This window comes from Pikeienuella sp. (assembly GCF_046290545.1).
GTDB lineage: Bacteria > Pseudomonadota > Alphaproteobacteria > Rhodobacterales > Rhodobacteraceae > Pikeienuella.
In genome coordinates, this window is record NZ_JBKAGV010000017.1 from 804501 (window position 1) to 917941 (window position 113441).

At 69.4% G+C, this 113441-nt stretch carries 96 protein-coding genes and 1 tRNA gene (1 of these 97 only partly in view); 52 read left to right on the forward strand and 45 right to left on the reverse strand.

The features are described 5' to 3' along the window. The first annotated feature begins 277 nt into the window (after positions 1–277). The 3 genes from ACE37J_RS20380 (at position 278) to ACE37J_RS20390 (ending at position 3700) form a co-directional block, all read left to right on the forward strand. Positions 278–1438, forward strand: a complete 1161-nt coding sequence (locus ACE37J_RS20380; RefSeq protein WP_409715117.1) for a glycosyltransferase family 2 protein — start codon at positions 278–280, stop codon at positions 1436–1438. Between the two features lie 75 nt (positions 1439–1513). Beyond that, positions 1514–2704 (forward strand): GSCFA domain-containing protein, encoded by a 1191-nt coding sequence (locus ACE37J_RS20385; RefSeq protein WP_409715120.1) that lies wholly within the window; start codon positions 1514–1516, stop codon positions 2702–2704. 420 nt (positions 2705–3124) lie between these two features. Continuing rightward, complete coding sequence (locus ACE37J_RS20390) at positions 3125–3700, forward strand: ActR/PrrA/RegA family redox response regulator transcription factor (protein ID WP_409715123.1); 576 nt, start codon at positions 3125–3127, stop codon at positions 3698–3700. Between the two features lie 380 nt (positions 3701–4080). On the opposite strand, the gene ACE37J_RS20395 is transcribed toward ACE37J_RS20390, so the two are convergent. After that, positions 4081–6477 (reverse strand): mechanosensitive ion channel family protein, encoded by a 2397-nt coding sequence (locus ACE37J_RS20395; protein WP_409715126.1) that lies wholly within the window; start codon positions 6475–6477, stop codon positions 4081–4083. Positions 6478–6644: 167 nt separating this feature from the next. Between ACE37J_RS20395 and ACE37J_RS20400 the strand changes: the two genes are divergently transcribed. The 5 genes from ACE37J_RS20400 to ACE37J_RS20420 are packed head-to-tail and all read left to right on the forward strand — an operon-like array spanning position 6645 to position 11932. After that, complete coding sequence (locus ACE37J_RS20400) at positions 6645–7877, forward strand: glycosyltransferase family protein (RefSeq protein ID WP_409715129.1); 1233 nt, start codon at positions 6645–6647, stop codon at positions 7875–7877. Further along, the gene (locus ACE37J_RS20405) at positions 7874–9121 is read left to right on the forward strand and encodes a glycosyltransferase (RefSeq protein WP_409715132.1); all 1248 of its coding nucleotides are present in this window, start codon (positions 7874–7876) and stop codon (positions 9119–9121) included. Before ACE37J_RS20400 ends, ACE37J_RS20405 begins: the two co-directional genes overlap by 4 nt. Further along, the gene (locus ACE37J_RS20410; protein ID WP_409715135.1) at positions 9118–10224 is read left to right on the forward strand and encodes a glycosyltransferase family 4 protein; all 1107 of its coding nucleotides are present in this window, start codon (positions 9118–9120) and stop codon (positions 10222–10224) included. The genes ACE37J_RS20405 and ACE37J_RS20410 overlap by 4 nt, the downstream gene beginning before the upstream one ends. Then, positions 10221–10814: a histidine phosphatase family protein gene (locus tag ACE37J_RS20415; protein WP_409715138.1), complete on the forward strand. Its 594-nt coding sequence runs from the start codon at positions 10221–10223 to the stop codon at positions 10812–10814. The genes ACE37J_RS20410 and ACE37J_RS20415 overlap by 4 nt, the downstream gene beginning before the upstream one ends. After that, a complete protein-coding gene (locus ACE37J_RS20420) occupies positions 10811–11932 on the forward strand; it encodes a glycosyltransferase family protein (RefSeq protein ID WP_409715141.1) in 1122 nt (373 codons plus the stop codon). Before ACE37J_RS20415 ends, ACE37J_RS20420 begins: the two co-directional genes overlap by 4 nt. A 200-nt stretch (positions 11933–12132) precedes the next feature. On the opposite strand, the gene acs is transcribed toward ACE37J_RS20420, so the two are convergent. The 6 genes from acs to ACE37J_RS20450 all read right to left on the reverse strand — a co-directional run bounded on the left by acs (position 12133) and on the right by ACE37J_RS20450 (position 19426). After that, positions 12133–14079, reverse strand: a complete 1947-nt coding sequence (gene acs, locus ACE37J_RS20425; protein WP_409715144.1) for an acetate--CoA ligase — start codon at positions 14077–14079, stop codon at positions 12133–12135. Positions 14080–14139: 60 nt separating this feature from the next. Beyond that, positions 14140–14871: an ABC transporter ATP-binding protein gene (locus ACE37J_RS20430; protein ID WP_409715490.1), complete on the reverse strand. Its 732-nt coding sequence runs from the start codon at positions 14869–14871 to the stop codon at positions 14140–14142. 81 nt (positions 14872–14952) lie between these two features. Next, complete coding sequence (locus tag ACE37J_RS20435) at positions 14953–15708, reverse strand: ABC transporter ATP-binding protein (protein WP_409715147.1); 756 nt, start codon at positions 15706–15708, stop codon at positions 14953–14955. Positions 15709–15719: 11 nt separating this feature from the next. Beyond that, the gene (locus ACE37J_RS20440; RefSeq protein ID WP_409715150.1) at positions 15720–16916 is read right to left on the reverse strand and encodes a branched-chain amino acid ABC transporter permease; all 1197 of its coding nucleotides are present in this window, start codon (positions 16914–16916) and stop codon (positions 15720–15722) included. 3 nt (positions 16917–16919) lie between these two features. After that, a complete protein-coding gene (locus ACE37J_RS20445; protein WP_409715153.1) occupies positions 16920–17951 on the reverse strand; it encodes a branched-chain amino acid ABC transporter permease in 1032 nt (343 codons plus the stop codon). Positions 17952–18061: 110 nt separating this feature from the next. Then, positions 18062–19426, reverse strand: coding sequence for a substrate-binding protein (locus ACE37J_RS20450; protein ID WP_409715156.1), 1365 nt, complete (start codon positions 19424–19426; stop codon positions 18062–18064). 210 nt (positions 19427–19636) lie between these two features. Here ACE37J_RS20450 and ACE37J_RS20455 point away from each other — a divergent pair, with 210 nt between their 5' ends. Then, positions 19637–21076, forward strand: coding sequence for a helix-turn-helix domain-containing protein (locus tag ACE37J_RS20455; RefSeq protein ID WP_409715159.1), 1440 nt, complete (start codon positions 19637–19639; stop codon positions 21074–21076). 229 nt (positions 21077–21305) lie between these two features. Then, positions 21306–22799, forward strand: a complete 1494-nt coding sequence (locus ACE37J_RS20460; RefSeq protein ID WP_409715162.1) for a hypothetical protein — start codon at positions 21306–21308, stop codon at positions 22797–22799. A 977-nt stretch (positions 22800–23776) separates the two neighbouring features. On the opposite strand, the gene ACE37J_RS20465 is transcribed toward ACE37J_RS20460, so the two are convergent. Further along, on the reverse strand, positions 23777–25255 hold the full coding sequence (locus ACE37J_RS20465) for an ActS/PrrB/RegB family redox-sensitive histidine kinase (protein ID WP_409715165.1): 1479 nt from the start codon (positions 25253–25255) through the stop codon (positions 23777–23779). Between the two features lie 132 nt (positions 25256–25387). On the opposite strand from ACE37J_RS20465, the gene ACE37J_RS20470 reads away from it, so the two are divergent. Next, positions 25388–26017 carry an SCO family protein gene (locus tag ACE37J_RS20470; RefSeq protein ID WP_409715168.1) on the forward strand — a complete coding sequence of 210 codons (630 nt, stop codon included), beginning with the start codon at positions 25388–25390 and terminating at the stop codon, positions 26015–26017. Here the strand turns inward: ACE37J_RS20470 and ACE37J_RS20475 are convergent. Further along, positions 25993–26901: a DMT family transporter gene (locus ACE37J_RS20475; RefSeq protein ID WP_409715171.1), complete on the reverse strand. Its 909-nt coding sequence runs from the start codon at positions 26899–26901 to the stop codon at positions 25993–25995. The two genes, ACE37J_RS20470 and ACE37J_RS20475, sit on opposite strands and share 25 nt — an antisense overlap. A gap of 161 nt (positions 26902–27062) precedes the next feature. On the opposite strand from ACE37J_RS20475, the gene ACE37J_RS20480 reads away from it, so the two are divergent. The 6 genes from ACE37J_RS20480 to ACE37J_RS20505 all read left to right on the forward strand — a co-directional run bounded on the left by ACE37J_RS20480 (position 27063) and on the right by ACE37J_RS20505 (position 36432). Then, a complete protein-coding gene (locus ACE37J_RS20480) occupies positions 27063–29978 on the forward strand; it encodes a cadherin-like domain-containing protein (protein ID WP_409715174.1) in 2916 nt (971 codons plus the stop codon). A gap of 146 nt (positions 29979–30124) precedes the next feature. Continuing rightward, positions 30125–32662, forward strand: coding sequence for a beta strand repeat-containing protein (locus tag ACE37J_RS20485; RefSeq protein ID WP_409715177.1), 2538 nt, complete (start codon positions 30125–30127; stop codon positions 32660–32662). Between the two features lie 62 nt (positions 32663–32724). Continuing rightward, a complete protein-coding gene (gene pncA, locus ACE37J_RS20490; protein WP_409715180.1) occupies positions 32725–33339 on the forward strand; it encodes a bifunctional nicotinamidase/pyrazinamidase in 615 nt (204 codons plus the stop codon). Then, positions 33339–34637, forward strand: a complete 1299-nt coding sequence (locus tag ACE37J_RS20495; protein ID WP_409715183.1) for a nicotinate phosphoribosyltransferase — start codon at positions 33339–33341, stop codon at positions 34635–34637. The genes pncA and ACE37J_RS20495 overlap by 1 nt, the downstream gene beginning before the upstream one ends. A 335-nt stretch (positions 34638–34972) precedes the next feature. Then, complete coding sequence (locus tag ACE37J_RS20500) at positions 34973–35536, forward strand: VPLPA-CTERM sorting domain-containing protein (protein WP_409715186.1); 564 nt, start codon at positions 34973–34975, stop codon at positions 35534–35536. Between the two features lie 221 nt (positions 35537–35757). Continuing rightward, positions 35758–36432 carry a VPLPA-CTERM sorting domain-containing protein gene (locus ACE37J_RS20505; protein WP_409715189.1) on the forward strand — a complete coding sequence of 225 codons (675 nt, stop codon included), beginning with the start codon at positions 35758–35760 and terminating at the stop codon, positions 36430–36432. A 34-nt stretch (positions 36433–36466) separates the two neighbouring features. Here ACE37J_RS20505 and ACE37J_RS20510 read toward each other — a convergent pair whose 3' ends face one another. Beyond that, entirely contained in the window at positions 36467–36709 is a 243-nt protein-coding gene (locus ACE37J_RS20510; protein WP_409715192.1) for a DUF4170 domain-containing protein, read from the reverse strand. A 139-nt stretch (positions 36710–36848) separates the two neighbouring features. On the opposite strand from ACE37J_RS20510, the gene ACE37J_RS20515 reads away from it, so the two are divergent. Further along, positions 36849–38336 (forward strand): SulP family inorganic anion transporter, encoded by a 1488-nt coding sequence (locus ACE37J_RS20515; RefSeq protein ID WP_409715195.1) that lies wholly within the window; start codon positions 36849–36851, stop codon positions 38334–38336. A gap of 12 nt (positions 38337–38348) precedes the next feature. After that, positions 38349–39197, forward strand: a complete 849-nt coding sequence (locus tag ACE37J_RS20520) for a universal stress protein (protein ID WP_409715198.1) — start codon at positions 38349–38351, stop codon at positions 39195–39197. Positions 39198–39275: 78 nt separating this feature from the next. Here the strand turns inward: ACE37J_RS20520 and ACE37J_RS20525 are convergent, their stop codons facing one another. The 3 genes from ACE37J_RS20525 to ACE37J_RS20535 are packed head-to-tail and all read right to left on the reverse strand — an operon-like array spanning position 39276 to position 41783. Beyond that, the gene (locus ACE37J_RS20525; protein ID WP_409715201.1) at positions 39276–40064 is read right to left on the reverse strand and encodes an inositol monophosphatase family protein; all 789 of its coding nucleotides are present in this window, start codon (positions 40062–40064) and stop codon (positions 39276–39278) included. Then, entirely contained in the window at positions 40051–41388 is a 1338-nt protein-coding gene (locus tag ACE37J_RS20530; RefSeq protein ID WP_409715204.1) for a TldD/PmbA family protein, read from the reverse strand. The genes ACE37J_RS20525 and ACE37J_RS20530 overlap by 14 nt, the downstream gene beginning before the upstream one ends. After that, the gene (locus ACE37J_RS20535; protein ID WP_409715207.1) at positions 41385–41783 is read right to left on the reverse strand and encodes an MAPEG family protein; all 399 of its coding nucleotides are present in this window, start codon (positions 41781–41783) and stop codon (positions 41385–41387) included. Before ACE37J_RS20535 ends, ACE37J_RS20530 begins: the two co-directional genes overlap by 4 nt. A 181-nt stretch (positions 41784–41964) precedes the next feature. Here ACE37J_RS20535 and ACE37J_RS20540 point away from each other — a divergent pair, with 181 nt between their 5' ends. Genes ACE37J_RS20540 through bfr form a run of 4 tightly spaced genes read left to right on the forward strand, consistent with a single transcriptional unit; the run spans position 41965 to position 43024 of the window. Further along, complete coding sequence (locus ACE37J_RS20540; RefSeq protein WP_409715209.1) at positions 41965–42111, forward strand: hypothetical protein; 147 nt, start codon at positions 41965–41967, stop codon at positions 42109–42111. After that, positions 42108–42287, forward strand: coding sequence for a hemin uptake protein HemP (hemP, locus tag ACE37J_RS20545; protein WP_409715212.1), 180 nt, complete (start codon positions 42108–42110; stop codon positions 42285–42287). The genes ACE37J_RS20540 and hemP overlap by 4 nt, the downstream gene beginning before the upstream one ends. 7 nt (positions 42288–42294) lie before the next feature. Beyond that, complete coding sequence (locus tag ACE37J_RS20550; protein ID WP_409715215.1) at positions 42295–42561, forward strand: bacterioferritin-associated ferredoxin; 267 nt, start codon at positions 42295–42297, stop codon at positions 42559–42561. Next, positions 42536–43024 carry a bacterioferritin gene (bfr, locus tag ACE37J_RS20555; RefSeq protein WP_409715218.1) on the forward strand — a complete coding sequence of 163 codons (489 nt, stop codon included), beginning with the start codon at positions 42536–42538 and terminating at the stop codon, positions 43022–43024. Before ACE37J_RS20550 ends, bfr begins: the two co-directional genes overlap by 26 nt. 3 nt (positions 43025–43027) lie before the next feature. On the opposite strand, the gene ACE37J_RS20560 is transcribed toward bfr, so the two are convergent. From ACE37J_RS20560 to ACE37J_RS20585, 6 genes are read right to left on the reverse strand one after another with little or no spacing between them, the layout of a single operon-like run. Then, positions 43028–44764, reverse strand: coding sequence for a hydantoinase B/oxoprolinase family protein (locus tag ACE37J_RS20560; protein WP_409715221.1), 1737 nt, complete (start codon positions 44762–44764; stop codon positions 43028–43030). Next, on the reverse strand, positions 44761–46800 hold the full coding sequence (locus tag ACE37J_RS20565) for a hydantoinase/oxoprolinase family protein (RefSeq protein ID WP_409715224.1): 2040 nt from the start codon (positions 46798–46800) through the stop codon (positions 44761–44763). The genes ACE37J_RS20560 and ACE37J_RS20565 overlap by 4 nt, the downstream gene beginning before the upstream one ends. A 1-nt stretch (position 46801) precedes the next feature. Next, positions 46802–47776 (reverse strand): ABC transporter permease, encoded by a 975-nt coding sequence (locus ACE37J_RS20570; protein WP_409715228.1) that lies wholly within the window; start codon positions 47774–47776, stop codon positions 46802–46804. Continuing rightward, positions 47773–48885, reverse strand: a complete 1113-nt coding sequence (locus ACE37J_RS20575; RefSeq protein WP_409715231.1) for an ABC transporter permease — start codon at positions 48883–48885, stop codon at positions 47773–47775. Before ACE37J_RS20575 ends, ACE37J_RS20570 begins: the two co-directional genes overlap by 4 nt. Next, positions 48882–50435: an ABC transporter ATP-binding protein gene (locus ACE37J_RS20580; RefSeq protein ID WP_409715493.1), complete on the reverse strand. Its 1554-nt coding sequence runs from the start codon at positions 50433–50435 to the stop codon at positions 48882–48884. The genes ACE37J_RS20575 and ACE37J_RS20580 overlap by 4 nt, the downstream gene beginning before the upstream one ends. Further along, complete coding sequence (locus ACE37J_RS20585; protein ID WP_409715234.1) at positions 50432–51436, reverse strand: BMP family protein; 1005 nt, start codon at positions 51434–51436, stop codon at positions 50432–50434. The genes ACE37J_RS20580 and ACE37J_RS20585 overlap by 4 nt, the downstream gene beginning before the upstream one ends. A gap of 168 nt (positions 51437–51604) precedes the next feature. Here ACE37J_RS20585 and ACE37J_RS20590 point away from each other — a divergent pair, with 168 nt between their 5' ends. Beyond that, entirely contained in the window at positions 51605–52138 is a 534-nt protein-coding gene (locus ACE37J_RS20590; protein WP_409715237.1) for a peroxiredoxin-like family protein, read from the forward strand. A gap of 293 nt (positions 52139–52431) precedes the next feature. Here the strand turns inward: ACE37J_RS20590 and ACE37J_RS20595 are convergent, their stop codons facing one another. Beyond that, positions 52432–53667: an argininosuccinate synthase gene (locus tag ACE37J_RS20595; protein WP_409715240.1), complete on the reverse strand. Its 1236-nt coding sequence runs from the start codon at positions 53665–53667 to the stop codon at positions 52432–52434. 100 nt (positions 53668–53767) lie between these two features. On the opposite strand from ACE37J_RS20595, the gene ACE37J_RS20600 reads away from it, so the two are divergent. From ACE37J_RS20600 to ACE37J_RS20610, 3 genes are read left to right on the forward strand one after another with little or no spacing between them, the layout of a single operon-like run. Continuing rightward, complete coding sequence (locus ACE37J_RS20600) at positions 53768–54496, forward strand: SDR family NAD(P)-dependent oxidoreductase (protein ID WP_409715243.1); 729 nt, start codon at positions 53768–53770, stop codon at positions 54494–54496. A 7-nt stretch (positions 54497–54503) separates the two neighbouring features. Then, the gene (locus ACE37J_RS20605) at positions 54504–55634 is read left to right on the forward strand and encodes an amidohydrolase/deacetylase family metallohydrolase (RefSeq protein WP_409715246.1); all 1131 of its coding nucleotides are present in this window, start codon (positions 54504–54506) and stop codon (positions 55632–55634) included. Then, entirely contained in the window at positions 55631–55978 is a 348-nt protein-coding gene (locus ACE37J_RS20610) for an MmcQ/YjbR family DNA-binding protein (RefSeq protein ID WP_409715249.1), read from the forward strand. The genes ACE37J_RS20605 and ACE37J_RS20610 overlap by 4 nt, the downstream gene beginning before the upstream one ends. Here the strand turns inward: ACE37J_RS20610 and ACE37J_RS20615 are convergent. From ACE37J_RS20615 to ACE37J_RS20625, 3 genes are all read right to left on the reverse strand, one after another. Further along, positions 55975–57585, reverse strand: coding sequence for a leucine-rich repeat domain-containing protein (locus tag ACE37J_RS20615; RefSeq protein ID WP_409715252.1), 1611 nt, complete (start codon positions 57583–57585; stop codon positions 55975–55977). The genes ACE37J_RS20610 and ACE37J_RS20615 overlap by 4 nt on opposite strands. Positions 57586–58000: 415 nt before the next feature. After that, positions 58001–59059: an NAD(P)H-dependent flavin oxidoreductase gene (locus tag ACE37J_RS20620; protein ID WP_409715255.1), complete on the reverse strand. Its 1059-nt coding sequence runs from the start codon at positions 59057–59059 to the stop codon at positions 58001–58003. Beyond that, positions 59059–59469 (reverse strand): hypothetical protein, encoded by a 411-nt coding sequence (locus ACE37J_RS20625; protein ID WP_409715258.1) that lies wholly within the window; start codon positions 59467–59469, stop codon positions 59059–59061. Before ACE37J_RS20625 ends, ACE37J_RS20620 begins: the two co-directional genes overlap by 1 nt. A 448-nt stretch (positions 59470–59917) precedes the next feature. Between ACE37J_RS20625 and ACE37J_RS20630 the strand changes: the two genes are divergently transcribed. The 3 genes from ACE37J_RS20630 (at position 59918) to ACE37J_RS20640 (ending at position 64086) form a co-directional block, all read left to right on the forward strand. Continuing rightward, positions 59918–61519 carry an AMP-binding protein gene (locus ACE37J_RS20630; protein ID WP_409715261.1) on the forward strand — a complete coding sequence of 534 codons (1602 nt, stop codon included), beginning with the start codon at positions 59918–59920 and terminating at the stop codon, positions 61517–61519. 342 nt (positions 61520–61861) lie between these two features. Continuing rightward, a complete protein-coding gene (gene accD / locus ACE37J_RS20635) occupies positions 61862–62803 on the forward strand; it encodes an acetyl-CoA carboxylase, carboxyltransferase subunit beta (protein WP_409715264.1) in 942 nt (313 codons plus the stop codon). Next, positions 62800–64086, forward strand: a complete 1287-nt coding sequence (locus ACE37J_RS20640) for a bifunctional folylpolyglutamate synthase/dihydrofolate synthase (protein WP_409715267.1) — start codon at positions 62800–62802, stop codon at positions 64084–64086. The genes accD and ACE37J_RS20640 overlap by 4 nt, the downstream gene beginning before the upstream one ends. On the opposite strand, the gene ACE37J_RS20645 is transcribed toward ACE37J_RS20640, so the two are convergent. After that, a complete protein-coding gene (locus tag ACE37J_RS20645; RefSeq protein WP_409715270.1) occupies positions 64047–64301 on the reverse strand; it encodes a DUF2798 domain-containing protein in 255 nt (84 codons plus the stop codon). The two genes, ACE37J_RS20640 and ACE37J_RS20645, sit on opposite strands and share 40 nt — an antisense overlap. Before the next feature lie 99 nt (positions 64302–64400). Between ACE37J_RS20645 and ACE37J_RS20650 the strand changes: the two genes are divergently transcribed. Continuing rightward, on the forward strand, positions 64401–65312 hold the full coding sequence (locus ACE37J_RS20650; protein ID WP_409715274.1) for a DMT family transporter: 912 nt from the start codon (positions 64401–64403) through the stop codon (positions 65310–65312). Between the two features lie 96 nt (positions 65313–65408). Here the strand turns inward: ACE37J_RS20650 and glyS are convergent, their stop codons facing one another. The 3 genes from glyS to ACE37J_RS20665 form a co-directional block, all read right to left on the reverse strand. Continuing rightward, positions 65409–67664, reverse strand: coding sequence for a glycine--tRNA ligase subunit beta (gene glyS / locus ACE37J_RS20655; RefSeq protein ID WP_409715277.1), 2256 nt, complete (start codon positions 67662–67664; stop codon positions 65409–65411). A gap of 1 nt (position 67665) precedes the next feature. Beyond that, the gene (locus ACE37J_RS20660) at positions 67666–68145 is read right to left on the reverse strand and encodes a DUF6446 family protein (protein WP_409715279.1); all 480 of its coding nucleotides are present in this window, start codon (positions 68143–68145) and stop codon (positions 67666–67668) included. Between the two features lie 210 nt (positions 68146–68355). After that, the gene (locus ACE37J_RS20665) at positions 68356–69273 is read right to left on the reverse strand and encodes a glycine--tRNA ligase subunit alpha (protein WP_409715282.1); all 918 of its coding nucleotides are present in this window, start codon (positions 69271–69273) and stop codon (positions 68356–68358) included. Positions 69274–69378: 105 nt separating this feature from the next. Here ACE37J_RS20665 and ACE37J_RS20670 point away from each other — a divergent pair, with 105 nt between their 5' ends. Both ACE37J_RS20670 and ACE37J_RS20675 read left to right on the forward strand, forming a co-directional pair. Beyond that, a complete protein-coding gene (locus ACE37J_RS20670; RefSeq protein ID WP_409715285.1) occupies positions 69379–71058 on the forward strand; it encodes an ABC transporter permease in 1680 nt (559 codons plus the stop codon). A gap of 59 nt (positions 71059–71117) precedes the next feature. Further along, positions 71118–74258, forward strand: a complete 3141-nt coding sequence (locus ACE37J_RS20675) for an AsmA family protein (protein WP_409715288.1) — start codon at positions 71118–71120, stop codon at positions 74256–74258. A 19-nt stretch (positions 74259–74277) separates the two neighbouring features. On the opposite strand, the gene ACE37J_RS20680 is transcribed toward ACE37J_RS20675, so the two are convergent. Both ACE37J_RS20680 and ACE37J_RS20685 read right to left on the reverse strand, forming a co-directional pair. Further along, complete coding sequence (locus ACE37J_RS20680; protein ID WP_409715291.1) at positions 74278–75063, reverse strand: DJ-1/PfpI family protein; 786 nt, start codon at positions 75061–75063, stop codon at positions 74278–74280. Positions 75064–75129: 66 nt separating this feature from the next. Next, on the reverse strand, positions 75130–75498 hold the full coding sequence (locus tag ACE37J_RS20685; RefSeq protein WP_409715294.1) for a hypothetical protein: 369 nt from the start codon (positions 75496–75498) through the stop codon (positions 75130–75132). 177 nt (positions 75499–75675) lie between these two features. On the opposite strand from ACE37J_RS20685, the gene ACE37J_RS20690 reads away from it, so the two are divergent. Both ACE37J_RS20690 and ACE37J_RS20695 read left to right on the forward strand, forming a co-directional pair. Next, a complete protein-coding gene (locus ACE37J_RS20690) occupies positions 75676–76134 on the forward strand; it encodes a tetratricopeptide repeat protein (RefSeq protein WP_409715296.1) in 459 nt (152 codons plus the stop codon). A 72-nt stretch (positions 76135–76206) separates the two neighbouring features. Further along, a tRNA-Thr gene (locus ACE37J_RS20695) sits at positions 76207–76282 on the forward strand. A 127-nt stretch (positions 76283–76409) separates the two neighbouring features. On the opposite strand, the gene ACE37J_RS20700 is transcribed toward ACE37J_RS20695, so the two are convergent. Then, a complete protein-coding gene (locus tag ACE37J_RS20700) occupies positions 76410–79559 on the reverse strand; it encodes a type ISP restriction/modification enzyme (protein WP_409715299.1) in 3150 nt (1049 codons plus the stop codon). Between the two features lie 93 nt (positions 79560–79652). On the opposite strand from ACE37J_RS20700, the gene ACE37J_RS20705 reads away from it, so the two are divergent. Continuing rightward, positions 79653–79973: a hypothetical protein gene (locus ACE37J_RS20705; protein ID WP_409715500.1), complete on the forward strand. Its 321-nt coding sequence runs from the start codon at positions 79653–79655 to the stop codon at positions 79971–79973. Here ACE37J_RS20705 and ACE37J_RS20710 read toward each other — a convergent pair. The 4 genes from ACE37J_RS20710 to ACE37J_RS20725 all read right to left on the reverse strand — a co-directional run bounded on the left by ACE37J_RS20710 (position 79939) and on the right by ACE37J_RS20725 (position 83146). Continuing rightward, positions 79939–80511 (reverse strand): HGGxSTG domain-containing protein, encoded by a 573-nt coding sequence (locus tag ACE37J_RS20710; protein WP_409715302.1) that lies wholly within the window; start codon positions 80509–80511, stop codon positions 79939–79941. The two genes, ACE37J_RS20705 and ACE37J_RS20710, sit on opposite strands and share 35 nt — an antisense overlap. After that, positions 80508–81578: a bifunctional DNA primase/polymerase gene (locus tag ACE37J_RS20715; protein ID WP_409715305.1), complete on the reverse strand. Its 1071-nt coding sequence runs from the start codon at positions 81576–81578 to the stop codon at positions 80508–80510. The genes ACE37J_RS20710 and ACE37J_RS20715 overlap by 4 nt, the downstream gene beginning before the upstream one ends. A gap of 125 nt (positions 81579–81703) precedes the next feature. Beyond that, positions 81704–81889, reverse strand: coding sequence for an AlpA family transcriptional regulator (locus ACE37J_RS20720; protein ID WP_409715308.1), 186 nt, complete (start codon positions 81887–81889; stop codon positions 81704–81706). A gap of 531 nt (positions 81890–82420) precedes the next feature. Further along, entirely contained in the window at positions 82421–83146 is a 726-nt protein-coding gene (locus ACE37J_RS20725) for a hypothetical protein (protein ID WP_409715311.1), read from the reverse strand. A 481-nt stretch (positions 83147–83627) separates the two neighbouring features. On the opposite strand from ACE37J_RS20725, the gene ACE37J_RS20730 reads away from it, so the two are divergent. Then, positions 83628–84302 carry a hypothetical protein gene (locus ACE37J_RS20730; RefSeq protein WP_409715314.1) on the forward strand — a complete coding sequence of 225 codons (675 nt, stop codon included), beginning with the start codon at positions 83628–83630 and terminating at the stop codon, positions 84300–84302. Here the strand turns inward: ACE37J_RS20730 and ACE37J_RS20735 are convergent. After that, positions 84299–85642, reverse strand: a complete 1344-nt coding sequence (locus ACE37J_RS20735) for a tyrosine-type recombinase/integrase (protein ID WP_409715317.1) — start codon at positions 85640–85642, stop codon at positions 84299–84301. The genes ACE37J_RS20730 and ACE37J_RS20735 overlap by 4 nt on opposite strands. A 303-nt stretch (positions 85643–85945) precedes the next feature. Here ACE37J_RS20735 and ACE37J_RS20740 point away from each other — a divergent pair, with 303 nt between their 5' ends. From ACE37J_RS20740 to ACE37J_RS20765, 6 genes are read left to right on the forward strand one after another with little or no spacing between them, the layout of a single operon-like run. Continuing rightward, positions 85946–87418 carry a xylulokinase gene (locus tag ACE37J_RS20740; protein ID WP_409715320.1) on the forward strand — a complete coding sequence of 491 codons (1473 nt, stop codon included), beginning with the start codon at positions 85946–85948 and terminating at the stop codon, positions 87416–87418. A gap of 49 nt (positions 87419–87467) precedes the next feature. Next, positions 87468–88409, forward strand: a complete 942-nt coding sequence (locus ACE37J_RS20745) for an ABC transporter permease (protein ID WP_409715323.1) — start codon at positions 87468–87470, stop codon at positions 88407–88409. A gap of 21 nt (positions 88410–88430) precedes the next feature. Continuing rightward, on the forward strand, positions 88431–89378 hold the full coding sequence (locus ACE37J_RS20750; protein ID WP_409715326.1) for a sugar ABC transporter substrate-binding protein: 948 nt from the start codon (positions 88431–88433) through the stop codon (positions 89376–89378). Then, positions 89375–90157 carry an ATP-binding cassette domain-containing protein gene (locus ACE37J_RS20755; RefSeq protein WP_409715330.1) on the forward strand — a complete coding sequence of 261 codons (783 nt, stop codon included), beginning with the start codon at positions 89375–89377 and terminating at the stop codon, positions 90155–90157. The genes ACE37J_RS20750 and ACE37J_RS20755 overlap by 4 nt, the downstream gene beginning before the upstream one ends. Before the next feature lies 1 nt (position 90158). Then, positions 90159–91073 carry a nucleoside hydrolase gene (locus ACE37J_RS20760; protein ID WP_409715332.1) on the forward strand — a complete coding sequence of 305 codons (915 nt, stop codon included), beginning with the start codon at positions 90159–90161 and terminating at the stop codon, positions 91071–91073. A gap of 10 nt (positions 91074–91083) precedes the next feature. Then, the gene (locus ACE37J_RS20765) at positions 91084–91584 is read left to right on the forward strand and encodes a hypothetical protein (RefSeq protein ID WP_409715335.1); all 501 of its coding nucleotides are present in this window, start codon (positions 91084–91086) and stop codon (positions 91582–91584) included. Here ACE37J_RS20765 and ACE37J_RS20770 read toward each other — a convergent pair. From ACE37J_RS20770 to ACE37J_RS20810, 9 genes are all read right to left on the reverse strand, one after another. Next, positions 91581–92879 carry an NAD(P)/FAD-dependent oxidoreductase gene (locus ACE37J_RS20770; protein WP_409715338.1) on the reverse strand — a complete coding sequence of 433 codons (1299 nt, stop codon included), beginning with the start codon at positions 92877–92879 and terminating at the stop codon, positions 91581–91583. The genes ACE37J_RS20765 and ACE37J_RS20770 overlap by 4 nt on opposite strands. A 3-nt stretch (positions 92880–92882) precedes the next feature. Then, a complete protein-coding gene (locus ACE37J_RS20775) occupies positions 92883–95441 on the reverse strand; it encodes an FAD-dependent oxidoreductase (RefSeq protein ID WP_409715342.1) in 2559 nt (852 codons plus the stop codon). Between the two features lie 111 nt (positions 95442–95552). Then, the gene (locus tag ACE37J_RS20780) at positions 95553–97652 is read right to left on the reverse strand and encodes an NAD(P)-binding protein (protein WP_409715345.1); all 2100 of its coding nucleotides are present in this window, start codon (positions 97650–97652) and stop codon (positions 95553–95555) included. Then, the gene (locus ACE37J_RS20785) at positions 97649–99040 is read right to left on the reverse strand and encodes a flavin monoamine oxidase family protein (RefSeq protein ID WP_409715348.1); all 1392 of its coding nucleotides are present in this window, start codon (positions 99038–99040) and stop codon (positions 97649–97651) included. The genes ACE37J_RS20780 and ACE37J_RS20785 overlap by 4 nt, the downstream gene beginning before the upstream one ends. Next, on the reverse strand, positions 99037–99726 hold the full coding sequence (locus tag ACE37J_RS20790; RefSeq protein WP_409715351.1) for a TetR family transcriptional regulator C-terminal domain-containing protein: 690 nt from the start codon (positions 99724–99726) through the stop codon (positions 99037–99039). The genes ACE37J_RS20785 and ACE37J_RS20790 overlap by 4 nt, the downstream gene beginning before the upstream one ends. Further along, entirely contained in the window at positions 99723–100832 is a 1110-nt protein-coding gene (locus tag ACE37J_RS20795) for an ABC transporter ATP-binding protein (protein WP_409715354.1), read from the reverse strand. Before ACE37J_RS20795 ends, ACE37J_RS20790 begins: the two co-directional genes overlap by 4 nt. Then, positions 100829–101668: an ABC transporter permease gene (locus ACE37J_RS20800; RefSeq protein ID WP_409715357.1), complete on the reverse strand. Its 840-nt coding sequence runs from the start codon at positions 101666–101668 to the stop codon at positions 100829–100831. The genes ACE37J_RS20795 and ACE37J_RS20800 overlap by 4 nt, the downstream gene beginning before the upstream one ends. Next, complete coding sequence (locus ACE37J_RS20805) at positions 101665–102573, reverse strand: ABC transporter permease (RefSeq protein WP_409715496.1); 909 nt, start codon at positions 102571–102573, stop codon at positions 101665–101667. Before ACE37J_RS20805 ends, ACE37J_RS20800 begins: the two co-directional genes overlap by 4 nt. Before the next feature lie 60 nt (positions 102574–102633). Then, positions 102634–103758, reverse strand: coding sequence for a PotD/PotF family extracellular solute-binding protein (locus ACE37J_RS20810; protein WP_409715360.1), 1125 nt, complete (start codon positions 103756–103758; stop codon positions 102634–102636). Between the two features lie 323 nt (positions 103759–104081). Between ACE37J_RS20810 and ACE37J_RS20815 the strand changes: the two genes are divergently transcribed. Together ACE37J_RS20815 and ACE37J_RS20820 are read left to right on the forward strand one after the other, a co-directional pair. Continuing rightward, positions 104082–104831, forward strand: a complete 750-nt coding sequence (locus tag ACE37J_RS20815) for a cupin domain-containing protein (protein ID WP_409715363.1) — start codon at positions 104082–104084, stop codon at positions 104829–104831. A gap of 35 nt (positions 104832–104866) precedes the next feature. Continuing rightward, positions 104867–106159, forward strand: a complete 1293-nt coding sequence (locus ACE37J_RS20820; protein WP_409715366.1) for a flavin monoamine oxidase family protein — start codon at positions 104867–104869, stop codon at positions 106157–106159. Between the two features lie 126 nt (positions 106160–106285). Here the strand turns inward: ACE37J_RS20820 and ACE37J_RS20825 are convergent, their stop codons facing one another. Then, positions 106286–107179: a LysR family transcriptional regulator gene (locus ACE37J_RS20825; protein WP_409715369.1), complete on the reverse strand. Its 894-nt coding sequence runs from the start codon at positions 107177–107179 to the stop codon at positions 106286–106288. Positions 107180–107305: 126 nt separating this feature from the next. On the opposite strand from ACE37J_RS20825, the gene ACE37J_RS20830 reads away from it, so the two are divergent. The 7 genes in view from ACE37J_RS20830 to ACE37J_RS20860 are tightly spaced (at most 9 nt apart) and all read left to right on the forward strand, a layout consistent with a single transcriptional unit that may run on beyond the window. Then, positions 107306–108412, forward strand: coding sequence for a BMP family ABC transporter substrate-binding protein (locus ACE37J_RS20830; protein WP_409715372.1), 1107 nt, complete (start codon positions 107306–107308; stop codon positions 108410–108412). Next, entirely contained in the window at positions 108412–109479 is a 1068-nt protein-coding gene (locus tag ACE37J_RS20835) for an ABC transporter permease (protein ID WP_409715375.1), read from the forward strand. Before ACE37J_RS20830 ends, ACE37J_RS20835 begins: the two co-directional genes overlap by 1 nt. Further along, on the forward strand, positions 109476–110402 hold the full coding sequence (locus ACE37J_RS20840) for an ABC transporter permease (RefSeq protein WP_409715379.1): 927 nt from the start codon (positions 109476–109478) through the stop codon (positions 110400–110402). The genes ACE37J_RS20835 and ACE37J_RS20840 overlap by 4 nt, the downstream gene beginning before the upstream one ends. A 9-nt stretch (positions 110403–110411) precedes the next feature. Continuing rightward, complete coding sequence (locus ACE37J_RS20845; protein WP_409715381.1) at positions 110412–111104, forward strand: cysteine hydrolase family protein; 693 nt, start codon at positions 110412–110414, stop codon at positions 111102–111104. Next, positions 111101–112621: an ABC transporter ATP-binding protein gene (locus tag ACE37J_RS20850; RefSeq protein ID WP_409715384.1), complete on the forward strand. Its 1521-nt coding sequence runs from the start codon at positions 111101–111103 to the stop codon at positions 112619–112621. Before ACE37J_RS20845 ends, ACE37J_RS20850 begins: the two co-directional genes overlap by 4 nt. Next, positions 112621–113277: a cysteine hydrolase family protein gene (locus ACE37J_RS20855; protein ID WP_409715387.1), complete on the forward strand. Its 657-nt coding sequence runs from the start codon at positions 112621–112623 to the stop codon at positions 113275–113277. Before ACE37J_RS20850 ends, ACE37J_RS20855 begins: the two co-directional genes overlap by 1 nt. Further along, positions 113270–113441 carry the 5' portion of a cupin domain-containing protein gene (locus ACE37J_RS20860; protein WP_409715389.1) on the forward strand. It continues 164 nt past the right edge of the window, so 172 of the gene's 336 nt are visible here — the first part of the coding sequence; its start codon is at positions 113270–113272; its stop codon lies off the right edge, out of view. The genes ACE37J_RS20855 and ACE37J_RS20860 overlap by 8 nt, the downstream gene beginning before the upstream one ends.

Sequence of the window (113441 nt, forward strand, 5' to 3'; positions counted from 1 at the left end):
GGCTCGGCGCCCATCGCCCTCCGGCCTTCGCCTCCGGGCGACGGCCTCGGCGGGCTTCCCCCGGAAGCCCGCTGATAGAGGCCGGGCGCAGAACCCTGCCGGCGGCACGGCCTGAGAGGGAAAAGCCGGCCTTTAGCGCAGTGCGATATTCCCCTACCGTTCCGCCGGGAGGGCTCCGCGCCATGGCCAAGCCAAGACCGAATGCGAATGACCGGATCACGCCCCGGCGGGGCGCGACGCCGCCGCGCGGCCTCGCCGTCCCTGCGGAAATCCCCGCATGACCCGCCCCCTCCTCATCTCCACCATGAAGAACGAGGCCCCCTATCTCCTCGAATGGGTCGCCTGGCATCGCCTCATCGGCTTCGACGCCCTCCTCGTCTACACCAACGATTGCGAGGACGGGACGGACGCGATGCTGGACCGGCTCACGCAGCTCGGCCTCGCCCGGCACGAGCGCAACAAGGTGCTGAAGCGGGGCCCGCAGAAAAGCGCGCTGAAGCACGCCCTCGCCCACGAGCTGACCGGGGCGGCGGAGTGGCTCTACGTCACCGACGCCGACGAATTCCTCAACATCCATGTAGGCGACGGAACCGTTCAGGCCCTCATCGCCTCCGCGCCGGGCGCGGATTGCATCCCCGTCACCTGGCGGCTCTTCTCCCATGGCGGGGAGATCGAGTTTCGCGACGCGCCCGTGACGGAGACGATGATCGAGGCGGAGCGGCCGCTGGAGGAGGGCGGCTTCCCCGACCGCTTCGCCAAATGCCTCTACCGCCGCCTCCCTTCCCTCGCCCGGCTCGGCGTCCACGGCCCGCGGGAGGCGGGGGAGGCGCGCTTCGTCTGGATGCAGCCGGACGGCCGCCGCCTCGGCAAGGGGGACAACCTGACCCGCCCGGCCCGCCGCTTCGCCTACGAGGCGGCGCAGGTGAACCATTACGCCGTCCGCTCGCTCGACGGCTACCTGGTGAAGAAGGATCGCGGGCGCGCCAATCATGTGAACCACGATCTCGGCGTCGAATACTGGCGCCGCATGTGCCGCGGCGGGTCGGAGGACAGGACGATCCTCCGCCGCCTTCCCGCGCTGAAGGCCGAAATCGCCCGGCTGAAGGAAGATCCGGAACTTGCCCGTCTCCACGGGGAGGCCGTCTCCTGGCACCGGGAGAAGATCGAGGAGCTCCGCGCCCGGCCCGACATCGCCGCGCTCCGGGCGGAGCTGCTGGCGCTGGTCGAGGCCGGGGACCATCGCGCCCCGTTCACCCCGAAACGCGCGGCGAAGGAGCCCGAACCCCGCCCCGAACCCCGCCCCGAACCTCGCATCGCCGCCCTCTGCGCGGAGCTTCGCGGCCTTCTCGACCATGTCGAGCCTCGCGCCGCGGCGATGGAGGCGGCGGCGCGGCTCGACGAGATCGAGCGCGGGCTCTTCGGCGCCCCCCGCCGCTGAGCCGCGTCAACCGCGCCTTAACAACGCCGCGCCGCAATGCGATGATCGATGACAGGCCCCAGAAGGAACGCGCGCATGGCCCGGAAAGCCGAGAAGCTCCAGTTTCAGACGACCTCGCGCTCCGGTCCGGAATTCCGCACCTGGTTCCGGGGCGAGCACGTGAACGCCCTCCCGCATGACCGTCATCTCTTCCGCGCCGGCGGGCCGGAGCGATACGTCCTTCAGGGCTGGACCCCCGAAAGCCCGGTGATCGACGCGCGCACGCAGGTCACCGCTTTCGGCTCATGCTTCGCGGCGAACATCTCCAACTGGCTCGCCCGCCGCAATTACACCGTGCTGAACAAGGCGGAAGACGCCGGCAAGTCCTATGTGGTCGCCTGCGGCGAGGGGATGGTGAACTCGTTCGTCATCCTCCAGCAATTCGAATGGGCCTGGGAAGGGAAGACCTGGGAGCAGCCGCTCTGGCACGGCTATGACGCCGCGACCTACGGCTACGACCCGGAGGTGCAGGCCGGGACGAGACGGATGTTCGACACGACGGATGTCTTCATCCTCACCTTCGGCCTCTCGGAAATCTGGTATGACGAGCCGACCGGCGCCGTCTTCTGGCGCACCATCCCGAAGGATGTCTACGACCCTTCTCGCCACAAGTTCCGCGTCTCCACCGTGGAGGAGAACAAGGCCAATCTCCGCCGCATCCATCAGCTCATCCGGAAGCACCGGCCGGAGGCGAAGATCGTCTTCACCCTCTCGCCCATCCCGCTCCAGGCGACCTTCCGGCCGAATTCCTGCATCACCTCCAACGCCGTCTCCAAATCCGTGCTCCGCGTCGCCATAGACGAGATCGTGCGCGAGCTCGGGCCGGAGGGCGCGCTCCATTACTGGCCCTCCTACGAGCTGGTGACGGACCTTTTCGCCGGCTGCATGAAGCATGACCGGCGGCACCCGGAGGATGCGGTGCTCGACTACATCATGATGCTGTTCGAGCGGGCCTGGTGCCGCGACAGCGCGCTGACAGAGGCGGAGATGACCGGCGGCTTCCTCCGCGCCGGCTCCGCATCCGGGCTCTTTCCCGAGCTTCTCGGCCGCGTCGTCGAAGGGCGGCGCGCGCGGCGGCTCCGCAAGATCCTCGAACGCGAAACGCTGGTGGAGGAGCCCTCGGCCGATCGCGCTCTGAAGGCCATGCTTGAGGGGCTCCTCGCGGCATGGACGAGTGATTCTGCAACAGATTCGCCAGAAATTGCGGAAAACCCGGCGGAATCGTGAATCGGCGGTAAATCTTGTTTTGGCCGCGATTTCCGAAAGCCGAATGAAGGCGGGCCGGATTCTGGCGAAAAGAAGGCAGAGCCAGAATCCTTTCATCCGGTAACAATTCTTTGGGTGACAGCGGCGCGCGTGCGACTATCTTCAGTTGAAGCGGCGTGGCCACACTCAACGCGCCGTCACCCCAACCGACCAGGCGTTCCGGTCGGACCACACAGCGGGCGGCGTATTCGTCCGTAATTCACACGAGGCGCGTTCGCCCCACGCGCGCCCGATCTTCCCTCTCCGGCCCATCCCCCTCGCCGGAGAGGGTTTTACTTCAGGGCGCTTCAGTCTTCGTCAGCGCCCCGCGATATTTGCCAATCGGCGCCCTCCTCGCTATGTGCTTTCTCACATTCGCTTCACAGACGAGGATCAAGCTGCATGGCAGACGCGCCGGACGAAGGACAAGCCGCACTCGCCGAAGGGATCGGCCCGGACAATTCGCTCCTGATCCTCGACGATGACGAGGCCTTCCGCCGCCGGCTCGCCCGCGCGATGGAGAAGCGGGGCTTCGAGCCCGTGATGGCCGAAAGCGTGGCCGAGGGCCTATCCCATGTCCGCGCCGCGCCGCCCGCCTACGCCGTGGTGGACCTCCGGCTGGAGGACGGGAACGGGCTCGACGTGGTGGAGGCGCTGCGCGCGGCGCGGGAGGAGGCGCGGATCGTCGTCCTCACCGGCTACGGCGCCATCGCCACCGCCGTCGCCGCCGTGAAGATCGGCGCGACCGACTATCTCTCCAAGCCGGCGGATGCGGACGACGTGACAGCCGCGCTCCTGAACCAGCAGGACCAGAAGCCGCCCCCGCCTGAGAACCCGATGTCGGCGGACCGCGTGCGCTGGGAGCATATCCAGCGCGTCTTCGAGCTTTGCGACCGCAACGTCTCCGAAACCGCCCGCCGCCTCAACATGCATCGCCGCACGCTCCAGCGGATATTGGCGAAGCGCAGCCCGAAATAGCGCGGCCTCCGCGCCGCGCCTCCGGCCCATGATCTTTCATGGGACCGGCCTTTCGGCCGTGACCTTCCCCGGGTCGATGCAAAGGTGGCCGAGAGCCGCCTGCGGTAAGGGCGGCGATGCGCGCGGTTCCCCCCCCAGCGCCCGCCTCCGGCCTTGAGCCGGGGCCTCGCCGGCGAGCGCCTTGGTCCCCGAGGCCCCGTAGCGCCCTCTCCCCTCTTTCCGCCGGGAAAGGGCAGGGGGGACATTGCGGGAGGCGCTTCCTCCCTTCCGACGGGAGGGAGGCAGCGCCCTCTCGATGGAGAGACCAGCCGCGCACAAGCTGGTTTTCCGATCTTCTAATGATCTCAGAGGTATAACCCCCTGCACACGTGTGAGCAGGCCTACCGGTCGTCCGCCATCGCCGGCGCCGGCTCCGCCTCCTCCACGGCCCGCCGCGCGGCGGCGCCAATCGCCTTCTGCTCCTGCGCGCTGATCTGCCCCTCCCGCGCCGGGTCGTCGAGCCCGGGGATGCGGACGGTGACTTCCTTGTGCGCGAAATGGATTCCTTCCTTCTCGAAGAGGTTGCGGATCTCCTGATAGACGAGCTTCCGCGTCGTCCACTGGTCCCCCGGCCGGGTCATGAACTTGACCCGGATGATCATCGCGCTGTCCTCCATCATGTAGACGCCCTGGGATTTCAGCGGCTGGACGAACTTGTGCCCTTCGAGCGGATGCTCCAGCAGCTTCTCGCCGAGTTTCTTGACGAGCTTTCTCACCTTGTCCACGTCCGTGTCGTAGGTGAGCCGCAGCGGCAACTTCATCATCACCCAGTCCCGGCTGTAATTGGTGAGGTGCTTGATCTCCCCGAACGGCACGGTATTGAGCGCGCCGAGATGATGCCGGAGCTGGAAGGAGCGGAGGGAGATCTTCTCCACCGTCCCCTTCACCCCGCCGATGTCGATGTATTCCCCCTTCCGGAAGGCGTCGTCCGAAAGGAAGAACACGCCCGAGAGGATGTCCCGCACAAGCGACTGCGCGCCGAAGCCGATGGCGAGGCCGACGACGCCGGCGCCGCCGAGGAGCGGCGCGATGTTCACCCCGAGCTTGGTGAGCGCGAGAAGCGCGACCGTCACCCCGATCACGAGGAGGACGAAGGAGCGGAAGAGCGGCAGGATCGTCGCGATGCGGGAGGCCGCGGCCTTCGCCCCGCCCTCGTCCCCCGGCTCGCCCGCGAAATCGTCGTTTCCGCCCTCCTCCTCGATCTTCTGGTCCATCCAGATCCGCGCGGCATGATAGGCGATATAGCCGAGGAAGAGGACGTCGATGAGGTCCTGCGCAAGGTCCAAGGGCGAGCCGGGCGCGAAGGCCGCCGGTCCGGCCCAGACGCGGATCAGCGCGTAGATTCCGGCTCCGAGCGCGAAGAGGCTGGCGACGCGGCGCGCCAGATCCTCGAAGGTCCGCATCCCCCGCCGGGGCGCCCTGAACGGCGCCGCGACGACGACGGCGCCGCCCCCCTCATCCTCCCCGCCATCGTCCACGTCGCGCAGCTGGTCGCGGATCGCGCCCGTCTCCGCCGCTTCCCGCTCCGCCGCCTCCGCCCGCGCAGCCGCCTCGTTCGCCGCACGGGCCGCGCGGGCGCGCCGGAACATCCGCTCGATCGCATAGATAGTGACCGCATAAACGACCAGCGCGGCGAGCAGCACGATGAACGCCCCGGCCAGAAGCGGCATTCCGAGCTCCAGCCCCATGATCAGCCGGTAGCTCGACTCGAAGAAGGCGAAGATCATGTATGTGAGGAAGACCGGCGCCCAGACGATCGAGGCGGCCGCGGCGATCCATGTCGCCTCCGCCCGCGGCGCGCCGCCGAGCAGCGCGGAGCTGATCGCCCGGCGCGAGCCGCGCACGAGCCCCAGAACGATAAGGAGCGAAAGCGCGCTCCCCGCCATCGAGGTGAGCGCGACCACCTCATCGTCGACCTCCAGCGAGACGAGCCAGGCGACGAAGACCATGAAGCCGACGCCCACCGTCGCCCCCGCCGTCAGCCAGCGATAGAGCCGGCGCGCCTCAGCATCCGAAAAGGCCGGGATGCGGTAGGCCGGCAGATAGGGCGAGATGACCATGCGCCAGAGCACGTCCACCATCTGCACGAGCACGAAGGCGGCGGCGACGGCGATGACCGTCTTGATCGTGTTCTCTTCCTCCACGTAGAAACCGGAGCCGACCGCGAGGGCGATCACGAGCATTATGATAAGCCCGGCGATCTGCAGCGCGACGCGCGTCGCCAGCACCGGAAGCTTGTCCACCATGCCCGCCGGGTTCGGCTTCTGGACCCGCCGCATGATCGGAAGCGCGATGTAGAGCGCGAAGATCATCGCGCCCGCCCGCCCGATGGCTAGCAGGACCGCGGTGAAGAGCGCGACGCCCAGAAAATATACGCTCTCCCCGGTCGGGCTCACACGCGAGAGCGCGTTGTCGAGCCGTGTCCCGTAATCGCCCGCGGCGCCGAAGATCCGCCGCGCCTTCTGCTGGAAGACGCCGACCTGCTGCTGCGTCGCCGCGATGGCGGAGTCCGCACGATAGGTCTCCGCCACCGCGCCATAATCGGCGAGGCCGGGCCCGTCCCCCTCCGGCTCGCCCTCCTCCGGCGGCGTCTCCGGGTCGCCCGCGCCCCCGGCCGCCGCGCCCGCGAGCGCGCCGTAATCCGCGGCCGTTTGCGCGAAAGCGGGAGAGAAGATCGCCGGCCACGCCGTCAGCGCGGCGACGACGAGAAGCGCGAGGAGCAGGCGAAGCCTCGGCAAGGCGGCCTCCGGTCAGGACAATTCGATCCGTCAGTCTACCCGATCCGCGGCGCGATTCACCCCCCTCTCTCGTCCGATGAGAGCGCTGGCCTTTCGCCGCCTTCGGGGTTAAGGATTCCGCGAAAGGCGGCCTCGCCGCCATGTCCCGACGCAGGGAGAGCAGAGGGATGGATGATTTCGCCGGGCGCGGCGCGGGCCGAAAACGGGGGGGAGGGCGCGCGTCCGGGCGGCGGGTGCTTCTCTATTCTCACGACACATTCGGGCTCGGCCATCTGCGCCGCTCGCGAACGATCGCGCAGGCGCTGACGGCGGCGGACCCGCATCTGAGCGCCGTCATCGTCACCGGCTCGCCCATCGCCGGGCGGTTCGACTTCACCGACCGGGTGGACCATGTCCGCCTCCCCGGCGTCGTGAAGCTGCCGGACGGAACCTACGCCTCCCACAATCTCGGACTCGAGATCGAGGAGACGGTTGCGCTCCGCGCCGCGATCATCTCCGCGGTGGAGGAGAGCTTCGATCCCGACCTGATCATCGTGGACAAGGAGCCCTGGGGCTTCCGTGACGAGCTGACCCAGACGCTGGAGACGGCGAAGAGCCGCGGCGCGCGCATCGTCCTCGGCGTGCGCGACGTGCTGGACGAGGCGGAGACGCTCCGCCGCGAATGGGAACGGAAGGACGCCGCCCGCGCCGTCGAGACCTATTACGACGAGCTCTGGATCTACGGCCTGCCGGAAATCTGCGAGCCGCTGGCCGGCATCCCGCTATCCGACCGGGTGCGCCGCTCCATGCTCTACACCGGCTATCTCCGCCGGGCGACGCCGCCCTGGCCCGAAGTCGGCCTCGCGCCGCCCGACGAACCCTATGTCCTCGTGACGACCGGCGGCGGCGGCGACGGCGCGGCGCTGATCGACTGGGCGCTTTCGGCCTATGAGTCCGACCCGGGCATTCCGCTCCACGGCGTCCTCGTCTATGGCCCCTTCCTCGACACCGAGCGCCGCGCAGAGTTTGACCGTCGCGCAGCCGCGCTCGACGGGCGGGTGACCGCCTTCAGCTTCGACCCGCGGCTGGAGCGCCTTCTCTCCGAGGCGGCGGGAGTTGTGGCGATGGGCGGCTACAACACGTTCTGCGAGATCCTGAGCCTCGACAAGCCGGCGGTCATCGCCCCGCGGGTGAAGCCGCGGCTGGAGCAATACATCCGCACCGAGGCGGCGGAGCGGCTCGGCCTCGTGAAGATGCTCGACCGGGCGAGGGACGGGGAGGGGCCCGAGGTCATGGCCGCGGCGATCCGCGGGCTGACCGGGCAGCGCCCGCCCTCCTCGATCCGCATTCCGGGCCTCATGGACGGGCTGGAGACGATCACCGCCCGCGCCGCGAACTGGGCGCGCCAGGCCGCCGAGTGACGGAAGACCCTGCGCCGCCCCTCGCGGTCGTCCTGAAGGGCTGGCCGCGCCTCTCGGAGACCTTCATCGCGCAGGAGCTGAAGGCGCTGGAGGATCGCGGCTTCCGCTTCGAGATCTGGTCGCTCCGCTTCCCCTATGACGACCGGACGCATCCGATCCACGGGCAGGTGAAGGCGAAGGTCCGCTACCTGCCGGAATATCTCTGGCAGGAGCCCTTGCGCGTCCTCCGCGGCTGGCTCCGGGCCCGCCGGATGCCCGGCTACCGCGCCGCGCGGCGGGCATGGCTGCGCGACCTCTGGCGGGACAGGACGCCCAATCGCGGCCGCCGCTGGGGTCAGGCGCTGGTCATGGCGGCGGAGGCGCCGGCGGAGGTCCGGCTCCACTACGCGCATTTCCTCCACACGCCCGGCTCCGTCGCCCGCTACGCCGCGATGATCCGCAGCGCGCGCTGGGCCGTCTCCGCCCATGCGAAGGACATCTGGACCATTCCGGACTGGGAGAAGCGGGAGAAGCTGGCGGACTGCGCCTTTCTCGTCACCTGCACCGGAACCGGCGCCGCGCATCTCGCGGCCCTCGCGCCCGATTCCGCCCGCGTCTCCCTCGTCTATCACGGGCTGGACCTCACGCGCTTTCCGCCCCCGCCCGAGACCCGCCCGGCGCGGGACGGGCGGGGCGAGCCGGCGCTCATCCTCTCGGTGGGGCGGCTCGTGGCGAAGAAGGGCTATGACGACCTCCTCGCCGCCCTCTCGCTCCTGCCCGTAGGGCTCGCCTGGCGCCTCGTCCATATCGGCGGCGGCCCGCTTGGCCCGGAGCTGAAGGAGGAGGCGGCGCGGCGCGGCTTCGCGGACCGGATCGAATGGCGCGGCAAGCGCGACCAGAACGAGGTGATCGAGGCGCTCCGCGAGGCCGACCTCTTCGTCCTCCCCTCCAAGATCGCCGGGGACGGAGACAGGGACGGCCTGCCGAACGTCCTGATGGAGGCGGCGAGCCAGCGCCTCGCCATAATCTCCACCGCCGTCTCCGCCATCCCGGAATTCGTGGAGGACGGCGTCCAAGGCCGCCTCGTCCCGCCCGGCGCGCCGGAGGCGCTGGCCGCGGCGATGGCCGAAATGATTGCAGATGTTGCAAAACGCACATGCCTCGCCGCCGCCGCGCGTGATAGACTCGTCGCCAAATTCGGCATGGAGGGGGGGCTCGACATCTTGCAGCAAAGGCTCGAAGCCGCGCTGGGCGGGCGCGCATGAGCGGGGAGCCGCCGCCGGAACGCGGCCTCGTCGCGTTCTATGCGCCGATGAAGGCGCCGGACCATCCGAACCCGTCGGGGGACCGGCGCATCGCCCGCCTGATGATGCGCGCGCTGGAGCGCGCCGGATGGACCCCCCGCCTCGCCTCCCGCTTCCGCGCCCATCAGCGGGACGGGAACCCGGCGGCGCAGGACATGCTCTTTCAGGAGGCGGAGCGGATCGCTGACGGGTTGATCCGCCGTTTCCGCGCTGAAGGCGTCCCGAAGCTCTGGTTCACCTATCATTGCTACTACAAGGCGCCGGACCTGATCGGCCCCGCCGTCGCCAGCGCGCTCTCGATTCCTTATGTCGTGGCGGAGGGATACCGCGCGAAGAAACGGCTCGCCGGCCCCTATGCGCGCTTCTCCAATGCTGCGGAGCGGGCGCTGGACGAGGCGCGGATCATCTTCCACCTCACGCATCGCGGCCTTGACGCGCTGGTGAGGGATCGGACCGCAGGGCAGCAGATCGTCTATCTCCCGCCCTTCACCGCCCTTGGCGACGAACCGGCGCCGAAGCCGGTCCCGGAGGGGCCGCTTCGGCTCCTCACCGTCGCGATGATGCGGAAGGGGGACAAGACGGCTTCCTTCCGCGCCCTCGCCGCCGCGCTCTCCCTGATGGAGGGCGACTGGCGGCTCGATGTGGTCGGGGACGGCGAGTCACGCGCGGAGGTGGAGGCCGCCTTCGCGCCCTTCGGCGACCGCGTCCGCCTCCTCGGCCGGATCGACGACCGGGACGCGCTCCGCGCCGCCTACGAAGCCGCAGAGATCTTCGTCTGGCCCGGCGTCAACGAGGCCTTCGGCATGGTCTATCTGGAGGCGCAGGCGGCCGGCACCGTCGCCGTGGCGGAAGACAGGGACGGGGTGCGCGAGGTCGTCGCCCCGATGGGCCGCCTCGCCCCGCCGGAGGACCCGGCCGCCTTCGCCGCCGCGATCTCCGAACTCGCCGCCGACCGCGCCGCGCTCGGCGCAGCGGGGCAGGCGGCGCGCGAATGGATGAAGGCCCATCACGGCGTCAACGCCGCCGCCGCCCGTCTCGACGTCGCCCTCGGGTCGCTGGCTTGAGCGTTCTGATCGGCCTCGCCCGCCATTTCGAGACGGACTGGAACGCGGAAGGAAGGCTTCAGGGCCGCACCGACCGTCCGCTGACCGAGGCCGCCCGCGCGCGGGCGGACGCGCTCGCCCTGCCGGGGGAATGGGCGGAGGCGCGCCTCCTCGCCACGCCCCTCTCCCGCGCGGAGGAGACGGCGCGCCGCCTCGCGCGCCGCGCGCCGGAGATCGAACCTGCGCTGATCGAGCTCTCATGGGGCGCATGGGAGGGCCGGCGCGGCGAGGAGCTGATCGCCGATCCCGCCTCCGGCTACGCCCATGTCGAGGACTGGGGATGGGACAGGCGCCCGCCCGGCGGAGAGAGCCCCGGCGACGCCTGGGCGCGCATCGCCCCCGCCCTCGCCCGCATCGCGGCGGAGGGCCGCCCCGCGCTCCTCGTCGTCCATCGCGGCGTGATCCGGGTGATCCTCGCCAAGGCCTGGGGCTGGAATTTCGACCGTAAGGAGCCCTTCCGCATCAAGCGCGAGCGCATCTACCCCGTCCGGCTCGACGCCGCCGGAACCCCCGTGGAGCCGCTGCCGGAGGCGCGGATGCGCCCGCGATGAAGGTCATGTTCGTCGTCACGAGCCTGATGGGCGCGGGCCACCTCGCCCGCACGCTCCTGCTGGCGGAGGCGGTGCAGGCGGTGGGCGGCCGGGCGCTCGTCGTCTCCGGCGGGCGGGAGATCGGGCATCTCTCCGCCGCAATCCCGGTCGAGGCGCTGCCCCCCGTATGGTCCGATGGTGTGGACTATTCCCGCCTCCTGACGCCGGAAGGCGAGGCGGACGAGGCGTGGATGGAGGCCCGCGCCGCCCGCCTCCTCGCCCTCTTCGATGAATTCGCGCCCGAAGCTCTCGTCACCGAGCTCTTCCCCTTCGGCCGCCGCGCCCTCCGCCATGAATTCCGGGCCCTTCTCGCCCGCGCCGCTGGGCGCGCCCGCATCTGGGCCTCGGTCCGCGACGTGCTGGAGCCGAAGCGGAAGAAGGGGCGGGAGGAGGAGACGGCGGAAACGCTCCGCAGCTTCTATCACGGCGTCCTCGTCCACGGCGACGAACGCCTGATCCCCCTCGCGCGCACATGGCCGAAGGCGGCGGAGATGGGCGGGATGATCCGTCATACAGGCTATGTCGCCGCGCCGCCGCCGCCCCCTCTTGAAACCGGGCCGCTGGAAGCGGCGCGGGGCGAGGTGCTCGTCTCCGTCGGCGGCGGCGCCATCGGGCGCGGATTGCTGGAGGCCGCCGCGCTGGCCTCGCGCGGCTCGCCGCGGCGCTGGCGCCTCCGCGTCGGCGGGGCGGACGCGGCGGAGGCGGCGGCGCGCCTCCGCGCCCTCGCCCCCGGCGCGCCCCTCGTCGCGGAGCCCGCCGCGGCGGACCATCGCGCCCGCCTCGCCGCCGCCGCCTGCTCCGTCTCGCTCCTGGGCTACAACACGGCGACCGACCTCCTCGCCGCCGGAACCCCCGCCGTGATCTCGCCCATGCGCGAAGGCGGGGAGCGGGAGCAGCTCATCCGCGCCGAAGCCTTCGCCCGCCTCCCCGGCTTCCGAGTGCTGGACGAGGAGACGCCGGAGGCGCTCGCCTGCGCGGTGGAGGCGGCCATCGCGGCCGGCGGCCCGCCCCCCGGCCTCGCCCGGCTCGACGGCGCGGCCCGCGCCGCCGAGATCATCCTTGAGGCGGAGGGCATATGAGCCTCAGGCGCGCGATCGCCATCCTGACCCGCCGCCCTGACTCAAGCAGCATATCTCCGGTATGGCGATGCCGAGCCCGTCGCCCGCAGGCGCAGGCCGCTGGGCGTCGGACCAGGCCGCCGCGGCGTTCGAAGATCTGCCCGTGATCGCCGCGGCGGAGCGAGGAAACGCGGCCGCCTTCGGCCGGGCGCAAGTCCCCCTCAGCGGTTCATCCGGTTGGCGATCAGGTCGTCCACCACCGAAGGGTCGGCGAGCGTGGAGGTGTCCCCCAGCGCGCCGAAATCGTTCTCGGCGATCTTCCGGAGGATGCGGCGCATGATCTTGCCGGAGCGGGTCTTCGGCAGGCCCGGCGCCCACTGGATGAGGTCCGGCTTCGCGATGGGCCCGATCTCCTTCCGCACCCAGTCCGAAAGCTCCTTCCTGAGCGCCTCCGTCGGCTCCTCCCCGCTCATCAGGGTGACATAGGCGTAGATGCCCTGCCCCTTCACGTCGTGCGGATAGCCGACCACCGCGCTTTCCGAGACCTTCGGATGCGCGACGAGCGCGCTCTCCACCTCCGCCGTCCCCATCCGGTGGCCGGAGACGTTCAGCACGTCGTCCACCCGCCCGGTGATCCAGTAATACCCGTCCTCGTCCCGCCGGCACCCGTCCCCGGTGAAGTAGTAGCCCTTGAAGTCGGAGAAATAGGTCTGCACGAACCGCTCATGGTCGCCCCAGACGGTGCGCATCTGGCCCGGCCAGCTGTCCTTGATGCAGAGTACGCCCTCCGCCTTCGTCTCCGTGATCTCCTTGCCCGTCACCGGGTCGAGGATCACGGGCTGCACGCCGAAGAAGGGCTTCGTCGCGGAGCCGGGCTTGGTCGGCGTCGCGCCGGGCAGCGGCGTGATGAGATGCCCGCCCGTCTCCGTCTGCCACCAGGTGTCGACGATCGGGCATTTCCCCTTGCCGACGACCCGGTTGTACCATTCCCAGGCTTCGGGGTTGATCGGCTCGCCGACCGTGCCGAGGAGGCGGAGGGAGGAGAGGTCGCACCCCTCCACCCATGTCTCCCCTTGCCCCATCAGCGCGCGGATCGCGGTGGGCGCCGTGTAGAACTGGTTGACCTTGTGCTTCTCGCACACCTTCCAGAACCGCGATGCGTCCGGCCAGGTCGGCACGCCTTCGAACATCAGCGTCGTCGCGCCGTTCGCGAGGGGGCCGTATACGATGTAGCTGTGCCCCGTCACCCAGCCGACATCGGCGGTGCACCAGAAGATGTCCCCCTCGTGATAGTCGAAGGTCAGCTCATGCGTGATCGCCGCATAGGTGAGATAGCCGCCCGTGGTGTGGACGACGCCCTTCGGCTTTCCGGTGGAGCCGGAGGTGTAGAGGATGAAGAGCGGGTCCTCCGCCCCCATCGGCTCCGGCGCGCATTCGAGGGAGGCGGCGGCCATCTCGGCGTTGAGGTCCACGTCCCGCCCTTCCGTCCAGGTCGTCTGCCCGCCGGTATGCTTCACGACGAGGCATTTCACCCGGTCGGAACAATGCAGCAGCGCCGCGTCCGCGTTGGACTTCAGCGGCGTCGCCCGCCCGCCGCGCGGCGCATGGTCCGCCGTGATGACGACGTTCGCCCCGGAATCGTTGACCCGGTTCGCCAGCGCATCCGGGCTGAACCCCGCGAAGACGATGGAATGGACCGCGCCAATCCGCGCGCAGGCGAGCATCGCATAGGCCGCCTCGGGGATCATGGGGAGGTAAAGCACCACCCGGTCGCCCTTCTTCACGCCCTGGTCCTTCAGGACGTTCGCCATCCGGCAGACCTGCTCGTGAAGCTCGCGATAGGTGATCTTCGCGTCCCTGGCCGGGTCGTCCGATTCCCAGATGATCGCCACCTGGTCGCCCCGCTTCGCCAGGTGCCGGTCCACGCAATTGGCGGAGACGTTCAGCTTCCCGTCCTCGAACCAGCGGATAGAGACGCCGGGATGCGCGAAGCTCGTGTTCTTGACCTTGGTGAAGGGCTCGATCCAGTCGATGCGCTTCTTCGCCTCCTCGCCCCAGAAGCCCTCCGGGTCCTCAACGGAGCGGCGATACATCTCCTCGTATCGCGCCGCGTCCACATGGGCGCGCGCCACGGTCTCCGCCGCAGGCGCGTGAATGCCGCCAGTCATGGCCGTTCCTTCCTTGTCGTCCGTCTTCTTTTCGGGGCCGCCACTCGGATCGGGGCCCGCTCAGAGCGCCAGATATTCCTGGCGAAGCTCCGCATTGTCGAGCACCTCCTGCGCCGTCCCGTCGAAAACGACCTGCCCCATGTCGAGGATGATCGCCCGGTCGGCGAGGTGGAGCGCGGCGATGGCGTTCTGCTCGACGATGATCGTCGTCATGCCGAGCGTCTTGATGTGCTCAAGCGTCCGCTCGATTTCCTGCACGATCACGGGCGCGAGGCCCTCATAGGGCTCGTCGAGGAGCAGGAGCTTCACGTCGCGCGCGAGGGTGCGGCCGATGGCGAGCATCTGCTGCTCGCCGCCCGAAAGCGTCGTGCCCTCCTGCTTCCGCCGCTCGCCGAGCCGGGGAAAGAGCTCGTAGATCCGCTCGATGGACCAGCCCTTCGGCGGGGCGATCTGCGCGAGCTGGAGGTTCTCCTCCACCGTCAGGCCCTGGATGATCCGCCGGTCCTCCGGCACGAGGCCGACGCCGGCCGCCGCGGCCTGGTGGGACTTCATGTCATGCAAGGGCTTGTGGTCGAGCCAGATCTCGCCCTTCTGCACCTGCGGCGCGTCGACCCGCGCAATGGCGCGGAGCGTCGAGGTTTTGCCCGCGCCGTTCCGGCCGAGCAGCGCCACGATCTCCCCCTCGTGGATGTTGAAGCTCACGCCCTGAACGATATAGCTCTCGCCGTAATAGGCGTGGATGTCGTGGGCGGAGAAATAGGCCGGGGCCGAGCCGACATTCTTCGATTTCATCACATGCTCCCCCAACTGCGCCTGGCTTCTTATGTCTAGCGGGCTCATTTCGCCCCTCCCTTGATCCGGATCAGTCTCGCGTCAGAGATGCGCGCCGCCGAGATAGGCTTCCTGCACCTTCAGGTTGCCCTTGATGTTCTCCGGCAGGTCCTCGACGATGGGCGAGCCCTGCGCGAGGACGGTGATCTTCTGCGCAAGGCTGAAGACAACGTGCATGTCATGCTCGATCACCACCATGGTGATGCCCGTGGCGCTGATCTCCTTCAGCAGGTCGATGGTGGCGTTCGTGTCCGCCCGCGCCATGCCCGCCGTCGGCTCGTCCAGCAGCAGGAGCTTCGGCTTCTGCACCAGCCCCATCGCCAGTTCCAGCCGCCGCTTGTTGCCGCGGGACTGGGAATTCGCCGTCTGGTGCCGCTTGTCGGCGAGGTTGACGCTGGCCAGCGCCTCCTCCGCCTGCTCCCGGATCTCGCGCTCGCCCTGGAGCGGGGACCACATCGAGGGCTTGTAGGCGCCGTCGCGCTTCGCGAAGGCCGGGATCATCACGTTCTCAAGCAACGAGAGATCGCCGAATATCTCCGGCGTCTGGAAGACGCGGGTGACGCCCGCCTGGTTGATCTCGTGCGGCTTTAGGCCGATCAGCGACACGCCGTCGAAGGTGACGGAGCCGGTGTCCGGGATCAGCCTGCCGACGAAGCAGTTGAGCAGCGTCGACTTTCCGGCCCCGTTCGGCCCGATGATGGCGTGGAGCGACCCCTGGGCGATGCTGAGATTGACGTCGCGGAGCGCCTGGAGTCCGCCAAAGCGCTTGTTGACGTTCTGGACTTCGAGAATGCCCATTTTTCCTCTCCTCACTCGGCCGGGGTCGCGACGGCGCCGCTCGTCTTCTCGTCGGCCTTTTTCTTCCGGCCCTGCGTCAGTCGCCGCAGGCCCTCCATCAGGCCGCCGGGAAGGAAGATGACGACGGCCATGAACATGAGGCCAAGCGTCAGATGCCAGCCCTTGCCGACGAACGGGTAGACGATCGACACCACGAAGTCTTCGAGACCGTCCGGCAACCAGTAGAACCACTGGTGCAGCACCGTTTCGTTGATCTTGGAGACGACGTTCTCCATGTACTTGATGAAGCCCGCGCCGAGCACCGGCCCGATCAGAGTGCCGGCGCCGCCGAGAATGGTCATCAGCACCACCTCGCCGCTCGCGGTCCAGAACATGCGGTCAGCGCCCACCTGGGTGTCCATCGCAACGAGCAGGCCGCCGGCCAGGCCGGCGTACATGCCGGAGATGATGAAGGCGGTCAGAGTGTAGGGTCGCGTGTTGACGCCGGTGTAGTTGAGCCGGTTCTGGTTCGTCTTGACCGCACGCAGCATCATGCCGAAGGGCGAGCGGAAGATGCGCATGGAGACATAGAAGGCGATCAGCATCACCACGGCCGCGAAATAGTAGCCGAAGTTGAAGGTGAAGAGCCAGTCGCCGACCGAGAGCTGCCAGCTCGTGCGCATGTCCATGCCGAAAAGGCCCGCTGTCGGCGTCGCCCCGTCGAGGAGCGGCGCGTCGAGGATGCGCGGGTCGTTGATCTTCGGCTGCAGACCCGTCTCGCCGCCCGTGATCGGCGTCAGCACCGAATAGGCGAGCGAATAGGACATCTGCGCGAAGGCGAGCGTCAGGATCGAGAAGTAGATGCCCGACCTGCGCAAAGAGATGAACCCGACGAGCGCGGCGAAGACGCCTGCGACGATAATCGAGACGACGATGGCCGGGATGACGTTCATCGTCAGCAGCTTCATCATCCAGATCGCGGCGTAGGAACCGACCCCGAGAAAGGCGGCATGGCCGAAGCTGAGATAACCGGTCAGCCCGAAGAGGATGTTGAAGCCGATCGCGAAGATCCCGAAGATCACGAGCCGCTGCATGAGGTCCGGATAGCCGGCGTTGAACTGCGCCAGGTTCGACCCTTCAGGGAAGGGATTGAGGATGAAGGGCGCGAGGACGAGCAAAGCGCCGACGAGCAGAAGGAGTCGAAAGTCGGATTTGTCGAGGTTCAGCATGGCTTACTGCTCCATCACGCCCTTGCGGCCCATCAGCCCGCGCGGGCGGGTAAGGAGCACGACGATGGCGACGAGGTAGATGATGATCTGGTTGATGCCGGGCACAAGCTCCAGCACCTCGGTCATGGAGGCGAAACTCTCGAGCACGCCGAGCAGGAACCCGGCGAGAACCGCTCCGCCGAGCGAACCCATCCCCCCGACGACCACGACGACAAAGGAGAGCACGAGGAAGTCCATCCCCATGTGGTAATTCGGCGAATTGATCGGCGTGTACATCACGCCCGCAAGCCCTGCGACGCAGGCCGCAATCGCGAACATGATCGTGAAGCGCTTGTCGATGTTGATCCCGAGGAGGCCGACGGTCTCCCGGTCCGCCATCCCGGCGCGGACAACCATGCCGAATGTGGTGAACTGCAGGAAGGCGAAGACTGCGGCGATCATCACGGCGGCGAAGGCGAAATAGATCAGGCGCCAGTAGGGATAGATGATCGAGCCCGGATCGAGCCCGATCGCCGCGCCGAAGTCGAAGCTGCCGGCGAAGGCGGAGGGCGCCGGAGTCGGGATCGGGTTGGCTCCGTAGTAGAACTTCACGATCTCCTGGAGGACGATCGCAAGGCCGAAGGTGACGAGGATCTGGTCCGCGTGCGGCCGCTTGTAGAAGTGTTTGATGAGCCCGCGCTCCATCGCGAGGCCGACAACGATCATGATCGGGATCGCGAAGAAGATCGAGAGAGGCACCGACCATTCGATGATCGCCGCCCCCGTTTCGGGCCCGAACCATTCGTGCACATAGGGAGTCTCGACCTTGAGCGGCTGGCCGAGAAAATCCTTCCGCGTCGGATCCACGGTGACATGGGCGAGGTTGAGGAGCCGGCTCAGGGTGACCGCGCAGAAGGCGCCGAGCATGAACAGCGCTCCATGCGCGAAGTTCACCACGCCGAGCGTGCCGAAGATCAGCGTCAGGCCGAGCGCGATCAGCGCATAGGCGGAGCCCTTGTCGAGCCCGTTCAGAATCTGAAGGACGATCGCTTCCATCGCTCCCCTCCCATGTTGCAGGACGCAGACATCGCTCCCGGCCGCAGCGGCGGGAAGCGCAAGCATGAAGTCGCGGGGCGGCGCGCCGCCCCGCGATAAGTCGGTGCGGATCAGGCGCCGGGGTTGCAGGTCCCGAGCGCGCCGCCCGCGAACTGCGGATGGTCATGCGGGTAGGTGACCTGCTCGGTCGGCGTCACCTCGACGATCTCGACGAGGTCGAACTCGTTCTCCGGGTTCTCCTTGCCCTTCACGACCACGACGTCCTTGAAGCACTGGTGGTCCTCGGCGCGATAGAGCGTCGGGCCGTTGCCGAGGCCGTCGAACTCGAAGTCCTCGAGCGCCTCGACGACCGCACAGGGGTTGAACGAACCCGCACGTTCCACCGCATCGGCGTAGAGGAGCGCCTGGACATAGCCGGTATGCGCCGCCTGGCTCGGCGGGAAGCCGTATTTCGTGCCGAAGGACTGCACGAAGGCGTTCGTGCCGAAATACCGCGAGCCGAGCTGGTTCTCGAGCTTCCAGTCCCAGTTCTGGGAGCCGAAGATGCCCTTGATGTTCTGGCCGGCGCCGCGGGCCATGAGCTCGGAATAGAGCGGCACGACGATCTCGAACTGCTTGCCGTTGACCATGCGGTCGCGCAGGCCGAACTGCACCGCGTTGGTCAGCGAGTTCACCATGTTGCCGCCGTAATGGACGAGGACGAGGATGTCCGCGTCCGACTGAACGACCGGCGTAATGTAGGAGGAGAAGTCCGTCGCCGCGAGCGGGGTGAGGACCTTGTTGACCGTCTCCCAGCCCATGGCCTCGGTGGATTCGAGCACGGCCTGCTCGGTCGTGTAGCCCCAGTTGTAGTCGGCGGTCAGGTAATAGGCCTTGCGGTCCGTCCCGTACTGCTTCGCGAGCACGGGCGCGAGCGCGGCGCCGGACATGTAGGAGTTGAAGAAGTGGCGGAAGCCGTTCGCCTTCCGGTCCTTGCCCGTCGTGTCGTTCGCATGGGTGAGGCCGGCCATGTAGATGACGCCCGCCTCCTGGCAGAGCGCCTGCACGGCGACCGCGACGCCGGAGGACGAGCCGCCGGTGATCATGATCGCGCCGTCCTTCTCGATCATCGACTTGGCGGAGGCGCGGGCGGCGTCGGACTTGGTCTGCGTGTCGCCGGAGACGTACTGGACCTTCTTGCCGAGGATGCCGTTGCCCTTGAGCGCCTTCGACGTGAAGGTGTTCATCATGCCGCCGTCGCCTTCGCCGTTCAGATGCTCGACGGCGAGCTGATAGGCGCGGAGCTGGTCGGCCCCCTCGTCGGCATAGGGGCCGGACTGGGGCACGTTGAAGCCGAGCGTCACGGTCGATCCGGTCGGCTCGTTGAGATAGCTGGCGCGCGCCTGGCTGGTGAAGATCGTCGGCATCGCGAGCCCGGCGCCGAGCGCGGCGCCGCCACGCAGAAGCCCGCGGCGGGTGAAATTGAACTGAGACATGCGTCCCCTCCCGTTGCGCCCCGCTTGAGTCTCCCTGGGGAGGCGGGGCCGTTGCTTACCTTGGGGAAGATCGCCCAAGTTCGATAAATTCTCAACAAGGGATTGAAGCGTAACAATATTCTTGTAAATCTCGACAGGTGAGAAATGGCGAGTCTGTCAATTTTTTAACCCTCTCGCAAGATTGTTGCGCAACCGCAAGGGGTTCCCGCAATGCAACGGACGATCACAGGGCTCAGGATTCGGGAGCGGCGGCGGGAGATGGGGATCAAGCAGATCGATCTCGCCGCGCGGGTCGGCGTCTCCGCCTCCTATCTCAACCTGATCGAGCGGAATCGCCGGGCCGTCGCCGGCGCGCTCCTCGCCCGGATCGGGCGGGAGCTGAACCTGCGGATGGAGGAGCTGGACGGCTCGGCCGAGCGGCGGTTGCGGGAGGCGCTGGAGGAGCTGGCGGCGGAGCCGGGCGTGGCCGCGGGGGAGGGGGAGGCGCGGCCGGGGCCGGCGGACGAGTTCATCGCCCGGCATCCGGGCTGGGCGCGCGCCGCCGCCTTCGCCCATCGCCGCTGGCGGGAGGCGGCGGCGGAGGCGGAGGCGATGGCGGACCGGCTGGCGCATGACCCCGCGCTCGCCGCCTCCGTCCACGCCATGCGGACGGAGATCGCCGCGCTGCGCTCCACCGCGGAGATCCTGGCGGAGGGGCGGGAGATTTCGGTTCCGCAGCGCAGGCGGTTCGAGACGATCATGTTCGAGCAATCCTCCCGCCTCGCCGGCTCCGTCGCCGGGCTCGCCGCCTATTTCGACGAGGCGGCGGAGAACCGGCTTCGCCCCGCGCCGAAGGGGCAGGCGGAGGAGGCGCTGGCGGATGCGCCGGAGATCGGCCCGAGGATCGAGGCGATGGCGGAGGCGGCGCGGGCGACGCTGGACGCCTCAGGCGACCTCGAAGCGGCGCTCCGCCGCGCGACGCCGCGGCCGCCGGAGGCGCCGCCGGAGGCGGGGCGCGCCGCGCGGCTCGCCGCGCTGGCCCTCGCCCATGCCCGGCAGGCGCATCGCCGCGCGCTCTTCGACCTTGCGGAGCCCCTCTCGCCGGAGGCGGGCGCGGATGACCTCCTGGCCCTGATCGAGGCGGAGCTGGCGCAGCGGCTGGCGGATGCGATCCTCGCCCCGGCCGCCGCCTTTCTCGCCCTCGGCGCGCGGCTCGGCTGGGAGATCGGGGCGCTGTCCCGCGCCTTCGACGGGGACGGGGCGCTGGTGATGCGCCGCATCGCCTGCCTCGGAGGGATGGGGGGCGCGCCGCGGGCGGCGCATCTGGAGGCGGACGCCAGCGGGCGGGTGCTGGCGCGGCGCGGCGCGCTCGACCTCCTGCCGCGGGCGCGGGCGCTCGACTGCCCGGTCTGGCCCGTCCACCGGGCGGCGCCCGGCCCCGCTCCGCTGGCCCTCCCGCTCCGCCTCGCGGACGGGTCGCGCCTCCTCGCGCTCGGGCTGGCGCGGGAGGGGCGGATGGCGGGGGACATGCTGGCGATGACCGTCGAGAGCGCGGCGGGCACGGCCTACGCCGCCGCCTCGGATGCGGAGCCGGAGCCGGTCGGCCCCGAATGCCGCATCTGCCCCCATGCCTCCTGCCAATGGAGGCGGGAGCCGGCGGCGGTGGGGTGAGCCTGTGTGCTCACAGTGCGCAGGGGGGTCATGTATTTGTAATCGTGTGATATTCTGATTTACGACACTTTTGTGACAGTCAGAGTTTCAGCCCTCACGCCGGCCCTCTTCAGCAGGCGGGAGAGGGAGGGGGCGGGGCGATGGACGTTCAATTCAAGGCAGCGGCGCCGGAGGCGTTGACGCGGGCCATGCGGGCGGTTTCTGTTTATGATGGCGTTTTGGGGGCCTGATGGATCTCGTGATCTATTTTCTGGGGGAGGGCGTCCTCTGGGGCGTGATCCTCGTTGGATTCTTTCTCTATTTCCTGGTCACCCACAGCACCGTCGGCGCCGCAGACAATGTGGAGACGCGGCGGGCGATCTACATGCTGCGGGAGGAGCGCTGGCGGCGAACCTATGCGGAACTCATCGCCGCCTGGCTCGACCGGCTGGATGGGCTATGGACGAAAGAGCTTCAGGCCGATCCGCCGCCCTTCGCGGCCCATTCGCCGCGGGCCGCGTTCAGCCATGGATTGCTGAATTTCACGCTCGCCTTCGCGTTGGCTTATCCGGTTTTTGGACTGCTGCTGCACTGGCTGGCGACGGGGGCGACGCAAAGCGTTGGCGGGGTGGAAGTCATCCCGCCTGCGGAGGCGTGGTGGGAACGGCCCGCCGTAATCGCAGGATTATCAATATTGTTCCTGGGATTTATTCGAGCATCTATTGATGAAGCAAGAGCGACCTTAAATTCTAATTCCCGGCCACGAATATTATTAGTTTTCTTTTTAATTTGCGTTACCGGCGTATCTTTTATAATATTTGATGTATTTATAGGTTATTTTGATTGGAAAATTAGGGCGATATTGTACGTATTTACGATATTCTTAATTGGCTCAGTATCTATTGCGAATAGGTACTCCGGAATTATCGCCGTTTTTCTGGCGTTTTCATTTAGCTCTACGCACGAAGCTATCAAAATATACTATCTTTTTTTGCTTGGCGCGGCTGCGACGATAGTGGTTTGGCTTGGGGCACAGCTCCACAAGCCGACGCTCTTGCTCTCACTTTGGGTACTGTTCGGCACCGCCGCAACCCTTCTTGCCATCGACTCGGCGCAGAGCATCGGTCAGGAAGCCATCAGTCTGATCGTCTTTCTCGGCCTGCTCCCACTCCTCAACGGCGTCACCGATTTCCTCTCTATCGGCATGACGCGCCTGCTTCTTCGCCGCGCCGAGAACACAGCGGCGCGGTGGGCGCGGCCCGCGCTCTGGCTGTTCGACCTCGCCTTCGCGCTCTTCACCCTCGCGCTGCTGAGCGGCGCCTTCATCGCGATCATCGTGCTTGTCCGGCCCGCAAGCGGCGAGCCGTTGATCGACGTCCTCGCGCTGATCGCGGATGTCCGGGCGCGGCCCGCGAATTACTGGTGGCTCGGCTTCATGGTCTTCACCACGCTTCTCCCTTCGTTCATCCACATGGTCGCGGCGGCCTATTCAGTGGCGATCTTCTATCTGCCGGAATGGCGCGAGGGGCTCGCCGCGCGGCTCGAAGACGGAATGAGGGGTGACGGGCAGCGCGGGGCGGAGGGGCGGTTGCGGCTCGTCGCGCTCCTTACCTTCGCCTGGGGCGCGCCGACCGCGGCGCTCGTGACCGCGGCCTCGCTCGTCTGGAGCGAGCGGGTGGGGCTGCGGACGTGGTCGCTCGATCAGGCGGAGGGGTTCGCGCGGTGGGTGGCGGGGTTCGCGTGAGACGTTGAGCGGCCACGGCCACGACAAGCGGGTCTCCGGGGGAGACCCGCAGGGGCGGCTCGCCCGGAGGCGCAAGCCGGAGGGCGGGGGGCGCCGAGCTTGCCCGAACCTCGAAGATCGGGCCGTGGTCGTCGCGGCGAGCGCGGAACGCGGTCGCCGGGGGGGCGACGACCGCGGGCCGATTTGACGCGGGTCAAATCGGCCGGGCGCTTTCGGCGCGCAATTGCGGTGGGGATGCAGGCGCGCCGAAACACCGCGGCCCCATTCGCGCTGCGGATCGCCCCGCCCCTCTCCCCCCTCCCCTCTCCCGAGGGAGAGGGGAGCCGCAACCGCGCCGCCCGCGCCCCCCTCCCGGCGAGAGGGGGGAGGCGCGAACCCGGCGGCGGCGTTTCCCGCCGACCCGGCTCGACCGAACGACGAAACGCCAGCCGCCCCGCAGGCGTCCGCCCTCCTTCGAGGGGGAGAGCCGCGGCGGCGCGGCGCCGCGCGCCACAAGCGTTCCATGAAAATCATGCTTCTCCCTGCGCCCCACCCCGGCACGCGCGCTTCCCTCCCGGCAGGAGGGGGAGGCGGGAGGGGGCGTGGCGGGGCCCCGCCGCCTCAGCCACCCCGCTGAAACAATTCGATCACGACTTTTTCTCCATGAAATCAGTCCTGAGGCCGATTTCCATGGAATCCGCCGAATCGGCCCTCAAACGCCCCCGCGCGGGCGTGGAGCGGACGGCCCCGATCAGCGGCTTTCCGGGGGAAAGCCGCAGGGGCCGTTCGGGTGGAGGCGCAAGCCGGAGCCCGAGGGGCGCCAAGCCGCCGCGTCGGTTGGAAATCGGGCCGGGGTCGTCGCGGCGAGCGCGGAACGCGGTCGCCGGGGGGGCGACGACCGCGGGCCGATTTGACGCGGGTCAAATCGGCCGGGCGCTTGCGGCGCGCGTGGGCCTTATCCTGATGGCAGGGTGGATCGTCCGCTTAGCCGCCGCGCCTCACACATTATCCAGCGTGAACCGCTCGTTCGGGCCGAGCCGCCCGCGCGCCTCCTCCCTTCCCGCGATGATCGCCCCCTCCGGCCAGACGGCGGCGACCACGGCGCCCGTGGGCCGGCGCAGCTCCAACGGCGGCTCCTCCGCGCCGCGGCCGCGCCGCTTCGCCGGGCGCTCGGCGTTGGCGAAGGAGACGCGGGCGCCCGTCCGCTCCAGCAGGGTCTTCGCGATGAAGAGGCCGAGGCCCATCCCCGCCGCCTCCCCGCCCGTCCTCCCCCCGTCGGGGCGCGAGGCGGCGCGGGGGCGGGAGGTGACGTAGGGGTCGCCAAGCCGCTGGAGCAGGTCCTCCGGAAAGCCCGGCCCGTCATCCCCGACCGTGATGCGGAGACCGTGCCCGCCCCCTGCGCCCGTGCTCGCCACGTCGATCCAGATCGTCTCGGCGGCGAAGTCGACCGCGTTCTGCACGAGGTTGCGGAGCCCGTGGATCAGCTCCGGGCTTCGCCGGACGATGGGCTGTTCGGGGCCCGCCTCCGCCGCCGGCCTCCCCTCGATCCGGATCACGACGCGCCGGCCGCGGCCCGCATGGGGCTCCGCCGCCTCCGCGATCAAGGCGGAGACGGGGGCGCGGCGCACCTGCTCGTCCGCCCGCCCGCCCTGCGCGAGATCGGCGAGGATGACGCGGCAGCGATCCGCCTGCGCGCGGATCAGCTCCGCATCCTCCTTCAGCTCGGGCTGGGCGGAAAGCTCCCGCGCAAGCTCGCCCGAGACGAGCTTGATCGTGGCCAGCGGCGTGCCGAGCTCGTGCGCCGCGGCGGCGGCGAGCCCGCCGATCGCGGTCAGCCGCTGCTCCCGCGCCAGCGCCGCCTCCGCCTCCGCCAGCGCGCGGGACATCCGGTATGTCTCCACCGAGACGCGGCGGGCGTAGAAGGTCATGAAGAGGACGGAGATGGTCAGCGCGACCCAGACGCCGAAGACGTAGATCGGCGGCGCCGTCAGGATCGTCCCGTCCGCGAAGCGCAAGGGCAGGCTCACCTGCGAGAGCGCCGAGACGAGGCCGAGCGCCGCGGCCGAGACGATGATCGTGGAGCGGAGCGTGAGCGCGGAGGCCGAGATCGTGACCGGCGCGAGGAGGAGCATCGCGAAGGGATTGGAGAGCCCGCCGGTGAGCGCGAGGAGGGCGGAGACTTGCATCAGGTCGAAGAGCATCGACAGGGCCGCCGCCCGGTGGCTTAGCCGCATCGTGGGCGGGAAGAGCTGCATCGAGATGACGTTGAAGACGACGGAGACGGAGATCACGAGCGCCGCCAGCACCCTCGGGAGGTCGAGCCCGAACACGAGGTCCGCGAGGATGACCGCGGTCGCCTGCCCGATCACCGCGAGCCAGCGCAGCGTCGTCAGCGTCTCGAGCCGCACCCAGCGGCCCGAGGCCTCGCCCCGCATCAGCTCCTGGAGAAAGCGCGCCGCCATGCGCGTCAGTAACATCGCCGCGAGGGCGGGCAAAGACCGGCGCGAAGACCGGCGCAAATCGCCGCGCCCCCGCCTCGCGCGGGTGGCGCGGCGGCCGGGGAGCGCGTATCTGAGCGGCGACGCCGCGCTGGATGAAGGAGCCCCGCCATGAAGAGCAGCAGGATCTACGGCGCCGCCGCGCTTCTCCTCGCCGCGGGGCTGGGCGGGGGCGCGGCCTTCTTCGCGATGAACGACAACCCCTTCGCCGAATGCGGCGGCGGGATGGCGACGGGCGCGGCGGCGATCGGCGGGCCCTTCACGCTCGTCTCCGGCGCGGGCGAGCGCGTGACCTCTGCGGAGGTGATCGACCGGCCGGCGCTCCTCTATTTCGGCTACACCTTCTGCCCCGACGTCTGCCCGGTGGACGCGGCGGCGATGGCGCAGACGGCGGACCTCCTCAAGGAGCGGGGGCTCGACGTGAAGACGGCCTTCATCACGGTGGACCCGGCGCGGGACAATGAGGCGGTGGTGCGGGACTTCGCGGCCAATCTCCACCCGGAGATGATCGGCCTGACGGGGAGCGAGGCGGAGATCGACGCGGCGAAATCGGCCTATCGCGTCTATGCGCAGAAGGCGCCGGGGCAGGCCGAGGACGACCCCTATTACCTCGTCGACCACAGCGCCTTCATCTACCTGATGGCGGCGGAGGACCGGCTGCTCACCGTCTTCCGCCATGGCGTGCCGCCGGAGGATATGGCGGAGACGGCCGCCTGCTATCTCCGCGCCGCCGGGGCCTGAGCGGGGGCCTGATCGGCCGTCGCGAGCCGGACGCCGAGCATCGCCGCGGCGAGGCCGGCGAGCTCCACCAGCCCGAACAGCTCCCCGAACATCGCGGCCGCCATGGCGGCGGTGACGCCGGGGACGAGGAAGAAGAGGCTCGCCGTCCGCGTCGCCGCGCCGCGGCGGAGGAGGATGTAATAGAGCGAGACGGCGCCGATGGAGAGGCCGATCACCATCCAGGCCAACGCGCCGACGAATTCGGCGGACCAGTCCACGCGCTGATCCTCGTAGAGGAGCGAGGCGACGAGCGTCAGCCCGCCCGCCGCGGCGTATTGCACCGCGGCGTCGGCGGCGAGGCGGGAGCGGATTCCGCGCCGGGCCTGCACGATGGAGGCGAGCGAGATCGAGAGGAGCGCGAGGAGGCAGAGCGCCACCTGCCAGGGCCCGATCACGCCGTCCGTCAGTTTCCGCGCCACGACGAGCGCGACGCCGGCAAGGCCGATCGCCATGCCGAGCGCCCGGGTCCGCGTCGGCCGCTCCCCGCCGATCATGCGGGCGAGGATCATCGTCGCCACCGGCTGGAGCCCGACGATCAGCGCGGTGAGCGCCGCGCCGGCGCCGAGGGAGATCGCGGTGAAGACGCCGCCGAGATAGACGGCGTGCATCAGCAGCCCGACGAAGACCGCCCCGCCGTAGTCATGCGCCGGCCCGTCGCCGCGCCGGAATTCCCCCGCCGCCCAGGCCCAGAGGCCGAGCGCCGACGCCGCCAGCGCGAAGCGGAGCGTGAGAAAGATCATCGGCTCCGCATGCGGGAGCCCGTATTTTGCGCCGACGAACCCCGTGCTCCACAGAAGCACGAAGAGCGGCGCGGCGGCGAGATGGAGCGCTGTGGGCGCCGGCATGGGTTTCGTCCTCGCGGAGACGACGCGGGAACGAACTCTATCGGGCGCGCGGCGGGTTTCGGGAAGTGCAGGGATGCACGCTGCGTGGGGCCGCGGATGGACCGGGGGCTCCCCGGCTGTTAACCTTCTTCGCGTTTCGGGCTGACTCGGAGGGCCGCGCGATGGGGGACCTCTCCCTGCAGCTTCTCAAGGGCGGGCGTGCGGCGCTCACGACGGAGGATGTTTCCTCGGGCTTCGCGGGGGCCCCGGCGGGCGAGATCGTCTACCGCGTGACGAACCTCTCGGGCGGGTTCCTGGAACGGGCGGATGCGCCGGGCGTGCCTGTCCTGAGCTTCACCGAGGCCGACCTTCTCTCCCGCAGCATCCGCTTCGTAGATGACGGGACGACGCGGGGCGGGCGTTTCGACGTGGAGGCGACGGCGCCGGGCGCGCCCGGCGAAGCCGCCCGGACCGTGCGCGTCGCCGAGGTGCGGGAGACCTCGGCCTTCCTCGACATCGCGGCGCTGGACGGGACGGAGGGGTTTCGCCTCTCGGGCGATTTCACAGGCGCGTTTCCGGGAGAGGCGTTCCCCGACAACATCGGCTATTCTGTCGCCGCCGCGGGCGACTTCAACGGCGACGGGTTCGGCGACGTCGTGATCGGCGCGCCGCTGGATGAGCGCATCCCGGCGGCGGCGGGCGAAGGCGGCCGCGCCTTCGTTGTTTTCGGCAAGGCTGACGGGTTCGGCGCGGCGGTGGACCTCGCCGCGCTCGACGGGACGGACGGGTTCCGGTTCGATGGCGACCAGGACGGCGAGCGGCTCGGCTTCGCCGTCGCCGGCGTCGGCGATTTCAACGGCGACGGGTTCGACGACGTCGCCTTTGGCGCGCCGAACTACGCGCAGACGGCGGAAAGCGGCAGCCTGATCGGGACCGGGCGGTCCTTCATGCTCTACGGATCGCCGGACCCCGTCGCCGCCGCTGTCGGACCTTCCGACATCGAGGCCGACGCGGTCGACGGCGTCAAATTCAACACGGCCGAGATCTTCGCGGCGACCGGCCGCACGATGGCGTCGGGCGACGTGAACGGCGACGGCCTGCAGGACCTCCTGCTCGGGAGCCCTTTCGACGAGCCGCGCACCGACCTCAGCCTCGAAAGCGCGGGGCGGGTCGTCGTGATCGAGGGCGTCGACGATCATTCCGGCAACGTCCAGTCCGTCACCAACCCGAACGCGACCACCGGCTCGCTCCCGGCCCAGGCTGGCGTCGCCGGGTCGGAGAGCTTCGAATTCTTTGGCTACGGGCTCGCCTCGGGCGGCGATTTCGACGGCGACGGCTTCGACGACATTCTGGCGGGGGCCCGCTCGCGAGGGGGGCAGGCCGGCGAAGTCCACTTGGTCTTCGGTGAAGCGACGTTCTTTTTCGACGAGTCTCCCCAACCCTTCGTGGAGTTGAACGAGACGACGACGGCGGAGCTCAACGGCGTCGATGAAGCGGGCGCGCCGGAACTGCGCGCAACGCGCTTCACGCCGGTCACGACGGGGCAGGAATTCGGCCGGGACGTGGCCTTCGTGGGCGACATCAACGGCGACGGGTTCGACGATATCGGCTTCGGGCAGGAAGGCTACGGCAACGCGGGCGGGGGCGACATCTTCATCGTCTTCGGCTCGTCTATGCGGCCTGCGGCGACGTTCAGCCTTGCGGATCTCGACGGAGAGAACGGGTTCCGGGTTACCGGGTTCCTCCCCGGCCGCGACCCGGACCTGTTCGGGGCGGACAAGGTCTCCGCGGCCGGCGACGTGAACGGCGACGGGATCGACGACCTCCTGATCGCACGCAGAGCCTCGCCGTTCGTCGAATCGGACGGGCGCCTCTACGTGATTTTCGGGCGCGAGGACGGGTTCGGCGCCGTCTTCGACGTGGAGGCGTTGGACGGCGTCAACGGGTTCGAGATCGGGGCGGCGGCGAACGACCGCGCCATCGGTTCTTCGATCTCCGGCGCAGGCGACGTGAACGGGGACGGGCTCGCCGACGTGATCTTCGGCGCCGCCGGCGACGACGCCTATGCGCCGGGCTCGGGCGCCGCCTATGTCTTATTCGGCGGGTCCGTCACGCCCGTCTCGCTCACCGGCGCGCGCGCGGCGGAGGTGGAGGAAGGCGGGGCGACGACGCTCACGGCGGCGATGCTGGGCGCGACGGCGGCGGACGCGATCTTCCACGTCTCGGGCGCGACGGGGGGCGCCGTAACGGTGGCGGGCGGGGACCTGCCGGGGGCGGGGATCGCCTTTACCGCCGCGCAGCTCGCTGCCGGGCTCGTCTCCTTCCGCCATGACGGCGGCGCCGGCCCGGCGGGGTTCAGCGTGACGGCGACCGACGCGGCGGGCGCCGTTTCAGAGGAGGGAGTCTTCGCGCTGTCCGTCCTCGAACCGCCTGTGGCGCCCCCCGCCACGCCGCCAGTCACGCCGCCCGCCACGCCGGTCGAACCGCCCGTGACGCCCCCAGCGACGCCTCCTGTGACGCCCCCGGCCACTCCGCCCGCCGGGCCGACCATGGGAGACGACGTGCTGAGGGGAACCGGCGGGCCGGACCGGATCGCCGCGCTGGCCGGGGACGATACGGTCAGGGGCCGGGGCGGGGACGATACGCTGCTCGGCCAGCGGGGGGAGGACGTGCTCCGCGGCGGCGGGGGCGACGACAGCCTGAAGGGCGGCGGCCAGGCCGACCGGATGTTCGGGCAGGGCGGCGACGATACGCTGAAGGGCGGCGGCGGCGGCGACTTCCTGAAGGGCGGCGGCGCTGCTGACCGGATCATCGGCGGCGGGGGCGCCGACACGATCGAGGGGAACAAGGGCGCCGACACGCTGAAGGGCGGCGGCGGGCCGGACCTTTTCCGCTTCAAGCCGGGAGACGGGGCGGACGTGATCCAGCGTTTCCAGCAGGGCGCGGATCAGGTCGAGTTCAAGCGCGGCGTCTCGGGCTTCGACGAGCTCCGGATCGAGCAGGAGGGCGACGATGTGCTGGTGACCTACAAGCGCGGCTCGATCCTTTTCGAGAACCGGAACGCCGGCGCCTTCGGGGAGGACGATTTCCTCTTCTGAGGGCGCTGCCCGCGCCCCCGGCGTCTCCTTTCGCGATCAGGGCCGGATATGGGCCGAATGGATGCGGATTCTGCAGGCTCAGGTCCGTTAAGCCGATGCGAACCATCATGCTTCAGGTTCCGCCCCTCCGGTTGTGAGAGGTTCGTATGACCGCCATCAGTCTTGGCGCCCTGACCGGCACAGACGGCTTCCGGCTCGACGGGGCGGCGGCGCAGGACCAGAGCGGCGGTTCCGTCTCCGCGGCGGGGGACGTGAACGGCGACGGGATCGGGGACCTGATCGTCGGCGCCAGGTACGCCGACCCTGGCGGGGCCAGCGCAGCCGGCTCCAGCTATGTCGTCTTCGGCACGGCCACGGGCTTCGCCGCGAGCCTTGACCTCGCCGCGTTGGACGGGGCGGACGGATTCCGCCTCGACGGCGCGGCGGCGGGCGACCGGAGCGGCTCCTCCGTATCCGCGGCCGGCGACGTGAACGGCGACGGGATCGGCGACCTGATCGTCGGGGCCGACCTCGCCGACCCGAACGGCGCCGGCAATGCCGGCTCCAGCTACGTCGTCTTCGGGAAGGCCACGGGCTTCGCGGCAAGCCTGAACCTCGGCGTTCTGGACGGGACTGACGGCTTCCGCCTTGCGGGCGTGACTGCGGGGGACGTGAGCGGCGTTTCCGTCTCGGCGGCGGGCGACGTGAACGGGGACGGGATCGGGGACCTGATCGTCGGCGCCTACCTCGCCGACCCGAACGGCTACGCCTCAGGCGCCAGTTACGTCGTCTTCGGCAAGAGCACAGGCTTCGCGGCGAGCCTGAACCTCGGCGCGCTGGACGGGACGGACGGGTTCCGCCTCGACGGCGCGGCGGCGGGCGACCGGAGCGGCTTTTCCGTCTCGGCGGCGGGCGACGTGAACGGCGACGGGATCGCCGACCTGATCGTCGGGGCGAACCAGGCCGACCCGAACGGCCTCGGCTCCGGCTCCAGCCATGTCGTCTTCGGCAAGACCACGGGCTTCGCCGCGAGCCTTGACCTCGGAGCACTGGACGGGACGGACGGGTTCCGCCTCGACGGCGCGGCGGCGGAAGATCGGAGCGGGCGCTCCGTCTCCGGCGCGGGGGACGTGAACGGGGACGGGATCGACGACCTCATCGTCGGCGCCCTCTACGCGGACCCGGGCGGGGCGAACGCCGCCGGCTCCAGCTATGTCGTCTTCGGCAAGGCCACGGGCTTCGCCGCGAGCCTGAACCTCGCCGCGCTGGACGGGACGGACGGGTTCCGCCTCGACGGCGCGGCGGCGGGCGACCGGAGCGGCATTTCCGTCTCCGCTGCGGGGGACGTGAACGGCGACGGGATCGGCGACCTGATCGTCGGGGCGAGAGACGCCGACCCGAACAGCACTGACGCCGCCGGCTCCAGCCATGTCGTCTTCGGCAAGACCACGGGCTTCGCCGCCAGCCTGGACCTCGGCGCGCTGGACGGGGCGGACGGGTTCCGCCTCGATGGCGCGGCGGCGCTCGACTACAGCGGCGGCGCGGTCTCGGCGGCGGGCGACGTGAACGGCGACGGGATCGACGACGTCATCGTCGGGGCCAGAGGGGCCGACCCGAACGGGAGCGGTTCCGGCTCCAGCTACGTCGTCTTCGGGTTCCGGACCATCGACGGGGGCGCCAACCGCATCTCGGGCTCCCTGCTGGCGGAAGAGTTCGACGGCCTCGGCGGGAACGACACGATCTTCGGCCTCGGCGGCAACGACACGCTGACCGGCGGCGACGGGGACGACCGGCTCGAAGGCGGGCCCGGCGCCAACGTGATCGACGGTGGGGCGGACGACGACACGGCGGTCTTCGTCGGCGCGCTGTCCGCCTATGCGCTGATGCAGGACGGCGGGACGGTGACGATCTCCCGCGCGGGGGAAAGCCACACGATCACGAATGTGGAGAGCTTTCTCTTCGCGGACGGTGCGCGGAGCCTCGCCCAGCTCTTCCCCGCGCCGCCGCCTGTCGATCCGCCCCCGGAAGACCCGCCCCCGGAAGACCCGCCTGCGGATGAGCCGCCCGCGGAAGACCCGCCAATCGTCGGGCCGCCCGACGACGAGCCGCCCCCGGACGAGCCGTCGCCGCCGGCCGACGAGCCCGCCAGCCCGACCCGGAGCGACGACGCGCTCTCCGGGGCCGGGGGGCCGGACCGGATCGCAGGGCGCGCCGGGGACGACACCCTGCGCGGCCTTGGCGGCGAGGATACGCTGCTCGGCCAGGGCGGGGAGGACGTGCTCCGCGGCGGCGGCGGAGGCGACAGCCTCAAGGGCGGCGGCGGGGCGGACCGGATGTTCGGCCAGGGCGGCGAAGACACGCTGAAGGGCGGCGGCGCGGGCGACTTCCTCAAGGGCGGCGGCGCTGCTGACCGGATCATCGGCGGCGGCGGCGCCGACACGATCGAAGGGAACAAGGGCGACGATACGCTGAAGGGCGGCGGCGGGGCTGATCTCTTCCGCTTCAAGCCCGGCGACGGCGACGACGTCATCCAGCGTTTCCAGCAGGGCCGCGACCAGGTCGAATTCAAGCGCGGCGTCTCGGACTTTAGCGAGCTCCGGATCGAACAGCAGGGCGACGACGTGCTCGTCACGTACGGGCGCGGCTCGATCCTCATCGAGAACCGGAACGCCGGCGCCCTCGGGGAGGACGACTTCATCTTCTGAGCGCCCGCCTTGCCACGCCCGGCAAACCGTCGCACACCTTTCAGGCGAACAGGGAGGCGCGGATGGCGGAGACGGCGCTCATCATCATCGACGTGCAGAACGATTTCTGCCCGGGCGGCGCGCTGGCCGTGGGGGAGGGGGACGAGACGGTTTCCGCCGCCAATGCCCTCGCCGCGCGCTTCCCCCTTCGCGTGCTGACGCAGGACTGGCACCCGGCGGACCATTTCTCCTTCGTCGACGCCCACCCCGGCGCGATCCCCTTTTCCGAGATCGAGGCGCCCTACGGGCGGCAGACGCTCTGGCCCCGCCATTGCGTGCAGGGGAGCCACGGCGCGGCCTTCCACTACGGCTTGCGGCAGGACGCCGACCTCATCATCCGCAAGGGCTTCCGCCGCGAGATCGACAGCTATTCCGCCTTCTTCGAGAACGACCGGGAGACGCCAACCGGGCTTTCCGGCTATCTCCGCGAGCGCGGCCTCTCCCGCCTCGTGCTCTGCGGGCTCGCGCTCGACTTCTGCGTGAAGTTCTCCGCGCTCGACGGGGCTCGGCTCGGCTTCGACGTGACTGTGGCGGAGGACGCCTGCCGCGCGATCGACCTCAACGGTTCGGCGGAGGCGGCGCGGGTGGAGATGCGGGGCGCGGGCGTGCGGCTGAAGCCGATGGCGGAGATCTCCTGATGGTCGATATCGCCAAGCGGGTCTATGACCACAACTGGAAGTTCGACACCATCGTCCGCTCCCTGCTGGACACGGATTTCTACAAGATCCTGATGGCGCAGACCGTCTTCCGCCGGCACCGCGACGTGAAGGTGGAGTTCTCCCTCATCAACCGCTCCCCCGCCGTGCCGATGGCGCGGCTGATCGACGAGGGGGAGCTGCGCGAGCAGCTCGACCATATCCGCTCCCTCTCCCTCAGCCGGGGGGAGAGCACATGGCTCCGCGGCAACACCTTCTACGGCAAACGCTGGATGTTCGGGCCGGACTTCATGGAATGGTTCGAGGGCCTGCGCCTGCCACCCTATCACCTCGAGCGGCGGGGGGACCAGTACGAGCTGACCTTCGAGGGCGCCTGGCCCGAAGTGATGATGTGGGAGGTGCCCGCCCTCGCCGTCCTGATGGAGCTGCGCGGCCGCGCGGTGCTGAAGGGGATGGGGCAGTTCGAGCTTCAGGTGCTTTACGCCCGCGCCATGGCCCGGCTCTGGGAGAAGATCGAGCGGCTGCGCCCGCTCGAACGCCTCGCCATCGCCGATTTCGGCACGCGGCGGCGGCATTCCTTCCTTTGGCAGGACTGGTGCGTGCAGGCGATGCTGGAAGGGCTCGGCCCCCGCTTCACTGGCACCTCCAACTGCCTGATCGCGATGCGGCGGGAGGTGGAGGCGATCGGCACCAACGCGCATGAACTGCCGATGGTCTACGCCGCCCTCGCCGGGAGGGACGGGGACGACGCCGCGCTCGCCGCCGCGCCCTACCGCGTGCTGGACGACTGGCGGAAGGATTATGACGGGAATCTCCTCATCGTCCTGCCGGACACCTTCTCCTCCGCCGCCTTCTTCGCCCGCGCGCCGGAATGGCTGGCGGGATGGACGGGCGTTCGGATCGACAGCGGGGACCCGTTCGCCGCGGCGGAGGCGGTGATCGAGTGGTGGCGGGCGCACGGGCAGAACCCGAAGGAGAAGCGCATCATCTTCTCTGACGGGCTCGACGTGGACCTGATCGGCCGGCTCCACGCCGCCTTCGCCCATCGCGTGACGCTCTCCTTCGGCTGGGGCACGCTGCTGACCAACGATTTCCGCGGGCTGGCGGGGGATGCGCTCGCCCCTTTCTCGCTCGTCTGCAAGGCCGTGGGCGCGGAAGGTCTGCCGACGGTGAAGCTCTCCGACAATCCTGTGAAGGCGACGGGCGAGCCCGCGGAGGTGGAGCGCTATCGCCGCGTCTTCGGCGTCGGCGCCCAGCGGCCGATGGCGGTGACGGTCTGACGAAAAAAAGCGCGGCCCCGTGGGGCGCGCGCGAGTCGAACGGTCTTCGAGGGACAGTGTGGAGATCATGCCCGGGCGATGCGGCGCCCGCCGGGCGCGATTGTGGCGGAAGAAAGGCGAAATCGCTTCAACCGGGGGGAGAGCTCCCTGACAACGGAAAGGCGATTTAGTGAAGCCTAACAAGGAGGAAAACAACTGCCGGGAGTTTTGCCCTCTTTTTGCAACCTGGGTCTATCTCATTGAAATTAAGTAAAAATTAAGCGATATCTTTAGTGGGTGGGATCTGACGTGTTCGTGCGTGCGTTAAGTTCATGCAACAATGTGGGAGCCCCATGATGATCAGAGTATCGACAAGCCTCGCCGCGGCGCTTTTCGCCGCAGGGGCGTTCGCGCCGCCGGCCTCGGCGGCTCCGCTCACCTTCTATGACGACGCCGCCCTCGAAACCGGCGCGCAGTTCACGCTGGATTGCGCAGGATGCGAGGCCTTGATCGCGGAGTTCGGCGTATACGACCCCGTCAAGGGGCAGATGTTCACCGTCTCGCCGCCGAACGACGCGAACGAGGCGGCCTTCGTCAGCGCAAACACCCTTCCGTTGGAGACCTTCGTCGGCGCGGACAAGACGGACATGGGCGGCGTCGAGAGCGTGACCTTCAGTTCGATGGCGGCCTATATCCTGTTCAAGATCGGCGGCGGCCAGGACATGTCCGTCGCGCTGATCCGGAACATTTCCGGCGGGGAGATCGACATCACGTTCACGAAGCTCGCCGGAAGCAACGGCCTGAGCCACATCAACGAGTTCGGAACGTCCACGGCAGTCCCCCTCCCGGCGGCTGGCTGGCTCCTCCTCACCGGCCTCGCAGGGCTCGGCTTCGCCGCGAAGCGGCGGCGGGCGGCCTGAGGCCCGGCGAGCGGATGTTGAAGCGGCCCCGCCTCGGCGGGGCTGTTTTCGTTTCGGGGGCGGGCAGGCGGCCCGGTTGCAACGGGTCGCGACTCTTTCGCGCGCGGCGCGGCCTGTCCAAGTTCCGCCGCAATCGACCTGTATCAAACAAATTGCCGCGTGTTGAATGTTTCCGTGGCGCGCGCGGGCCCGCTGCGGCCCGCTTGTGGGACAGAACAATCATGCCCTCCTCGCGGTTCGTCGTGCTGTGCGGCGTTGCGCTTTCGCTCGCTCTCGGGGTCGCCGGCGCGCGCGCCTCGACGCTTTCCTTCTACGATGACGCCACCGCGCCCTCCGGCCTGCGCTTCACGCTCGGCTGCGGGGCGGCGGCGGCGGACAGTTGCGCCGGCAAGGCGGTCGCGCTCAAGGGCGCGCCTGGCCTTTTCGACGCGACGACCGGCCAGATGTTCGATCTCGGCAATTCGGGCGACGCGACGGAGCTCGCCTTCGTCAACGCCAACCTGTTCTCCGGCGACGCGGCTCTGGCCGCGCATGGCGGGAAGGACGAGCTTGGCGTCGCCACCATCGTCACCAACGCGCTCTATGTTCTGGTGAAGACGGGCGGCGGGGGCACGGGCGATGCGGCCGCGCCGGCGACGACCGGCAAGAAGGACAAGAGCGCAAAGGCCCCGGACAAGACGAAGCTCGCCACGGCGATCATCCGCAACCTCACCGGCGGCTCCCTCACGCTGACCTTCGCCGCCGCGGCCAACGGAACCGGCCTCAGCCACTACAGCTTCTTCGGAACGGCGACGCCCGACCCGGTCGCGCAGGTTCCGCTCCCAGCGGCGGGCTGGCTCCTCCTCGCCGGCCTCGCCGGGCTCGGCTTCGCCGCGAAGCGGCGCCGGGCGGCCTGACGCCTTCGCGGCCCCGCCCCGGCGGGGCCGCGCCTCAGCCGATCTCCTCGGTCTTGGACGCCTCGCGCTCCTCATCCCTCAGCCGGTGCAGATGGGCGATGAAATAGCGCGTCGTCGCGCTGTCCACCGTCCGATGCGAGGCGGCCTTCCAGGCGTCGTAGGCCTTGGCGTAGTTTGGGAAGATCCCGACGATGTCGAGATTGTCCGGATTGGCGAATTCGGTCCGGCTGGCGTCCTTGAGCTCGCCCCCGAAGACGAGATGAAGGCGGACGGGCATGGCGGCGCTCCCTTGTTGCGGCGTCGCGCCTCTCTAGCGCGACCGCGACCCTCGGGGAAGCGTCGCGGGACTTCCGGGTTGTGCATCGCAGCAAAAACCCTACGCTCGGCTCCCTTCACGCGACGAGGGGAGAGGCGCGATGAATTTCGACTGGATCCGATTGCGAAACGAATGGGCGGGCGCCGGCTGGCCGGAGCTTCTCTCCGGCCTTGTCGTCGCGCTTGCGCTCATTCCGGAGGCCATCGCCTTCTCGATCATCGCGGGGGTGGACCCGAAGGTGGGGCTCTACGCCTCCTTCGCCATCGCGGTCGTCACCGCCATCGCGGGCGGGCGGCCGGGCATGATCTCCGCCGCGACGGCGGCGACGGCGGTGCTCTTCGTCGATCTCGTCAAGGATCACGGGCTGCAATATCTCCTCGCCGCCTCGATCCTCGCCGGGCTCCTGCAGATCTTCGCCGGCGCGCTCCGGCTCGGGCGGCTGATGCGCTTCGTCTCCCGCTCGGTGATGACGGGCTTCGTCAACGCCCTCGCGATCCTGATCTTCCTTGCGCAGGTTCCCGAGATGATCGGCGTTCCGGCCATCACCTATCCGCTGATCGCGGCGGGGCTCGCCATCCTCTATCTCCTGCCGATGCTGACGAAGAGCGTGCCCGCCCCGCTCGTCTGCATCGTGGCGATCACCGGGGCGGTGGCGCTCTTCGGCTGGGAGGTGCGGACGGTGGGGGACATGGGCGAGTTGCCCTCCACGCTCCCTGTGTTCCTGCTTCCGGACATTCCGCTGACGCTGGAGACGCTGCTCATCATCCTTCCCTATTCCGTCGCGGTTGCGGTGGTCGGCCTCCTCGAATCGCTGATGACGGCGAATATCGTGGACGACCTGACGGACACGAAATCCGACCGGAACCGCGAATGCGTTGGCCAGGGGCTCGCGAATATCGGCTCGGGCTTTCTCGGCGGCATGGCGGGCTGCGCGATGATCGGGCAGTCGGTCATCAACGTGCAGTCCGGCGGGCGGGGGCGGCTTTCCTGTTTCTTCGCGGGCGTCATGCTGCTCTTCATGATCATCGTTCTGGGCGATCTCGTCGCCTCGATCCCGATGGCGGCGCTCGTCGCGGTGATGATCATGGTCTCCGTCGGCACGTTCAGCTGGACCTCGCTGAAGAACCTGCGGGAGCATCCGGCCAGCTCCTCCATCGTCATGGTCGCCACGGTCGTCGTCGTCGTGGCGACGCACAACCTCGCCTGGGGCGTGCTGGTGGGCGTGCTGCTCTCCGGCATCTTCTTCGCCGCGAAGATCGCCCAGATCTTCAGCGTGAGCTCGACCCTGAGCGCGGACGGGCGGAGCCGGGTCTACAAGGTGGAGGGGCAGCTCTTCTACGCCTCGGCGGAGGAATTCCTCGACGCGTTCGACTTCCGCGAGGCGCTGGAGCATGTGACGATCGACATGAGCGACGCCCATATCTGGGACATTTCCAGCGTCGCCGCAGTGGACATGGCGGTCTTGAAGTTCAGGCGGGAGGGCGCGACGGTCGACCTCAAGGGGATGAACCGGGCGAGCGCCACCATCGTGGACAGGCTCGGCGTCCATGACAGGCCGGGGGCGCTCGGCAAGCTTCTGGAGCATTAGGGGAGGCTTCCGATGGCCCGCATTCTCGCCTGTGTCGACGGCTCCGCCTATGCGGAGAGCGTCGCCGACTGCGCCGCCTACGCGGCGAAGGGGCTTTCGGCGGATGTCGAATTGCTGCACGTCCTCGGCCGGCGCGACGCGCCCTCGCGCGATTTCAGCGGCCGGGTCGGCTTCGAGGGGCGCTCGCAGCTGCTGGAGCGGCTCTCCGCGCTGGACGAGGAGCGGTTCCGGCTGCTGCAGCAGAGCGGGCGGCTCGCGCTCGACGCGCTGCGCGAGAGGTTGGCGGCCGCCGGCGCGCCGAACGTCCACGCGACGCTCCGCACCGGCGACCTCCTCGAGGAGATCGCGGCGCGCGAAAGTGAGGCGGACCTGCTCGTGATCGGCAAGCGGGGCGAAGCCTCAGACTATGCGAGGCTGCATCTCGGCTCGAATCTCGAACGGGTGATCCGCGCCAGCACGTTGCCCGTGCTGGTGGCCGCCAAGAGCTTCCGCCCGGTAGAGCGCGCCGTGATCGCCTTCGACGGGCGTTCGGGCGCGCTGAAGGCGCTCGACGCCGTCTCCCGCTCCCCGCTCGCGCGCGGGGTCGCCTTCACGGTGGTCACCGCCGGCGAGCGGACGGGGGAGGCCCGGCGGATGCTGGAGAGCGCGCTCTCCCTCCTCCGCGCCGGCGGGCTGGAGGCGGAGGGCCGGATCGTGCCGGGCGAACCGGCGACGGTGATCGGCGCGGCGGTTGAAGAGACGGGCGCGGGCCTGCTGGTGATGGGCGCCTACGGCCATTCCCGGCTTCGCAGCCTCGTCGTCGGGAGCGTGACGGCCGAGCTGATCAACGGCTGCCGCGTGCCGGCGCTGGTCCACCGGTGAGATGCGGAGGCGTGAGCCCGGTTTCCAATCATGTAATCATATCAATGCAATGAGTGTGCTGCACGCCGTGTGCGGCCCTCACGCCGCCGGCTTCAGCCGCGCGAGAATGTCGGCATGGAGCGCAGCCGGGCCGACCACGACGCCCGGCATTCGCGGCTCGGCGGCGTTGTAGCGCCAGGCGCCGCCCTTCGCGGTGGAGACGGTCGCGCCCGCCTCCGCTGCGATAAGCTCTCCCGCCGCCACGTCCCATTCCCAGGCGGGGCGGAGCGTGAAGGCGAGGTCGAACCTTCCGGAGGCGACGAGGCAGTGGCGGTAGACGAGCGAGTTGCGGAACTCCCGCCTGACCGGCGGCGCCCCGCCCGGCCATGAGGAGGGGACGACCTGCGCCCGCCCGGCGAGCGCGGAGGCGCCGTCGATCTCGATGCGGGAGGAGACTGCCAGCCGCTCCCCGTCCCGGAAAGCGCCGCCGCCCTTCACGGCCCAGAACATCTCGTCCCGGATCGGGAAATAGGCCGCCGCGGCCACGATCTCCCCCGCCTCCGCCACGGCGAGGGCGTGGCAGAACGTGTCCTCCCCCCGCATGAAGGAGCGGGTGCCGTCGATCGGGTCCACGATGAACACCCGCTCATGCGAGAGCCGGGCCGCATTGTCCTCCGTCTCCTCCGAGAGCCAGCCATAGCCGGGCCGCGCGGCGAGGAGGCGGGAGCGGAGCATGGCGTCGATCTCGAGATCGGCGGCGGTGACCGGCCCGGCGCCGCCCTCCTTCTCCCAGGTCAGGACATCCTTGCGGTGATGCCGCCGCGCGATCTCCCCCGCCGCGCGGGCGTGATCGAGGAGGAGCGGGAGGTCGCCCTCAGCCGGAGGCAATGGTGAGCCCTTCGACAAGGAGGCTCGGCGCGATGACGCCCCGCGTCCGGTCCGCATCGTTCGCGGCGCGCATCCGGAGAAGGAAGTCGGGGAGCGAGCCGGCGATGGTCAGCTCGTTCACCGGCCAGGCGATCTCCCCGCCCTCCACCCAGTAGCCCGCCGCGCCGCGGCTGTAGGCGCCCGTGGTGGCGGAGATCGAGGATCCGATCATCGAGGTGACGATCAAGCCCTCACCCATCGCGCGGATCAGCGCCTCCGCCGTCTCCTCGCCCTCGCTCAGCTCCAGCGTGGAGGTCCCCGGCGAGGGCGGGCCGCCGACGCCGCGCCGCGCGCCGCCCGGCGCGGGGAGGCCGAGCCGGCGCGCGGTGGCGCTGTCCAGCGTCCAGCCCGCCAACACGCCGTCATCGACCAGACGCCGCGCGGAAAGCGCCATCCCCTCCCCGTCGAACGGGCGGGAGCCGGCGGCGCGGCGGCGATGCGGGTCGTCGGTGATGGTGAAGCCGGGGGGCAGGACGCGCTCCCCCATCCTGTCCTTCAGCCAGCTCGCGCCGCGGGCGACGGCGGAGCCGTTGATCGCGCCGAGGACATGGCCGACGAGCGAGCCGGAGACGCGCCGGTCGAAGAGCACGGGATAGGCCCCGGTCTTCGCCCGACGCGGTTTGAGCCGCGCGGCGGCGCGGGCGCCCGCCGTCGCGCCGATCTCGGAAGGGGGCGGCAGGTCCGCGAAATGGGTGCGGGAGGCGTATTCGTAATCCGTCTCCATCCCAAGGCCCTCGCCCGCCACGGCGGAGACGGAGAGCGAGGCGCCGGTGCGGGCATAGGCGCCGGAGAAGCCGTTGGTCGCGGCGAAGGCGATGTCGGACCGGCGCCAGCCCGCGCCCGCGCTCTCCGCCTGCGCGACGCCGGCGACGGCGAGCGCCGCCGCCTCCGCCTCCGCCGCCATCGCCTTCAGCGTGGCGGGAAGGGGAGGCTCCGCATGGTCCTCGATGTCGAGGTCGGGAAGGCGGGAAAGATCCGCCAGCCCCCCATCCGGCAGGCCGCAATACGGATCCTCCGGCGCGGCGCGGGCCATGGCGACGGCGCGGGCGGCGACCTCCTCCAGCGCCGCAGGCGAGGGATCGGAGGCGGAGACGCAGGCCTGGCGCCGGCCGACAAGGGCGCGGAGGCCGTAGTCGAGACTCTCCGCGCTTTCCGCCTCCTCCAGCGCGCCGCCGCGCACCGAGACGGAGACGTCGCGCGAGGAGACGGCGAGCGCGTCCGCCGCATCCGCCCCGGCGCGGCGCGCGGCCTCGATCAGCCTCCGGGCGAGCTCCGCGCCAGTCACAGCAGGCGCGCCAGGGAGTGCGCCACGAGGCCGAGCGCAAGGAGCGAGATCGTGAGCAGCGTCGCCGCCATCCCGACAAGCCGGAAGAGCCCCGGCCCGCCCGCCGCGAAATGCAGGCCGTGGAGGAGCCGCCCGAGCGTGAGCGCGAGCCCCGCCGCATGGATCGCCACGGACGGCGCGCCTGTCATCTCCGTGAGCGCGAGGAGGATGAGGGCGATCGGCATCGTCTCCGCCGCGTTGGCGTGGCCGCGAATCACGCGCTCCATGTCCCTGTTCCCGCCATCGCCGAGGCTCAGCTTGAGCGCCCCGCGCCGGCGGATCACCGCGACGGTCAGCCAGAGCAGGATGAGCGCGTTGAGCCCCGCATAGAGAGCGGAGAGAAGCGGCGGCGTCATGGATCGTCTCCCGAATGGTCGCGCGCAACCTAGGGCGCCCCGCGCGCGGCGCAAGTGCGCCGGGATTCCACGGGGCGATTGACAAGTCAGAGTGTTTCACTAAGGTATTCAAAGCCACCCTGACCGGCGAAGGCCGCCGCCCCCCGGGGGAGCCCGAATCGAAAGAGGAAAGGACCCTCCGATGAACCGAGACGAGACGAAGGCGCCGCCGCCCGACCGGCGCGAACTTCTCAACCCCGAAACGGGAGCCGAGCTTGCGCAGGATTTCGGCCTTGAGCGGCTGATGGACCTGCTCCGCCCCCACAGCCCGGCGGGAGAGGCGCGATGAACCAGATGACCCTTCCCCGCAGCTACGCCCCCGTCTCCCCCGACGCGCATCCGGGCGACCCTGTGCATGACGCCGAGACGCTGACCGAAGGCGGGCAGCGGGCCGTGATCCGGCTCGGCGACCAGGCCTATCTCCTCCGCATCACGCGGCAGGGGAAGCTTCTGCTCACGAAATGAGGGCCTGATGATCCTCTGTTCCTGCACCGGGATCACGGACCGGGAGGTGCGCGCCGCCGTCGCGTGGATGCGCGCCTCCGACCCGGATACTGTGGTTACTCCCGGTAAGGTCTATCGCGCGCTCGGGCGGCGGCCCGATTGCGGCGGCTGCATCGGCCTGTTCGTGACGACGATGCGCGACGAGCTGAAATCGACCATACCGACCGAATTGCGGGGCCTCCGCAACGGCAGGAATGAAAGGAAAGTGCATGAAGGGCGACCCGAAGGTCATTGAATATCTCAACCGCGCGCTCCGCTCCGAACTGACGGCGATCAACCAGTACTGGCTCCATTACCGGCTCCAGGCTGATTGGGGCGTCGGCAAGCTGGCGAAGAAGAGCCGTGAGGAAAGCGTGGAGGAGATGCACCACGCGGACAAGCTGATGGACCGGATCATCTTTCTCGAGGGCCATCCGAACCTCCAGTCGCTCGATCCGCTCCGGATCGGCGAGACGGTGAAGGAGACGCTGGAATGCGACCTCGCCGCCGAGCATGACGCGCACGCGCTCTACAAGGAGGCGCGGGCCTATTGCGAGAAGGTGGGCGACTATGTCTCCAAGGGGCTCTTCGAGGAACTGCTGGCGGATGAGGAGCACCATATCGACTTCATCGAGACTCAGCTCGACCTGATCGCGAAGATGGGCGAGGAGAAGTATCATCTCCTTAACGCCGACAGCGCGGATACGCCCGAGGCCTGAGGCTCAGCGTCCGGCGCGGAGGCGAGCCGTTTCCGCCTCGTCGATCTCTCCGCCCGGCGCGGCGACGCCGAAGAGTCGGGCGGCTTCCTCCAACGTGTAGCGGCCGAGTCGCACATCCTCGGCCACAAGCGCCGGGTCTCTGGCGAAGGGGTCGCCATACCCCCCGCCGCCGGGCGTGCGGACGCGCACACGGTCCCCGGGCGTGAGGGGAATGTCCTGCGCCTTCGAGAGATGGGGGGGCGTAAAGGGCTCCCCGCCCCGCGTCACGCGCACTTCGTTAGGCGCGCCGGCTTCCCCGCCCCGCACGCCGGGCGGGCCGGCGCGGCCATGGTCCATCACGAAGCTCGCGCGCGCCTCCCCGCGCAAGAGCTCCACCTCGTAGTCGAGCCCGAAGCCGCCGCGCCGCGCCCCCGCGCCGCCGGAGCCTTCGCGGAGGGCGTAGCGGCGGTAGAGGACGGGGAAATTCTGCTCCATGATCTCCACGGGCGGCGCCTTGGATATGCCGATGGTGGAGCAGCCGTTGGCGAGCCCGTCCCCCACCGCGGAGCCGCCATAGCCGCCGCCGGAAATCTGGTACATCACGAAATCGCGGCCCCTTTCCGGGTCGCTTCCTCCGAGGGCGAAGTTGCCGGAGGTGCCGGCGGGCGCCGCCGTGACGCGCGCGGGGAGCGCATCGGCGAGGGCGAGGAACACCGCCTCCGCGATGCGCTGGCTGACCTCCGCCGCACAGCCGGAGACGGGGCGGGGATAGCGGGCGTCGAGGAACGTCCCCTCTGGCCGGATCACCTCCACCGGCGCGAAGGCCCCGGCGTTCAGCGGCGCTTCGGGGAAGATGTGCCGCACGGCGAGATGGACGGAGGAGAGCGTGGTGGCCCAGACCGAGTTCATCGGCCCGCGGCAGGGCGGGCTCGACCCCACGAAGTCGAAGACGAGCCGCCCCTCCGCCTTCACGATCCGGAGCCGGATGGCGAGGGGTTCGTCCACCACGCCGTCGCTGTCGATCCAGGCGACGGAGCGGTATTCGCCGTCCGGTATTTCGGCCAGCCTGGCGCGCATCTCCGCCTCCGCGCGGGCGCGAAGCTCCGCGATGGCGGCGCGGACGGTGTCGTCCCCGTAGCGGTCGAGCAGGGCGGCGAGGCGTTCCTCCCCGATGCGGAGCGCGGCCTCCTGCGCCTTCACGTCGCCGATCCGCTGGTCCGCCACGCGGATGTTGGAGGTGATGATGGAGTATATTTCCCGGTCCAGCACGCCCTTCTTGAAGAGCTTGACGGGCGGGAGCCGCAGCCCCTCTTGCTCCACGGCGGTGGCGGAGGCGGAGAAGCCGCCGGGCACGGCGCCGCCGATATCGGGCCAGTGCCCGGTATTGGAGAGCCAGCAGAAGATCTCCCCCTTTCGCCAGAAGGGCCGGGCGAAGCGCACGTCCATCAGATGCGTGCCGCCGAGATAGGGGTCGTTCATCGCATAGGTGTCGCCCGGCTCCGGCGGCGCGACCTCTCCCGCCTCGATCATCGCGATGAGGCTCCGCGTCGATTCCTGCATCACGCCGACGAAGACGGGGAGGCCGCCGAGCCCCTGCGCGATCAGCGCGCCGTCCGCAGCGTCATAGATCCCGTCCGACCGGTCGTCCGCCTCCGCGATGACCGGGGAGAAGGCGGCGCGGGAGAAGGCGAGGTCCATCTCGTCGCAGATCTGCTGGAGCCCGGCCTGGATGACGGTGAGGGTGATGGGATCGAGGCTCATGCCGCGACCTCGATGAAGATGTTTCCCAAAGCGTCCCCCGCCGCGCGGTCTCCGGGCTCGATCAGCACGGTCGAATCCATCTGGCCGATCACGGCAGGCCCTTCGAGGCGGAATTCGGCCGGGAGCCATTCGCGGCGATAGACCGGCGTTTCACGCCAGGTCCCGTCGAAGAAGACCGGGCGGCGGCCTGTCTCCGCCTCTTTCAGCGAGCTGCGCCGCCCCGCCGGGTCGATCAGGCGCGAGAGGTCGAGCGGGGGGCGGAGGCCGATCACCGAGGTGGAGAGCGAGACGAGGTTGACGCGGGCGCCGGTCAGCTCGATCCCGAACCGCGCGAGATAGGCGGCGGCGAAGCCCTCCCGCAGGGCGTCGAGCGACGGCTCCGGCCCCGCGAGCGGGACGGTCAGGACATGGGACTGCCCGGCGAACTGCATCTCCGCCGCGTGGACATGGCGGCGGGCGCGGATCGGCGCCCGCTCCCGCGCCAAGAGCGCCTCGCCCCGCGCCGCCTGCTCGGCGAGGACGGCGTGCGCCTCCGCGATCTCCAGCGCGTCGAGCGGGCGGTTCAGCGTCGCCGTGAAGTCGTGCCTTATGTCGGCGAGGGCGCAGCCGAGCGCGTTCGTCACGCCGGGGCGGGCGGGGACGAGGACGCGCGGGGCGCCCATCTCCTTCGCCAGCGCCGAGGCGTGAAGCGGCCCGGCGCCGCCGAAGGCGAAGAGCGCGAAATCGCGGGGATCGGCGCCGAGCGAGACGGAGACCATGCGGATCGCGCCGGCCATCTTCGCGTTGGCGACGCGGATCACCGCCGCCGCGGCGCCGGTTGCATCGAGCCCGAGGGGCGCGCCGATCTCGGCCTCGAAGATCGCGGCGACGCGGGAGACGGGGACGCCCCCTTCCACCGATTTCAGCCCCGCCGGATCGAGCCGGCCGAGGAGCAGGTTCGCGTCGGAGATCGTTGGCCGGTCGCCGCCGCGGCCGTAGCAGATCGGGCCCGGAACGGCGCCGGCGCTTTCCGGCCCGATCTCCAGCAACCCCGCCGCGCTGACGCGGGCGACGGAGCCGCCGCCGGCGCCGACCGTCCGCACGTCCACCATCGGCACATGGATCGGGAGCGCATAGTCGAGCTCGATCTCGGAGGAGAGGGCGGGCGCGGCGCCGCGGATGAGGGCGACGTCGGTGGAGGTTCCACCCATGTCGCAGGTGATGAGGTCGGGCGCCCCGGCCGCCTTCCCGATCGCGGCGGCGGCGATGACGCCGGAGGCGGGGCCGGACATGACCGTCTTCGCCGCCTCCCGCGCCACATGGGCGGCGGAGACCATCCCGCCATTGCCGTTCACCACCAGCACGTCCCCGGCGTAGCCGCGCACGGCGAGCGCGGCGCGGAGCGCCGCGAGGTAGCGTTCGAGCAGCGGGTGAACTGCGGCGCTGACTGCGGCGGTCACGCCGCGCTCGTATTCCCGGCTTTCGGAGAGAAGCTCGTGCCCGGCGATCACATAGGGGTTGGGCCAGAGCGCGGCGACGATCTCCGCAGCCCGTTTCTCATGCGCGGGGTTGGCGTAGGAATGGAGGAAGTGGATCACCGCCGCCTCGCAGCCCGCATCGAGCAGCCTCCGCGCCGCGGCCGCGACCGCCGCCTCGTCGAGCGGCGTGACGACGCGGCCCGAAGCGTCCATCCGTTCGGGGACTTCGAGGCGGAGGTCGCGGGGGATGATCGGGCGGTGCGTCCCGGTCATGCCGTAGGGGTTCGGGCGCGTGCGGCGGCCGAGTTCCAGCACGTCGCGGAAGCCCATCGTCGTGATGAGGCCGGTGCGGGCGAAGCGACGCTCCAGCACCGCGTTCGTCGTCGCCGTCGTGCCGTGGACGATGAGGTCGATCTCCGGCCCCGCCGCCCCCGCCTCGTCCAGCGCGGCGAGGACGCCGCCGGACTGGTTCTCCGCCGTCGTCGGCGTCTTGGCGAGGCGGAGCGCGCCCGTCTCCGCATCGATCAGGACGAGATCGGTGAAGGTGCCGCCCACATCGACGCCGACGAGGGAGCCCAATCTACTTTCCCTTCGGGTAGGGCACGCCGATATCCCGCGGCGGCGTCGCCTTGCCGATGAAGCCGGCGAGGAGGACGACGGTGAGGATATAGGGGAGCGCGATCATCAGGTCGGTCGGCGCCGCGCCGATGAAGGGAATCTCCCGCCCCTGAAGCCGGTCCGCCGCCGCGCCGAGGAAGCCGAAGAGGAGGCAGGCGAAGAGGGTGGGCACGGGCCGCCACTTGCCGAAGATCACCGCGGCGAGGGCGATGTAGCCCTTGCCGGCCGACATTTCCCGCCCGAACTCGCCGCCATGGGCGATGGAGAGATAGGCGCCGGCGAGGCCGCAGAAGACGCCCGCGAGCAGCACCGCCTTGTAGCGCATGAGGTGGACGGAGATGCCCGCGCTGTCCACCGCCTCCGGGCTCTCCCCCACCGCCCGGAGGCGGAGGCCGAAGCGGGTTCGGTAGAGGAGGAAGGCCGTCAGCGGCACGGCGAGGAGCGCGACATAGACGAGGATGCGGTGGCCGGAGAGGATTTCGGAATAGAGGTCCCCGATCACGGGCAGGCCCGAAAGCGTCTCCGCCAGCGGCAGGTCGATGACGGGGAGCCGCTCCTCCGCCGTCAGCGAGGGCGTCGCGCCCCCTCGCCGGAAGAGCGCGATGCCGATGGTGACGGTGAGCGCGGAGGCGAGGATGTTGATGGCGAGGCCGGAGATCACCTGGTTGCCGCGCGCCGTGATGCAGGCGAAGCCGTGGAGCGCGGCGAGCAGCACCGCCGTCATCACCGCCGCCATCAGGCCCGCCCAGGGCGAGCCGGTCAGATGCGCGACGGCGGCGGCGGAGAAGGCGCCGGCGAGCATCTTCCCCTCGAGCCCGATGTCGATGACGCCGGAGCGCTCCGAGAGGATGCCCGCCATGCCGCAGAGGATGAGCGGGGTCGCGACGCGCAGCGTGGCGTCGAGCGTCAGCACCAGCTGGAAGAGAAAGTCGCTCACGCCGGCGCCCCCTTCTTCGCCGCGAAGGGGGCGATGAGCCGGGCGACCATCGGCGCGAAGAGATAGGCGAGCGCGCCGGAGAAGAGGATTATGAGCCCCTGGACGACCTGCACCGTCTCCCGCGTGATGGTCTGGAATTCGAAGTCGAGCTCGGTGCCGCCCTGCGTCAGCGCGCCGAAGAGGAGCGCGGCGAGGATGATGCCGACCGGATGGTTCCGCCCCATCAGCGCCACCGCGATCCCCGTGAAGCCGTAGCCGCCGGTGAAATTGAGGACGAGCTTGTGCGGCTCCCCGAGCACGGCGTTGGAGGCCATCAGCCCCGCGAGCCCGCCGGAGAGGAGGAGGGCGAGCACGGTGATGCGCACCGTGTTCATGCCGGCGTATTCCGCTGCGCCCGGGCTCGCGCCCATCGCCCGGAGCGCATAGCCGAAGCGCGTGCGCCAGATGATGAACCAGACGAGCGCGGCGACGGCGAGGGCGATGAGGAGCGAGAGATTGAGCGGGGAGCGCGGCACGACGAGCCCGAGCGCGCCCAGCATCTCGTGCATGTAGGGCATCTGCGCCGCCTCGGCGAAGGGCCGCGTCTCCGGCGCGCCCTGCCCGTCCCGCATCAGGGGGCCGGCGAGGAGCCAGACCATCAGCGAGGCGGCGATGAAGTTGAACATGATCGTCGTGATGACGATGTGGCTCCCCCGCTTCGCCTGAAGCCAGCCGGGAATGAAGGCCCAGGCGGCGCCGAAAAGCGCGGAGAAGATCACCGCGAAGGGGATGAGGAGGAGGCCCGGCAGGAAGCTGTCCGCCATCAGCACGGCGACGCCCGCGCCGAGCCCGCCGAGATAGGCCTGCCCCTCCCCGCCGATGTTGAACATCGCGGCGTGGAAGGCGACGGCGACTGCGAGGCCGGTGAAGATGAAGTTTGTCGTGTAGTAGAGCGTGTAGCCGAGGCCGTTCGTCGTCAGGAACGCGCCCTGGAAAAGGACGGCCATGGCGCGGAACGGGTCTTCCCCGATCGCCGCGATGATGAGACCGGAGACGACGAGCGCGGCGAGGATGTTGAGGAGCGGCAGGAGGCCGATATCGGCCCAGGCCGGCAGGGGTGTATGGTTCACGCGGCTTTCCCCTCCGCCGTCACGCCCGCCATCATCAGGCCGAGGCTGCGCTCGTCGGCGTCCTTGCGGTCGATCAGGCCGGTTTGCTCCCCGTTCGACATGACGAGGATGCGGTCCGCGAGGCTCAGGACCTCTTCAAGCTCGACCGAGACGAGGAGGATGGCGCAGCCCGCCGCCTTCAGGCGCATCAGGCGCTGGTAGATGAATTCGATGGCGCCGATGTCGACGCCGCGGGTCGGCTGGCCGACGAGGAGCACTTTCGGCGCGGCGTCGATCTCCCGCGCCAGCACGAGCTTCTGCTGGTTGCCGCCGGAATATTGCGCGGCGCGGAGCTTCGCCGTGGGCGGGCGCACGTCGAATTCCGCGACATGGCGGGCGGCCCGGGCGGCGATGTGCGCCTTGTCGATGGCGAAGCCGGCGCCCGCCGCCGCCCCGTCCTGAAAGCCGAGGATGCAGTTCTCCTCCCCGTCGAAGGGCAGGATGAGGCCGCGGTGGTGCCGGTCCTCCGGCACATGGGAGAGGCCGAGGGCCCGCATTTCGGCGGGGTTCCGCGGATGGTCGGCGTCGATGATCTCGTTGCCGATCTCGATCTTGCCCGCGCTCGGCGCGGCGATGCCGGCGAGGACGTCCAGCAGTTCGGATTGCCCGTTGCCGGAGACGCCGGCGACGGCGAGCAGTTCCCCGGCCCTGATCTCGAAATCGAGGCCCTTGAGCCGCTCCACCCCCTCCCGGTCGCGGTAGCGGAGGCCGGAGACGCGGAGCGCGGGGGGGCCGGGGGCGATGTCGGGCCGCTCGACATTCAGGAGGACCTTGCGGCCGACCATCAGCTCGGCCAGCTCCTCCCGGCTCGTCTCCGCCGTCGCGCGGTGCGCCACCATCTCGCCCCGGCGCATGACGGAGACCTGATCCGTGAGGGCCATGATCTCCTGAAGCTTGTGGGTGATGAGGAGGATCGTCACCCCCTCGTCCCGCAGCGCGCGGAGGATCTGGAAGAAGCCCTCCGTCTCCTGCGGGGTCAAGACGCCCGTGGGCTCGTCGAGGATGAGGATGCGGGCGCCGCCGCGGAGCGCCTTGACGATCTCCACCCGCTGCTGGAGGCCGACGGGCAGATCCTCCACCTTCGCGTCGGGATCGACGGCGAGGCCGTAATCCCTGCCCATCCGTTCGATCAGCGCGCGGGTGGCGGAGACGGAGGCTTTCAGCAGGAAATCCTTCTCCGCCCCGAGCATCACGTTCTCGAGCACGGTGAAGGGCGCGACGAGCATGAAGTGCTGATGCACCATCCCGATCCCGGACCGGATGGCGACAGCGGAGGAGGTGATCCTGACCGGCTCCCCGCCGATCAGGATGTCCCCCCGGTCCGCCTGATACATCCCGTAGAGGATGTTCATCAGCGTGGACTTGCCGGCCCCGTTCTCCCCGATGATCCCGTGGATGGAGCCGGCCTTCACCTGGAGATGAATGTCCCGGTTCGCGTGGACGGGCCCGAAGGACTTGTCGATCCCCCGGACCTCCAGCGCGAAGGCCGGCGCGCTTGCGTTCAAGCTCAGCTCACGGGGCAGGAATTGTTCGCGTAGTATTCCTCGACCTTGATCTCCCCGGAGATGATCTTGGCCTTCGCCTCCTCGACGGCGGCCTTGATCTCCGGCGTGATGAGCTCGGCGTTGTTCTCGTCCAGCGCCCAGTCCACGCCGCCTTCCGCCGCGCCGAGGACGCGCACGCCCGTCTCGAAATTCCCGGAAGCCGCGTCCTTGAACGTCTCGTAGGCGGCGACGTCCACCCGCTTCAGCATCGAGGTGAGGACGGAGCCGGGGGCCATGCCGTTCTGGTTCGAGTCGACGCCGATGGCGAGCTTGCCCGCGTCCGCCGCCGCGCGGATGACGCCGACGCCGGTGCCGCCCGCGGCGTGATAGACGATGTCCGCCCCGCGGTCGATCTGGCTCCGCGCCAGCTCCGCGCCCTTGGCCGGGTCGTTCCAGGCGGCGGGGGTGGAACCCGTCATGTTCTGGAAGACCTCGATGTTCGGGTTCGTCGCCTTCACGCCCTGCACATAGCCGCATGCGAAGTGGCGGATCAGCGGAATGTCCATTCCGCCGACGAAGCCGACCTTGCCCGTCTCCGACTTCAGCGCGGCGGCGACGCCGACGAGATAGGAGCCCTCATGCTCCTTGAAGCCGTATTGCCGGATGTTCGGCTGGTCGAGCCAGGTCACGTCGATGATGGAGAACTTCGTGTCGGGGAACTCGGCGGCGACCTTGGCGATGGCGTCCGCCTGCGCGAAGCCGACGCCGAGGACGATGGTCGCCCCGCGCTCGGCCATGCGGCGCATCGCCTGCTCGCGCTGCGTCTCCGAGGTCACCTCGAACTCCATCACCTCGATCCCGGTCTCGTCCGAGAACTTCTTGACGCCGTTGTAGACGCCCTCGTTGAAGGATTTGTCGAACTTGCCCCCCATGTCATAGATCACGGCGGGCTTGATCTCCGCGGCGTGCGCCGCGGCGGCTGCGCCGGCGGCGACGAGCGCGGCGGCGGCGAATTTCGTGAATTTCATCATCGTCTCCCTGTCTGCGGCCTCATGGGCGCGCGAAGATCATATGGGGACCATTCCGGGATTTGACCCGACAGTCAATTCCGGTCGCGCGGATCACGTCTGCGGGAACGACGGAGACGGCGCGGCGGCGCGCTGCTAGGGGTGAGGGGCCTCAGAGGAAACCGCTTCATGCTCATCCCACGCAAGCCGACGCCCGACCTTTCGCTGCCCCTGGCCGGCGGGGGGACCTTCACGCTTTCGGCAGAGACATCCCCGCGGGGGACGGTCGTCTGCTTCTACCGCGGCCTGCATTGCCCGCTCTGCGCGACCTATCTCGGCGAGCTTGCGAAGCTGACGCCGGAGTTCGAGGCGCGCGGGGTCGGCACGGTGGGCGTTTCCTCCGATACGGAGGAAAGGGCGGAGGCGATGGCGGCGAAGCTGCCCGCCCCGCTCCGCATCGCCTGCGGGCTGCCGCTGACGGAGGCGCGGGACTGGGGGCTCTACATCTCCACCTCGCGCGGGGTGACCTCGATCGGCGTGGAGGAGCCGGCGCTCTTCTCCGAGCCGGGGCTCTTCATGGTGGGGCCGGACCGGGCGCTCTATTATGGCGCGGTGCAGACGATGCCCTTCGTCCGCCCGCATTTCTCGGAACTGCTGAAGGCGCTCGATTTCGCGATAGAGAAGAACTATCCGGCGCGCGGGGAGTATGTGGGGGCGGTGTGAGGCGGCTCTCGAAGCGATGACCGATCTGGCGGAAACGCGGCGCGCTCCGAGGAGGCCGGCCGACTTGCGAACGGAGCGCGAAGAGCCGCGGCCTACCTCGGGTGGCCGCCTCGGAGCGTTTGGTTTCAGCGGTTTATGGCGTCAGGGCCTCGAACGCCTGCACGTCTTGCGCCGTCGCGATGCGGCCTCCCTGGCGGGAGGGAGGCCGCGGCCCGGTCTGGTCGACCGTGCCAAGGGGCGAACGGACCGCGCCGCGCTTCCGCCCGGCCGATCGAAGGCGGCCGGGCGCCGCTCTACCCTTTCAACCGCTTCGCCCGCATCGCGAGGAGCCGGAGCCGGAGCGCGTTGATCTTGATGAAGCCCTGCGCGTCCTTCTGGTCGTAGGCGCCGGAATCCTCCTCGAAGGTCACGTGCTGCTCGGAATAGAGCGAGCGGTCCGACCAGCGGCCGACGCAGGAGACGCGGCCCTTGTAGAGCTTGAGGCGGACCGTTCCCTGCACATGTTCCTGGCTGTGGTCGATCAGCGCCTGGAGCATCTCCCGCTCCGGCGAGAACCAGTAGCCGAAATAGATCAGCTCCGCATAGCGCGGCATCAGCTCGTCCTTCAGGTGGGCGGCGCCCCGATCCAGCGTGATCGATTCGATGGCGCGGTGGCCTTCGAGCATGATCGTGCCGCCCGGCGTCTCGTAGATCCCGCGGGACTTCATGCCGACATAGCGGCCCTCCACGAGGTCGAGCCGGCCGATGCCGTGCCTGCCGCCGAGCTCGTTGAGGCGGGTGAGCATGGCGGCGGGCGAGAGGGCCTCGCCGTTCAGGCTCACCGGGTCGCCGCGCTCATAGCCGATCTCGATGAGTTCGGGCTCGTCGGGCGCCTTCTCCGGATCGACGGTGCGCTGGTAGACGTAATCCGGCGCCTCCTCGGCCGGGTCTTCGAGCACCTTTCCCTCGGAGGAGGTGTGGAGGAGGTTGGCGTCCACCGAGAAGGGCGCCTCGCCGCGCTTGTCCTTCGGGACGGGGACCTGATGCGCCTCGGCCCATTGGATGAGCTTCGTGCGGCTCGTGAGGTCCCAGAGCCGCCAGGGCGCGATCACCTTGATGTCGGGCTCGAGCGCATAGGCGGAGAGCTCGAACCGCACCTGGTCGTTGCCCTTGCCGGTTGCGCCATGGGCGATGGCGTCGGCGCCCGAGGCGCGGGCGATCTCCACGAGGTGCTTGGAGATGAGCGGCCGGGCGATGGAGGTGCCGAGGAGGTAGAGCCCCTCATAGACGGCGTTGGCGCGGAACATCGGGAAGACGAAATCCCGCACGAATTCCTCGCGCACGTCGACGATGTGGATGTTCTCCTCCTTCACGCCGAGAAGACGCGCCTTCGCCCGCGCCGGCTCCAGCTCCTCCCCCTGGCCGAGATCGGCGGTGAAGGTGACAAGCTCGCAGCCGTATTCGTCCTGCAGCCATTTGAGGATGATCGAGGTGTCGAGCCCCCCGGAATAGGCGAGGACGACTTTCTTCGGGGCGTTCGGGGCGGGCATCTCTTCCTCCGGGCTGGACGCGCGGCGTTTATCGCGCGCCGGGCGGGGTTGCAATCGGCGCGGGGCGGGGGAAGCTGCCGGGGAGAGCGGGGAGGATGCGATGCGTGCGACGTTCGATTTCACGGGCGCGGAGGCGCTCGTCACCGGCGGGTCGGACGGGATCGGCCTCGCCATCGCCCGCGCCTTCCGGGAGGCCGGGGCGGCGGTGACGGTGACGGGGACGAAGGCGCGGGCGGAAGACTATCCGCAGGACCTTTCCGGCTTCCGCTATCTGCCGATGATCGCGGACGACGCGGCGAGCGTGGACGCCGTCGCCGCCGCCTTCCCGGCGCTCGACGTGCTGGTGAACAATGCGGGGACGGCGGTGCGCCCGCCCGAGGCGGCGACGCCGGTGGGCTTCGCGCGGAACATCGAGATCAACCTCAACGCGGTCTATCGGCTGACGGCGGGGCTGAAGCCCGCGCTCGCCGCGCGGAAGGGTTCGGTGGTGAATGTCGCATCGATGACGAGCTACATCGCGGCGCCGCTCATCCCCGGCTACGGCGCCTCCAAGACGGCGATTGTCTCGCTCACGAAGTCGCTCGCGGCGGCCTGGGCGCGGGACGGGATAAGGGTCAACGCCGTCGCGCCGGGCTGGATCGAGACGAAGCTGACGGCGACGCACCGGGAACGCGAGGCGGCGAACGCGGCGATCCTCGGGCGGACGCCGTTCGGGCGCTGGGGGAAGCCGGAGGAGATGGCGGGGCCCGTGCTCTTCCTCGCCTCCGGCGCGGCGGGGTTCGTCACCGGCGTCACCTTGCCGGTGGACGGCGGATACAGCAGCGCATGAGGGCGAGATGGGCTTCGATCTGATCCTGAAGGGCGGGCGGCTTTTCGACCCGGGCGCGGGGCTCGATAGGGTCGCCGATATCGGCTTCGCGGAGGGGAAGGTCGCGGAGATCGGCGACGGGCTTTCCGGCGGGCCGGAGCGGCGCGTGGAGGGTTTCCTTGTCACGCCCGGCCTCATCGACCTTCACACCCATGTCTATTGGCGCGGCGCCTCGCTCGGGATCGACCCGGACGCCTATTGCCGGGCGAGCGCGGCGACGACGCTGGTGGACGCCGGCTCGGCCGGGCCGGGGAACTTCGCCGGGTTCCGGGCGCATGTGATCGAGCGGGCCGAGGCCCGCATCCTCGCCTATCTTCATGTGTCGCATGCAGGCGTCTTCGCCTTCTCGAACCGGATCATGGTGGGCGAGAGCGAGGACATCAGGCTGATGGACCCGGTGACGGCCGCGGAGGTGGCGGAGGCGAACCGGGATGTGATCGTGGGGATCAAGGTGCGGCTGGGCCGGCACGCCTCGGGCGCGCAGGGGATGAACCCGTTCCACCATGCGCTCGACGCGGCGGAGCGGGCGGGGATGCCGCTCATGGTCCATATCGACGAGCCGCCGCCCTCCTATGCCGAGCTCTGCGAGGCGCTGCGGCCGGGGGATGTGCTGACGCATTGCTTCCGCCCCTTCCCCAACAGCCCGCTCGGGCCGGACGGAAAGCCGCGGCGGGAGGCGGTGGCGGCGCGGGCGCGGGGCGTGCTCTTCGACATCGGGCATGGCAAGGGATCGTTCGCGTTCGAGACGGCGCGGGCGATGCTGGCGGGCGGGTTTCCGCCCGACGTGATCTCGACCGACGTCCATGCGCTCTGCATCGACGGGCCAGCCTTCGACATGCAGACGACGATGTCGAAATTCCTCGCAATCGGCATGGGGCTCGACGAGGTCGTCCGCCGCTCCACGACGGAGCCCGCGCGGGCGATCCGGCGGCCCGATCTCGGCACGCTGGCGCCGGGCGCGGCGGGGGACGCGGCGGTGCTCTCGCTGGAGGCGGGGGCGTTCCCGCTGACGGACGTGACGGGCGAGACGGTGACGGCGGGGGAGCGGCTCTTCGTGCGGGGGACCGTGCTCGGCGGGCGCTGGCTCGACGCGCTGTGAACCGGGCGGAGTTCGACGCCTTCTGCGGGGGCATGAAGGGGGCGGCGCATGTGGTGCAGTGGGGCGGCTCCTCCGTCTGGAAGGTGGGCGGGAAGGTCTTCGCCATTCATGCGGACTGGGGGAAGCGCGGGGAGGGGGTTGTGCTCAAGCCCTCGGAGTTTCTCGGCGAGGTCTGGCGGGGGGCGGCGGGGGTTTCGCCGGCGCCGTATCTGGGGAAGAACGGCTGGCTCCTGATCGCGCCGGGGGCGATGGGGGCGGGGGAGTTGGGGGATCTGATCCGGGCGAGCCACGGGCTGGCGGCGGCGAAGCTGACGCGGAAGGTGAGGGAGGGGTTGGGGGTTTAGGGGGTGTTGTCGCCCTTCGGGCGGGATCCAGGGCGGGGCCGAGGGTTTGAGGCGGCTTCGTGCATGATGCCTATGGCGATTTCGTATTCGACGCGGAATTTCGCGAGGATGGATTGCGCCCAGACGAACGCGTCCCAACTGACGGCTGCGGCTTGGGCGAGGAGCGCGGCGCCGTGCTCATAGGCGAAATTGCCGATCACACCGCCGACGGCATCATCGACAATCTTAACCGCGACCGAACTCACAACGACGACCATCGCGTTTAACGCGAGAACGACCCTAGTCCCGGATAGCCTGTCATCCACGCCCGGGCGTAGGGTTTCGCGGGCCGTCTCCTGCACTACGAGGGCGAAAGGCGAGTCTTGTCTCTGAACCGCCTCCAGCATCCGCGTCTCGGCTTCGGTCTCTGCGGCAGAGCGTCGTTCGTCGCGGTCAGCCTTCTGCCGTTCGTTCAGCGTGCGGACGCCTTCATCGGCGAAGGTTACGCCGGGGACGGCGTTCAGGACCGCCTCCAGCGTCGTCACGGTTTCAGCGTCGAACCGATCCTCCCTTGCCTCCCGGTTGTCATAGACCCGGCGGAGCCTTTGGAAGGAGAGGTGGAGGCTGACCATGTTGAGGTCCGCCACTTCGCCCGCGCTCCGCTCCAGCAATATCGTGGCGAGGCGATAGAGATCGTCATGCCGGTTGCCCTTGCGGCGCAGCTCCTCCAGCAGGTCGCGGAGTTCGGCCAGGGCCGCCTCCGTCACCGGGTCGCTGGCGACGCTGCGGGCGCGGAAGGTGAAGCCCTGCTCCGACCAGACCAGCGGCAGGGCCGGGTCCTGCTCCGGCGGGATGGGCGCCCGCCCGATGGGCTGCGGCGGGCTGCCGTCCGGCGTGGCTTCGGGGGTGTAGGACTCCGGCCAGGGCGGGAGGGTTCGCAGATAAGCGAGGGTTTCGCGAGCGCGTTCCGGTGGGTCTTCGATCCGAGAAATTGCCGAGAGACGCGCGTCGCGCTCAGTGGCGCGGGTAAAGCGATAGAAAAGGCCATTTGTCGCGCCCGCGTCGCCTAGATGCGTTAGCCGTGCGACAGGGCGCAAGTCGATTACCTGTGTTCTATTGAAGTAAAGGCTCTGTAGGCTGGTTAATGCGGCAAGCGGAGCCAGGTCGCTAACTTGAGTGTTGTCAACGTCGAGTTTCAACAAGCCGGTCAGCCCCCCGAGCGGCGCGAGGCTACTGACACGTGTATTTTCAAGAATGAGCTCGCGCAGACCAGTCAACGCGGCGAGCGGCGCGAGATCGCTGACCCGCGTATTTTTGAGATTGAGTTCTTGCAGGCCCGTCAGCGCGGCGAGCGGCGCTAGGTCGCTGACCTGTGTGTCGTCGAGCCGTAGGCTCCGCAGGCCCGTCAGCGCGGCGAGCGGCGCTAGGTCGCTGACCTGTGTGCCGTCGAGCCGGAGGCTCCGCAGGCCCTTCAGCTCGGTCAGTTCCGGCAGAAGCCTTTCAAGCACGCCGAAAGGCTCGTTTCCATAGAAATCGCTGAGGTCGAGAGACAGATGCGTCCCGCCCGCCTTCGCGACGCGGGCGATTTTATTCTGCGCGGCCTGATAGGCTTTTTCCGCCTCGTTCATGGAACCGACCGACCCTCCGCGCCCGGACCGTCCGGCGACCCCTCCACCATGCACTAGGGCGGGGGGGTGCGGAAGCGTTTCGGTTCGGTCAGTGGGGTTTCGGCCGGGGCGCCTCTTCCCGGATGGCGCCCCTCCCCCCTCCCTGAAGGGCGTGGGGAAGCGCGGGCGGGGCGCTGCGCCTTTCCGGGCCGGGCCCCGGCGCGAGCGGGGCGGGGAGGGGCGCGGCTTCGCTCGGGAGGGCGGTTCGGGGCGGTTGGTCTCAGCGGTTTATGGCGTCAGGGCCTCGGGCGGTTGCGCGGCTTGAGACGGTGTGATGCGGCCTCCCTGGCGGGAGGGAGGCCGCGGCCCGGGCTGGTCGCCCGGGCCGAGGGGTGAGCGGGGAGCGCGGCGCTTTCGCCCGGCCGGGGGCTTCGGCCTAGCCTCGCCCCAGCCGCGCCAGCGCCTCCCGCGCCAGCCGCTCCACGATCTCGCCCGTCCCCTCCTCCCGCGCGAGGAAGGGGGCCTGGCCGGACCAGAGGGACATTAAGTCGGGGCTGCCGGCCTTCGCGCTGGCGGCGCGGAGGGGGGCGGTGAGGGGGTTCATCAGGGGGAAGTCGGCGGGGGGCTGAGCGCCCATTTCGGCCATGTAGCGGTTGCGGACGCCGCGGGCGGGGCGCCCCGAAAAGGCGGCCGTCACCGCCGTATCCGCCCCGTCAGAGGCGCGGAGGGCGGCGCGGTGGGGCTCCGCGATGCGGCTTTCGGGGGAGAGGAGGAAGGCGGTGCCGAGCTGGGCGCCGGCGGCGCCGAGCATCATCGCGGCGGCGATGCCCCGCCCGTCCCCGATCCCGCCCGCGGCGATGACGGGGACGCTCACCCGGTCCACGATGGCGGGGACGAGGGCGATGGCGCCCATCTCCCCCCATCCCTCCCGCTCGTCATGGACGCCGCGATGGCCGCCGGCCTCCCATCCCTGGGCGATCACCGCATCCGCCCCCGCCGCCTCCAGCGCGACGGCCTCGGCGGGGGATGTGGCGGAGGAGAGGATGAAGATTCCCGCCGCCTTCAGCGGGGCGAGAAGGTCGGGCGCGGGGAGGCCGAAATGGAAGGAGACGGCCGCGGGCCGCGCCTCCAGCACGAAGGCGAGGCGTTCCGCGTCGAAGGGCGGGGTCGCCGCGGGTTCGGGGACGGGGCCGAGGGCGAATTCGTCGTAGAAAGGGCGAAGCCGCTCCCGCGCCGCCGCCTCCCGCGCCGCGTCGCGCGCTGGCGGGCGGTGGCAGAAGAAGTTGAGCGCGAGGGCGCCGTTCGTCGCCGCCCGCGCCTCCGCCCATTCGGCGCGCATCTGGGGAAGCGTCAGGAGCGGGGCGGCGACGGAGCCGAGGGCGCCGGCGTTGGCGGCGGCGGCCGCCATGGCGGGGGAGGAGGCGCCGGCCATCGGCGCCTGCACGATCGGGTGACGGAGGCCGAGCCGCTCGATCAGCCGCCCGTCAGGCCACATCAGCTTTCCACGGCCTCGGAGCAGGAGAGGGGCTCACGCTCCACGATGCGCTCCACCGTCTGCTCCTCGCCGTCCTCCACGCCGATCACGACGATGGACTCGCCGCGCTTCACATGGCGGAAGCAATGCAGCTCCCCGGCGAAGGCGAAGCAGTACTGATCCTCAGCGAAGGCCCAGCGCCCCTCGGCGCAGGCGCCGTTGGGGAAGCGGAAGATCACGTCGCCGGCCTCGTTGACGTAATATTCGCGGCCGAAAAGCTCCCCGTCCTTGTAGTAGTAGAGCGTCTTGCCCGTGGTGAGCGCGCGCCAGGCCTCGGGCGGGATCGGCTCGTCCGCGCCGGAATGGGCGGCGCCGGCGGCGAGGAGCCCCGCGGCGATGAGGCTGGAAGCGATGATGCGGAAGCGGCGCATGGGGACCTCCCTGTCTCGGACAAGCTAAGCAAATCCGGCCGCGCCGCGCCAGCCCGCTTGTTGCGTCACGTTGCGTCGCGGGGGAGGGGCGGGTGCCGTGCGGGCGGGGGCGACCCGGAGCGCGCGTTGCGCAATTTTCGGGGTTTTTCGCGGCGGAGGCGGAAAATTCCGCATAGCGCCATGATTCAAAAGGGCTATTCGCCACGAATCACGATATTACAAGCGTATTACACGCGTATTACAAACGTATTGCAGATTCACGCGGATCGCGGTCCGGCGGGGGGATCAGGCACGGAAGCGAACAGATTTCAGGCCATGCGCGAGCATAGCCTCGGGACATGAAGATACGGTTGACGCCCTGCGCGCGCTCCGCTCCCGAACCGCGCTGCTGGACAGGGGCGCCCGCCTTCGGATTTATTCCGCCGCAAAGAAGCGGGGAGGCCGGGCGATGGAACAGGGCGGAAAGACGATCGACGAGGCGTTCAGGGCTTCGGCCGGGCGCTGGCCGGAGACCGCCTTCCTGATCGCGCCGGCCGAGGGCGGCGGCGTCCCGCGCGAGACGAGCTATGGCGAGGCGGCGGAGATCGTCTCCCGCTGGGCCGGGCTCCTCTCGGCGGCGGGATACGGGCACGGGCACCGGGTGGCGATGCTGGTCGGCAACCGGCCGGAATTCCTGCTCCTGAAGCTCGCGCTGGCGCGGGTCGGCGCCTCCATGGTTCCGGTCAACCCGGATTACCGGCCGGCGGAGCTCGCCTATCTGCTGGAGGATTCGGGCGCCGATCTCGCGATTTCGGAGGCGTCGCGGCGGGCGCTGATGGAGGCGGGCGTGGCGGAGGCGAAGGTGAAGCCCGCCATCGCGCTGCTGGAGGAGATGGAGGCGGGTCTGCCCCCGGCGCCGCGCCCCGCGCCCATGCCGGGCGGGCCGGGGCCCGAGAGCGAGGCGAGCCTCCTCTACACCTCCGGCACGACGGGGCGGCCCAAGGGCTGCATCCTCAGCCATGAGAGCGAACTCATGTATGGCGAGAGCTATCTCATGATGCCGGACCCGATCCGCCTCCGCCATGGCGACCGGGTGATGAACCCGCTGCCGCTCTTTCACGCCAATGCCGGGGTGATCTGCTTTCACGGGCTGATGCAGGCGGGGGCGGCGCATGTGATCCCGCCCCGCTTCTCCATGACGACCTGGTGGCGGGACATAAGGGACACGGAGGCGACGCTCTTCCATTATCTCGGCGTCGTCATGTCCGTCATCATGGCGGAGAAGGAAGCGGGGCGCGGCGATGCGGGCAAGCTCCGCGCCGCGCTCGGCGCCGGGATCGAGCCGGCGCTGCACGGGCCGTTCGAGGAGCGGTTCGGGATTCCCGCCGTCGAATGCTGGGGCATGACGGAGATGTGCCGCGCGATCTTCATCGCGGAGGAGCCGCGGCTGATCCACACCCGCGCGATCGGGCGGGGGCGGCCCGGGCTCGAATGCCGGATCGTGGACCGGGAGGACCGCGAGGCCCCGCGCGGGGCGCCGGGGGAGCTTGTCATCCGCCATTCGGAGGCGACGCCGCGGCGCGGATTCTTCTCCGGCTATCTCAACAAGCCGGAGGCGACGGAGGAGGCCTGGCGCGGCGGCTGGTTCCATACCGGCGATACGATGTCGATGGACGAGAGCGGGATGATCTATTTCATCGACCGCTCCAAGAACATCATCCGCCGCTCGGGCGAGAACATTGCGGCGGCGGAGGTGGAGAACTGCCTTTTCGAGGATGCGCGCGTCTCCGCCGTCGCCTGCATCGCGGCGCCGGACGAGGTGCGGGAGGAGGAGGTGATGGCCTGCATCGTGCTGAAGCCCGGCGCTGAGCCGGGCGAGGCGACGGCGCGGAGCCTCTTCGACCACGCCTTCCGCCGCATCTCCTATTTCAAGGCGCCGGGCTGGATCCGGTTCATGGACGAATTGCCGGTGACGGGGACGCAGAAGGTGGTGAAGCACCGGATCTTCGCCGAGGGGGAGGACCCGCGGGCGGGGGCGTTCGACTTCCGGGGGTTGAAGAAGCGGGGGTGAGGGGGGCCGTCATGGCGGAACCGCCTTCGCGCCGGACAGGCCGCCCGAGGGTAGAGCGGCGCGGGGAGGGCCGCGCACTCCCTCGGGAGGGCGCTTCGAAACGACTGATCCTCGCGGTTTATGGCGCCATGAACCCCTACGTTTGCGCCGTTTCCGCCGTCGCGATGCGCCCTCCCTGGGGGGAGGGAGGGCGCGGCCCGGGCTGGTCGCCCGGGCCAGGGTTTGCGGGGAGCGGCGCGCCTGAGCCCGGCCGGGTCGATCCGCGCCCGCCCCCCGCGTTGCAATCCCCCGCCCCGCCGATTATCTGACGCGGACGCGCGCCGCGCCCCCCCGGAGAGCCGCATGAACTGGATTTCCAACTACGTCCGGCCCAAGATCAACTCGCTCTTCTCCCGCCGCGAGATGCCGGAGAATCTCTGGGCGAAATGCGAGGGTTGCGGGCAGATGATCTTCCACCGGGAGATGGCGGAGGGCCTGTCCGTCTGCCCCTCCTGCGACCATCACATGGCGATCCGGCCGCGGGACCGGATGACGGCGCTGTTCGACGGCGGCGTCTTTGTCGAGATCAAGGTCCCCGAGGCGCCGGCGGACCCGCTGCAGTTCCGCGACCAGAAGCGCTATCCCGACCGGCTGCGCGAGGCGCGGAAGACGACCGGGGAGCATGAGGCGATGCTGGTCGCGCAGGGCGCGGTCGGCGGGGTTCAGACCGTCGTCGCCGCGCAGGATTTCAGCTTCATGGCGGGCTCGATGGGCGTGGCCGTCGGCAATGCGCTGATCGCGGCGGCGGAGGCGGCGACGCGGGCGGGCGCGCCGCTCGTCGTCTTCTGCGCGGCGGGGGGCGCGCGGATGCAGGAGGGCATCCTCTCCCTCATGCAGATGCCGCGGACGACCGTGGCGCTGGAGATGGTGAAGGAGGCGGGCCTGCCCGTCATCACCGTGCTCACCCATCCGACGACGGGCGGCGTGACGGCGAGCTACGCCATGCTCGGCGACGTGCAGATCGCGGAGCCGGGCGCGCTGATCTGCTTCGCGGGGCCCCGCGTGATCGAGCAGACGATCCGGGAGACGCTGCCCGAAGGCTTCCAGCGGGCGGAATACCTCCTCGAGCACGGGATGCTCGACATGGTGGTGGACCGGCGGAAGATGCGGGACGAGCTGGCGAAGCTCCTCCGCCTCCTCCTCCGCCTGCCGCCGCGCATCCATGGCGACCTGCCGGCGCCGACGCCGGAGCCCGCCGCCGCGCCGGCCCCCGCGCCCGCCCCTCTGAAGGGGAGCGGCGCTTGAGCGCCGGGCCTTCCGGCTCCGACGCGATCCTCGACCGGCTGCTGACCCTCCACCCGAAGATCATCGACCTGACGCTGGACCGGCTGGAGCGGCTGCTCGCCATCCTCGGCCATCCGGAGCGGGCGCTGCCGCCCGTCGTCCACATCGCGGGGACGAACGGCAAGGGCTCCACCCTCGCCATGATCCGCGCGGGCGTGGAGGCGGCGGGGATGAGTGCGCATGCCTACACCTCCCCCCATCTCGCGCGGTTCCACGAGCGCATCCGGCTTTCGGGCGCGCTGATCGGGGAGCCGGAGCTTTCGGCGCTGCTGGAGGAATGCGAGGCGGCGAACGGGGGCGCGCCGATCACCTTCTTCGAGATCACGACGGCGGCGGCCTTCCTCGCCTATGCCCGCCAGCCGGCGGACTGGCTGCTGCTGGAGGTCGGGCTCGGCGGGCGGCTCGACGCGACGAATGTCGTCGCGCGGCCGCGGCTCACGGTCATCACGCCGGTCTCCTATGACCACCAGCAATATCTCGGAGAGACGCTGGCCGAGATCGCCTTCGAGAAGGCGGGCATCCTGAAGCGGGGGGTGACCTGCATCGTCGGCCCGCAGGAGGACGAGGCGCTGGAGGTCATCGAGGCCCAGGCGGCGCGGGTCGGCGCGCCGCTGCTGATATCGGGGCGGGACTGGACTTGCGGGTTCGAGGCGGGGCGGCTCGTCTATCGCGACGGGGCGGGGCTGCTGGACCTCGATCCGCCCGCGCTGCCCGGCGCGCATCAGGCGGAGAATGCGGGGGCCGCGCTCGCCGCGCTCCGCGCGCTCGGGATCGCGGACGAGGCGGCCTCGCGCGCGCCGGCGGAAGCGGAATGGCCGGCGCGGATGCAGCGGCTCCGGACCGGCGCGCTCGCAGAGGCGGCGAAGCGCGCAGGCGCGGAATTGTGGCTCGACGGGGGGCACAACGTCGCCGCCGGGTTCGTCATCGCGCGGCATTTCCGGGGCCTGCCGGAGGCGGAGACGCATCTCATCTGCGGGATGCTCGACACGAAGGACAGCGCGGGCTTCTTCCGCCATTTCGCGGGCGTCGCCGCGCGGCTCCACGCCGTCGCCATTCCGGGCTCCGCTTCCGGCGTGCCGCCGGAGCGGCTGGCGGAGACGGCGCGAGGGGCGGGGCTGAATGCGGGGGCGGCGGCGAGCGTCGAGGCGGCGCTGGAGGCGGCTTTGGCGGCGGGGGCGCGGCGCGTGCTGATCTGCGGCTCGCTTTATCTCGCCGGGTCGGTGCTCCGCGACGGCGCGGGCTGACGGACGAGGCGCGCGACGAGGCGGCGGACGAGCGGCGCGACGACGAGGATCGTCGGGAAGGCGACCGCCCAGGCCGGGAGCCAGGCCGCCATCCAGAACCCGCCGAACCCTTCCACCGGGCCGAGCGCGCGGAGCGTCGCGACGCCCGAGACGAGGAAGGACATGAGGCCCGAGACGATCAGGCCGAAGAGGAAGGGGGCGTAGCGGGGATGCATGGGTTCGCTCCGGCGGGTCCGCGAAGCGCATAGCCGCCATGCGCGCCGCCCCGCAAGGGCCGGGTTGCCGCGGCGCGCCCCGCCGCATAAGCGGGAAGCATGGGACAGGACCGCCCCCTCCTCGGGATCATGCTGATGCTCGGCTTCTGCGCCCTCGCGCCGATGGGGGACGCGATGGCGAAGCTGGTGGGGGAGACGATCCCGCTCCTGATGCTCCTCCTCTGGCGCTTCGCGGTGCAGGCCGTGCTGCTGCTCCCCTTCGCGGTGAGGGACCTGGGCGGCCTTTCCGCGCGGGTCTGGCGGCTGACGGCGCTGAGGACGGCGCTCCACATCGTCGGCATCGGGGCGATGTTCGCCTCGCTCCGCTTCCTGCCGCTGGCGGATGCGGTGGCGATCGCCTTCGTCATGCCGTTCATCATGCTGCTGCTCGGCAAGTATTTCCTGAACGAGGAGGTCGGCCCGCGGCGGCTTTCGGCCTGCGCGGTCGGCTTTCTGGGCGTGATGCTGGTGGTGCAGCCGAGCTTCGCGGAGGTGGGGGCGCCGGCGCTGCTGCCGCTGCTCGTCGCGGTCGTCTTCTCCTTCTTCATGCTGGTGACGCGGCAGGTGGCGCGGGAGGCGGCGCCGGTGACGCTGCAACTGCTCTCGGGGCTGATGGGGGCGCCGGCGCTCCTCGCGCTCTGGCTGGTCTTCGGCGGGCTGCACCCGGACATCGCGATCCGGGCGCCGGAGGGGCGGGAGCTGACGCTGCTGCTCGCCATCGGCGGGCTCGGGACCTTCGCGCATCTCCTGATGACCTGGAGCCTGCGCTTCGCGCCCTCGGCGACGGTGGCGCCGATGCAGTATCTGGAGATTCCCTTCGCGACGCTGATCGGCTGGATCGTGTTCCGCGACCTGCCGAACGGGCTCGCGGCGCTCGGCATCCTGATAACCGTGGGGGCCGGGCTCTATGTGATCGCGCGGGAGCGGGCGACGGCGCGCGCGGCGCGGACGCCGGCGCCGCCGGCGGCGTGAGGGGGCGTCCGCGGCATCCGCTTGCGTTCCGGCCGCTCGGCTCGTCAATCGTCCTCGGGAGCGCCCGGCCGATCCGCCCGCCCCCGAGGCGGCGCGCTACCCCTCGATGGCGGAGAAGATCGCCACGCGGCGCATCACCTCGCGGATGCGGCCGAGGAGGCGGAGGCGGTTGAGGCGGGTTTCGGGCTCGGGCGCGTTCACGATCACCTTTTCGAAGAAGGCGTCGATGGGCGCGCGGAGCCCGGCCATCGCCTCCATCGCGGCGGCGAAATCCTCCCGCTCCAGCGCCGGGCCGATGGCGGCCTCCGCCGCGTCGAGCGCGGTGAAGAGCGCCTGCTCCTCCGGCTCGCGGGCGAGGGCGGGGTCGGGCGCGCCCTCCGTCGCGGCCCCGTCCTTCTTCGCCTCGGCGGCGACGATGTTCGAGGCGCGCTTGTAACCTGCGAGGAGGTTCGCGCCCTCCTCGGTGGCGAGGAAGGCCTGAAGCGCGCGGACGCGGGCGACGAGGAGCACGAGATCGTCCTGCCCGCCGAGGCGGAAACAGGCGTCGATCACGTCATGCCGGACGCCTTCGCCGCGGAGATGGACTTTCAGGCGGTCGGCGAAGAAGGCGAGGAGGTCAATGTTCTCAGGATAGGCAGTCACAACATCCGACCTACCTGGCTCTCCCGAGAACACGACCATATCGCTAACTTCGGCAACTGCAGTTCGCCTTGCTTCGCTCAAGCTCTCTCTGACAAGTTCCCTGTTTGCCCCGGATGTTTGTTCCGCTCGATCAAGCGCTTCGTTTTTTTCAATGAGCTGTCTTGCCACGCGGCCTCGAACAAAATCGAAGTGCGCGCGATGGAAGCAAGGGACCAGCGGAAGCCGGAGCTGCGACTTCGTTAGTATTAGCACCACCCCCAAAGCCGCCCGCCGCAGCGCAAACGGATCCTTGCTCCCCGTGGGCTTTTCTTCAATCGCCCAGAACCCGGCGAGCATGTCGATCTTGTCCGCCAGCGCCACCGCCACGGAGACCGGCGCCGTCGGAACCGCGTCCGAAGGCCCGAGCGGCGCGTAGTGTTCCCGCGCCGCTGCGGCCACGTCGCCGGCCAGCCCCGCGGCCTTGGCGTAGTATTCCCCCATGACGCCCTGCAATTCGGGGAACTCGCCGACCATTTCCGAGGTCAGGTCCGCCTTGCAGACCATCGCGGCCTGTGCCGCCGTCTCCGGGTCCGCGCCGACCATCGGCGCGATTTCCCGCGCCAGGGCGGCGATGCGCTTTACGCGGTCGGCCTGCGTGCCGAGCTTTGAGTGGAACGTCACATTCTCCAGCTTCGCGCCGAGCGCCTCCATGCCCCCGCGCTCGACGGTGCGGAGGTCGTTCTCCCAGAAGAAGAGCGCGTCGGAGAGACGCGCCGCCAGCACCCGGAGGTTGCCCTTCAGGATCGTCGCGCCGCCATCCGGCGCCTCGATGTTGGCGACGGTCACGAAGCGCTCGATCCGGCCCGTCTTCGGGTTGCGGAGGGAGAAGAACTTCTGGTGTTCCTTCATCGAGGTGCGGAGCACTTCGGGGGGGAGGCCGAGGAAGCGCTCCTCGATCTCGCCCATCAGCGCGACCGGCCATTCGACGAGCCCGGCGACCTCGGCCAGCAGCCCTTCATCCTCCACTACCTCCATGCCGGCGGCGAAGGCGAGGTTGGCCATGTCCGCCCGGATGCGGGCGCGGCGCTCCTCCGGGTCGAGCACCACTTTCGCGGCGAGGAGGCGCTTCGCGTAATCGTCGAAGTCGCGCGGGGCGAAGCGGGCGGGGGCCATGAAGCGGTGGCCTTCCGTCTCCCCGCCGGAGGCGACGCCGCCGATCCCGAAGGGAACCACGTCCGTCCCCGCCTCGTCGGAAAGGATGCAGAGGATCGAGCGGAGCGGGCGCACCCAGGTGAGGTCCCCGCTGCCCCAGCGCATGGAGCGCGGCCAGGGGAAGGCGCGGATGACTTCCGGCGCGATCTCCGCGATGACTTCCGCGGCGGGGCGGCCCGGCGCCTCGATCACGGCGAACCAGACCTCGCCCTTCTTGTCCGCCCGCTTCTCCAGCCTGTCGCGGGTGAGGCCGGTGGAGCGGAGGAAGCCTTCGAGCGCGGCCTCCGGCGCGTCCGTCCGCGGCCCTTTCCGCTCCTCCCGCACCGGCATGGTCGCCTTCGGCAGGCCGGTGACGGAGAGGGCGAGGCGGCGGGGCGTGGCGAAGGCGGCGGCGGCGGCATAGGTGAGGCCGCGCGCGACCATCGCCTCGGTGAAGAGGCGCTTCAGATCCTCCGCCGCGCGGGCCTGCATCCGGGCCGGGATTTCCTCGGAAAAGAGTTCGAGCAGGAGGTCGGCCATGTCATTCGGTCCTCGGTGGGCAGCCTTCGGGGAGCGGGTCCCCGTCAAAGGCGGCCTTGCCGCATCGGTTGATCTGCCGCCATTCATAGGCGCGCCCGTCCGGATAGGAGGCGACGATCCGGTCGAACCCGTAGGGCTCGTTGAATTCCGCGAGGATCGCGCGGGCGCGGCCGGCGCCGAGATCCTGCGCGATGCGCTCCGCGTCGAAGCAATCGAACCAGCCGGGGGCGACGAGCGGATCGGCCCCGGCGGCCTCCGGCCCGTCCAATCCCTCGGCGCGGAAGCAGCCGCGGAGCTTCAGCGGGGAGGAGGCGGCGTCGATCCCCTCGTAATGGGCGACGGGAATGGTCTCCCCCGCCACGAGGACGGATTGCACGCCCTCGACGGTCACGTAATGCCCGCGCGTCTGGAACCACCAGAGCGTGGCGCCGAAGAGGAGCGCGAAGGCGACAAGCCCGCCGGCGAGGTAGCGACCGTTCATGTCAGCGCCCTTCGGAATATGCGGTGAGGGCCGCGCACTCCCTCGGGAGGGCGCTTTGGAGCGAATGGGCGAAGCGGTTTATGGGGCCATCATCTACGACGGTTGCGCGTCTCGCGACGTCGCGATGCGCCCTCCCTGGGGGGAGGGAGGGCGCGGCCCGTGCTGGTCGCACGGGCCAGGAGGGGAGCGGGGCGCGCGTTCTCTGCATCATCACGCCGCCCGCCCGGCTTCCGTTGTCAGGAACGCGTCGGCGCAGAGCTTCGCCAGCGCGCGGACGCGGGCGATATAGGCCTGCCGCTCGGTCGGGGAGATGACGCCGCGGGCGTCCAGCAGGTTGAAGATGTGGCTCGCCTTGATGCACTGGTCATAGGCGGGATGGGCCATCGCGATCTCCCGCCCCGTCTTCGGATCGGTCGCCGGGGCTTCGATCGTGCGGCGGCATTCGGCCTCCGCATCCTCGAAATGGCGGAGGAGGGCATCCGTATCCGCCTGGTCGAAATTCCAGCGGCTGTATTCCCGCTCCGTCTGGCGGAACACGTCTCCGTAGTGAAGCGGAATGGGCGCGTCGGGCGCGTTGAAGGGCATGTCCATCACATGTTCGACGCCGAGCACATACATGGCGAGGCGTTCGAGGCCGTAGGTCAGCTCGCCCGAGACGGGGCGGCATTCATGGCCCGCCACCTGCTGGAAATAGGTGAACTGGCTCACCTCCATCCCGTCGCACCAGACCTCCCAGCCGAGCCCGGCGGCGCCGAGGGTGGGGCTTTCCCAGTCATCCTCGACGAAGCGGACGTCATGCAGCGCGAGGTCGATGCCGATGGCTTCGAGGCTGCCGAGATAGAGCGCCTGAAGGTCCGGCGGGCTCGGCTTGATGATGACCTGGAACTGGTAATAATGCTGAAGGCGGTTGGGGTTGTCCCCATACCGCCCGTCCGTCGGCCGGCGCGAGGGCTGGACATAGGCGGCGGCCCAGGCCTTCGGGCCGAGGCTGCGCAGCGTCGTCGCCGGGTGGAATGTGCCGGCGCCCACCTCCATGTCATAGGGCTGCAGCACGGCGCAGCCCTTGCCGGCCCAATAGGTCTGGAGCCGCAGGATGATCTCCTGAAAGCTTGTCGGCTGCTGCTGCATAGGGCCGCTCCTCTTGTCGCGCCTCCTCTACAGGCGGGCAAGCGGCTGGACAAGGGCGCGGGGCTTCGCTAGGCGGGGATGACTGACAGGAACGCTCAGGAACCGATGGCCTTCATCGACGCCGCCCGCGCCGCAAGAAGCCGGCTCCCCGATCTCTGGACGCTCGGCGCGCTGCTGATCGCCGCGGCGATCCTGACGCCGATCTTCGCCGTGGGCTGGATGGCCTTCTTCCCGCGGGAGAATATCTGGCCGCATCTGCTGGCCACCGTGCTGCCCGGCTATGTCTGGAACTCGGTCATCCTCATGGCGATGACGGGCCTCGGCGCCGCGATGATCGGGACGGGCGCGGCCTGGCTGACGGTGATGACCGACTTCCCCGGAAGGCGGTTCTTCGACTGGGCGATGCTCGCGCCGCTCGCCGTGCCGGCCTATATCGGGGCCTATGCGCTGACCGATTTCCTCGAATATTCGGGGCCGGTGCAGGTGGGCCTGCGGGAGCTTTTCGGCTGGCGGGACAGCCGGGACTACTGGTTCCCGGAGATCCGCACGATCTGGTCCGCCGGGTTCGTGCTGACGCTCTCGCTCTATCCTTACGTCTATCTCCTCGCGCGGGCGGCGTTCCGCGAGCAATCCGTCTGCGCGCTGGAGGTCGCCCGCTCGCTCGGCTGCGGGCCGTGGGAGACGTTCTTCCGCGTCGCGCTGCCGCTCGCCCGGCCGGCGGTGGCCGCCGGGGTCGCGGTCGTGATGATGGAGACGCTGAACGATTTCGGCGCGGTGGATTACTTCGCGGTCAGGACGCTGACGGCCGGGGTCTTCTCCGTCTGGCTCGAAGGGTCGAATGTGGGCGGGGCGGCGCAGATTTCCTGCGTCATCCTCGTCTTCGTGCTGCTCCTGATCGGGCTCGAGAGCGCGGGGCGGCGCGGGCGGCGGTTCCATTCCCTCTCCCGCCGCTACCGGCCGATCGAGCGGACGCGGCTCGCGGGCTGGCGCGGGCGGGCTGCCTGCCTAGCCTGCGCGGCGCCGCTGCTCTTCGGCTTCGTGCTGCCGATGCTGGTGATCGGGGCGCGGGCGCTGGAACGGCCGGAGGGCTGGCTCGCCCCGGCCTTCCACGAGGCGGCGGTCCGCACCGTCTGGCTCGGCGCGGCGGCGGCGCTGATCGCGGTGACGGCGGGGCTCTTCCTCGCCTTCGGCGCGCGGCGGGCGGAGGGGCGGGCGCCCGTTCTCATCGCGCGGGCGACGATGATCGGCTATGCGGCGCCGGGGGCGGTTCTGGCGGTCGGCGTCCTCATTCCGCTCGCGGCGCTGGACCGGACGATCCATTACACGATGCTCGACCTCTTCGGCTTCGGGACGGGGTTGCTGCTGACCGGCTCGGCGGCGGCGGTGATCTTCGCCTATGTCGTGCGGTTCAACGCCATCGCCTATGGCGCGCTCGACGGCGCGCTGGGGCGGGTCACGCCCTCGATGGACATGGCGGCGCGCACGCTCGGCTCGGGGCCGGGCGGGGCGCTGCGGCGGGTGCATCTGCCGATCATCTCCGGCTCGATGGCGACGGCGGCGATCCTGATCTTCGTCGATGCGGTGAAGGAATTGCCGGCGACGCTGATCCTTCGCCCGTTCAATTTCTCGACGCTCGCGACCTATGTCTACGACTATGCGGGCCGGGAGCATCTGGCGGAGGCGGCGCCGGCGGCGCTGACCATCGTCGCCGTGGGCCTGTTGCCGGTCGCGATCCTTGTCCGCGGGCTCGGGGGGCGGCGGCCGGGCGAGGCGCCGCCCGACTGATTTTCGCCGCAAGGGCGTTTATGATTCCGGAGACTGATTCGCCCGGAAGGAGCCGACCCATGCGCCGCGCCCTCAAGATCTTCGCCGCCCTCCTGCTGCTCGTCGCGACGGGCGCGGTGGCGCTTGTCGCGCTCTTGCCGACGGAGCGGATCGCCGCGCTTGTCGCGGAGCGGGTGGAGGCGGCGACGGGACGGGCGCTGACGCTCGAAGGCGGGCTTAGCCCGAGCTTCTGGCCCGTTCTCGGCGTCGAGACGGGGGCCTTCTCCCTCGCCAACGCCGAATGGGGCGCGGCGCCCGCGCTCGTCTCGGCCAGCGGCGCGCGGATCGGGGTCGAGGTCATGCCGCTCCTTTCGGGCGAGATCCGGGTGCGCGAGGTGCGGCTCGTCGAGCCCGTCATCGCGCTGGAGATCGGCGCGGACGGGGCGGCGAACTGGGATTTCGGGGGGGCCGGCGCGCCGGAAGGCGCGAGCGGGGAGAGCGCGGCGCTCACCGCCTTCTCGCTCGACGAGGCGGTGATCGAGGGCGGCGCGCTCCGCTTTTCCGACGCGCGGACGGGGGAGGTTCACGCCATCGAGGCGGCGGACCTGCGCGCCGCGCTGCCCGGCGGGCTCGAAGGCGCGCTGACGCTGGCGGGCGAGGCGACATGGCGCGGGGAGGCGGCGCGGATCGACCTCGAACTCGCCTCGCCCGGCGCGGCGATGCGGGGGGAGCGGATCGCGCTCCGGCTCGATTTCGAAGGCGCGGGCGCGAGCCTCTTCTATGACGGGGAGGCGGACCCTTCCGGCCCCGCCGCCGCGGGCGCGCTGAAGCTTTCCGCCGCGGACCCGGCCGCGCTCCTCGCCCTCGCGGGGATCGCGCCGCCGCCGGCCGTCACCGGACTTTCCGAGGTGAGCCTGGAGGGGCGCGTGGATATCGGCCCCGCGCTCTCGCTCGACCTCAAGGGCGGCGCGGCGAAGGCGGGGGAGCGCGGCGTCTTCACGCTCATCGCCGCGGCGCCGCCGGGCTGGGAGGAGAGCCTGACCGCCGATCTCGACCTCACGGCGGAAATCGGGAGCCTTGCGCGCATCGCCTGGAAGGGCCGCGCGGGGCCGGGCGCGGGCGGCGCGCCGGCTACGCTTGACGGGACATTCTCGCTCGAAGCGGCGGACCCGGCGAAGGCCGCGGCCTTCGCGCTCGGGGCGGCGCCGGCGCAGCTCGCCGGGCTCTCCGCCCTCGCGCTCGAAGGCCGGGTCACGATGGGCGAGGCGCTGTCGCTGGCCGCGACGGGCGGGGCGACGAAGGCGGGCGAGCGGGCGGAGATCGCCCTTTCCGCAGAGGCGGCGCCGGGCTGGACGCAGAGCCTGACGGCGGATGTGGACCTTTCCGCGACGATCGGGCGCCTGGCCCGCCTGAGCTACAAGGGCCTCGCCGGGCCGGGCTCCGGCGCGGCGCCCGTGACGCTGAAGGGCGATTATGCGCTCGCCGCGGCGGACCCGGCGAAGGCCGCCGCCTTCGCGCTCGGGGAAGCGCCGGCGCAGCTCGCCGGCCTCTCCGCGCTCGAACTCGCGGGGCGGATCGACCTTTCCGCCGCCGGGCTCTCGGGCGCGGCGAAGGGCGGCCTCTCCCGCGACGGGCGGCGCGCGACGCTGGACCTGACGGCGCGGGGCGGGGCGGACTGGGCGACGGCGCGGGCCTTCGCGCTGAAGCTCGACGCCTCGCTCGACGGGCTCGCGCGCCTTTCCTTCGACGGGCGCGCCTCGGCGCCGGACGGCGCGGGGCCGAGCGTGGAGGGCGCGCTCGACCTCGACGCGCCGGACCTCCGCGGCCTCGCCGCCTTCGCCGGCGCCGCGCTGCCGGAGGGCCAGCCGGGCGCCTTCCGCCGGCTGCGGGTGACGGGGGACGTGACGACGCCCGCCCCCTCCCAGATCCGCATCGCGACGAGCCGGCTCGATTTCGACGACATCGCGGCGAAGGGGCCGATCCGCCTCGCCTATGGCGGCAAGCCCGCCCTCTCCGCCGTGCTGGAGGCCGGCGCGCTGGACCTCACGCCCTATATCGGCGGCGGCGAGGCCGGCCCCTCGGGCCCCGGCTGGAGCAAGGAGCGGATCGACCTTTCGGGCCTCAACGCGCTCGACGCGGACGTGACGCTCCGCGCCGCCTCCGTCACCCTGCCGAACATGGCGCTGGGGCGGAGCGACGTGACGGCGAAGCTGGCGGGCGGCAGGCTCGACCTTTCGGTGAAGGAACTCGGCTTCTACGAGGGCGGGGTGCAGGGCGTCGTCCGGCTCGACGCGGCGCGCGGCGTCGCGCTCGACGCGGATGTGACGGCCTCCGCCGTGCGGCTCCTGCCCATGTTGCGGGATCTGGCGGACGTCACGAATCTCGAAGGGCTGGGGCGGGTGAACTTCGCCGTCTCCGGCGCCGGCGAAAGCCTCGACGCGATCATGCGGAGCCTTGACGGGAACGGCGCCATCAGCCTGACGGACGGCGCGCTCGTCGGCTTCAACCTTGCGGCGATGGTGCGGAACCTGACCGGCGGGGGCGGCGAGCAGAAGACGGACTTTTCCGAGATTTCAGGAACATTCACGATAAGCGACGGCGTGCTCTCGAACGGGGACTTCGCGTTTCTCGGCCCGCTCATCCGCATCACCGGGGAGGGGACGGCCGATCTCGGCGCGCAGACGGCGAATTTCCGGCTCGTGCCGAAGGCGGTGGCGACGCTGAAGGGGCAGGGCGGGGCGCTGGACCGTTCCGGCCTCTCCTTCCCGCTCATCATCTCCGGCCCCTGGTCGAACCTCTCCATCCGGCCCGACCTTCAGGCCGGGATCGAGGCGCTGCTGACCGACCCGGAGGGCGTGCTCGACGCGGCGAAGGGCCTGATAGAAGGCGGCGGGGCCGGCGTGCTGGAAGGCGCCGTCGGCGCGGCGCTCGGCGGCGCGGCCGTGGGCGGCGCGGCCAAGGCGCTGGAGGCGGCGAAGGAGAACCCCGCCGCCGCCGCGGCCGAGGCGCTCCGCGCGATCACCGGCGCCCCAGCCGCGGAGCCCGCGCCGAGGCCCGACCTTTCCGGCCTCTCGAAGGAGGAGCGGCAGGCCGAGCGGAAGCGCCTGCGGCAGGAGGAGCGCCGGGCGAAGCGGGAAGAGGAGCGGCGGCAGGAGCAGCTCCGGAACGACCCGGCGGGCGCCGTCGTCAACGAGCTCCTGAACCAGATCAGGAAGCCGTGAGGGCGCCCGCCGCGCCGCATCAGGGCAGGGCGGCGCGCGCCGCCCGGCCGGCGTCGACGGCGCGCCGGACGAAGCCCGGGAACATCGCCTGCATCATGCCGGAGACATGCGGCGGCGCGCTGGCCAGCGAGCCGGCGTCAAAGGGCGGAGCCGGGTCGTATTGCGCGAGGAGCTGGATCGCCATCGCATAGTCCCGGTCCCGCAGCAGCTCCAGCATCTTCAGCCCGAAATCCACGCCCGCGGTGACGCCGGCGCCGGTTATGCGGTTCCAGTCGATCACCACGCGCTCCGGCTCAAGCACGGCGCCGAGCGGCTCCAGCGCCGCCTCGGTCACCCAGTGGCTCGTGGCGCGATAGCCGTCCAGCAGGCCGGCCGCGGCGAGGAGGACGGAGCCGGTGCAGACGGACGTCACCCAGTCCGCCCGCGCGCCCCGGTCGGCGAGGAAGCGCATCGTCTCCGCATCCTCCAGCGCGCCGAAGAGCCCGCTGCCCGAGCCCGGAACGAAGAGCACGGTGAGCTTGGCCGGCGTCTCGTCGAAGGTCGCGTCGGGGACGATGGTGAGCCCGGTGTCGCTCCGCACCGGCTCGCGGGTTCTTGCGACGACATGGACGGTCGCCCCCATCAGGTTGGCGAACATGTATTGCGGGCCCGCGAGGTCGAGCGCGGTGAAGCCGTGATAGGCCAGCATCGCGATCCGGTCCGGCTTCGTCCATTCGGTCGGAAAGGCGCTCATGTCATGGGCCGGCGGCGCCTCTTCCGAGGCCGCGGCGCGCCCGGCCGCGGCGAAGGCGGTTGTCTTGTGCATGGTCGTTCCATCATGGAGTTGCGCGCAGGCGCGCGTAGACCCCGCCGGAGGGCGGGGCGGCCACGATCAGGCGGAACGACGGGCGGGCGGGTCCCTCGGCCGGGGCGCCCGCTCGAACGGGCGGCCATGCGGGCGGAGCGGCCGGGCGCTGACGCGGAGCCGCGCGGCGCGCTGCAGCCGCGGGCCCGGCTCCCAGGGGCGGGGCGGCGATGCGACCGAGACGAACTGGAGGCATAGCTCGCAGCGCCAGAGTTCGGGCTCCGCCTCGCCGCTGAGGCAAAGGACGGGAAGGGTTCCGTCCGGCAGGGCGTAGGCGGAGAGATCGGGCCCCGGCGGCTCCGGATGGCCGGCATGCGCCGACCCCGCCGCGACCGTGACGACCGTCAGGAGAAGGGCGACGATCCGCCGGAGCCGGGAGACGCGAAACGACCTCATTGCGCGATCTGATATCTCGTCCGCCGACCGGTCAAGCAGGACGGCGCGTTCCTGCGGCGCGGGCGAAGCGGCATTCCGGCTCATGGAGCGCAAGGAACGGATGACGAAGACGGAGCGGTTCCGCTAAGCTTCGCCCGGCGGGCCTGTGGCGCGCCTCCGATTCAGGAGGTTCGAACGATGAGGATCATCCCGGCTCTCGCCCTTCTCGCCCTCGCGCCGGCATGCGCCCTGGCGCTGCCGGGCGAGGATCACTGGAGCCGGGAGGTGAGCCCGGCCGAAAGGGCGGCGCTCGAGGAGAGCCGGGCGCTGATCGAGGCGGGGCGCGCCGCCGAGGCGCTGCCGATCCTGACGGAGCTGGCGAAGGCGCTGCCTTCGAATGCGGACGTCTTCAACCTTCTCGGCTTCGCGCACCGGAAGACGGGGGACCTCACGACGAGCGGCGCGCATTACGTGCGCGCGCTCTATCTCGACCCGGACCATCTCGGCGCGCTCGAATACCAGGGCGAGCTCTTTCTCATGCAGGGAAATACCGAACGCGCGGCGGCGAACCTGCGGCGGCTGGAGGCGCTCTGCCCGGAGCGCTGCGAGGAGCGGGACGAGCTTGAGGCGGCGATAGAGGCGCAGCGGGCGGAGTGAGCCGGGACACGGAGCGGCCCGCGCGTTCTTGTCAGAATGGCGGCGCGGCTGATACATGTCGCGGCGCGGCGGGCCGGCTTAGCTCAGCCGGTAGAGCACCTGATTTGTAATCAGGGGGTCGGGGGTTCGAGCCCCTCAGCCGGCGCCAATAAAATCAACAAGTTATCCTGTATCCTCTTCGATTGTCTTCGAGAATCGACGATCTGGGGGACATTTGGGGGACATTTTGCCGCCGCTACCCATTAAATCGGCCGGATCGGTCAGGCGCTTGCGTCTCAGGTTGCCGGCGCACCCGGAAGGGTCATGGCGATGGTTTTCATGATCCGGTCCGTCTCCGCCAGAATCTTCAAAATGCGCTGATAGTGGCGAATGTCGTCATAGCCGAGCGCGCGGCCTTTCCTGTCCTTCAGCCATTTCTGCGCGGGCTGGTAGCCGCCGATGAAGAAGCCCCATGCGATCCCGGGCGCGTTGGCGAAATGCTGCGTTCTGTTGATCCAAACGGCCCCGTCCCGGAATTCCGGCTTCTCCACCGTCGCGTCGCCCTCGCCTCGAAAGGGATAGGGCGTTTCGCCTATCGCGTCGGGTTCCATCAGGTGAAGGCGACGGAGGCGTGCGCCCTTTGCGCTGATATCCCAAAACTCCGCCGGGGAGGCGGGCCAGGCGATGCGCGGGAAGTCCTTCTTCAGGAAATCAGCGAAGGTCTCCCGATAGGCGGGGCAGTGGAGGACGCCGTAGATGTAGTCAAAGACGGCAATCTCATCGGGTTCGCCGTGGTCGAGATCGGTGGCGAGGGTTTTCAAGCGGGCGTGGAGTTTAGGATCGAAGTTGATCCGCCGAGAATGATCAATGTCGTCGAAGGTGTATAGAAGAAAGTTATTGTTCTGTTCTTGAGTCTTATTAGAAATAAAGCAGCTTTCCGATGGGAGGTTAGATACAATAGCGTGATGGTATCCAGTGAAGGCTAGCTGTCGTGGTATCGAAAGGCAAATATTGCTTCTCCCAACTAAATTTCGGTTAAAGTCCAAGCGAGGGTAATCCATCGCAGCCTCACTTAGTATACAATGCCGAACGTCAAAGGGCCGGTAGGCACAGCGCTGAATTAATTCCTCATCTAGCAATTCCATGGCCTTTTTTCGTGCAGAAGATACGCTCCAATCTCTATTGTCCGCAATACCATAAACTCTTGCTATCTCCGAGTCCGTTATCCGAACGTCTCGAAGGTCTGCCAATCGCTTCGCAAGTTCATCATATCCTTCCGCAACGGCAAACCCATCTCTATGCGTTTGAAAACCAAGAACACTTGTTCGAAAGAATTCTCGAAGTGCGAAGCCGCGGTTATAGGAATTCTCCAACAGATAATTTCGAGGAACTAGCATGTAGTGAGGTGCTCTTGGCTCCAGTGGCTGCCACCAGTTTGCGCCGCGAGTGCCATCCCAGAGTGCGCGATACTTTCCCTCTCGCTCGCCCCACAAGTCAGCATGTTGAACCTCTGCTAGGTCCGACGGTATTGGAGTGCCCTTCTTTGGTTTTCGCTTCACCGCGATGACAATGGCGACGCCCTGTTGGATGTCGAAGACGTTGCGGTCGGGGCCACCGTCCGGCGCCCGCTCCTTCTTCTTCGCATTGCCGTGCAGGTCCATCACATGGATGCGGTCGAAGACCTTCATCAGCCGCCAGCGCATCCCGCGGAAGGTCGGGTTGTCGAGCCAGCCGTGATTAGTGATGAAGCCGAGCACTCCCTCCCCGTTTCGTTCGATCAGGTGCTCCGCCAGCCGGATGAACTTGACGTAATCGTCATTGATCCATTTCGGGTTCCGCTCCTTTAGCTTGACCCGTCCGCCCGGCTCCTTCTTGTAATCCTCCATCAGCTTCGTGATCCACGCGCCCTTATTGGCGCTTTCCCCGGAATAGGGCGGGTTGCCGATCACGCACATGATCGGCATGTCTCGCTTGATCGCGTTGGCCTGCCGCACTTCATCCGAAAGCCAGCGCGCGAAGGGCAGCGTCTGGTTCGCCGCCTCCCCCTCCTCCAGAGAATTGGTGAGATAGACGGAGAGGCGCGGCGGCGATCCCGTGGGGCGATAGCCCATCTCCGTCAGGATCATATCCAGCTTCATGTGGCACATGGCATAGGAGGCCATCAGAAGTTCGAAGCCGTGCAGCCTCGGGATCAGGTCCTTTTCAACGTAGCCGGACCATGCGCCCTCCGCCATGTCGTGGATGCGGGGGGCGATTTGCTTGATCACCTCAGCGAGGAAAGTCCCCGTTCCCGTCGCGGGGTCAAGTATCTGCACCCGGTGAACCTCTTTCCGAGTGACGACAGGCTTTCCCTTCGCGTCTTTCTGCCCAGTATCCCAGTCTATGGTGACTTTCGACGTGTCGGCTAGTCCGTCCGCGAGCCCGAATTCAGACTTCAGCACGTCATCAATGGCGCGGACGATGAAGTTGACCACCGGTTCGGGCGTATACCAGACGCCCCGCGCCTTCCGTTTCTTTGGGTCATATGCGGCAAGGAAGGTTTCATAGAAATGCAGGAACGGGTCATGGCGCCCGGTCAGTCGCCCGAAGCCTTCCATGATTGCGGCGACGTTCGCGGCCTGAAACGTCTTCGCCAGATCGTCGATGATCCAGCGGATACGGTCGTCAAGGTCCGCGCCCGCGACGTAGCCGAAGAGGCTGCGGAGGAAGGGATTCGACTTCGGGAGAAGTTCAAGCGCCTCATGCCGGCTGAAACTCTCCAGCGTGGTGTCATGAAGGCGCGCGGCGAACATGCCGTAGGCGATGGTCTCCGCGTAGATATCCGCGAAATCGTCAACGCTGATGTCATGGATAAGATGCTCGCGGAACGCCTGATACTGGCCCGCAAGCTCCGTGCGGAGGTCGCTATCAGCCTTCAGCGCATTGCGGAGCACATCCTTGATAAGCGCCGCCTTACCCGCCATCCGCTCCGCCAGCTCGCGGGGTGAAGTGATGGTTTGCGGCGTTTGGGCGATGAAGTTGCGGAGGAGAGATTCGAGCGCCGCGAATTGATCAGGGCGAGGCTGGATGCCCATCAGGTAGTCCCCGATGGTGACGGAGGCGACGCGCTCCCCCTCCCGATAGAAATCCCAATCTAGGCAGTTGGTGTAGATGAGGTTCGGCAGGCCCTTCAGATAACGTTGCTGCTGGTCTCGGTTGGCGTCCCGCATCTTGCGGATATCGAGCCCCACATCTTTCGCCTCGGCATGGCCGATGACGATATCGCCGCGTTGGATCAGGAAATCAGGTGCGCCACATTGCACCCGGCGGGGTTCGTTCAGGGCGGCGACGTTCGGGGCAAGGGCGTTGAACAGGGTTTGCAACGCGGGCCGGTAGGAATGCTCTGTCGCCTGCCCGCTCCGATAGGCGGTCTGCACATTGGCCACGAAATCGCTGATGATGGTCATGATCCGCCCCGAAAACCTCTCACGGATAAGACGGAATTAGGACCGACGGGGCAAGGGCTGGCCTCAGCGTGCTCTTTGAGGTGCGCTGAAGGCGTGACGGAATGCGCGTCGTCGCCGGGCAGCCGCCTTCCTGCACGCTTCCCGGCAATAGACAGCATCGGCCCGCCGTTCGGTCGGGATATCCTCGCGACAGTCCCGACATCTCCAGCCGCGGCGGATGTTGAACAGGATACGGATCGCCCTGCGACGGCGGGCCGATATGTTCGTGTGGAGGAACGACTCAAAGCGGACGACAATCCGCCCATCGTCTTCGATCTCCGCCGCTATCCCATGCGCTTCGGTCATCTCCGCCGTCCGTTTTCCGATGACGTTATCCGGGTCATCTCTTTATCTCTGTTGCATTCGTGGAGCTGACTTCCCTCGCCGCGCGCCATCGCCTCCACCGCGCCCGCTGCGCTTCCGCAATCCGCGCCCTGCCTTCCACCGTCCTGGCCCCTGTTGAAAGCCCGCCATGCATCCGACAGCGCGATTTTCCTGAGACGACCGGCGCGCGGCAGGGCAGGCCGGTTCGCGTCCGCGCGCCGCAGCGAGGGCGTGCTGACCTTGGCGTGATCTTAGGGCGTTGCGGTTTCACCCCACGACGCTCGCGCGCCCGCGCGCGTAGTGTGCAGAATTTGTCCATTGCGAGCCGATCTGCGATTTCGCCAAACGTGATCGGACTTCGTGCTTCACCCCATGACGCGCCCGCGCGCCCGCGCGTATTGGTGCCATCATTGTCTACCTTCGCGCCGAGCGCTTTCAGCAAGAGACGCGGCGCATGTCCGCGAAGATCGATGCGCTCCGATCTTTCCCAGTATCTCACTGCATTGCGGTGGAGCCCCGTTCGCCGCGCAAGTTCCGCCTGAGACAGCCCCCGGTCGAGACGCAACCGCTTCAGCTCCTCGCTGGTCATCGCGCCGCCCCCTCCACCAAGGAAGGCAAGGAAGGGAGGAAGGGTGTATAGTGATAGTTCACGGAATCCGCGATTTTAGGGGCGAAGCGATAGAGCCCGACTTGTCGCCTCCCTTTTGCCGGGGGCCTGAGTTCCACGATGAAGCCGCGCTCCAAGAGCACGTCGCGGGCGTTGGCGATCCGTTGGTAGTGCCAGGGCGGCGATTTCGCCTTTGACATCGCTGATGGCGCGATAGCGAAGGATGGCCGGTTTGAGTGCCAGCGCCGGAAGTAGGCGAGTAGAAAAAAGGCGTCAGGCGCATCAAGCAGTTGGTCCATAAAAACATCCTCCATAGTCGCTTGCGGGCGCTTCAGCCCGAGAAAGTTCCGCCCGCGTTCCTGATAGCCCCAAGCTGACCGGGCGACGCAGGCAATCTCCGCCAGTGACAACGGGTCCGGGAACGCCGCGGCCCATGTCTCTGCGGCGTCCTTTAGGGCCTCCAGATCGTCGCAGTGGCGCGCTTCGATCATGCACCACCGGTAGAGGCTATCATTTCGCGTTCCCGTCCTAACTGCCGACGCGGGGGCCGAAGAGAAAGCCGCGGGGCGCAACGTTGGAAGATCGCGGATATCCTCCAGCCCGCCGGAGATGAACCGATACGCCGCGCCAAGGTCGCCCCGCCACGAAGGCGGCGCCACGGTCAGGCCGGCCCCAAGAACGTCTATTGGAGCGCCCGGCAAGGGCCTGATGCAGCGGGCCTCGCCATTGTGCCGATACCAGATTTTCGCTTTGCCTGAAGCGGTGCGAATGATGACCGGGCTTTCGCCGAAGCGTTCGAGCGCAGCGCCGAGATACGCCTCGCCCACGGCGTCAACATCCACCTCGGTGAGGCCAGAACGCGCCCCCATAACGAGCCCAACGCCCTCTGCGGCGGCGAACCGCGCACACATTGTCCGCGAGGCGGGAATGCCGATCTTGTTCCAGTTCGCAACCATCGGTTTCTTCGCGCGCGTATCCATCGGGATCACCGCGAGGCCCGCCTCATGATACTCAGGCGCATGAAGGCCGAAGACGCCTAGCTCCGCCATCGGCTTGCCCTCCGTAAGAAGGCTGGGCGCACGGCAGGAAGCATTCGTGCCCTTGCTGTCGCGCGGGCGCTCGCCGCCGGTTCTCGCCTAACTGGCGCCGGCGCTTCGAGAAGCTGGCGCATGTCTCACGCCGCGTTCGCTCTAGGCCGGGCCAAGAGCCATGCGGCGATGTCGGCCTCAGTCCATCCAACAGCGCGCCGCCCGAGCCGAAGCGGCTTCGGGAAGCGGTCTTCTGCCATAAGGGCGTAGATCGTCGAACGGCTAAGGCCGGTCACGGCCTCCACCGCCGGTCGGCGGAGAATCTTCTGCATTGGTTTCGTCTCTTCCTATGCATTGCCCCCCCCCCTTGAAGGGGCGAGACTTGTTTGCGAGGATGAGACTGAGACAGGGGGTTGCCATTCCTTGCCTCAATCTCGGCCCCTCGCAGAGTTCCTAGGCTCGCGAGGGGCCATCGCCGGTTCCTCATTTGTCCGCCGACATCTAGTAGGATACTAGGCGATTCGGACGGGGCAAGTGCATGAGCGAGAAAACCGCCATCGTCGGAGGTGCATTCTACAACGTCTTGAAAGCATTATTCGATTGTCGCTCTGTGGCTGCCGCCATCGCGACTTTGTGCGCTTCAGCGTCCATTGCATTCTCCGGCGCCCTGACTGGACGTGCCAATGTCATTGACGGAGATACTCTCAAAGCTGAGCTGAGCGAATCAGGCTTCACGGTATCGACGCCCCGGAAAGCCGCCAGCGCTGCGACGATGAGGGCCCCAAGCCTAACTCTTTCGGCTATATCGCAGTGTTGTCCTTCCGAAAACGCGCGAGCTGTTTAATACAGAAAATGCCTATTAATTATATAAACTTAGAATTAAGGCTCTCTGGATCCATCTTTAATATGCTTCCGTCGTTTATATTGTCAATTGCACTTAGTATTTCTTCTGATTTTGCAAAGCTCTTTGCAAATTCGCTTCTATCAATGATCTGTGTAATACTTTCAGTTGCAGCAACTTCACTACTGTCTATTTTTTCGTACACCGATGAAGTGACGCATGGGGAATAGTGGGTTGGAGTAGTACTCATAGAAAACCCATAGTGGTACTTCGCGTACTTACCGGGAGTAGAATAGTTGAGAGAATAAATCTTTGGGCGAAAATAGCCAGAATTGATGCTTGATTTATTTGCTAAAAAACATATTACGCCACCTGGATTCCTTGCGATGCTGCCATGGCTTGCGCCAATCTTTCCGTCTCCCGCCTTACGATACTTCAAAACACAGTCTTTCATGCCAATTTCAAGAACTTCTATCGCAATGCGGCCTGTATTTTCAAACGCATATCGAAAAACTCTGTACAAACCAAAGGGACTTTCTCCTCTTTGAATCCAAGGAAATTTGAGGCCTCCTGTCCCACTTACTAAGGCTTCAGTAAGTTTCTCTGTAGAGGATATTTGAAACCATTGTTCATCTATTGAAATATCCCACTCCGTGGCCAAAGTCTTGATTATAGACCTTCTCGCCTGAGGTCGGAGGTCTCGCTGGCCGTTGTCGTTGAGGATGCGTTGAATCGTGTTGCGGCCCATGCCATTCCTGCGAAGAGCGGCCTCAAGGGTAGCTTCGTTGGCGCCCGTGGCGCTACAGATGGCGGAAACGAATTGTCGGCAGCTTGGCATGGATTGTTCCCCAAGATTCAACATTCTAGGTAATGTCATAGATTTTTTGCATAAGTTTGCGTATCTTTCAAGTGCGTTATTGAATGAAAGGCCCTTTAGGCTTATCTTATCAGCGAAACATTCGTTGGGGGAGTTTGGTGGAAATGGAAACTCTAGCTAAATCAGACGTCTACCAGTTCTCCGGGGTAATCGAGCGGTTAGATCCCACCGGATTCGGCCTCGTTCGGTTGTCTGATTCTATCCACGGAAAGAGTCTGGCCTTTTTCACAATCGACACACAAAATTTGTCCAAACTAAACGGGCAACGTAAGGTCGGCGGGCGTGTGGCTGGTTACCTTCGTCACAGCAATCGTGATGTATTTCCGATAGTGAAGTTTCGCTAATCCTAACGGTGACTGGCATAGAATCGGTAATGTTTATATTAGAGCCAACAAATGTTGGCGATCATACAGATGATCTGATTACATTTGGTGAGTTACCTGAGCGGGTAAAGGCTTTTGGTTACTTTGTTGATCTAAGCATGTTGAGCCCAGGAGATATTCTCCTCTTTGATGGCGTCGAGCCCACAAAGGGGGGGAGAGCTGTTAAAGTTATCCAGTCGAAGAGTTTTGAGGAAACGCATGCTCGATGGAGCCATGCGGCAATATACATTAGCAAAGGGGTTATTGTGGAAGCTCTTCCAAGGGGTGGAGTAGTCGAGCGAAGTATCTCCGAATATGTTCCGGGGTATACGATCCGTGCGCTCCGGATACCCGATCTTTCAGAGGCAGAAAGATTCGAGATTGCGTTTGCTGCACTCCGGAAAACCAAGCAGTATTATTCTCTAGTAGGGGCGGGGTTCGAATTTGTAAGGGTTACACTCAATCTACAGAATTCGAAATATCGAATTGGCAGAATGGTGTTCTGCAGCCAAATTTGTTATGCTTCTATAATTGAAGGGGCGGGTGTATTTCCGGAAGGATGCCCGATAGCCGACGTCGTATATCCGGCCGCGCTCAGTGGGTCGTCAACGTTTGAGTCGGTCAAGCTTAGATGGGCGCGAATTAATGGAGTAAGTGAGTACTAGCTTCCGGAATGAATTTTCCTTTTGAGACCTAGCTGCACCACCTTCGTGCCCGCCTCGCCCGTTACCATGTCCGCCCACCTGTCGAGCGCCTTCGCCCGCTGCGGCAGCTGCTCCGCCCGGTTGTAGACCCGCGCCACAGCCGAAGCCGCCGAGACGCTGGCGACGTGATTGAGGATGCGGTCAACCACCGCTTCGCTCTCTCCCGCCTCCGCCATAGCCGTTGCGAAGGCTGTGCGAAGGTCGTGGAGACGCCACGCTGGGAAGCCCTCGCCTAGCTTCTCGTCCAGCCGCGCCTTCGCCTTGCTGAAGCCGCTCACGGGCGTCTCGCCGGTCGTGGAGAATACAAGGTCATGCGCCTTGCGCCGGGCGTCGTAGGCCGCGCGCTCCGCCTCCGAGAGCCCCGCCTTGTCCGCTTCCGCCCGCGCCTCCTGCGCTGCCCTGATGGCGTCCAGCTCCGCCTTCGCAGGGGCCGCCAGGTGGACGACGTGCGGTTTCCCGTTCTTGGTCCGCGCGCCGCTGATGGCGAGGCGGTTTTCCTCAACCTCGCTCCACCGCAAGCCGCTGATGTCCCCCCGGCGCTGCGCCGTGATGGCCAGAAGCCGGAACAGAGGCCCCCAGAGGTCGCCCAGATCGCCCGTCGCTTTCCAGATCGCCCGCACCTGTTCCACGCTCAGAACGAGGTCGCGCGGCTTCTCGTTCGCGGCCTTCGAAAGCCCCGCGCCGATATCGGTTTCCGTGTAGCCCCGCCGCCATGCCCATTTGGTGAAGGCGGAGAGCCCGGCCTTGAGCCGGTTGGCCATGATGACGCGGCCCTCGCCCGCTTTAGCGTCAATCCGCGCCTGAAGGTCTTTCCGCGTAAGGTCGCAGATCGGGCTGTCGAGATGGCTTTCCAGTGCCTGTTCCAACTGGCGGCGGCGTTCCTCCGCCGTGCGAAGGTTCGGAGAGAGGTGGAGAGCGTCATAGGCCGCGATGACGCTGCGCACGGATACCTTTGCCGCCTCCGCCTCCAGACGGGCCTTCTCAGCCGCCTCCGCCGCGCGCTGCGCCTTCTCCGCCTCTGCGATCCGGTCGATACCCTGCGCCGCCTCTGCCGCGATCTGTTGCGCCATCAGCCGGGCCTTGGCCAGCGTCACCTTCCCGTCCTTTTCCTCGCCATACTCGCCGAGCGTATGCTTGCGCTTCGGCCCGCCCTTCACCCGCTTCTCGAACATCCAGACCTTGCGCCCGCCGGGATAGACGCGAAGGGCCAGGCCCGCCCGCTTTGCATCGGAGACTTCCACCCGCCCGACTTCCGGCGCGGCGAGGCTCTTGAGGTAGGCGTCGGTCAGCTCGATCTTCATAGCGGGGCCTCTGGGGGACATCCGGGGGACAAAATCGGCCGGAACATTCCGGCCCTCTGCGGAACAAGATAGACGCTGATTGATTGGGGGACAATCCCTAGGAAACAGAAAATTCGATGCTTTCTCCGATGGAAGGGATTGCTCTGGAATTCCCCGGCGTGTATCGGAACAATGCTCGAAAGAGGGGCGCGGAGATTTGTAATCAGGGGGTCGGGGGTTCGAGCCCCTCAGCCGGCGCCGACGCCTTCACCGGGGCGAACTCCATCGAGCACGGGCGCCGCAGGCGGCGGCGAGGAAGACGGAATGGAGCCTCGGGACCTGATCCTGTCCTTCGACCTCGGGGCCGGCGCGATGCGCGGGGGCGTCACCGGGCCTGACGGCGCGTCGCTCGCCTTCGCGGCGGAGCCGAGCGCCGCCCCGCCCGAGACCGAGGCGGACCCGGAAGGGTGGTGGCGGGCGGCGCGGCGGATCGCCGAAGCCCTTGCGGCGGCGCTGAAGGGCGATTTCGAGCGGATCGGCGCCGTCGCCGTCGCCGGCTTCACGCGCACGCAGGTGCTGCTCGACGCGGACGCGAACCCGGTGCGCCCGGCGATCGGCTTCGCCGACCGGGCGGCGGCGGCGCTGGCGGAGGAGGCGCGCGCGCTCGCGCCGCCCGGCGCGCCGGAGGCCGCGCGGCTCGACGCCTTCCACCCGGCGCTCAGGCTCTTTCGCCTGGCGCGGACGGAGCCGGAGGCGCTGGCGCGGGCGCGGGCCGTCGTCGAGCCCAAGGATTTTCTCAACGCGCGGCTCACGGGCCGGGTGGCGACGGACGCGATTTCGAGCGCGCGGCTCCTCGCGGCCTCGGCCGGCGGCGGAGGCTCGATCCTCGCCGCGCTCGGCCTCGACCCCGGCCTCGCGCCGCCGGCGCTCGGCCCGCTTGACCGGCTCGGCCCCGTCCGCCCCGGGCTTCCCGGCGCGTTCGCGCGGCTGGCGGGGCGGCCGGTGATCGCCATGGCGCATGACAGCTGGGCGGCGGCGCTCGGGCTCGGCGCGCTGCGGGCGGGATACGGCTACAACCTGACGGGAACGACGGAGGTGTTCGGCGTCTTTTCCGGCGCGCCGGCGGAGGCGGAGGGGCTCCTTTCGGTGGATTGGGGCGAGGGGGCGAAGCAGCTGGGGGGGCCGAGCCTTTCGGGCGGGGACACGCTGCTCTGGGCGCTGGGCCTTCTCGCGCCGGGGGAGGGGCCGGAGGCGGCGATGGCGCGGCTCCTCGCGGCGCCCCGCGCCGCCGCGCCGCTCCTTTTCCTGCCCTATCTCCGCGGCGAGCGGACGCCGTGGTGGGACGCCTCGCTGCGCGGCGCCTGGGTCGGGCTCGACCGGACGCACGGGGCGGGGGACCTCCTCCGCGCCGCGCTGGAGGGCGTCGCCTTTCTCAACAGGATCGTGCTGGACCGGGCGGAGGCGCCGACGGGCGCGCGCGTCTCCGAGATCCGGTTCGGCGGAGGCGGCGCGGCGAGCGCGGACTGGGCGCGGATCAAGGCCGCCGCCTGCGGCCGGCCCTTCGTGCGCGCCGGCGGGCCGGAGCCGGGGCTGCTCGGCGGGGCGCTTGCGGCGATGACGGCGCTGGGGCGGCATCCCTCTCTCGCGGCGGCGCAGGCGGCGATGGTGCGCGAGGGCGCGCGGTTCGAGCCGGAGCCGGAGGAGCGGGCGCGGATGGACCGCCTCCTGCCGCATTTCCTCGCCGCGCACCGGGCGCTCGCGCCGCTCGGCGCCGCGCTGGCCGGGGAGGCGTCTTGAACGGAGCGGCGTTCTGACTTCTAGTCGGGGCTGAGGAGGCCGGGCGGAGATGAAGCGGATCATCGAGACATACGGCACGGCCCTTGCGGGCGCCGCGATCATCCTCTTCTTCGTGCTTTTCGCGCCGCGCTTCGCCAGCGCGCCGAACCTTCTCAACGTGCTGAAGGATACGAGCTTCCTCGCGATTCTGGGGCTCGGCTTCACGCTCGCGCTGATCGTTTCGGAGCTCGATCTCTCGATCTCGGAAGTCGCCAGCCTTTCCGCCGTCGCCTGCGGGGCGCTGGTGCATTCCGGCGTCGCGCCGCCGCTCGCGGTGCTCGCCGCGATCGCCATCGGGCTCTCGGCGGGGGCGTTCAACGGGTTCGGGGTGACGCGGCTCCGCATCCCCTCCCTCATCATGACGCTCGGGACGGCGGCGGTGGCGAAGGGGCTTTCCTACATGCTGACGCAGGGGGTCGCCTTTGTCGGGCGCTGGCCGACGGAGTTCACCGGGCTGGCGCGGGGGGACCTGATGGGGCTGCCGCTCCTCCTGCTCTGGATGCTGATCGCGGCCTTCGCGGCCTGGCTCCTCGTCGGCTGGACGCGGACGGGCGCGCACATGACCGCGACGGGCGAGGCGGTGGAGGCGGCGCGGCTCGCGGGCGTGCCGACGGCGCGGATGAAGTTCCTCGGCCTCGTCCTTTCCGGCGGGCTCGCGGGGGTGACGGCGGTGCTGCTGGCGGCGAACCTCTCCTCCGCCGCGCCGAACATGGCGGGGGATTATTTCCTCTACGCCATCGCCTCCGTCCTCCTCGGCATGACGATGTTCCGGCCCGGCCATCCGAACGTGATCGGGACGATCTATGCGGCGCTCGTGCTGAAGGTGCTGGGCAACGGGCTCGTGCTGATGGGCGCGCCCTATTACTGGCAGGACATCATCCTCGGCCTCATCATCATCGCCTCGGTCGCCTTCTCGGCGTCCGTTCTGAAGAAAGTGGCCTTCACCGTATAGGCCCATGGAGGGAGTGACGACATGACCGGACCCATTCGCAGACTGGCCGCTGCGGCGGCCTTCCTCGCCTCGACGACGCTCGGCGCGAACGCCTTCGAGCTCGGCGTCATCGGCTTCCAGTTCAGCGCGGAGACGCATGCGCGGGTCGCCAACGCCGCCGCCGCCGCCGCGGAGGCGAAGGGCTGGAACGTGACGCTGCTGAATTCCGAGGGCTCGCTGCCGAAGCATGCGGAGCAGTTCGACGCGCTCATCGCCCGCGGGGTGGACGGGATCGTCGTCGCCATGGGCAAGCCGATCGAGGCGGACGCGCAGTTCGAGGCGGCGAAGGCGGCGGGCATTCCCGTCGTCACCGTCCAGTCCGGCTCCAGCCCGCATGCGCTGGTGGAGATCCAGAGCAACGAATACCAGGTGGGCGCGCAGGCGGCGCTCTATCTCCTCGGGCAGATGGGCTATTCCGGGAACCTGCTGCAGAGCCGGTTCGAGATGAACACCGCCTCCCGCATCCGCGGCAAGGTGCTCGACGCCGTCCTCTCCGAGAACCAGGCCGTCACCGTCGCCGGCTCCTTCTCCATGGCGCGGACGCAGAGCTGGCGGGACGACGTGCGGAGCGGGATGCAGGCGCTCCTCCTCCAGAACCAGGGTTCGGTGGAGGGCATCTGGGCCTCCTTCGACGGGCAGGCCTACATCATCGACGACCTGCTGATGGCCGAGGGCGTGAAGAAGGGCGAGATCCCGCTCGTCTCCGTCGATGGCGGGCCGGAGACCTATCGCCGGATCGCGGACCCGGAGAGCGCGCTCCTCGCCACCGTGATGATCCCCTTCGAGGCGATGGGCGAGATGGCGGTGGAGGTGATCGACCGCGTCGCGACGAAGGGCGAGCCGATCTCCGCCATCGCCTCCGGCCCCTATCTCTTCGTCGACTCGGTGCTGGTGGACGCGAGCAACGTCGCCGAGTTCCTGCCGAAGTGAGCGTCCGGGCGGCGGGAGCGCCGGAAGGCGGGGCGGGGGAGCCGATCCTCCGCCTTCGCGGCGTCGCGAAACGCTATGGCGGCGTCGCGGCGCTCGGCGGAGTCGATCTCGACATTTTCCCCGGCGAGGTGCTCGCGCTGTGCGGGGACAATGGCGCGGGCAAGTCCACGCTCGTGCGGATCGTCTCGGGCGCGGAGACGCCGGATGCGGGGGAGGTCCTGCTCCGCGGGCGCCCCGCCGGCTTCCGCTCCCCGCATGACGCGCTGGAGAAGGGGGTGGCCACGATCCACCAGCATCTCGCCCTCGCGCCCCGGCTCTCGATCTGGGAAAACGTCTTCATGGGCGCGGAGCTGCGGCGCCGGATCGGGCCTTTCGCGCTGCTCGACAAGGCGCGGATGCGGCGGGAGGCGAAGGGCTATCTCGCGCGGCTCTCCGTCGGGATCGAGGATATGGGCCGCGCCGTCGAGGGGCTTTCGGGCGGGCAGCGGCAGGCGGTCGCGATCTCCCGCGCGCTGCTCTGGAACGCCGGGCTCATCATCATGGACGAGCCGACCGCGGCGCTCGGCGTGAAGGAGACGGCGCAGGTGCTCGGCCTCATCCGGGCGCTGAAGGCGGAGGGGCGGACGATCCTCCTCGTCAGCCACAGCATGGCCGATGTCGTCTCCGTCGCGGATCGGGTGGCGATCCTCCGCGCGGGGCGGAAGGTGGCGGACCGACCCGTCGCGGGGCTCGCGCCGGAGGATCTGAGCCGGATCATCATCACCGGGGAGGCGGCCTGACATGGCGATGCGGCTGCTGATCGACTGCGACCCGGGGCAGGATGACGCCGCGGCGCTCCTCCTCGCCGCCGCCTCGCCCGAATTCGACCTCGTGGCGGTGACGACGGTCGCCGGCAATGTGCCGGCGCCGCAGACGGCGGCGAATGCGCGGCGGGTGCTGGACCTCGCCGGGCGGGCGGATGTTCCGGTCCATGAGGGGGCGGCGGCGCCGCTGGTCTTCCCGCTCGGGACGGCGGAATTCGTCTGCGGGCCGGACGGGCTCGCCGGGGCGGACCTGCCGCCGCCCTCGCGCCCGCCGGAGAGGGAGGCGGCGGCGCTGGCCATCATCCGCGCGGCGGAGGCGGGGCCGCTGACCGTCGCCGCGCTCGGTCCGCTCACCAATCTGGCGCTCGCGCTCCGCCTCGCGCCGCAGATCGCTTCACGGATCGAGCGGCTGGCCGTGATGGGCGGCGCGCGCGACCTCGGCAACATGACGCCGGCGGCGGAGTTCAATTTCTGGGTCGATCCCCATGCGGCCGCCATCGTGCTCGGCGCGGGCGTTCCGCTCGCGCTTTTCGGGCTGCACCTGACGCATAAGGCGGTGCCGGAGGCGGAGGAGCTGGCGGCGCTTGCGGCTGCGGGGCGCGCGGGGGCGGTGGTTCATGCGATGATGACGCGCCCCCGCCCCGGCGGGCTCGGCGCGGCGCGGCATCCGTTCCACGACCCGTGTGTGATCGGCTGGCTGCTCAGGCCCGGCCTCTTCTCCGGGCGGGACTGCTTCGTGGAGGTCGAGACGGGGGACGGTGCGCTTCGCGGACGGACCACCATCGACTGGAACGGGCGGCTCGGCCGCGCGGCGAACGCGCTCGTGATGGGGGAGATGGACCGAGCGGGGTTCTTCGCGCTCCTCGCGGAGCGGCTCGCCCGGCTGGAATGAGGAGGCGCGGATGACGCTCGCGGAGGAGATGGCGGCGGAGGCGCGCGCCGCTGTCGAAGCGATGAAGGCGGCGGCGGCGGCGGCGCGGCGGCTTCATGCGCGGGCGGAGCTGCTGCGCCACATGATGACGACCGCGGCGCGGCAGACCGGGCCCGCCGGGGAGGCGGTTGCGGCGATCGCCGGGGAATGGATGAAGGCCTGGGCGCTCACCGGTTATCCCGCGCTCCGGTCGGAGATGGAGGCTTTCACCGCCGCCTGCCTCGAAAGCGCGCGCGCTCCGGGGCCGGAGGCGGATGCGCGGCTCCGCGGCGCGCTTTCCGCGCTCGACGCCGCGCTGGAGACGGCGGGCGCGACGCTGGCGGATGAGATGGCCTGGCGCTCCGAATGCGCGCATGGCTGGTGGGCGCTCGTCTCGCCCGCGCCGTCGGGGCGCGGATACCGGGAAGAGCGCGCCTCCGCCCGGCCCTTCTGGACCGCGGGCGCGCCGCCGCATTGCGGGGCGGAGCCCTAGACGCCCAGCCGGTCCAGCAGGCGATATGCGGCGACGGTTGCGCCGACGCCGACTTGGCGGAAGCGGTGAAAGGGGATCGGCCGCGCCGCGGTGACCGGGAAATCCAGCGCCGCGGGGTCGGCGCCGCAGGCCCATTGCGCGAGGACCTTGCCCATCACCGTCGCCATCGCGACGCCGCGGCCGTTGTAGCCGAGGCCGGCCATGATCCCCGGCGCGAGGAGATGCAGGCCGGGCAGGTGATCGCGCGTCACCGCGACGTTCCCGCCCCAGGCATGGGTCCATTCCGCGCCTTCGAGCTGCGGGTAGAGCCGGAGCGCGGCCTCGCGCAGCGCCTGCTGGCGCGCGCGGATGTCGCGATCCGCCATCGCGCCGCGCCCGCCGATGATGAAGCGCCCCTCGGCGTCCTTCCGGAAATAGAGGAGAAGCCGCCGCGTGTCCGAGGGCGAGTGGCCTTCGGGCAGGATCGACGCGGCGACATTGCCGGAGAGCGGGGCGGTCGCCACCTGCACCGAGGTGACGGGCACGACCGTCCTGCCCAGCGGATCGGCGAGGTCTCCGGTATAGGCGTTGGTGCAGACGAGCGCGCGGCGGGCCGTGACGCGCCCCGCTTGCGTCCGCACCGCGATGCGGTCTCCGTCCGTCTCGATCCCCGTCACCGGGCTCTCTCCGTGGAGCCGGGCGCCGGCGCGCTCCGCCGCGTCGGCGAGGCCGAGGGCGTAGTTCAGCGGGTGCAGGTTGCCGCCCCGCCGGTCCACGATCCCGCCCAGATAATCTCCCGTTCCCAGAAGGCGCTCCGCCTCCGCCGCGCCGAGATCGTCGACCGGGGCCGCGAGGGCGCGCCATTCGGCGGCGACGGCCCTGAGATCGGCGAGCGCCTTCGGGGTGTGGGCGGCCCGGACCCAGCCCGGGCGGGCGGCGCTACAGGCGATGTCGTGCCTCGCGATCAGGTCGAAGACGAGATCGCCGCCGCCGCCCGAGAGCCGCGCCATGCGGCCGCCGAGATCGGCCCCGAATTTCCGCGCCAGCGCCTCGGGCCCCTCCTTCAGGCCGGGATTGACCTGCCCGCCATTGCGGCCCGAGGCGCCCCAGCCTGGCTGCCTCGCGTCGAGCAGCACGACGCTTTGCCCCGCTTCCGCGATGTGGAGCGCGGCGGAGAGCCCGGTGAAGCCCGCGCCGATCACCACGCAATCCGCCTCGACGGCCTCCGCCAGCGCGGGGCGGGCCGGCGCCGGGTTCGCGGTGTCGGACCAGAGGCTTGCGGAGAGGGCGTCGCGCTCGTGCGGGATCGGGGGCATGGCTCAGGCGGCTTTCGGAACGGCCGGAACGGCGAGGAAGGCTTCGAGCGGCGCGGCGCTGTCGGCCCGGCCTTCGGCCTCACGCTCCAGAAAGGCGATGGCTGCCTCCTCGTGCTCGGTCATGCGGCGAAGCGCGGGGCGGTCAGCCGGCGGGCCCATCTCTTCGAGCCGCCTGAAGAGCGGAATGTAGGCGGGGAAGGTGCGGCGCATATAGGCGAGAAGCCCGTCCCAGTCGTTCGCCCAGCGCGCGGCCTCCGCCCGCCCCTCGGCCTGCAAGTCGGCGGCATCTCTGCACGGGAGGCCATGTTTCTCCATCAGCGGGCGGACGATCCCGGCGGTGTGGCGCTCCACTTCGGCCAGCAGCCGCAGCTTCGCGGCCCGCTCGCCTTCGAAGAGGCCGGCGAGGGCGGCGTACCAGGCCTCTCCGCTGATCTCCTCCTCGAAATAGGCGGTGAGCGTTTCGAAATAGCCGGCGGGCTCCGCCCCGCCCGTCCGGGCCGGAAGGCTGGCGCCGATATCGGGCCGGTCGTGCTTCATCGGCTGGTCGATGTCGACGATCTCCTCAAGCTCCTGCGCATATCTGTGACCCGCATAGACCGCCGCCGCAATGATCGCCGGCGCCTCGGCGTCGCCGATCCGCGTCAGCGTGAAGGGGAGGCGGGAGGCGTCGCCCCCGACCGTCGCCAGAAGGTCGCGGTGGAGGTCGTCGTTCGGCGCGCGCTGCGTGACGAGGACGGCGGCGGCGGCTTCGATCACGCGCTCGCCCCCGGAATAGACGCATTCGAGCGTCGCCGCCCTGCCGTCGAAGCCGGTGAAGCTGTGCGCCGTCACGATCCCGACGCCGAGGGACTGGAGGTGGGTGCGGATGCGCCAGCGTTCGGAGGTCTTGCCGGCCCAGGCCGAGACGCTGTCTTCCTCGGTCACATAGGTGACCGGGACGCCGGTTCGCGCCACCGCCTCGGCGATCACGCCGGCCATGTAGTAATTGTCCCCGTCGAAGACGACGGCCGGCCCTTCGGGCAGGCGCCCCTCCATGATGTCGTCGGGCGTGAAGACGGCCGCGCCGCCGGAGGCGATGTCGACATAGGTCTTGCCGTCGAAGACGTCGCGCCGCCAGGTCGCCCCGGTGGCGATGGCCACATGGTCCGCGCCGACCTCCAGGATGCTTTCGGCGGTCATCCGGCTTTCGCGGAACACCTCCACATTCGGCATCTTCAGGAGCTGCTGTTCGCGGTAATCGCGCACGCGGATGTATTCGCTCATGCCCGGGAGCCTCGCCTCCCGCGCCACCCGGCCGCCGAGCTCGCGCCCGGCCTCGGCCAGAAGGACGGAATAGCCGCGGAGGCCGAGGGTGCGGGCCGCCTCCAGCCCCGCGGGCCCCGCGCCGACGATCAGGACGGAGGCGCCGGACGAGGCGGGCTTCGCCCGCTCCGGATGCCAGCCCTTGCGCCATTCCTCGCCCATCGTCGGGTTCTGCGTGCAGCGGATCGGCGTGCCCGTGCTGTCGCCCGAATAGCAGATGTTGCAGCCGATGCACTCGCGGATATCCTCGAAGCGCCCCTCCTCGATCTTCTTCGGGAGGAAGGGATCGGCGATGGAGGGCCGCGCGGCCCCGATCAGGTCGGTCACGCCGCGGCGGAGCTGCCCCGCCATCGTGTCGGGCGAGGTGAAGCGGCCGACGGTGACCACGGGCTTCGTCGTGACTGACCTCACCCAGTGCATGTAGGGCTCCAGCGCCGCCTCCTTCGTGAAGCGGCTGACGCCCATTTCGAGCGTGTAGTCTGCGATGTTGATGTCCCAGAGGTCCGGCAGCTCGGCCAGCATCGCGAACATCTCGCGCCGCTCGCCTTCGACGGGTTCGCCGTCCTCCCCTATGGTCTCGTCGGCCTTGAAGCGGACGGCGACGGCGCAGCGGTCCCCCACCGCGTCCTTCGTGTCGGCGATCAGCTCGCGGACGAGGCGAACGCGGTTTTCGAGGCTGCCGCCGTATTCGTCGGACCGCGTGTTCATGCGCGGGTCGAGGAAGTTGGCGACGAGGTAGCCGTGCGTCGCGTAGACATAGACGATGTCGAACCCCGCCTCCCGCGCGCGGAGCGCCGCCTTCCGGTGCCAGCGGCGGAAGTTCGCGATGTCGGTCCTGTCCATCGCCCGGGTCTGGAACGGCATGCCGGCGAGGTTGGGGAGGCTGGCCACGTCCATCGGGGGCAGCCGCGTCATCAGGTTGGCGGAGCGGGCGCCGGAATACCAGAGCTCGGCCCCGGCGAGCGACCCGTATTCGTGGACCATGTCGGTCATCGCGGAATGCGCGCGGATGTCGCTGTCATCCCACAGCGAAGCGGAGACATGGGGCAGATCGTCCGAGCTCGGATGGATCGAGTTGTACTCGGTGCAGATCACGCCCCAGCCGCCCTCGGCCTTCATGCGGCGCATATGGGCGAGCGTGTTGGGGCGCAGATAGCCCATGCCGGTGCAATGGGGCACCTGGTAGAAGCGGTTCCGCGTCGTGACCGGCCCGATCCTCAGGGGCTCGAAGAGCGGGGCGTAGCGGGGATCGACAGGCATCTTCAGGCTCCCGGAAGGCGATGCGGCAGGCGGCGGCAGGCGCGCGCGCCGCGATGCGCGGTTTGGTCCTTGCGCCGGCCGAGCGGGATGAGCGCAGGCGCCATCAATCGCTCACCCGGCGACCAGCGAAGGCAGTTCCCGCCTGAACGGGACGGAGTCGCCTCGCGGCTCGCCAAGCTCGCGGGCGAAGCGGTGGCCGGCATAGACCGCGGCGGCGATGGTGCCGGGCGCGAGGCAGTCGCCGATCCGGGTCAGGGAGGCGGGAGCGTCGGCCCCTGCGGCGATCAGGCGGCGCAGGTCTTGGAAGAGATCGTCGACCGGGCGCCGCATCGTCACCGGCACGAAGGCGGCGCAGGGGAAGTCCCGCTCGCGCCCGGTGAAGGTGCAGGCGGCGGCGACGGAGCCGGCCCCGACGCGGACGACGGTCAGGTGAGGGGCGATGCGGACGCCCATCTCCATCAACCGGGCCTGAATGCGCTCCTGTTCGAGGGTGTTGTGGGTGAAATGCGAGACATCGGCGGCGGGGGTGACCAGCGTCACGTCGAGGCCCGCGGCGCGCAGCTTCTCCGCCAGGAGGCCGCCCATGTAGTAGTGATCGTCATCGAAGAGGACGACGGGCCCTTCGGGCCGCGCTCCGCCCATGATCGCGTCGGGCGTGAGGATGACGGCGCCGGGATCGCGCGGGATCGGCGCAGGGAGCGCGCGCCCCATGCCGCTGTCGCACCAGAGCGACCCCGTGGCGACGACGACGTGATCGGCGCCGAATTCCAGCACCTGTTCCGCGGTCAGGCGGCTTTCGAGATAGGTTTCGACATTGGCCATCCTGCCGATCTGGTATTCGCGGTAATCGGCCACGCGCTTCCATTCCATCAGGCCGGGCAGGCTCGTCGCCTCGCGAAGGACGCGCCCGCCGAGGGCCTTGCCCGCCTCGGCCAGGGTCACGCCATAGCCGCGCTGGCCGAGGGCGCGCGCGGCCTCCAGCCCGGAAGGCCCGGCGCCGACGATCAGGACCGTCTCCCCGGCATGTCTCGGCGCAATGCGCTCCGGGTGCCAGCCCTTGCGCCATTCCTCGCCCATCGTCGGGTTCTGCGTGCAGCGCATCGGCGTGGCGAGGAAATCCGCCGTGACGCAGATGTTGCAGCCGATGCATTCGCGAATGTCCTCGATCCGGCCTTCCTCGACCTTCCGCGGCAGGAAGGGATCGGCGATCGACGGCCGGGCCGCGCCGATCAGGTCCAGCGCGCCGGAGCGGATGAGCGAGACCATCGCGTCGGGCGAGGTGTAGCGCCCGACGCCGACGACCGGTTTCGACGTCACCGACTTCACGAAGGAGACGTAGCTGTCCTGAAACCCGCTCGGCGCGAAGCGGGAGGTCATGCTGTCATTGGTCCAGTCGCTCAGGTTCACGTCCCAGAGGTCCGGGATTTCGGCCAGCATCTCGACCACGTCGCGCCCCTCGCCCCCGGCGCTGAGGCCGGCCTCCCCGAGCAGTTCCTCGACGCCGAAACGGAGCGCGACCGCGCAGGTGTCGCCCACCGCCTCCTTCGTCTCGGTCAGCACCTCGCGCAGCAGCCGGGCGCGGTTCTCGAGGCTGCCGCCGTATTCGTCGCTCCTGCGGTTCCGGCGGCGCGACAGGAAGTGCGAGAGCGCGCTGAGGTCGTGCCCGGCGTAGACATAGACGATGTCGAACCCGGCCTCCCGCGCCCGCTTCGCAGCCTGAACATACCAGCGGCGGAGGTTGCGGATGTCCTCCCTGTCCATCGCGCGGGCCTGGACCGGATCGAGATAGCTGACCGGGCCGTCGCTCGGCCCCAACGGGATTTCCCGGCTGAAGCGGTTGGGGGTCGTCATGCCGTCATAGCAGGGCTCGATCCCGGCGAGGGCGCCGTGCTCGTGAATCCGGTCGGTCATCCTGCGGAAGACGGGAATGTCGGCGTCATCCCAGAGGCGCCCCTCGATCACGGGGGCGAGTTCGGCGCTGTGATGGATCTCCACCTGTTCCGTGCAGACGACGCCCCAGCCGCCCTCGGCCTTCACCGCCCGCATCTCGGTCATCGAGGAGGGGTAGAGATGGCCCATGCCGTTGCAATGGGGGACCTGGTAGAACCGGTTCTTCGTCGTGACGGGGCCGATCCTCACCGGCTCGAACAGGATGTCGTAGCGCGGATCGCGGACGGCCCCGAGGTCCGCTGGGCGGGCCGGCCTGTTCATTTCAGAGCCTCGAGCAGCTTTTCGCGCGAGACGCCGCGCGCGTCGCAGGACGCGCAGGCCTGCGGCCCGCCGAGGGCGGCGACGACGGCGCCGGCCGTCTCCCGCCCCGAGAGCCAGGCGCCGGAGACGAGCGCGGGGTAGCGCGCCGAGAGCGCCTCGCCGGCGAAGAACACCCGGCCGGCGAGCGGCCGGCCCATCGCCGCGCGCGCCGCATGGCGGCCCGGCCGGGCGGCGGAATAGGCGCCGAGGGTCAGCGGATTGTCCGCCCAGCCGGACATGGAGCCCTTCACGAAGCGCCGCCGCGCGGAGGAGCCGACCATGCCCGCGAACTCCCCGAGCGCGAAATCGACGGCCGCCGCCTCGCCCGCGCGGCTCAGCTCCCAGCCGAAGGCGCCGCCGGCGAAGCCGACCGCGAGGTCGGAGCCCGTGGGCCAGGTCAGGAAATAGGCGGCGCTTGCGGGAACCTCTTCCGGCACGGCGTAGGTGAGGAAATCGTTCTCCTTCAGGCCGAAGCGTTCGCCGTCGAACTGCAGGGCGATCTTCAGGAGGAGCCCCATCGGGACATCGTGGATCGCCTCGGCCTGATCCGCCGGAAGATCGGGGAAGAAGCGCAGGCCGCCCGCGGCCAGCACCCCGGTCGAGACGGTTACGATGCAGGCGTCGGCGGAAATCGCGCCCCGGTCGGTCTCGACCCGGACGCCGGGGCCGCTCCAGTCCACCCGGCGGGCGGCGACGCCCGTCAGGATCGGCAGGTCGGCGCCGAGACCGGCGACGAGGGCGCCGAGGCCCTCCCGGATCAGGTAGTTGTAGGCGTAGCTTCCGTAGGCGTTCACGTCGCCGAGGGAGAGGTCCGCGAAGTCCACCCCGAAATCCATCGGCGCCATCCAGCTCTGGGCCGTGGCCGACATCGGCAGATTCGCGGGCAGCCGGCTCGCGGCGGAGACGTCGGGCGCGCCGTAGAGCGCCGCCTCGATCCGGTCATTGGCGAGGCCGTATTGCGCCCATTCCGCATCGGTCGCGCGCCGGCCGCCGACGAAGAACGCCTCGCCGGCGTCGTCATGGTCCACCAGCGTGAAGCCGCCGGCGCGCGCGGCCTCGACCAGCGGCAGGCCGTTCGGCCCCTGCAGCCAGGCGGCGCCGTGATCATAGGGGAAGCCGAACGTCTCGCTCTCCGTGTAGGCGCGCCCGCCGATCCGGCCCGCCGCCTCGATCACGAGAACCGAGCGGCCGTCGGCGATCAGCCGCCGCGCCGCCGCGATGCCCGCGGCCCCCGCGCCGATTACGACGACCTCGGGGTTCGTCGGGGCCGCCCAGGCCATGCGGGGGAGGGCCGCGCTTGCGGCGGCCGTCGCCAGAAAGGCGCGGCGGTCGAGGCGGGCGCGGCTCATGCGGCGGGGCCTTCCGCGACCGGCGCCGGCGGAGCGAAGCAGCCGGGAAATTGGGTCGCCAGAAACCCCTCCAACTGCGCGACGCAATAATCGCGCGTGAACTCGTCCGGATAGACGATGGCGTTGAGCCAGAGGCCGTCGCTGAAGCATTCGATGGCGTTGGTCACGACCGAAGGGTCGCGCGCGTCGCCCGCCGCGCCGCCGGTCAGGTCGGCGCAAAGCGCCTGGAGCACATCGCCGCGTTCGTCATCGTAGCTTTCCACCATCTTCCGGTAGAACCGGCGATACTCGGCCTCGCCGAAGAAGGCGAACCAGACGGCGATGGTCTTCGGGTTGAAGATCGCGGGGTCGAAGCTCGCGAGGGCGATCCGCCGGAGCTTTTCCGCCGGAGGGAGATCGGGGGCGGCGGCGATTTCGGCCCAGGTCGCGCGAACCTGCTCGGACAGATGCACGAGGGTCGAGGTCAGAAGGTTGTCCTTGCTCTCGAAATGCAGGCTGACGATGCCGACCGACAGCCCCGCGCGCCGGGTCACCTGAGCCATCGTCGTGCCGGAAATCCCGCGCTCGGCGATGCAGTCTATGGTGGCCTCGATCAGTTGCGTCCGGCGCACCTCTTTCGGGGCGGTGCGGGGGCGACGCTCTTCCGGCGTTTCGGGCTCGACGGATTCATGCGTGGTCAGGGTCAAGTCCGGTCTCCTTCCAGCACGATCACCGCATCCTCCGACCATGTGAGCCAGAGGGGCTTCGCCCGGTCCGGCGGGTCGGGGCGGTAGCTGCGCGCGTTGGGCTCCGAAACCGCGATGCGCGCCTCATGCCCCGCAAGGCGCACGATATGGCGACATCTCTCGCCGAGATAGGTGGTCAACTCCAGAGACGCCTCCACGGCGGGGGACCCGTCTGCGGGCGGCGTCTCGCTGAGCATGAACCGCTCCGGCCGGATCGCGACCCAGGCCGGCGACCCGGTCGCAAGGCTTGTCGCCCCGGCCGGGAGGGCCAGCCGGCCGAGGGCCTCGACATCGAGATGGGCGCATCCGTTCGCCCTGTCCGTGACGCGGGCCCGGAGGAAGTTCATGTTTCCGATGAAGCTCGCAACCGCGCGCGACGCCGGTCGCTCGTAGAGATCGGCGGGCGACCCGACCTGCAGGACGTCGCCGCCATCCATCACCGCGATGCGGTCGGATAGGGTGAGCGCCTCCTCCTGATCGTGGGTGACGAAGACGAAGGTGATGCCGATGGAGCGCTGGAGCCGCCGGAGCTCCACCTGCATCTGCTCGCGCAGCTGCCTGTCGAGCGCGCCGAGCGGCTCGTCGAGCAACAGCACCTTCGGCTTGAGTATGAGCGCGCGCGCCAGCGCGACGCGCTGCCGCTGGCCGCCGGAAAGCTCGTTCGCCTTGCGGCCGCCATAGCCGGCGAGGCGCATCAGGTCGAGCATTTCATCGACCATCTCCCGCCGTCGCGCCTGCGGGAGCTTCAGCTTGCGAAGCCCGTAGCCCACATTGTCCGCCACGTTCATGTGCGGAAAGATCGCGTAGTTCTGGAAGACCATGTTGACCGGGCGCCGGAAGGGCGGAACGGCGGACATCTCCTGCCCGTCGATCCAGATCTCGCCGCCCGAGACATCCTCGAAGCCGGCGAGCATCCGCAGGAGCGTCGTCTTTCCGCAGCCCGACGCGCCGAGGAGCGAGAAGAACTCGCCCTTGCCGATGTCCATCGAGATGTTCTCGATGGCGCGGAACGCGCCATAGGATTTCGCGACATTGCGGATGGATATGAAGCCATTGCCGGGCGTCATCGGGCCGCACCCTTTTTTCGCGCTTCGGCGTCTTCGGGCCGCGCGAGCCCGATCCGGCCGATCCAGAGGGCTGCGAACACCAGCAGGAAGGACACGGCGAGGATCAGCGTCGAGAGCGCCAGCACCGACGGGAATTCCCGCGGGAAGCGAAGCTGCGACCAGATGTAGATCGGCAGCGTCGCGTCGGATCCGGACAGGAAGAAGGTCATTATGAATTCGTCGAAGGAGATCGTGAAGGTCAGGAGAAGGCTCGCGACAATCCGGGGCAGGACCATCGGAAAGGTGACGCGCCAGAAGGTCCACCAGCCGTTCTCCCCGAGATCGGCGGAGGCCTCCTCGATCGAGCGGTCGAACCCCTCGAACCGCGGCAGGAGGGTCGCGACCGCGAAGGGCAGGCAGATGACGAGATGGCCGAAGCCCACCGTGACGAGCGACAGGGGCACGCCGATCCGGCTGAAGAGGATCAGAAGCGCGACGCCGAAGATGATGCCGGGGATGACCAGCGGCAGCATGGCGAAGGCGATGATCGCGCTCTGCCCGGGCAGCCGGCGCAGGGTGATGGCGCGCGCCGCCAGGAGCCCCAGCGCCGTCGCGAGCAGCGAGACGCAGACGCCCACGCGCACGCTGTTCCAGAGCGCCGCGAGGACGGAATCCCGGCTCCAGAGACCGGCATACCATTGCAGGGTGAAGCCCTGCAGCGGGAAGCGGACATAGATCGACTCGTTGAAGCTGAAGAGCGGCAGCGCAAGGACCGGCAGATAGAGGACCGTCAGGAAGACGAGCGCATAGGCCGTCAGGGCCCGGTTCGGCCGGTTGATGTAGGTCCCCCCGCTCACGCCGCCCGCTCCGCGAGGATGCGGGAGAGGACGAGGAACACCAGCCCGATCGCCGCGATCCACAGGGTCAGCACGATCGAGAGGGCGGCGCCCATGGGCCAGTTGTTCACGGCCCCGAACTGCAACTGGATGAGGTTGCCGATCATCGCGCCGTCCGGCCCGCCGAGAAGCGCCGGGGTGATGTAGTCGCCCGTCGTCGGGATGAAGATCAGGAAGAAGGCCGAGAGCACCCCCGGCATCGAGAGGGGGAGGGTGATCCTGAAGAAGCGCCGCGCCGGCCCGTCACCGAGATCGGCGGCCGCCTCCAGCAGCGAGCGGTCGATCTTCTCCAGCGACACGTAAAGCGGAAGGATCGCGAAGGCCGCCCAGGCGTGGGCGAGCGTCACGATCACCGCGGTCGGCGAGTAGAGCAGGAATTCCAGCGGCGCCGCGATCCATCCGAGCGAGAGAAGCGAGGCGTTGATGACCCCCTCGTAGCCGAGGATCACCTTCCACGCGAAGATCCGGAGGAGATAGCTCGTCCAGAACGGCAGGGTCATCAGGATGATCCACAGCATCTTGTGGCGATGCACGTGAAAGGCCACGTAATACGCCATCGGATAGCAGAGGAGGACGGTAACGACCGTAACCACGCCGGATATCCAGAGCGAACGGGACAGGAAGGCGCCGAAGATCGGCTCGTTCCAGACTCTCAGGTAGTTCGCGAGGGTCGGCGTGGTGTCGAAGCCGAAACCGTCCCGCGTCCAGAAGCTGATGAGCAGAAGCACGAAGAACGGGACGGCCACGCCGACAAGAAGGAACAGCAGCGTGGGCGACATCAGCGCGAAGCCGCGGGCCGTCCGGCCGAAGCCGCGGCGCGCGGGGCGCCCCGTGGCCGGCGCCCGAAGGATCGCCGTCTCCGTCATCGCCATGCCGGCGGACGCGCCCCTGCGGCGTCGTCCCGATCGGCGCCGGGCCGCATGACGTCAGAACCCCGCCTTGATCAGCTCGAAGGTCTCGTTCATCCGGCTCTCCCATTCCTGGGTCTGCGGGACGCCGAAATGGCCCGCCGTAAGGATTTCCTCGGGGTTGCTGCTCAACCCGAGGGAGGCGAGCGTCTCCCCGTCGAACGTCTCGAAGGCGCGGGCGTTGGAATGCCCGTAGCCGTAGCTCTCGATCATGAACTGGCCTGACTCGACGCTCAGCAGCGCGTCGAGCGCCTCATAGGCGCGGTCCGGATTCGGGGCGTCGCGATGCATCATGAAGCCGCAGATCCAGGTCAGCTGCCCTTCGCGGGGCTGCGCGAAGCGGACCGGCACGCCCTCGGATTGCAGCAGCACGGCGGAGCTGTTCCATGTCATCGCCGCCGCCATCTCGCCCGAGGCGAGCGCCTGTTCGAGCGTCGTCGTGTCGTCGGTGTAGACGCGGACGAGCGGGCGCTGCGCGCGGAGGACGGCGGAGATCGCCTCGAACGCCTCTTCCGTGTGGATCTCCGTGAACGGCACGCCCGCCTTGATCGCCGCGCACCACCACGAATCCCCGCCCGAGGCGAGCATGCCGATCCTGCCGGCGATGCGCTCGTCCCAGAGAATGTCCCAGCTTTCCTCGCCCTCCGGCTCGTAGAGATCCGTCCGGTAGGTGACGGACGTGCCGCCCCAGTCGAACGGCGCCATCCAGACCTTTCCTTCCCCGGCGTCGTTGCCCTCTCTCTGGTAGAGGCCGGGCATCACGTCGCCCCAGTTCGCGAGCCTCGACGGGTCTATCGGCTGGAAGAGCCCGGTGTCGATCCAGCGCGGCGTGTCCGTCAGGCAGGGGTGGACGATGTCCACGACGAAGCCGCCGCGCATCCGGGTCAGCGCATCTTCCGAGCCTCCGAAGACGACGAATTCGGGGAGCGCGCCGTTCTTCGCGACATAGGAGCCGTAAAGCTCCTCGATGTCGAAGCCGCCCCAGGTGAAGACGGCGGCGTGATCTCCGCCCTGCGCCAGCGCCGCACGCGGCGCCGCCTGGATCGCCACGGTTCCGATTCCGAGGCTGAGCAGCCCCCTGGCGAAGGCCCTGCGAGAAAGGGTTCCGCTCCGCACGGCGTGTAGCTGGTCGAGCACGTCCATGGACTGCCTCCTTCATTGGCGCATCGGGGACGCCTCTTGCGTCTTGTCGCGGCGCATCCGGGCGGGCGTCGAGGCCCGGCGCTTTGAATGAATGCTCGTTCAGTGATTAAGGGGTTGTCAATCTTTTTGTCAGCGAGGGGGCGGTATGCCGAAGCGTTGGCCTGAACGCACCCGTTGTGCTGAAGATCTGCGCAGCCGCATGTCATCGCGCTGTTGACTGAACGCTTGTTCAGTCGTCGTATGCGTCGCGTCCGGATGGCGGGCGGCGATTCGCGGCGCGATCGCCGTCCGGCGCCCGCGGACGACAGGAACAGGAGACCATGATGGCCGGATCGCCCCGGATTGTCCGCCTCGCCCCGAACGGAGCTGGCCTGAAGCCCATCGGAATCGACCCGGTCGACTTTCAGTCGCCGCCGCTGCGGCAGAACCTTCAGATCTGTTTCAGCGACCCGGAGATCGGGCTCAATGTCGGCGTATGGGATTCGACCCGGATGCAGGAGGCGTTCGGCCCCTATCCCGGCGACGAGTTCGTTCTGGTGCTGGACGGCGCGTTCAGCATGGTCGACGGCGCGGGCGGGGCGCTGCAGGCGAAGGCCGGCGAGATGGCGGCCTTCCGCAACGGCGCGCCGATGAGCTGGAAGCAGGACGGCTATCTCAGGAAGTTCTTCCTCACGCTCCTCGCCCCCCGCGCCGCGGCGCCGGAGATCGCGACCGCCGAGGGCGGCTTCATCGTCATCGACCCGGCGGAGGCGCTTTCCGACGACGACATCCTGCCGGAATCCGAGAGCACGGGAAGCGGCGCGCTGGAGCGGGAGAGGATCTTCTTCCGGAACGACGCGGGCACGATGACTGTCGGCCTCTGGGATTGCCGGGCTTTCGACGGCGAGGCGATGTCTCCCTTCCCCTGCCATGAATTGTGCGTCATGGCGGATGGCGAGGTCACGATCAGGGAGCCGGGCGGGGTCGAGCAGACCTTTCTGCCCGGCGACGTGTTCTTCGTGCCGAAGGGCGCGATGTGCAGCTGGCATGTGCCGCGCTACATCCGGAAATTCTTCGCGACGGTATATCCCTGATCGCGTCGTCCGATCCCTCCTGCCGGCGGTCTCCCATGAATGCGCCCAAGCTGTCCTCGAACTTTCCGACGAATCCCGATGTGATCGTGATCGGCGCCGGCGCCGCCGGGATCGCGGCGACGAAGCGCCTGAAGAAGGAGGGGCTTTCGGTCATCGCGCTCGAGGCCGCGGCGCGCGTGGGCGGCCGCGCCTGGACGGACCATGACGCTCTCGGGACGCCGGTGGACATGGGCTGTTCCTGGCTTTCGGGGCTCGACCGCAACAGCGTCGGCAAGATCGCCCGGAAGCGCGGCTTCTCGCTCGTCTCGCACACCCATGCGCAGACAGATCTCTTCCGCGACGGCGCCCGCGCGACGGCGCAGGACCACGAGGATTACGGCAGGGCGGCGAAGGCCATCGCGAAGGCGATGAACCGGGCCGGCCGGAAGGGGATCGACATTCCGGCGCGCGACGTGACGCCGGAGGGCCTTCCCTGGGCCGGCGCGGTGCAGGCCTGGCTGGGGCCGATGGATTACGGCGTCGAATTCGACGGGATATCGACGCTGGAGGACTGGAACGGGAGGTCGGACCAGCCCTCGGCCTTCGTCCGGGAGGGACTGGGCAGCGTCGTCGCGCGCGAGGCGAAGGGGCTGCCGATACGGCTGAACGCGGCCGTGACCGGCATCGACTGGTCCGGCCAGAGCGTCAGCGTCGAGACCACGGAGGGGACGCTGCGGGCCCGCGCCTGCATCGTCACGGTCTCCGCCGGCGTTCTCGCCGCCGGGGGCGTCCGCTTCACGCCCGGACTGCCGGCGGATCGGATGGAGGCGATCGACGCGGTTCCCATGGGCCTGCTGATGAAGGTTCCGCTGCTCTTCGACGGGGGGCGGCTCGGGCTCGGCGAGAACAACTGGGTCACCTACTGGATCCCGGACGAGCTTCCCATGCGGGCCTGCTATTTCATCGCCTGGCCCTGCGGCGCGGATTACCTGTTCGGGAACATCGGCGGCGCCCTCGGCTGGGAGCTCTCGCGCGAGAAGCCGGAGGCGGCGGTCGACTTCGCGCTGGAGGAACTCGTCAAGCTCGTGGGTTCGGACGCGCGCAAGCATTTCGTCAAGGGCGTGCGGACGGACTGGGCCAATGACCCGCTCGTGAGGGGCGCCTATTCCTGCGTCCGGCCCGGCCATGCCGGCGTTCGCGAGACGCTCGCCGCGCCTCTGGCGGACCGGATATTCTTCGCGGGCGAGGCCTGCGCCACGGATTATCCCGCCCTCGTCAACGGCGCATGGGACAGCGGGAAACGGACGGCGCGGCGCGTGGCGAAGACGCTCGCCGGGGCGGGCGGCTGAACGCCCCGGTCACGGCGCTTTGCGAAATCCGGGCCCAAGCCGTGACCCCCGCACACGATGTGCAGGGGGCTCAAGTATATGATTTAATGACGAAAATGGAAATTCCCTCGCGAGGGCGGAGAAGGCTCACGCCGCGAGCGCGCGCATCAGTTGCTCGGCGAAGCGCGCGGCCGCCACCGGCAGGGCGCGCTGGCGGAGCTGGCAGAGATGGAGGAGCCCCGGCGGCGCGTCCCGCTCGTCCAGCGGGCGCTGGGCCCAGCCGCCGCCGCCGCCCGCGGGCAGGCCGATGGGAATCTGGAAGGTGACCACGCGCTCCGCCAGCGCATGGGCGCGCAGGAACTCGAAGCTGTTCGAGGTGACGGCCGGCGCAAGCCTGACGCTGGAGCGCGCTAGCGCGGCGTCGAGGATGCGGCGAACGCCATAGGCGTCCGTCGGCGCGGCGACCGGGTATTCGAGGCAGTCGCGCAGGCGGACCGGCCCCGCCTCCCGCGCGAGCGGATGATCGGCGGCCATGACGGCCATCACCACCTGCGGCGCGGTGATCGCGGTGCGCACTTCCGCGAGCCGCGCCGGTTCGAACACGAGGGCGAGATCGGCGCTGAGGTCCACCAGCGCGCCCTCGGCCACCTCCCGGTCCCCCCGCGTCACCTCGAAGGTCACGGCGGGGTGCTGCGCGCGGTAGGCCGCGATCTCCCGCGGCAGGAAATAGGGGAGGAGCGCTTGCGAGGAGACGATGGAGACATGGCCGCGCCGCTCCCCCGAAAGGTCCGCGATCTGGCTGCGGACGCGCGCCATGTCCGCGACCTGGGCGCGGAAATGGTGGATCACCAGCTCCCCGGCGGGGGAGAGGCGCACGCCGCGCGGCAGCCGCTCGAAGACGGGCGCGCCGAGCTCCGCCTCGAAGGCGAGGATGCGCCGGTTGAGCGCGGTATGCGTGATCGCCAGCGCCTCCGCCGCCTTGCGGATGGAGCCCGCGCGGGCGACGGCGTCGATCGTCCTCAGAAGCGCATGATGGCGCATGATCCTCTCCAGCGGTGCGTTTTCGGCCCCGGTACGGTGAATTCTTAGCAGACGACGTTTCCACTTTCATCCCGCATCCTCGCATTCGACTCGAATTGGGCGCGACCCCTCAAGGAGGATGCGAAGATGCGGACGAACCTGACACGGCGCGGATTTCTCGGCACGGCGGCTTCCGCCGCCGCTCTCGCCGCGGGCGGGCGGCCCGCGCTGGCGGCGGGGGTGACCATCGGCTTCATCTATGTCGGCCCGCGGGACGATTTCGGCTACAATCAGGCCCATGCCGAGGGCGCCGCCGCCGTGAAGGCGATGGACGGCGTGACCGTGGTGGAGGAGGAGAACGTCGCCGAGACGGTGGACGTGCAGAAGTCGATGGAGTCGATGATCTCCTTCGACGGCGCCTCGATGATCTTCCCCACAAGCTTCGGCTATTTCGACCCGCATATCCTGACGCTGGCGCCGAAATATCCCGATGTCCGCTTCCAGCATGCCGGCGGCATGTGGCGCGAGGACGTGCACCCGGCCAATGTCGGCTCCTATTTCGGCTATATCGGGATGGGGCAGTATCTGAACGGCGTCGTCGCCGGGCACATGTCGAAGACGAAGAAGCTCGGCTTCGTCGCCGCCAAGCCCATTCCGCAGGTGCTGATGAACGTCAACAGCTTCCTGCTCGGCGCCCGCTCCGTCGACCCCTCCATCACGCTCCAGGTGATCTTCACCGGCGAATGGTCCATGGCGGTGAAGGAGGCGGAGGCGGCCAATGCGCTCGTCGACCAGGGCGCGGACGTCATCACCTGCCATGTGGACGGCCCGAAGGTCGTGATCCAGACGGCGGCGGGCCGCGGCGCCTATGTCTGCGGCTACCATGCCGACCAGTCGGCGCTCGCGCCCGATCTCTACCTGACCGGTGCGGAATGGAACTGGGCCGAGGTCTACACCTCCATGGCGGCGGCCGCGCTGAAGGGTGAGCATATCCCCAACTTCGTGCGGGGCGGGCTGGCGCAGAACTTCGTGAAGATGAGCGCCCTCGGCGTCGCGGTGAGCGAGCCGGCGCGGGCGAATTTCGCCGCCGTGAAGGCGGAGATCGAGAAGGGCGGCTTCGCGGCGATCCGCGGGCCGCTGAAGGACAACAAGGGCAACGTGATCGCAGCCGAGGGCCAGAGCTTCGAGGAGACGGACGTCGCGCTCGAAAGCATGGACTATCTCGTCGAGGGCGTGATCGGCGCGACCTCCTGATGACGATCACGGCGGAAGGCTCCGGGCTTTCCGCCGCGAGGGGCGCGGCGGGCGCGCTCCTCGGGCGGGCGGAGGGGATCGTCATCCCCCTCGGCTCGCTGCTGGCGGGCTTCGCCGCCTTCTCGCTCTTCCTCCTCGCGCTCGGCCATTCGCCGGCGGAGTTCTTCTCCCTCGTCTGGCGCGGCGGGTTCGGGACGGCGTTTTCCTGGGAGAACACGCTTTCCCGCGCCGCGCCGCTCCTCCTCGCCGCGCTCTGCGTCGCGCTCCCGGCCCGGCTCGGGCTCGTCATCATCGGCGGGGAGGGCGCGATCGGCATCGGCGGGCTCGCCGCGGCGGCGGCGGCGACGGCGACGGGCATGGCGGCGCCCGCCGTCATCGCGGCGGCGGCGGCGGGCGGGCTCTGGATCGGGCTCGCGGGCTGGCTCCGCCATGCGCGCGGGGTGAACGAGACGATCTCCTCCCTCCTCCTCGCCTATCTCGCCATCGCGCTCTTCAACCATATCGTCGAGGGGCCGCTCCGCGACCCGGCGAGCCTCAACAAGCCTTCGACCGCGCCGATCCCCGACGCTGTTCGCGTCGGGGAGATTCCGGGGATCGGGGTGCATTGGGGCCTCGCCGCCGGCGTTCTCGCCTGCCTTCTCGCCTGGGTGCTGATCGAGCGGACGCGCTGGGGCTTCGCGGCGCGGATCGCCGGCGGGAACGTGCGGGCGGCGCAGCTGCAGGGCCTGCCCGTCGGCGCGCTGATCGTCGGCTTCGCGGCGCTCGGCGGGGCGGCGGCGGGGCTCGTGGGCTTTTTCGAGGTGGCGGCGATCCACGGTTCGGCCAACGCCTCGCTGCTGGCGGGCTATGGCTGGTCCGGCATCCTCATCGCCTTCCTCGCGCGGCACAATCCGCTTGCGATCATCCCCGCAGCGATCCTCGTCGGCGGGCTGGAGGCTTCGGGCGGGCTGGTGCAGCGGCGGATGGGGCTGCCGGACGCGACGATCCTCGTGCTGGAGGGGATGGTCTTCGTCGCCATCCTGCTCGGGGAGACCTTGCGCGGCCGGCTCCCGGGGGCCGCGCGATGACCGGGGAGGAGCTCGGCCTCTGGGGCGTTCCGCTGGCGATCCTCGCCGGGGCGATCCGCGTCTCGACGCCCTTCCTCTTCGTCGCGCTCGGAGAGTGCCTGACGGAGCGGTCCGGGCGGATCAATCTCGGGCTTGAGGGGACGCTGATCTTCGGCGCGATGACGGCCTATGCGGTGGCCTACGAGACCGGCTCGCCCTGGCTCGGCGTCGGCGCAGCGGCCTTCGCGGGCGCGGGGTTCGGGCTCGTACACGGGGCGATCTGCGGGCTTCGCGGGGTCAACGACATCGCCGTCGGCATCGCGCTGATGCTGCTCGGCATGGGCCTCGCCTTCTTCTTCGGCAAGGCCTATGTGCAGCCGGTCGCGCCGCAATTGCCGGCGGTACCCTTGGGCTTCTGGTCGGACATCCCGCAGGTGCGGGCGGCGCTGGAGGTCAACGCGCTCTTCATTGTCGGGGCGATCCTCGCCGTGCTCATGGCCTGGATGTTCCGGGCGACGCGCGCCGGCCTCATCGTCCGCGTGGTGGGGGACGGGGCGGAGCCGGCGCGGGCGCTCGGCGTCGACCCGCTCCGCGTGCGGAGGCTGGCGACGATGGCGGGGGGCGCGCTTTCCGGCGTCGGCGGCGCGCATCTCTCGCTCTATTATCCCGGGAGCTGGAACGAGGGGATTTCCTCAGGCCAGGGGCTCATGGCGGTCGCGCTCGTGATCTTCGCGCGGTGGAGCCCGGTCAACTGCTTCTGGGCGGCCCTGCTCTTCGGCGGCGCGGGCGCGCTCGGACCGGCGCTGCAATCGGTCGGCGTCACGGAGGGGCGGCATCTCTTCGGCGCGGCGCCCTATCTCCTGACGCTCGGCCTCCTCATCGCCGCCAGTTCGCCCGCCCGCAGCCTCGCCGGCGCGCCCGCCGCGCTCGGCTTCAACCGGTAGGAGGATCGCATGAAGGACATGGTCGAAGGCGCAGTGAAGGCGACCCCCTATCTCTGGCCCTGGAACGGGGACCTCCGGCCCGGGAACACCGCGCTCATCGTCATCGACATGCAGACCGATTTCTGCGGCCCCGGCGGCTATGTGGACAAGATGGGCTATGACCTCTCGCTCACGCGGGCGCCCATCGGGCCGATCAAGGCCGTGCTCGCCGCGATGCGCGCCTGGGGCGGGCATGTGTTCCATACGCGGGAGGGGCACCGGCCCGACCTTGCGGACCTGCCCGCCAACAAGCGCTGGCGCTCCCAGCAGATCGGCGCGGGGATCGGGGATGCGGGCCCCTGCGGGCGCATCCTCGTGCGCGGGGAGCCGGGATGGGAGATCATCGAGGAGCTGAGCCCCCTTCCGGGCGAGCCGGTGATCGACAAGCCGGGCAAGGGCAGCTTCTGCGCCACCGACCTCGAACTGATGCTCCGCACGCGGGGCGTCGACAACCTGATCCTGACCGGGATCACCACCGATGTCTGCGTCCACACGACGATGCGGGAGGCGAATGACCGCGGCTTCGAATGCCTTCTTCTGGAGGATTGCTGCGGCGCGACGGACCGGGGGAACCATGACGCGGCGGTGAAGATGGTGACGATGCAGGGCGGCGTCTTCGGCGCGGTCGCCTCCAGCGCGGCGCTGATCGGGGCGATCTCGTGACGCTCGCCGCCGCCACCCGACTCGGCGCGCCGGGGCTGGAGACGGTGGGGCTCACCATGCGCTTCGGCGCCTTCACGGCGCTGGAGGACGTCTCGCTCCGCGTCGCGCCCGGCACGGTCCATGCGCTGCTCGGGGAAAACGGAGCGGGGAAATCGACGCTCGTCAAATGCGTGATGGGCGTGCAGCGGCCGGGCGCGGGGCAGATCATGGTCGGCGGGCGCGAGGTCGAGATCGGCAGCCCGCGGGACGCGCATGCGCTCGGGCTCGGCATGGTCTACCAGCATTTCACGCTGGTGCCCTCGCTGAACGCGGCGGAAAACCTCGTGATCGCGCGGGCGGACGCGCCCTCGGTGATCGACTGGGGGAAGGAGCGCGAGGCGCTCGAAGCCTTCATGGACCGGATGCCCTTCCGCGCGCCGCTCGGGACGCCGGTGGGGCGGTTGGCGGCGGGGGAGCGGCAGCGGCTCGAAATCCTGAAGCAGCTCTATCTCGGGCGGCGCTTCCTCATCCTCGACGAGCCGACCAGCGTGCTGACGCAGGCGGAGGCGGACGAGGCGCTCGGCTATATCCGCGCGCTGGCGGCAGAGGGGCGGATCACGGTGCTGATGATCACCCACAAGTTCCGCGAGGTGGACGCCTTCTGCGACGAGGTGACGGTGCTGCGCCGGGGCCGCCATGCGGGCGGCGGGCGCGCGGGCGATCTCAGCCACGAGGCGATGGCGGAGATGATGATCGGCGCGCCGCCGGCCCGCCCGCCGGCGCGGACCGGGCGCATGCCGGGCGCGGCGGCGCTTTCCGTCGAGGGCGTGCGGGCGCGGGACCGGTCGGGGCTGAAATCCATCGACATTTCCGCGCTGGAGGTCTGCGCCGGGGAGATTGTGGGGATCGCCGGCATCTCCGGCAACGGCCAGATGGAGCTCGTGGAGGCGCTGGCCGGGCAGCGGCCGAAGGAGGCGGGGCGCGTCGTCGTGATGGGCGCGCCCTTCGGCGCGACGCGGGGCGAGGCTTCGGCGCATGGCGTGCGCTGGCTGCCGGAGGAGCCGCTGCGGAACGCCTGCGCGCCCGGCATGTCGGTGGCGGAGAACGTCGCATTCCGCGCCTTCGACGAGGGCGGGCGGTTCTGGCTCTCCCCCTCCCGTCTTCGCCGCGCGGCGGAGCCGCTGGTGAAGGCCTTCAACGTGAAATGCGCCAGCATCGACGCGCCGATCTCCACCCTCTCGGGCGGCAATGTGCAGCGCGCGGCGCTGGCGCGGGAGCTGACGGGGGATGTGCGGCTCCTGATCTGCGCCAACCCGTGTTTCGGGCTCGATTTCGGCGCCGCCGGGGAAATCCGCGCCCGGATCGCTGCGGCGCGGGATGCGGGGGCGGCGGTGCTGCTCATCAGCGAGGATCTCGACGAGATCCTGGACCTCGCGGACCGGGTGCTGGTGATGTCGGAGGGGCGGATCGCCTACGAGGCCGCGGCGGCGGCTGCGGACCGGGCGGAGATCGGCCGGCGCATGGCGGGGAAGCACTGATGCGCGCGCTCCCCTTCGACTTTCCGCTAAAGCGAGAAGCGGTCGCGCTGATCGTGATCGACATGCAGCGGGACTTCATCGAGCCCGGCGGCTTCGGCGCAGCGCTTGGGAACGACGTGACCCGGCTTCAGGCTGCGGTGGAGCCCGCGGCGCGGCTGATCGCCGGGTTCCGCGCGGCGGGGCGCCCGGTGATCCACACGCGGGAATGCCATCGCCCCGACCTTTCGGACTGCCCGCCCGCGAAGCGCCTCCGCGGCGCGCCCTCGCTCCGGATCGGGGACCCGGGCCCGATGGGGCGCATCCTGATCGCGGGCGAGCCCGGCGCGGAGATCGTGCCGGACTGCGCGCCCGCGCCGGGCGAGGCGGTGATCGACAAGCCGGGGAAGGGCGCGTTCTACGCGACCAAACTTTCCGAAATTCTCGAAACTCACGGAATCCGCCAGCTTGTCTTCGCCGGCGTCACGACGGAGGTGTGCGTGCAGACGACGATGCGGGAGGCGAACGACCGCGGCTTCGAGTGCCTCCTCGCGGAGGAGGCGACGGAAAGCTACTTCCCCGAATTCAAGGCGTCGACGCTCGCCATGATCCGCGCGCAGGGCGGGATCGTGGGGTGGACGGCGCCCGTCTCCGACATTCTGGAGGCGCTCGATGGCTGAGCCCTTCGCCCTCCCGGCGCTCCTCTCCGGCGGCTGGCGCGACGTCGCCTTCGGCCCGTTTCGCGAGGGCGTGGAGATCGCGCATCTCGTCGAGGGGGCGCCGGCGCTCGCGCTCCTCCGCTATGCGCCTGGCGCCGCGGTGCCGCGCCACCGGCATCCCGCGC

Bases quoted from the DNA above. Each gene is read 5' to 3' on its own strand.
- ACE37J_RS20770 (WP_409715338.1), bottom strand. From the start codon at position 92,879: ATGCCCCCGATCCCGCACGAGCGCGACGCCCTCTCCGCAAGCCTCTGG.
- accD (WP_409715264.1), top strand. From the start codon at position 61,862: ATGAACTGGATTTCCAACTACGTCCGGCCCAAGATCAACTCGCTCTTC.
- ACE37J_RS20420 (WP_409715141.1), top strand. From the start codon at position 10,811: ATGAAGGTCATGTTCGTCGTCACGAGCCTGATGGGCGCGGGCCACCTC.
- ACE37J_RS20820 (WP_409715366.1), top strand. From the start codon at position 104,867: ATGAATGCGCCCAAGCTGTCCTCGAACTTTCCGACGAATCCCGATGTG.
- ACE37J_RS20625 (WP_409715258.1), bottom strand. From the start codon at position 59,469: ATGCGCCGCTTCCGCATCATCGCTTCCAGCCTCATCGCCGCGGGGCTC.
- ACE37J_RS20675 (WP_409715288.1), top strand. From the start codon at position 71,118: ATGCGCCGCGCCCTCAAGATCTTCGCCGCCCTCCTGCTGCTCGTCGCG.
- ACE37J_RS20485 (WP_409715177.1), top strand. From the start codon at position 30,125: ATGACCGCCATCAGTCTTGGCGCCCTGACCGGCACAGACGGCTTCCGG.
- ACE37J_RS20670 (WP_409715285.1), top strand. From the start codon at position 69,379: ATGGCCTTCATCGACGCCGCCCGCGCCGCAAGAAGCCGGCTCCCCGAT.
- ACE37J_RS20595 (WP_409715240.1), bottom strand. From the start codon at position 53,667: ATGCCCGCCCCGAACGCCCCGAAGAAAGTCGTCCTCGCCTATTCCGGG.
- ACE37J_RS20445 (WP_409715153.1), bottom strand. From the start codon at position 17,951: ATGGAAGCGATCGTCCTTCAGATTCTGAACGGGCTCGACAAGGGCTCC.
- ACE37J_RS20855 (WP_409715387.1), top strand. From the start codon at position 112,621: ATGCGCGCGCTCCCCTTCGACTTTCCGCTAAAGCGAGAAGCGGTCGCG.
- ACE37J_RS20600 (WP_409715243.1), top strand. From the start codon at position 53,768: ATGCGTGCGACGTTCGATTTCACGGGCGCGGAGGCGCTCGTCACCGGC.
- ACE37J_RS20380 (WP_409715117.1), top strand. From the start codon at position 278: ATGACCCGCCCCCTCCTCATCTCCACCATGAAGAACGAGGCCCCCTAT.
- ACE37J_RS20835 (WP_409715375.1), top strand. From the start codon at position 108,412: ATGACGATCACGGCGGAAGGCTCCGGGCTTTCCGCCGCGAGGGGCGCG.
- ACE37J_RS20735 (WP_409715317.1), bottom strand. From the start codon at position 85,642: ATGAAGATCGAGCTGACCGACGCCTACCTCAAGAGCCTCGCCGCGCCG.
- ACE37J_RS20480 (WP_409715174.1), top strand. From the start codon at position 27,063: ATGGGGGACCTCTCCCTGCAGCTTCTCAAGGGCGGGCGTGCGGCGCTC.
- ACE37J_RS20750 (WP_409715326.1), top strand. From the start codon at position 88,431: ATGACCGGACCCATTCGCAGACTGGCCGCTGCGGCGGCCTTCCTCGCC.
- ACE37J_RS20680 (WP_409715291.1), bottom strand. From the start codon at position 75,063: ATGCACAAGACAACCGCCTTCGCCGCGGCCGGGCGCGCCGCGGCCTCG.
- pncA (WP_409715180.1), top strand. From the start codon at position 32,725: ATGGCGGAGACGGCGCTCATCATCATCGACGTGCAGAACGATTTCTGC.
- ACE37J_RS20825 (WP_409715369.1), bottom strand. From the start codon at position 107,179: ATGCGCCATCATGCGCTTCTGAGGACGATCGACGCCGTCGCCCGCGCG.
- ACE37J_RS20400 (WP_409715129.1), top strand. From the start codon at position 6,645: ATGGATGATTTCGCCGGGCGCGGCGCGGGCCGAAAACGGGGGGGAGGG.
- ACE37J_RS20720 (WP_409715308.1), bottom strand. From the start codon at position 81,889: ATGCAGAAGATTCTCCGCCGACCGGCGGTGGAGGCCGTGACCGGCCTT.
- ACE37J_RS20505 (WP_409715189.1), top strand. From the start codon at position 35,758: ATGCCCTCCTCGCGGTTCGTCGTGCTGTGCGGCGTTGCGCTTTCGCTC.
- ACE37J_RS20435 (WP_409715147.1), bottom strand. From the start codon at position 15,708: ATGGGCATTCTCGAAGTCCAGAACGTCAACAAGCGCTTTGGCGGACTC.
- ACE37J_RS20725 (WP_409715311.1), bottom strand. From the start codon at position 83,146: ATGGGCCGCAACACGATTCAACGCATCCTCAACGACAACGGCCAGCGA.
- ACE37J_RS20690 (WP_409715296.1), top strand. From the start codon at position 75,676: ATGAGGATCATCCCGGCTCTCGCCCTTCTCGCCCTCGCGCCGGCATGC.
- acs (WP_409715144.1), bottom strand. From the start codon at position 14,079: ATGACTGGCGGCATTCACGCGCCTGCGGCGGAGACCGTGGCGCGCGCC.
- ACE37J_RS20385 (WP_409715120.1), top strand. From the start codon at position 1,514: ATGGCCCGGAAAGCCGAGAAGCTCCAGTTTCAGACGACCTCGCGCTCC.
- ACE37J_RS20550 (WP_409715215.1), top strand. From the start codon at position 42,295: ATGATCCTCTGTTCCTGCACCGGGATCACGGACCGGGAGGTGCGCGCC.
- ACE37J_RS20830 (WP_409715372.1), top strand. From the start codon at position 107,306: ATGCGGACGAACCTGACACGGCGCGGATTTCTCGGCACGGCGGCTTCC.
- ACE37J_RS20740 (WP_409715320.1), top strand. From the start codon at position 85,946: ATGGAGCCTCGGGACCTGATCCTGTCCTTCGACCTCGGGGCCGGCGCG.
- hemP (WP_409715212.1), top strand. From the start codon at position 42,108: ATGAACCAGATGACCCTTCCCCGCAGCTACGCCCCCGTCTCCCCCGAC.
- ACE37J_RS20590 (WP_409715237.1), top strand. From the start codon at position 51,605: ATGCTCATCCCACGCAAGCCGACGCCCGACCTTTCGCTGCCCCTGGCC.
- ACE37J_RS20775 (WP_409715342.1), bottom strand. From the start codon at position 95,441: ATGCCTGTCGATCCCCGCTACGCCCCGCTCTTCGAGCCCCTGAGGATC.
- ACE37J_RS20455 (WP_409715159.1), top strand. From the start codon at position 19,637: ATGCAACGGACGATCACAGGGCTCAGGATTCGGGAGCGGCGGCGGGAG.
- ACE37J_RS20605 (WP_409715246.1), top strand. From the start codon at position 54,504: ATGGGCTTCGATCTGATCCTGAAGGGCGGGCGGCTTTTCGACCCGGGC.
- ACE37J_RS20390 (WP_409715123.1), top strand. From the start codon at position 3,125: ATGGCAGACGCGCCGGACGAAGGACAAGCCGCACTCGCCGAAGGGATC.
- ACE37J_RS20520 (WP_409715198.1), top strand. From the start codon at position 38,349: ATGGCCCGCATTCTCGCCTGTGTCGACGGCTCCGCCTATGCGGAGAGC.
- ACE37J_RS20645 (WP_409715270.1), bottom strand. From the start codon at position 64,301: ATGCATCCCCGCTACGCCCCCTTCCTCTTCGGCCTGATCGTCTCGGGC.
- ACE37J_RS20500 (WP_409715186.1), top strand. From the start codon at position 34,973: ATGATCAGAGTATCGACAAGCCTCGCCGCGGCGCTTTTCGCCGCAGGG.
- ACE37J_RS20615 (WP_409715252.1), bottom strand. From the start codon at position 57,585: ATGAACGAGGCGGAAAAAGCCTATCAGGCCGCGCAGAATAAAATCGCC.
- ACE37J_RS20620 (WP_409715255.1), bottom strand. From the start codon at position 59,059: ATGTGGCCTGACGGGCGGCTGATCGAGCGGCTCGGCCTCCGTCACCCG.
- ACE37J_RS20465 (WP_409715165.1), bottom strand. From the start codon at position 25,255: ATGTTACTGACGCGCATGGCGGCGCGCTTTCTCCAGGAGCTGATGCGG.
- ACE37J_RS20475 (WP_409715171.1), bottom strand. From the start codon at position 26,901: ATGCCGGCGCCCACAGCGCTCCATCTCGCCGCCGCGCCGCTCTTCGTG.
- bfr (WP_409715218.1), top strand. From the start codon at position 42,536: ATGAAGGGCGACCCGAAGGTCATTGAATATCTCAACCGCGCGCTCCGC.
- ACE37J_RS20450 (WP_409715156.1), bottom strand. From the start codon at position 19,426: ATGTCTCAGTTCAATTTCACCCGCCGCGGGCTTCTGCGTGGCGGCGCC.
- ACE37J_RS20515 (WP_409715195.1), top strand. From the start codon at position 36,849: ATGAATTTCGACTGGATCCGATTGCGAAACGAATGGGCGGGCGCCGGC.
- ACE37J_RS20665 (WP_409715282.1), bottom strand. From the start codon at position 69,273: ATGCAGCAGCAGCCGACAAGCTTTCAGGAGATCATCCTGCGGCTCCAG.
- ACE37J_RS20440 (WP_409715150.1), bottom strand. From the start codon at position 16,916: ATGCTGAACCTCGACAAATCCGACTTTCGACTCCTTCTGCTCGTCGGC.
- ACE37J_RS20495 (WP_409715183.1), top strand. From the start codon at position 33,339: ATGGTCGATATCGCCAAGCGGGTCTATGACCACAACTGGAAGTTCGAC.
- ACE37J_RS20745 (WP_409715323.1), top strand. From the start codon at position 87,468: ATGAAGCGGATCATCGAGACATACGGCACGGCCCTTGCGGGCGCCGCG.
- ACE37J_RS20815 (WP_409715363.1), top strand. From the start codon at position 104,082: ATGGCCGGATCGCCCCGGATTGTCCGCCTCGCCCCGAACGGAGCTGGC.
- ACE37J_RS20460 (WP_409715162.1), top strand. From the start codon at position 21,306: ATGGATCTCGTGATCTATTTTCTGGGGGAGGGCGTCCTCTGGGGCGTG.
- ACE37J_RS20785 (WP_409715348.1), bottom strand. From the start codon at position 99,040: ATGAGCCGCGCCCGCCTCGACCGCCGCGCCTTTCTGGCGACGGCCGCC.
- ACE37J_RS20510 (WP_409715192.1), bottom strand. From the start codon at position 36,709: ATGCCCGTCCGCCTTCATCTCGTCTTCGGGGGCGAGCTCAAGGACGCC.
- ACE37J_RS20715 (WP_409715305.1), bottom strand. From the start codon at position 81,578: ATGGCGGAGCTAGGCGTCTTCGGCCTTCATGCGCCTGAGTATCATGAG.
- ACE37J_RS20765 (WP_409715335.1), top strand. From the start codon at position 91,084: ATGACGCTCGCGGAGGAGATGGCGGCGGAGGCGCGCGCCGCTGTCGAA.
- ACE37J_RS20410 (WP_409715135.1), top strand. From the start codon at position 9,118: ATGAGCGGGGAGCCGCCGCCGGAACGCGGCCTCGTCGCGTTCTATGCG.
- ACE37J_RS20685 (WP_409715294.1), bottom strand. From the start codon at position 75,498: ATGAGGTCGTTTCGCGTCTCCCGGCTCCGGCGGATCGTCGCCCTTCTC.
- ACE37J_RS20710 (WP_409715302.1), bottom strand. From the start codon at position 80,511: ATGACCAGCGAGGAGCTGAAGCGGTTGCGTCTCGACCGGGGGCTGTCT.
- ACE37J_RS20810 (WP_409715360.1), bottom strand. From the start codon at position 103,758: ATGGACGTGCTCGACCAGCTACACGCCGTGCGGAGCGGAACCCTTTCT.
- ACE37J_RS20795 (WP_409715354.1), bottom strand. From the start codon at position 100,832: ATGACGCCCGGCAATGGCTTCATATCCATCCGCAATGTCGCGAAATCC.
- ACE37J_RS20840 (WP_409715379.1), top strand. From the start codon at position 109,476: ATGACCGGGGAGGAGCTCGGCCTCTGGGGCGTTCCGCTGGCGATCCTC.
- ACE37J_RS20560 (WP_409715221.1), bottom strand. From the start codon at position 44,764: ATGAGCCTCGATCCCATCACCCTCACCGTCATCCAGGCCGGGCTCCAG.
- ACE37J_RS20470 (WP_409715168.1), top strand. From the start codon at position 25,388: ATGAAGAGCAGCAGGATCTACGGCGCCGCCGCGCTTCTCCTCGCCGCG.
- ACE37J_RS20430 (WP_409715490.1), bottom strand. From the start codon at position 14,871: ATGAAATCGAAGAATGTCGGCTCGGCCCCGGCCTATTTCTCCGCCCAC.
- ACE37J_RS20780 (WP_409715345.1), bottom strand. From the start codon at position 97,652: ATGAACAGGCCGGCCCGCCCAGCGGACCTCGGGGCCGTCCGCGATCCG.
- ACE37J_RS20630 (WP_409715261.1), top strand. From the start codon at position 59,918: ATGGAACAGGGCGGAAAGACGATCGACGAGGCGTTCAGGGCTTCGGCC.
- ACE37J_RS20540 (WP_409715209.1), top strand. From the start codon at position 41,965: ATGAACCGAGACGAGACGAAGGCGCCGCCGCCCGACCGGCGCGAACTT.
- ACE37J_RS20700 (WP_409715299.1), bottom strand. From the start codon at position 79,559: ATGACCATCATCAGCGATTTCGTGGCCAATGTGCAGACCGCCTATCGG.
- ACE37J_RS20805 (WP_409715496.1), bottom strand. From the start codon at position 102,573: ATGACGGAGACGGCGATCCTTCGGGCGCCGGCCACGGGGCGCCCCGCG.
- ACE37J_RS20585 (WP_409715234.1), bottom strand. From the start codon at position 51,436: ATGAAATTCACGAAATTCGCCGCCGCCGCGCTCGTCGCCGCCGGCGCA.
- ACE37J_RS20660 (WP_409715279.1), bottom strand. From the start codon at position 68,145: ATGAACGGTCGCTACCTCGCCGGCGGGCTTGTCGCCTTCGCGCTCCTC.
- ACE37J_RS20845 (WP_409715381.1), top strand. From the start codon at position 110,412: ATGAAGGACATGGTCGAAGGCGCAGTGAAGGCGACCCCCTATCTCTGG.
- ACE37J_RS20650 (WP_409715274.1), top strand. From the start codon at position 64,401: ATGGGACAGGACCGCCCCCTCCTCGGGATCATGCTGATGCTCGGCTTC.
- glyS (WP_409715277.1), bottom strand. From the start codon at position 67,664: ATGGCCGACCTCCTGCTCGAACTCTTTTCCGAGGAAATCCCGGCCCGG.
- ACE37J_RS20535 (WP_409715207.1), bottom strand. From the start codon at position 41,783: ATGACGCCGCCGCTTCTCTCCGCTCTCTATGCGGGGCTCAACGCGCTC.
- ACE37J_RS20760 (WP_409715332.1), top strand. From the start codon at position 90,159: ATGGCGATGCGGCTGCTGATCGACTGCGACCCGGGGCAGGATGACGCC.